Raw genomic sequence first — 114,082 nt, forward strand, 5'->3', positions numbered from 1 at the left:
CGATAAACTATCGGCAATTGGCTGTTTAAAAGGTGTTTTGATCCCTGTCTCGAAATCGGGGGTCAGTCCCTATACGCAAGGCTGTTTTTGTTTTATTTTCTTTTCATTAATTTGTCATATACCTGCTTTAAGGCGGATTCGAACTTTCCTGTCTGTTTCGGCTTGTAATATTGCTTGTTCTTTAAAGGATCAGGGAGATATTGCTGTTCGACCCATCCGCTGTCGTAATTGTGCGGGTATTTATAATCGATTCCTCTTCCTAATTCCTGAGCTCCTTTATAATGCGCGTCTTTTAAATGCTTCGGGACATCTCCTATTTTTCCGGCTCTGATATCTGCCAGCGCCTCATCGATTGCCAGAATGGCTGAGTTTGATTTCGGCGAGAGGCAAAGTTCAATAACTGCGTTGGCCAGCGGGATTCGCGCTTCGGGAAATCCGACCCGCTCAGCGGTCTGAATAGCGTGCAGCACTCTTGGACCAGCCTGCGGGCTTGCTAAGCCGATATCTTCATAGGCGATGACAAGCAGCCGTCTTGCGATGCTTTCCAGATCACCGGCTTCAATTAATCTTGCTAAATAGTGAAGAGCGGCGTTGGCATCAGAGCCGCGGATCGATTTTTGAAAAGCGGACAATACATCATAATGCGCGTCACCATCTTTATCGTGAGAAAAGCTCTTTTTCTGCAAACATTCTTCCGCGGTTTCCAGTGTAATATGAATCACCCCGTCGGCTGACTCCTTCGTTGACAAGACGGCCAGCTCAAGCGCATTTAAAGCGGAGCGAACATCTCCTCCGCATCCATGGGCAAAATGCTCCATTGCCTGATCATCAATAGATACAGAATATGTGCCAAGGCCCCGATGCTCATCATGAATCGCACGTTCCAGGGCTTGTTTAATCAGTTCCGGTGTTAATGGCTCAAGCTCAAAGATCTGTGTCCGGCTTCTGATCGCCGGATTAATGGCATGATACGGGTTTGCCGTGGTTGCTCCGATCAAAATGATCATCCCGTTTTCTAAATAGGGCAAAAGAAAATCTTGCTTCCCTTTATCCAGCCTGTGCACTTCATCCAGTATCAAAATCACCTGGCCTGACATTTTAGCTTCCTGGGCTACGATTTCCATATCTTTTTTATTGTTAATGACAGCATTGAGCTTTCGAAAAGCAATACTTGTTGAACCGGCGATTGCTGTTGCGATTGATGTTTTTCCAATCCCGGGCGGCCCGTACAAAATCATGGATGACAAATGTTTTGCCTGAACCATTCTGCCGATAATTTTATCTTCAGCCACCAGATGCTGCTGGCCGATAATATCCTCTATTTTTGTCGGACGCATCCGATATGCCAATGGCTTCATCATCATCTCTCCTTACTTAATTACAGGGTAACGGAAAAGCGGACATTAGAAAAGGGGAAAGGCCCGTTTCCGCCTGCCTCAATGAAAATTAGCTGAAGGTATGTTATAATAACAGTTGGTCTATTAGATAATAAACGGACGAATCATATAGAAATTACCATTATAAATGTGGAAAATCATGAAATAACAGAGGTGTTCATGTTGAAAATATCAACTAAGGGAAGATACGGTCTCACGATTATGATCGAGCTTGCAAAAAAGCATGGTGAAGGCCCGACTTCATTAAAAAGCATCGCACAGACGAATAATTTGTCCGAGCATTATTTGGAGCAGCTGGTATCGCCGCTCAGAAATGCCGGTTTAGTGAAAAGCATCAGAGGCGCATATGGCGGATATGTATTAGGCAGCGAGCCGGATGCGATTACAGCGGGGGATATTATCCGTGTACTCGAGGGGCCGATCAGTCCTGTTGAAGTGCTGGAAGACGAGGAGCCAGCCAAGCGTGAGCTCTGGATTCGCATACGGGATGCCGTGAAAGAGGTTTTAGACAGTACAACATTAGAGGATCTTGCCAGCTATACAGATGGAGAGCAAGAAGCTTATATGTTCTATATTTAGATCAGAGGTGTAAACATAATGGAACGGATTTATTTAGATCATGCCGCAACGTCTCCGATGGATGAGCGTGTGCTGGAAAAAATGATACCGCATTTCTCCGGCAATTTCGGCAATCCATCCAGTATTCATTCATTTGGTAGAGAATCTAGAAAATGGGTGGACGAAGCAAGAGCGCAGATTGCAGCAGAAATCGGAGCGGCAGAGCAGGAGATCATTTTTACAAGCGGGGGAACGGAAGCCGATAACTTGGCTATTATGGGAACCGCGCTTGCAAGAAAAGATCTGGGCAGACATATCATCACGACAAAAATTGAGCATCACGCTGTGCTTCACACATGTGAAAAACTTGAAGAAGACGGATTTGAAGTAACGTATCTAGACGTTGACCAAAATGGAAGAGTCAGTGCAAAACAGGTGAAAGAAGCACTGCGTGATGATACAATCCTTGTGACAGTGATGTATGGAAATAATGAAGTCGGGACAGTGCAGCCGATCGTTGAAATCGGTGAGCTGCTAAAGGAACACCAGTCATATTTTCATACCGATGCTGTTCAGGCATTCGGATTGCTGCCAATTGACGTAAAAAACAGCCATATTGACCTTCTGTCTGTTTCAGGGCACAAGCTCAACGGGCCAAAAGGGACAGGCTTTTTATATGCAAGTAAAGATGTGAAACTTTCCCCGCTTTTATTCGGAGGAGAGCAAGAAAGAAAACGCCGTGCCGGAACAGAAAATGTTCCCGGCATTGTCGGGCTGAAAGAAGCCATCAAGCTGTCAAGTGAAGAACGGGACGAAAAAAACGAGAAGTATCAATCGTTTAAAACAATCATTGCCGACACGCTTGAAAATGCCGGTGTGGCATTCGAGATTAACGGGGACAAAGAGCATAGTCTGCCGCATGTTCTGAATCTATATTTCCCCGGTGTATCAGTGGAAGCGCTGCTGGTGAATCTTGACATGGCGGGAGTCGCTGTCTCAAGCGGATCAGCGTGCACGGCCGGTTCAGTCCTGCCGTCACATGTTCTGACTGCCATGTTCGGAGAAGAGAGTGACCGGCTGACGGCCTCAATTCGGATCAGCTTCGGCCTCGGCAATACGGCTGAGCAAGTGAAAACTGCTGCCAAACATGTGGCTGACGTTGTAAAACGGCTCACACAATAAGGCGGCTTAGTTATTGGAGTGAATGAAATGGAAAAACGGCCGGAAGATACAAGAGTCGTTGTCGGCATGTCCGGCGGAGTAGACTCATCTGTGGCAGCCCTGCTGTTAAAAGAACAGGGCTATGATGTAATCGGAATCTTTATGAAAAACTGGGATGATACGGACGAAAACGGTTTTTGCACGGCGACAGAGGATTATGAAGATGTGATCCGCGTCTGCAACCAAATCGGAATTCCGTACTATGCCGTTAATTTTGAAAAGCAATATTACGAGAAGGTATTTCAATACTTCCTTGATGAATATAAAGCAGGCAGAACACCAAACCCGGATGTGCTGTGCAACAAAGAGATTAAATTCAAGGCATTTTTGGAGCACGCCCTGTCACTTGGCGCCGACTATTTAGCAACTGGCCACTATGCAAGGGTAGACAGAAGCGGCGGCAAAGTCAGAATGCTGCGCGGCATTGATGAAAACAAGGATCAAACGTACTTCTTGAATCAGCTGACAGAAGATACGCTAAGCAAAGTCATGTTCCCGATCGGCGAGCTTCAAAAAAGCCGTGTGCGTGAAATTGCCAAAGAAGCAGATCTTGCAACAGCGACGAAAAAAGACAGTACGGGCATCTGTTTTATCGGCGAACGCAACTTCAAAACATTCCTCAGCCAATATCTCCCTGCACAGCCGGGCGATATGATGACGATGGACGGCGAAGTAAAAGGACGCCACGACGGGTTGATGTACTACACGATCGGACAGCGTCACGGCCTTGGCATCGGCGGAAGCGGCGAGCCGTGGTTTGCGGTTGGGAAAGATCTTGAAAAAAACATTCTCTACGTGGATCAAGGGTTCCATAACCCGCTTCTTTATTCCGACAAAATCACAGCAACAAATATCAGCTGGGTTCGTTCGGATATCATGAAGGGCCAAGAGATTGCCTGCACGGCTAAATTCCGTTACCGCCAAGAAGATCATAAAGTAACGGTTCGCATGACAGGTGAGGGCGAAGCGGAAGTCATCTTTGATGAACAAGTCCGCGCTGTAACGCCTGGACAAGCCGTTGTCTTCTATGACGGTGAAGAATGCCTTGGCGGCGGAACAATTGATGATGTGTACAAAGACGAAACAAAATTGTGGTACGTATAAAAGATGAAAAACCTCAACACTGAGTTGGGGTTTTTTAATGAAAGGAAGATGGTCGGTGGATTATAATCAACTCGGTATAGAGGCGATGCAAAATGGAGATTACGAGAAAGCAGCTGAGGCATTTACAAAAGCGATTGAAGAAAATAAAGAAGACGCAATTCCATATATCAACTTTGCGAACCTGCTTTCATCTGTAAACGAGCTGGAACGGGCTTTAGCGTTTTATGATAAAGCGCTTGAATTAGACAGCAGCGCCGCCACTGCTTATTATGGAGCAGGAAATGTCTATGTCGTAAAAGAAATGTACAAAGAAGCGAAAGACATGTTTGAAAAAGCGCTTCGAGCCGGGATGGAAAACGGCGACCTGTTTTACATGCTCGGAACGGTTCTTGTCAAGCTCGAACAGCCTAAGCTTGCACTGGCTTATTTACAAAGAGCGGTCGAACTGAATGAAAATGATACGGAAGCGCGCTTTCAATTTGGGATGTGTTTAGCGAACGAGGGCATGCTGGACGAAGCGCTCAGCCAATTCGCAGTTGTAACAGAGCAAGATCCGGGCCACGCCGATGCATTTTACAATGCGGGTGTTGCTTATGCTTATAAAGAAAATCGAGAAAAAGCATTGGAAATGCTGGACAAGGCGATCGACATCCAGCCAGATCATATGCTTGCGCTTCATGCTAAAAAACTAATCGACCCATCATAACAGGCACAGGAGGAGGGAAAAGCTCGTGCAGCAGCATCCGGATCAGCTTAAACTGGAGGAAGAGCCCTATTTAAAGGGAACAGTCAACACAGTCATCTATCATAATGACACCAATTTATATACGGTTCTGAAAGTGAAAGTTACAGAGACCTCCGAAGCGATTGAAGATAAAGCCGTATCCGTGACGGGCTACTTCCCTGCGCTTCAAGAAGAAGAGACCTACACGTTTTACGGAAAGATCGTAACCCATCCAAAATTCGGGCTCCAATTTCAGGCGGAGCATTTCAAAAAGGAGATCCCGACGACTAAGGAAGGCATCATTCAATATTTATCGAGTGATTTGTTCGAGGGAATCGGCAAAAAAACAGCTGAAGAAATTGTGAAAAAGCTGGGCGACAGCGCGATTAATAAAATTTTGGCTGACGCTTCAGTGCTTTATGATGTACCGAGACTGTCAAAAAAGAAAGCTGACACGCTAGCCGGTGCGTTGCAGCAGCATCAGGGACTGGAGCAAATCATGATTTCCCTGAATCAGTTCGGCTTTGGCCCTCAGCTGTCTATGAAAATCTATCAGGCCTATGAATCCGAGACGCTTGAAAAGATTCAGGAAAACCCTTATCAGCTTGTGAAAGATGTAGAAGGGATCGGGTTTGGGAAAGCGGATGAGCTTGGCAGCAGAATGGGGCTTTCGGGTAATCATCCTGAGCGGATAAAAGCCGCGATTTTGTACACGCTTGAAACGACTTGTCTGTCAGAAGGGCATACGTACATAGAAACGGAGCAGCTGATTATCGACACCCAATCACTGTTGAACCAGTCAGCAAGGGAAGGACAGCGTATCACAGAAATGGATGCCGCTAACGCGATTATTGCCCTTGGAGAAAATAAAGACATTGTCATAGAAGACGGCCGCTGTTATTTTCCATCGCTGTTTTACGCAGAACAAAACGTTGCAAAGCGTGTGAAACATATCGCAAACCAAACTGAATATGATGACCAGTTTCCTGAATCAGAATTTCTGCTTGCTTTAGGCGAACTGGAAGAACGGATGAACGTTCAGTATGCCCCGAGCCAGAAGGAAGCGATTCAAAAAGCCCTTTCCTCACCGATGCTTCTTTTAACGGGAGGCCCAGGAACAGGGAAAACGACGGTAATCAGAGGAATTGTCGAACTGTACGGGGAGCTTCACGGCGTGTCACTAGACCCGTCAGCTTATAAAAAGGATGAAGCTTTTCCGGTTGTATTGGCCGCACCGACAGGAAGAGCGGCAAAACGAATGAGTGAATCAACGGGCCTTCCGGCAGTCACGATACACAGGCTGCTTGGTTGGAACGGCGCAGAAGGCTTCACCCATACAGAGGATCAGCCGATCGAGGGAAAGCTGTTAATTATCGATGAAGCCAGTATGCTTGATATATGGCTGGCGAACCACTTGTTCAAGGCGATCCCTGATCATATTCAAATCATCATTGTGGGAGACGAAGATCAGCTGCCTTCTGTCGGTCCGGGCCAAGTGCTGAGAGACCTTTTGGCATCCCGGGTGATTCCGACTGTGAGACTGACAGACATCTACCGCCAGGCGGAGGGGTCATCAATCGTCGAGCTTGCCCACCAGATGAAAAATGGATTGCTGCCGAACAATTTGACTGCACCTACAAAGGACCGTTCTTTTATTCGCTGCGGTGGCTCGCAAATAAAAGAAGTGGTTGAAAAGGTTGTCGCCAATGCATTGAAAAAAGGCTATACGGCAAAGGACATACAGGTTCTCGCCCCGATGTACAGAGGAAAAGCCGGCATCAATGAACTGAATATAATGCTGCAGGATATTTTAAATCCTCCTAAAGAAAAACGGAGAGAATTGAAGTTCGGAGATGTTGTCTACAGAACCGGAGATAAAATTTTGCAGCTCGTCAATCAGCCGGAAAACAATGTATTCAACGGAGATATTGGGGAAATTACGTCGATATTTTATGCGAAGGAAAATACAGAAAAAGAAGACATGGCCGTTGTTAATTTTGACGGCAATGAAATGACATTTACGAAAAAAGATTTTAACCAATTTACCCATGCGTATTGCTGCTCTATTCATAAATCGCAGGGAAGTGAATTTCCGATTGTGGTTTTGCCTGTTGTGAAAGGCTACTATAGAATGCTCAGAAGAAATCTTCTTTATACCGCGATTACGAGAGCAAAGAAATTTCTCATTTTATGCGGGGAAGAGGAGGCGCTGGAGTGGGGCGTAAAAAATAATGACGCAACTGTCAGACAGACTTCCTTGAAAAACAGGTTGTCAATACAGGTTGAGGAAATGGATGCCGAGCTTGAGGCTTTGCAAAAAGAGCTCCCGTTCAGTGTACACGATGCCAATATTGGCATGGAAGGCATTACACCATTCGATTTTATGAAAGAAGAACAGCTATAAAAAGGCTCCCGTGTTTGCGGGAGTTTTTTCATTTGCGGTGGAAGTGATTTCATCGTATGAGTCAAAGGCGCAAAGCAAAACCTAAGCCTGTTCAACAAAAGGTGGTTGATCACACTTTGAGAACATGCCATGAGATAGAAGGATTCCCAGTATACTCAGAACGAACTTCTTGTTATCTTGGGACAATTTCTGATATTTGTTTTTCTCTGAAAGGAGATTGTCTCGGGTTTATTCTTGCACAAAAACGGTTTTTGCATCATCATCATGCGCTTTTACGGGCGTGTGATATCTCTTGCATTCTTGATGACCGCATATTGGCCTCGGTCAGTACTGACCAGCTTCTGCCTCTTCCGAAGTCATGCTTCACATACGAGCAAATGAAAATGAAGCTTGTGAAATCGCAAGAGGGAGATATATTGGGGATGCTGGAAGATGTATACTTTTGTTTGGACAGGGGCATAATCGTAGCATATGAACTCTCGGACGGTTTCTTTTCTGACCTGGCGGGAAGCAAGCGCCAGATCCAAAAAGCGGATTCGCTTGTCGAGGTGCGGAAAGATGAGATCGTCCTGAACGGATAGAGGTGTGAGATATGCTTATATGCCCAAACTGCAAAAGTAAGGATATCGGGAAAATTGGCGTGAACCAATATTATTGCTGGGGCTGTTTTATTGAACTGACAGTGGCGAAAGGGAAGATTGCAACTCATCAGGTGGAAGAAGACGGAACGTTAAGCAGCTTGGATGATTTGTTTTCTGAGGATGAACGCAGCATCAATTTTTGATCATGAAGGGAGATGCGCAGGATGAATCGGACGATGACTTCTCTTTTGGCATTGGGAGCCGGGGCTCTCGTGTACCGAATGGCGACTCAATCCGATATGCTGAATAATCGAAGCATGAAGCGGATGAGAAGAAGAATAACGAAAATGTTTTAATGCGAAAAAGGATACTCTTAGGAGAGTATCCTTTTTGTTATGAGGAGAGAGAATAATTCCCACCGTTCCTCAAAAGATATAGAAGAGGTGAAAGCAGATGCTTCAAAAACCGGTGCAGCTTTTATTGTGGGTGGCAATTTGTTTGCTGGTCCTATTAACAGTTTACGTCTTTTTTATGCTTGATATGTTATGGTCGCCCTTTTGGCTCGTCATCAAAACGATCTTTATTCCCTTGATCATTTCTATTTTTATATCTTATTTATTGCTCCCGGTCACGGAGTGGCTGCACGGCAAAGGATTGCCGAGGACTTTGAGCATCCTGGTGATTTATATTCTTTTTTTTGGCGGAATTGGCTGGGCGCTGTATAAAGGGGTGCCTGTTTTAATTGTGCAGCTGACGGATTTATCAGAAAATATACCTATGTTTGCCGAAACGTATAATGGGCTCCTTCTTCATGTGCATAACCATACTGATGACTGGCCTGACGGCATGCACCATCGTGTAGATAAATTGATCCGCCAGACGGAGACGTTTTTTGCGGGAACGGTAGAAGGTGCAATCAGCGGGATCCGCAACGTGCTTGATTATTTCTTAATTGCGGCAACAATTCCTTTTCTCGTGTTTTATATGGTAAAGGATATTGAGTTGATGAAAAAGACAGTATGGTACTTGACTCCGAAGTCGTGGAGAAAGCGGGGAAGCGCCTTTTTGCGGGATGTGGATGACTCCCTTGGCGATTACATCCGCGGCCAGCTTCTGGTCTGCTTGATTCTAGGCGTGATGGCGGGCATTACGTTCTGGATATTCGGACTTCCGTATCCGTTGATCTTAGGTCTTATTTCTGGGATAACGAATGTCATACCGTATTTTGGTCCGTTTATCGGAGCGATTCCTGCGCTTTTAATTGCGATGACGATCTCAGTCAAAGCGATTCTTGTTGTGGTGATTACAGTGTTTATTCTGCAGTTTATGGAAGGGAATATCCTCAGTCCGTTCATTGTCGGCCGAAGCCTTAAAATGCATCCTGTCGTCATTATGCTTGCACTGCTTGCCGGAGGAGAGCTTGCGGGAATCGTTGGAATGATTCTGGCTGTTCCTGCGACCGCTGTTTTAAAAGTGATGATGATCCATTTTTTACGGATGAGGACGGAGCATTGACATTGGCGTGCAGCTTGTCTATAATTTCTCGTAGAATACATACGAATCTCGAGTGACGGATCTGAGTACGCCGAAGCCCTGTTAAAGAGAGAAGCTCCGTAAGCTGAAAGGAGCTTTATCAGAAGATCGGAGGAAGCTAATCCTGAGTGCAGTTAATCACTGCCGCATATCCTGCGTTACAGGGTAAAAGGTGACGGGCGAATGTTAAGGCCCGTAATCAGGGTGGTACCGCGAGACAGCTCTCGTCCCTGTGTAAACGCGTGGTTTGCATAGGGGGAGGGCTTTTTTGCTGTCACTGAAGAGAATTTCGATTTTTATAGAGGAGGTAATACAATGAAACACTTAACTTCTGCGGAAGTGCGTCAAATGTTTTTGGATTTCTTTAAAGAAAAAGGACATGCGGTAGAGCCAAGCGCGTCATTAGTGCCTCATGAGGATCCTTCACTGCTTTGGATCAACAGCGGTGTTGCGACGCTGAAAAAATATTTTGACGGCCGTGTTGTTCCGGAGAATCCAAGAATCGTAAACGCTCAAAAAGCGATCAGAACAAACGATATAGAAAATGTAGGGAAAACTGCGCGCCACCACACATTCTTTGAAATGCTCGGAAACTTTTCCATCGGCGATTATTTCAAAGAAGAAGCCATTACATGGGCGTGGGAGTTTTTAACGAGTGACAAGTGGATCGGTTTCGACCAAGAGCTTCTCTCTGTTACGGTTCACCCTGAAGATGAAGAGGCATATGAATTCTGGGCGAAAAAAATTGGTATTCCTGAGGAAAGAATTATCCGCCTGGAAGGGAACTTCTGGGACATCGGTGAAGGACCGAGCGGACCGAACACGGAGATCTTCTACGACCGCGGTGAGGCATATGGAAATGATCCAGAAGATCCGGAGCTTTACCCAGGAGGAGAAAACGACCGTTACCTGGAAGTATGGAATCTTGTGTTCTCTGAGTTCAACCATAACCCTGACGGTACGTACACGCCGCTTCCGAAGAAAAACATTGATACGGGCATGGGGCTTGAAAGAATGGTATCTGTTATCCAGAATGTCCCGACAAACTTTGATACCGATTTATTTGTTCCAATCATCAAAGCAACAGAAACCATTTCTGGTGAAATATATGGCACAGACAATGTGAAAGACACTGCGTTTAAAGTGATTGCCGACCACATCAGAACGGTTGCGTTTGCTGTCAGTGACGGAGCGCTTCCGTCAAATGAAGGCCGCGGCTATGTATTAAGACGCTTATTGCGCCGGGCTGTGCGTTATGCCAAAACGATCAACATCCACCGTCCGTTCATGTACGATTTAGTGCCGGTTGTCGCTGAAATCATGGCTGATTTCTATCCTGAAGTGAAAGAGAAATCGGATTTCATCGCAAAAGTCATCAAAAACGAGGAAGAGCGCTTCCACGAAACACTTAATGAAGGGCTTGCCATCCTGTCAGAAATGATCAAAAAAGAAAAAGACAAGGGCAGCAGCGTTATTTCAGGTGCTGATGTGTTTAAACTGTACGATACGTACGGATTCCCGGTTGAGCTGACTGAAGAATACGCAGAAGACGAGAACATGACGGTTGACCATAAAGGCTTTGAAGAAGAAATGAATCAGCAGCGTGAACGGGCAAGAAATGCTCGCCAGGATGTCGGCAGCATGCAGGTGCAGGGCGGCGCATTACGCGACGTGACCGATGAAAGCACATTTGTCGGCTACTCTCAAACAAAAGCTGATGCCAATGTCATTGTGCTTCTTCAGGACGGCCAATTCATTGATGAGGCTCATGAAGGAGAAAGCGTACAAATTATTCTTGATGAAACACCGTTCTATGCTGAAAGCGGCGGCCAAATTGGGGATAAAGGCTATCTCCGCAGCGAACAGGCAATAGTGAGAATTAAAGATGTGCAAAAAGCGCCGAACGGCCAGCATGTGCATGAAGGTGTTGTCGAGAGCGGTACTGTTCAAAAAGGTCTGCATGTTACTGCTGAAGTTGAAGACCATATGAGAAGCAGCGTCATTAAAAACCATACGGCAACGCATTTATTGCATCAGGCACTAAAAGACGTTCTTGGAACTCATGTCAATCAGGCGGGATCTCTTGTGACTGAAAACCGTCTTCGTTTTGACTTCTCGCACTTTGGCCAAGTGACAAAAGAAGAACTTGAGCAAATTGAAAGAATCGTCAACGAAAAGATCTGGGCGAGCATCCCGGTCAGCATCGACTTGAAGCCGATCGCTGAAGCAAAAGAAATGGGCGCGATGGCTCTATTCGGCGAAAAATACGGCGATATTGTCCGGGTCGTTCAAGTCGGAGGTTACAGTTTAGAGCTGTGCGGCGGCTGCCATGTCAGAAATACAGCAGAAATCGGCCTGTTTAAAATCGTTTCTGAATCTGGAATCGGAGCAGGCACAAGACGGATTGAGGCTGTAACGGGACAAGGCGCTTACGTCGAAATGAACAGCCAGATTTCAGTATTAAAGCAGGCTGCTGACGAGCTGAAAACAAATATCAAAGAAGTGCCGAAACGGGTTGCGGCTTTGCAGGCTGAACTGAAGGAAGCACAAAGAGAAAATGATACTCTTCTTGCGAAACTCGGCAACGTGGAAGCAGGAGCGATCCTGTCGAAAGTAAAAGAAGTTGACGGTGTGAGGGTGCTTGCGGAAAAAGTAAATGCAAAAGACATGAACCATCTCCGCACAATGGTGGATGAACTTAAAGCAAAGCTTGGCTCTGCAGTGATCGTGCTTGGTGCGGTACAAAACGATAAAGTCAATATCTCTGCCGGAGTCACAAAGGATCTCATTGAGAAAGGCCTACATGCAGGCAAGCTGGTCAAACAAGCTGCGGAAGTTTGCGGCGGAGGCGGCGGAGGCCGTCCGGATATGGCACAGGCAGGCGGCAAACAGCCGGAAAAATTAGAAGAAGCTTTGGCTTCTGTAGAAGATTGGGTGAAATCCGTTTTATAATTTGCCCATGTAGTGTAGAATGATGGTAAGATTAGGACCCCAGGCTGAACTTTGCCTGCGAATTTGGGAAAGAGGTGCAAAACGGTGAGCTCGTTTGATAAAACGATGAAATTTAATTTCTCCGATGATTCTGCTGAGACTAACGTAAATGAGGTGCTGATTACAGTGTATGACGCGCTTCAGGAAAAGGGCTACAATCCAATCAATCAGATTGTCGGATACTTGCTGTCAGGTGATCCCGCTTATATTCCTAGGCATCGTGACGCTCGCAATTTAATTCGCAAACTTGAAAGAGACGAATTAATCGAGGAATTGGTGAAGTCTTATTTAGAACAGCATAAAGAGGCGTAAATTAAAAATGAGAATATTAGGACTCGATTTAGGAACCAAAACACTCGGTGTTGCTCTGAGCGATGAAATGGGCTGGACTGCTCAAGGCATTGAGACCATAAAGATCAATGAAGCGGAAGGCGATTATGGTTTATCCCGTTTATCTGAACTGATAAAGGAGTATACTATAGATAAAATCGTGCTCGGCTTTCCTAAGAACATGAACGGAACAGTCGGCCCGAGAGGCGAAGCCAGCCAAACATTTGCGAAAGTGCTTGAAACAACGTACAATGTTCCTGTTGTGCTGTGGGACGAGCGTCTTACCACAATGGCGGCTGAAAAAATGCTGATTGCAGCTGATGTCAGCAGGCAAAAACGAAAAAAAGTCATTGATAAAATGGCGGCTGTCATGATTTTGCAAGGATATCTCGACAGCTTAAATTAAAGCCAGAGGTGAAGAAAATGGAACACGGCGAAAAAAATATTACAATTGTTGACGATCAAGGAAATGAACAGCTTTGTGAAGTGCTGTTTACATTTGAAAACGAAGAGTTTGGCAAGTCTTATGTACTGTACTACCCAATGGAAGCAAAAGATGACGAAGAAGTAGAAATTCTTGCTTCCAGCTTCACGCCAAACGAAGACGGTGAAAACGGTGAGCTATTCCCGATCGAAACTGACGAGGAATGGGATATGATCGAAGAAACACTAAACACGTTCTTAGCGGACGAAGACGAAGAATAAAACACCGCGCCAAAGCCGGAGCCATACTGCTCCGGCTTTTTTTCTGCTGTATCAAGGCCCCTTTCACCTTTTTTTGTAATAAATTGCCGAAATACAATGAATCATGTAGTATAAGAGCTGATGGGAGGAGACCTAATGTATATCAATCAGCAAAAAAAATCATTTTTCAATAAAAAAAGAATCATACTGTCTTCCATTATTGTGCTGCTTCTCATCATTGGCGGGGCATTTTTATATGGGAAATCATTGCTTGAACCTGTAGAAAAAGACAGTAAAACGACAGTTAACATTAACATTCCGAGCGGCTCGTCTGTTTCGGCCATCGCATCGATATTAAAGAAAAACGATGTCATAAAAAACGAGAAAGCATTTCAGTATTATGTGAAATATAAAGGTGCTTCCGGGTTTCAGGCGGGATTCTACCATCTGAATAAAGGAATGGATTTGGATGCCATTATTCATAAGCTGACAAGCGGGGCTACAAGCTACGCCTTTCAAATTACAGTAACTGAGGGAGCGCAGCTGACACAAATCGCGGCCGCTATTGCTGATGAAACGAAATACTCTAAAAAACAAATCATAGCGAAGCTGGACGATGAAACATTTATCAATCAGCTGAAGAAGGAATTCCCGGACACTGTGACAAACGAAGTTTTCAATAAAAACATTCAGCATCCGCTGGAAGGGTACCTGTTCCCGGCCACATACCCTTTTCACGATCCGGACACGTCACTTGAAGACATTATCAGGGCAATGGTCAAACAGACAAATTCTTACGTGGAAACGTACAAATCTGAAATGAAGAAAAATAAACTATCTGTGCATAAGCTGCTAACGATGGCTTCTTTGATTGAAGAAGAAGCGACTGAAAAAGCCGACCGCCATAAAATTGCGAGTGTCTTTTATAACCGCCTGAAAGAGAAAATGCCGCTCCAAACAGATCCGACCGTGCTGTACGCGGCAGGCAAGCATAAAGATCGGGTACTTTATAAGGATCTGGAAATCGATTCACCGTACAATACGTACAAAAACACAGGACTGACGCCAGGACCGATTGCCAATGCCGGCATGTCGTCATGGGAAGCGGCGCTGCATCCAGATCAAACGGACTATCTGTACTTCTTGGCCAAATCAAATGGTGAAGTCGTATTTACAAAAACGCTAAAAGAGCATAATAAAGCAAAAGAAAAATACATTACCTCAAAAAATGAGAAATAAAAGGAGAGCAAAAAGCTCTCCTTTTATTCGCTTTCCGCAAGGTTTTATGATAAAATATATCGGGTTGTTTACCGATGTATCATGATGTATTCAGAGAGTGTCCTGTGCAAAAGACTGGGGCACTCCTTTTTAGAACGGGAGGCTATTTGTTGTGACTGACCGCTATGAACAAATAAATGACTATATAGAAGCATTATTGAAGCCTCGGCCGGAAAACGTGAAGAAGCTTGAAGCATATGCTGAAGAACATCATGTCCCGATCATGGAAAAAGCGGGCATGGAGGTGCTGCTTCAAATTTTGTCTGTGAAACAGCCGAAAAAAATACTTGAAATCGGAACGGCCATTGGTTATTCCGCCATTCGAATGGCGCTGGAGCTGCCGTCTGCTGAAATATATACAATTGAACGCAATGAGAAACGGCATGAAGAAGCGGTAAACAATATCAAGGAATTTCAGCTTGATGACCGAATTCATGTTTTTTACGGAGACGCGCTTGAATTAGCCGACGCCGTTCATGTAACCGCGCCTTACGATGTCATTTTTATTGACGCTGCAAAAGGTCAGTATCAAAACTTTTTTCATTTATATGAACCGATGCTTTCACCGGACGGGGTGATTTTAACAGACAACGTGCTGTTTAAAGGTCTGGTGGCAGAGGATTACAGCAAAATAGAACCGAAAAGAAGACGCAGGCTGATAACAAAAATTGATGAATATAATCATTGGCTGATGAATCATCCCGATTATCAAACTGCGATTATTCCTGTCGGGGACGGACTTGCGATTAGTAAAAAGAAGAGGTGAACGTCATGAAAAAACCAGAGCTCTTAGTGACGCCGACGAGTACGGCGGACATTTTGCCGCTGATACAGGCGGGAGCAACTGCGTTTTTAGTTGGGGAACAGAGATACGGCTTGAGATTAGCCGGAGAATTTTCTCGTGAAGATGTAACAAAAGCTGTAGAGATTGCTCACAAAGAAGGGGCAAAAGTATACGTTGCTGTAAATGCAATTTTTCATAACGATAAAGTAGGTGAGCTTGGCGAATATCTGGCTTTCTTAGCGGAAACCGGTGTCGATGCAGCGGTATTCGGCGATCCTGCCGTGCTTATGGCTGCTCGTGAATCTGCGCCTGACCTGAAGCTTCATTGGAGCACAGAAACGACAGGCACCAACTACTATACATGCAACTACTGGGGACGAAAAGGCGCGGCGCGTTCTGTGCTTGCCAGAGAGCTAAACATGGACAGCATTGTGGAGATTAAAGAAAACGCTGAAGTCGAAATTGAAATCCACGTGCATGGAATGACGTGCATGTTCCAATCGAAGCGTTCTTTGATTGGAAACTATTTTGAATACCAGGGCAAAGTCATGGACATTGAAGGAAAGAAAAAAGAATCGGGCATGTTCTTGCATGATAAAGAACGTGATAATAAATATCCGATTTTCGAAGATGAAAACGGCACGCACATCATGAGCCCGAACGATGTGTGCATCATTGATGAGCTTGAGGAATTGATAGATGCAGGCATTGATTCTTTCAAAATTGATGGTGTCCTGAAAACGCCTGAATACCTAATAGAAGTCACCAAAATGTACAGAGAAGCGATGGATCTGTGTGTGGAAAACCGTGACGAATACGAAGCGAAAAAAGAAGACTGGATCGAACGCATAGAAAGCATCCAGCCAGTTAACAGAAAAATCGATACTGGATTCTTCTTCAAAGAAACGGTTTATTAATCAAAAGGAGGTTAAGCTATGACTGCCGTAAATGATAAAATATCCACAATCGTCAATGGGAAGCGTGTGATTACAAAAAAGCCGGAGCTTCTCGCACCTGCGGGTAATCTTGAAAAGCTGAAAATTGCTGTTCATTACGGAGCGGACGCGGTCTTTATCGGAGGACAGGAATACGGGTTGCGCTCAAATGCCGATAACTTTACGATCGAAGAAATTGCAGAAGGCGTTGAATTCGCGAAACAATATGGCGCGAAGATCTACGTAACGACAAATATTTTCGCCCATAATGAAAACATGGACGGGCTTGAAGAATACTTGAAAGCACTTGGAGACGCCAACGTTGCCGGCATCATTGTGGCAGATCCGCTTATTATCGAAACATGCCGCAGAGTGGCGCCGAATGTTGAGGTTCACTTGAGCACACAGCAGTCTCTTTCAAACTGGAAGGCTGTCCAGTTCTGGAAGGAAGAAGGCCTTGACCGCGTTGTGCTGGCACGTGAAACAAGCGCTCTCGAAATCAGAGAAATGAAAGAAAAAGTAGATATCGAAATTGAATCGTTTATTCACGGCGCGATGTGTATCGCATATTCCGGCCGCTGTGTACTAAGCAATCACATGACAGCGCGGGATTCCAACCGCGGAGGCTGCTGCCAGTCATGCCGCTGGGATTATGACCTGTATCAAACAGACGGTGCCAACGCCGTTGCTTTGTATGGTGAAGAAGATGCGCCATTTGCGATGAGTCCGAAAGATTTGAAGCTGATTGAATCTATTCCGAAAATGATCGAAATGGGCATCGACAGCTTAAAGATTGAAGGCCGCATGAAATCAATTCACTATGTAGCAACAGTTGTCAGCGTATACCGCAAAGTCATTGACGCTTATTGCGCTGATCCGGATAACTTTGTGATTCAAAAAGAATGGCTTGAAGAGCTTGATAAGTGCGCCAACCGGGACACTGCGACAGCTTTCTTTGAAGGAACGCCAGGCTATGAAGAGCAAATGTTCGGTGAGCACGCCAAAAAAACGACGTTTGATTTTGTCGGCTTAGTGCTGAATTATGATGAAGACACACAAGTGGTCACACTTCAGCAGCGCAATTTCTTCAAAAAAGGCGACGAAGTGGAATTTTTCGGTCCGGAAATCGAAAACTTTACACACACGATTGAAACCATTTGGGACGAAGACGGTAATGAGCTAGATGCTGCCCGCCATCCCCTGCAAATTGTCAAATTCAAACTAGACAAAAAGATTTATCCGAGCAACATGATGAGAAAGGGGAAGTAACACCCATGGGTAAGAATCCAGTAGTCATTGGAATCGCAGGAGGTTCCGGTTCAGGAAAAACGAGTGTCACACGGTCGATTTATGAACAATTTAAAGGACACTCGATTTTAATGATCCAGCAAGACCTTTATTATAAAGACCAAAGCCACCTTCCATTCGAAGAAAGGCTGAATACAAACTATGATCATCCGCTTGCGTTTGATAATGACTATTTAATCGAGCATATTCAGGATCTATTGAATTACCGCCCGATTGAAAAGCCGATTTACGACTATAAGCTTCACACACGTTCAGAGGAAACGGTTCACGTAGAGCCCAAGGATGTTATTATCCTTGAAGGCATTCTAGTTCTTGAAGACAAAAGGCTCCGTGATCTGATGGATATCAAGCTTTACGTTGATACAGACGCTGACTTGCGTATCATCAGACGGATTATGAGAGATATTAATGAGCGCGGCCGCTCTATTGACTCTGTCATTGAACAATATGTGTCAGTTGTCCGCCCGATGCATAACCAATTTGTCGAACCAACGAAACGATACGCTGATATTATTATCCCGGAAGGCGGACAGAATCACGTCGCAATTGATCTAATGGTCACAAAAATCCAAACCATTCTTGAACAAAACGCGATTTTGTAATACCATAGCATAGACATAAATAACTCTGACCATATTATGTATAGGCAGGAAGGGGATGTGCAAATTCCCTTCTTTCCCTGTTTATAAACGCGAAATATTTGCAGAACGACAAGATTCAGTTTAAGATAAACAGTACCTATATGGGAGAGAAGAACGAGGACTGCCCTGTGTTCTCATTCTTGTATTTTTTAGTTTATGCTCTCATACATAATCGAAGATGTTGAGGGACAACCAGAAGGAGTGAAGGGACATGGCACAAGAGAAAGTTTTTCCTATGACTGAAGAAGGAAAACAAAAACTCGAACAAGAATTAGAATATTTGAAAACGGTTAAACGCAAAGAAGTAGTAGAACGCATCAAAATTGCGAGAAGTTTCGGAGACCTTTCCGAGAACTCTGAATACGATTCAGCGAAAGAAGAGCAGGCATTCGTAGAGGGTCGTGTGACGACTCTTGAAAATATGATCCGCAACGCGAAAATCATTGAAGATGACGGCGGCTCTAACGTTGTCGGTTTAGGTAAAACCGTCACTTTCGTCGAACTGCCTGACGGTGACGAAGAGTCATATACAATCGTTGGAAGCGCTGAAGCTGATCCGTTTGAAGGAAAAATCTCAAACGATTCACCGATCGCAAAAAGCCTTCTTGGCAAAAAAGTAGATGAAGAAGTCACAGTTCAAACACCGGGCGGAGAAATGCTCGTGAAAATTGTGAAAATTTCATAATATCTGTTTAGCAAAGAAACACCTCGTCCACAATGTGGGTGAGGTGTTTTTTTATGAAGATATCGAAACGAATGAAGCTGGCAGTCATTGCTTTTTTGATCGTTTTTTTCCTGCTTCTGCTGAGGTTGGCGGAAATCCAGCTGTTTTTTACAGAATCATTTTCAAAAAAGAAAATCAATTTGATCCAGGAAAGCGTGAAACAGCGGACGGAGGAAGTACTCATTTCTGACGGAAGAGGTTCCTTTTTAGATCGAAACGGGCAGGCGCTGACCGGCAAAAGCGAGCCTGCGGTTGTTTTGTTCCCTTTTCTGCTGACGCAGGATTGGCCGATCAAAAAAGTTAGTGACATCCTCGGCATGTCTGAAGATGAACTGCACCAGACACTCGCAAAGGCGAAAAAACCGGTCATTTTGCAACAAAAGAAAATCAAAACACTTTCGAAACAATCCATCACAAAAATCAATTCTTTGAAATATCCCGGCATTTACGGCGTATATATGGAGAATGAAGACAAGCCCAGCCTTGCTTCACATACGATTGGGAGCACGAATCAAGATCCAGCGCTTCTCCGCAAGAAATATCCTGATAAGGAGAACCTTCCGATTACAACAGAAATCGGTACAACCGGTTTAGAACGGACATTTGATGAGTTTTTGCTTCCGGAACAAGACACAAAGCTTTTATATCATGTGGACGGAAAAGGAAACCCTTTGTTTGGCATGGACGTCAAATATACAGCTGAAGCCAATACATTTTATCCGCTCCAGATCAAAACAACAATCGATCAAAGCATTCAAAAAGCGATGGAGGAGGTATTGGATGAACAGGGGCTGAAAAAAGGAGGAGCTGTGCTGCTGGACATCGAAAATAGCAGTGTTTTGGGAATGGTAAGCAAACCGGATGCCGATGTCTCTCGGCAAAACACGCTTCAAAATTATATGCTGACGCCAATCTATCCCGGTTCAGTTTTTAAAACAGTCATTGCCGCAGCTGCAATCGAAAATGATACGGTGAAGCCTACTCAAACCTTTAATTGTAATTTAGACCTGTACGGGGAACCGGGCGACGACAAAGGAACCTTGTCTTTTGATGAAAGTTTTGCCCAAAGCTGCAATTACACATTTACGAGTCTTGCGGAACAATTAATGAAAAAAGACAGCTCGGTTATTGAAGACATGTCCGAAAAGCTGGCTCTCACTGATCGGGCAGGCTGGGAAGGAAAACTATATCACGAAACAGATTTCCGCCAGTTGTATAACGAAAAAAGCGGCGTGATTTGGGGGGATGAAAAAGACAAATCAGTCAAAAAAGCCATTGCGCAAACAGCGATCGGGCAGAAAAATGTAAAGGTAACGCCGCTCGAGGTAGCCAATATGATGGCGACAATTGCCCGTGGCGGAGACAAGCGGCAGGTGAAAATCGCAGAACAAATTGAATATAAAAACGGCACAACACTCGTTAAGTTTAAAGATCAGAAGCTTAAAGGAGAAACGATAGATAAATATACGGCACAGCAGCTTCAAAAAATGCTGCGGCGGGTGGTGGAATCTCCTTCCGGAACGGGCAGAAGGTTTCAGGATCTTCCGTATACTGTAGCAGGGAAGTCAGGAACAGCCCAGACAGGCAAGCTTTCAAAAGAGAAAGAAACGCTCTATGAAAAATGGTTTGCAGGTTATTTTCCGGCGGATAAGCCGAAATACGCTCTTGTCGTTTTACACATGGATACGCCGGGGGATCAGGCTCTGACAAATTCGGTGTTTTATGATATTGTTAAAAAAGTACACGAAATTGAAATCAATAAGAAATAGAACAACTTCTCAGCACATGGTAAAATATATGCTGAGCCAAGAGGGATAAAGGAGTGCAGAATTATTGAGCAATAATCAATCTCGTTATGAAAACCGTGATAAGCGCAGGAAAGCTAATTTAGTGCTTAACATTTTAATCGCAATCGTATCCATACTAATTGTCGTAGTAGCAGCTAATCTCTTCATTAACAGTCCTTCTAGCAAAGATGTCAGCAAGGATTCTGAAACAGCGCAAAAACAGGAATCTCCGGCTTCAGGAAAGACGGAAAAGAAATCGGACGAAGATATAAAAGACAGCAAGAAAGATACTTCTGACAGCGAAAAGGATTCTGAGAAGTCTTCTGATTCAGATTCCAAAAAAGATGATTCTTCTTCTAAAAGTGATGATTCTGATTCAGACTCAAGCTCAGATTCAGATGACCCGCTTAAAGACGCAAAAGTTACTGAAGGCGGCTCATCAAGCGACGTGGAAAAAACGTATGAAAATCCTGACTGGAAAGCAGTCGGAACTGAGCAGACGGGCGAACACGCCGCCACTTATGACTCAAGTTCACAAGACTGGGCTGAGATGCTAAAAGCCATTTCATATGCAACTGGTGTTTCAACAGATCACATGACGGTGCTCTGGCTCGGAAACAACGGCAGCCCTCAGGATGCCAAAGGCAAGATTTTAGACAAGACGACTGGGGATAAATATCAAGTCACGATTACATGGGTTGATGAAAAAGGCTGGAAGCCGACAAAAGTAGAGAAACTAAAATAAACAAAAGCAGCCGGTTTAGAGCCGGCTGCTTTTGTTTTAGGCCTCAGCTGCGAAGTGAACAACCGCGCTGTACAATATTCTTCCGTCTGCCACAGCAGTTTGGTGTGAAACAGATTTCACCCGGAGCATGATGGCTTTATTGTTTTCAATTTGTGTATTGATTTTCTTTTCAAGCTCCTGCAATGAAGCCGCTTCAAAAAATTCCACTTTGTCTTTTATCAAATCTAATTGAAAATTCATGTCTCGACCCTCCAGCTTTCACAAGTCATAAGAAGTATAAGCTTTTTTGCGGTAAACGCGCAATATAGATGGCATAAAATACACGAAGTGTTTTAGTACCTGCTTTCCAGAAGATGTGGTATGATAGGAACTGTTCCATCATTAATTCATAGTATGCTTATAGGAATTATAAAATATGGAGTGTGACAAATATGGGACGTGAATTTATCCCTCTCTTTGAAGATTGGGCAGCAACTTATGACCAAACAGTACAAGGTTTTGATATTCAGTATAAAGAAGCGTTCAGAGGCTACGATGATATCCTTGATGCCATTGTCAGCAGGTCTGGAACGCATGTGTTAGAATTTGGCCCTGGGACGGGGAATTTGACAGCTAAGCTGCTGGAGGCGGGCAAATCTGTATTTGGTATTGAACCGTCTCCCGCAATGCGCAAATTAGCTTCTGACAAGCTTTCAGGCAGGGCGGAAATCGTTGACGGAGACTTCCTGACATTTCCTGAACCTCCATTTCATGCTGACACAATTGTCAGTTCATATGCTTTTCATCATTTGACCGACGAAGAAAAGCGGGCTGCCATAAAGCAATATGGCAAATACCTTCACTTGCATGATAGAATAGTGTTTGCCGATACCGTCTTTGAAGATGTGCAAGCATATCAACAGGCTATTGATAAAGCCCGTTCTCAAGGCTTCTATCAGCTGGCAAATGATTTAGAGACGGAGCATTATCCTACATTGGATGCGTTGAAAGCGATGTTTACAGCTGAAGGTTTTGCAGTCCAATTCACTCAGCATAACGACTTTGTGTGGATAATGGAGGCGATCAAACGGTAAAGTGAAGGGAATGTGAGAATAGATGAAACTAGCAGTCATCGGAGCAATGGAAGAGGAAGTTACCATCCTAAGAAGCAAACTTGAACATGCAAAAACAGAAACAATCGCACACTGTGAATTTACAACAGGCGAATATGAAGGAACAGAAGTCATTCTTTTAAAGTCAGGAATTGGAAAAGTGAATGCTGCCATCAGCACAACGCTTCTGCTTGACCGTTACAAGCCTGATTATGTCATTAACACAGGCTCAGCGGGCGGATTTCATCATACACTGAATGTAGGAGATGTCGTGATTTCTACCGACGTTCGCCACCATGATGTAGATGTAACAGCCTTTGATTATGAATACGGTCAGGTTCCGGGTCTTCCGGCTGCTTATGCGGCAGATGAAAAGCTAATCAACATCACTGAAGAAGCGATTTCTGAACTAGACGGCATTCAGGTTGCAAAAGGAACAATCGCAACAGGCGATTCTTTCATGAACGATCCAAAGCGGGTTGAAGAGGTGCGTGCGAGATTTTCTGATCTGTACGCGGTTGAAATGGAGGCTGCGGCAGTGGCTCAAGTGTGCCATCAATTTAAAACGCCGTTTGTCGTCATCAGAGCGTTATCTGATATTGCAGGAAAAGAATCACATGTATCATTTGACCAATTTTTAGAGCAGGCGGCTGTCAATTCAACAGAGCTTGTGTTAAAAGTGATCAAACGAATTCATTAAAAACGGGGGAGAATTCTCCTCCGTTTTCCCTAAAAACAACCTCTATCAAGGAGGAGGACATATATGACTGTTATTACGGACATTACCGAGTTGATTGGGAACACACCGCTTCTCCGCCTGAAGAACTTTGATGTTCCTGAGGGGATCGCAGTGTATGCCAAGCTTGAAATGATGAATCCCGGCGGAAGCATCAAAGACAGACTGGGAGATATGCTGATCCGTGACGCGATGGAGTCGGGAAAGGTGAATCCCGGCGGAGTGATTATAGAAGCCACCGCAGGCAATACAGGGATCGGCCTTGCGTTGAGTGCCAGAAAATATGGGTTAAAAGCGATTTTCTGTGTCCCTGAACATTTCAGCACAGAGAAACAGCAAATTATGCAAGCGCTTGGAGCATCAATTATTCATACACCGCGTCAAGACGGAATGCAGGGAGCCATTCAAAAAGCCATTCAGCTGGAGACAGAAATTGAAAATTCTTATTGCGTTTTGCAATTTAAAAACCAAGTAAATCCATCGACTTACTATAAGACACTTGGACCTGAAATATGGGAAGCGCTTGACGGCAATATTCATACGTTCGTTGCAGGGGCAGGATCAGGGGGCACATTCGCAGGAACTGCTTCCTTCTTAAAAGAAAAAAATCCAGCAGTCAAAACAGCGATTGTCGAACCGGAGGGCTCCATTTTAAACGGAGGAGAGCCACATGCTCATAAAACAGAAGGCATTGGCATGGAGTTCATCCCCGATTATATGAATGAGAGCCATTTTGATGAGATCTACACCGTTACAGATGAGAATGCGTTTAGACTTGTGAAAGAAGCGGCAGAAAAAGAAGGTCTGCTGATCGGAAGCTCTTCAGGTGCAGCGCTTTATGCAGCATTGGAGGAAGCGAAAAAAGCATCCGCAGGAACAAACATTGTCACCGTATTTCCTGACAGCAGTGATCGATATATCAGCAAACAAATATACGAAGGAGGCATCTGATATGAAGAAAAAAACATTGATGATACATGGCGGAATTACAGGTGATGAAAAAACAGGCGCGGTTTCTGTGCCCATTTATCAAGTAAGCACGTACAAGCAGCCGAAAGCAGGACAGCATACAGGCTATGAGTATTCAAGAACGGCCAATCCGACTAGAACCGCTCTCGAAGCACTAGTGACAGAGCTGGAAGGCGGGGAAGCAGGCTATGCATTTAGTTCAGGAATGGCTGCCATTACAGCAGTTATGATGTTGTTTAACAGCGGAGATCATGTCGTGTTGACTGATGATGTGTACGGCGGAACATACCGCGTGATGACAAAGGTACTAAATCGTCTTGGCATTGAATCAACATTTGTCGATACAAGCTGCAGAGAAGAAGTTGAAAAAGCGATTCGCCCAAACACAAAAGCCATTTATATTGAGACACCGACAAACCCGCTGCTCAAAATCACCGACTTGGCACTCATGGCTGATATCGCAAAAAAAGAGGGTGTTCTGCTTATCGTCGACAATACCTTTAACACTCCTTATTTTCAGCAGCCGCTCACTTTAGGAGCTGATATTGTGCTTCACAGTGCGACAAAATATCTTGGCGGACACAGTGACGTCGTCGGCGGTTTAGTTGTGACAGCTTCGAAAGAGCTTGGCGAAGAGCTGCATTTTGTGCAAAACTCCACAGGCGGCGTCCTTGGCCCTCAAGATTCCTGGCTGTTAATAAGAGGAATCAAAACATTGGGACTCAGAATGGAAGCGATCGATCAAAATGCGCGGAAAATCGCAAGTTTTCTGGAGAATCATCCTGGTGTCCAAACGTTATATTATCCTGGTTCTTCAAATCATCCCGGACATGAGCTCGCAAAAATACAAGGGTCTGGCTTCGGTGGCATGATCTCCTTTGATATCGGCAGTGAAGAGCGGGTTGATGCATTTTTAGGGAATCTGAAACTGTTTACCATTGCTGAAAGTCTTGGCGCAGTAGAAAGCTTAATTTCTGTTCCGGCAAGAATGACACATGCCTCTATTCCGAGAGAGCGCCGGCTTGAATTAGGCATTACGGACGGATTGATTAGAATTTCTGTAGGAATTGAAGATGCGGAAGATTTACTGGAAGATATCAAGCAAGCGCTTGAAAATATATAACAAATGGATAGAATTACTTTCTCTGTAAGCTGCCAGATTATATTATAATAGTCGTATACTCTGAATCTGGCAGGTGATTCTTTTGAATAAAAATAGAATGAAATCTTTAATAGAAGACTACAAGCATTTTGCTTTTACATTGCTTGCAGTCAGCACTTTTTTATATATAGGCGCAGTTCTTCCCGATCAAGGCTTAACGCTAGGCCAGAAATCGATGATGTTTTTAGCGGATTGCGTGTTTTTAGCAGGAGCCTTCTTTTGCGTGGATCGTTCATTGATTTACAAGAAGCGTTTGGAAGAAGCCGACGAATAAAAAAACAGCCATCAACTCAGCGATGGCTGTTTTTTGTTATTTTTCCTGCAGTTCTTTTCCCATGCCTTTTAAAAACTGAAGGCCGAAGCCGACGGCTCTGTTGATATCAGGATCGTTCATTGCTTTTAAAAGATCAAGAATTCCTACTTTCTTGTCTTCTTTTAAAAAGCTTTGCGCCTGTTCAGTTCCAGCCATCACGCTTTCTAAAAGCTTTCCTGTGAACTCAGGATCTGCTTTTGTTAATGCGCCTCCGGCGGCCATCATCGTGTTGATGAGATTGGTGACAGGCTCACGCGAAACTTGGCCAAGCGCAATCTTGGCGATGTCTTCCTTCGCTCTCAGCATGCTTGTTGCCGCATCAAAAATTCCAAGTTCATTGAGTTCATTCATTAACGTCATCGTTTTAGATACGGCATCCTCATTTTCCGCCAGCAGCTCTTTCAGCTCTTCTATTTTTTCAAGCTTGATTTGTTCTGCTGTTTTTGTTTCTTTTTTGATTGTCGTAATCGGAGTGGCCATTCGTTTTCCTCCTTTCGTTTAATCAGTCAGATGGACATAGCCCGGACGGTTCCATTTTCTTTCTGCTTCGACCCCGTTTTGCGGGTGCCGTTTTTTGTTGCGCGGATTTGTTTTCGGAAGCGGCGCTGTTTCGCAGCCTCCAAGCACCTCCATGCGGACCTTCGTCTGTTTATAAGCAGGCGTGTTCGTCCGTTTATCAGCTGCAGGCCCCGTCAGGAAGTTAATCGCTGACTCTTTGTCTGTTGAGTTCATTGGCAGATAAAGTTCATTTTTCCGCACACGGTCTGTGATCAGCGCGTTTAATTTGACTGCTCCGAACGGAGAAACGAGCCGTACAAGCGAACCGTCACAAATGCCCCGCTCCTGTGCAAGTTCAGGCGAGATTTCAACAAATACATTCGGCACTTTTGCTTGAATGCCTTTCGATTTATTTGTCATGTTTCCTTCGTGGAAATGCTCCAGCATCCGGCCGTTATTGATATGAAGATCATATTCTTCCGGAAATGCCGCTGGCTCAGTCCAATCAGAAAGGGCAAAGCGGGCTTTTCTGTCAGGGAAATTAAATCCGTCTTCATACAGAAGCGGTGTGCTTTCACCAGAGTAGCTGCCCCATAGGAAGCTGTTCCAGCCTTCAAGAACCTCATAGCTTGCTTTGGCAAACAGAGGAGAAAGGCTCGCCATTTCTGAGAAAATGTCACTTGGATGGCTGTAATTCCAGTTCGCCCCTAAGCGGTTTGCCACCTCTTGAATGATCCACCAATCCGGCTTCGCGTCACCAAGTGTCGGCAGCGCCTGATATAATCGCTGCACGCGGCGTTCTGTATTGGTAAATGTTCCGTCTTTCTCAAGTGAAGGAGTAGCCGGCAAGACGACATCAGCATATTGAGCTGTTCTTGACAGGAAGATGTCCTGTACCACGAAGAAATCAAGGCTTGTTAAAATATCATGCACATGGTTCGCGTTTGAATCGACCAGTGCCATATCCTCACCGACAAGATACATAGCTTTCATTTTTCCTTCTTCAATGGCATGAAGCATTTGAATATTATCTAAACCAGGCTTTCCATCAATCTCGACACCATATGCCTCTTCAAATTTAGCGCGGGCTTTGTCATCTGTAATATGCTGATATCCCGGCAGCCAGCCAGGCAGTGTTCCCATATCGCAAGCGCCTTGTACGTTATTGTGTCCGCGCAGAGGATAAGCGCCGGCACCCGGACGGCGATAGTTGCCCGTAGCGAGAAGCAGGTTTGAAATCGCTGCTGACGTATCAGAACCGCCTGTATTTTGTGTGACACCCATTCCCCAAAGGACACAAGTTCCATCAGCGTCACGAATCATTTCGGCAATTCGAATGATGTTTTCTTTAGAAAGGCCTGTGATGCGTTCCGCATAATCAAGCGTATAAGTTTTAAGCGTTTCTTTATAATCTTCAAAGTAATTCACGTTCTCATCAATAAACGCTTGATCATGCCAGCCTTGGTCGATCATATATTTCGTAACAGCCATCAGCCAAACTTGGTCTGTGCCTTGTTTAGGGCTGATGAATAGATCAGACCGCTCAGCCATTTCATTTTTGCGCAAGTCGGCAACGATCAGTTTTTGACCGTGGAGCTTGTGCGCCCGTTTGACACGTGTAGCAAGCACAGGATGTCCTTCTGCCGGATTGGCGCCGACAATGATGACGAGACCGGCTTTGGCAATATCTTTAATCGTGCCGGCGTCACCGCCCATGCCGACAGTTCGGAACAATCCGTCTGTAGCAGGAGACTGGCAGTAGCGTGAGCAGTTATCGACGTTGTTTGTTTCAAATACCTGGCGCGCTAATTTTTGAATGACATAGTTTTCTTCATTCGTAATTTTAGAAGAAGAAATAAATCCGACAGATCCTTTGCCGTACTGCTCTTTAATCGATCCTAATCTGCTTGCGACAAGATCGAGGGCTTCTTCCCAAGAAGATTCCACAAATGCCCCGTTTTTACGGATTAAAGGTTTTGTGATCCGCTCTTCAGAATTGACGAAATCCCAGCCGAATTTCCCTTTGACACATGTAGAAATCGCGTTAACCGGAGCGTCAGAAACAGGCTGGATCTTTAAAATATCCCGTCCTTTTGTCCATACTTCAAAAGAACATCCGACACCGCAGAACGTACATACAGTTTTGGTTTTTTTCGTTCTCGTTTCACGCATTGCCGCTTCGACTTCAGAAATGGCAAAAATGCTGCCGTAATCAGGTTCAACGTTTTTCACGAGGTCAATCATCGGTTCCATGACATCCTCTTTGATGCCTGTCATAAAGCCAGCCTGCCCGAGCATTGATTTTTCCATCAGCGCATTACATGGGCATACTGTGACACACTGGCCGCAGCTGACACAAGAAGATTCATTGATCGGAACTCCCTCATCCCAAATCACGCGAGGACGTTCGCGTTCCCAGTCGATTGAGAGTGTTTCATTTACCTGAAGGTTTTGACACACCTCAACACACTGGCCGCAGGCAATACATTGGTTTGGATCATAGCGGTAAAACGGGTGAGACATATCAACCGCGCAAGAAGGGTCTTCTTTTGGCGTGTATGGGTATTTTTGATGCTCGATTCCCATCATTTCCGCTGTATTATGCAGCGTACAGTTCCCATTGTTGTTATCGCAAACTGTACAATACAGCAAGTGATTTTCAAGAAGGCGGTCCATCGCTTCGGTTTGTGCTTCTTTCACCCGACTTCCCGAAAGATCAATTGACATTCCATTTTCTGCGACCGTAGAGCATGAACGAACCAGCTTGCCGTTTGCCTCTACAATGCAAGTATCGCAAGTCTGAATCGGGTCAACCTCTGGAACGTGGCAAATCTGCGGGTACTCAATCCCGTTTTCATTTAAAATGTCTAAAATTGTGGCCCCTGCTCGTGCTTGAATTTCTGTTCCGTCAACACGGACACTGATCGACTTAACGTCCATCATACTCATATTCCCCTCCATCTTTCATTCAAGAAGTCAAAAAAAGCCATGTATAGATACACCTGTCCTTAATTCTAAGAAGGTGTAAACACACATGGCGGAATAGTTCACTAGCAAGTCTTACTAACAGACCAATCCTTGATTTTTATAAACCGATAGACTCATAACAAGATCTTATTACAAATCCATCAACACTGCTTTTATTATAAAGTGATATTTATTATAATACAATATATCAGGAAAATTTTAACCAAGTGAAATGTCCTGAGGGGAACCGGGAAAAGCCTTATGAGGAGTATCGGAAGGGGTAATCAGCATGTCTAAAAAAATTCATGAGTTCAATGATATTATTCGAAAACTTCGCAAAGAATTGTTCGGCAAAGGGCCTGAACGGATTCATACTGTATTTGTAGAAAACATGGCAGTCTCAACACTGTACGGAAATCTGAGTGCAAGCGAGCAGTTTATCGCCCGCACACCTGAAGGCAGGGAAATGGTACATGCGGCCCGGACAAGCCTGATTCAAGATCTTTATTCCAAACAAACGCCGGAAGGAATGGAGGAACTGATGGGGGCTAAGCTTGTCCATTTGTTTTCTGATATTAAAATTGAGGAAAATATCGCTGTATCTGTGTTTGTCTTTGACAAAAAAATAGATGATCAAAAAGAAGCACTGCAAGGCTAGCATATTTACCATTGACACAAATTTGTCACATTTGATATGATGTTGCTACAGTTATAGAAGGCAAAAAGCAATGGGATTGTATGCACGAACTGTATATATTCTCTTTCAATATCTTAATTCTGCTTGATATTGTTGTATGGGTATGCATACAAGTTAGGCAGCATTCAAACACCTGGTTTTACACAGGTTATTTGAGTGCTGCCTTTTTTATTGCCTTTCTGCCATAACTGTGAGAAAAGAAGAAATAATGGAGGCGTTTTAGTATGGCTTTTCGGAAACCGGATGAAATAGCGGACGCAGCAATTGAAGCAGGGGTGAAAAAAATAAAGCTTCCGCTGCCGTCCCTGCTTGTGCTGGGGTTTTTAGGAGGCGCATTTATCGCGCTCGGGTACTTGCTTGATATCAGGGTAATCGGCGACCTTCCGAAAGAATGGGGAAGCCTGTCCAGCTTGATCGGGGCTGCAGTATTTCCCGTCGGTCTGATCCTTGTGGTTCTTGCTGGCGCTGAACTGATCACAGGAAATATGATGTCCGTTGCGATGGCTTTATTTTCGAGAAAAATATCGGTAAAAGAATTGGCGGTTAACTGGGGAATCGTCACGATTATGAACCTAATCGGCGCATTGTTTGTTGCTTATTTTTTCGGGCATTTGGTTGGATTGACTGAAACAGGCCCTTATTTAGAAAAAACAATCGCCGTTGCACAAGGAAAGCTCGATATGAGCTTTGGCAAGGTTCTCGTTTCCGGCATCGGCTGTAACTGGCTTGTATGTCTTGCCGTTTGGCTTTCTTTCGGCGCTCAAGACGGAGCAGGAAAAATTCTTGGCATCTGGTTCCCAATTATGGCTTTTGTGGCAATCGGATTTCAGCACGTTGTCGCCAACATGTTTGTGATTCCCGCTGCCATTTTTGCTGGCTCGTTCACGTGGGGGCAGTTTATCGGAAACATCATTCCGGCTTTTATCGGCAATGTCATCGGCGGAGCGGTTTTTGTCGGTCTCATTTACTTTATCGCATATCATAAGAAAGACCGCTCCAGAAAAGAAATGAAGCAGGTATCATGATCAAAGGACAAATCCATTCCATGATTTGCACAATTTCCGTCCATTTTTAGAAAAAGATGTTTACAAAATGGAATTTGGTGGATATACTTACAAAGTAAGAAAAAAGCAAAGGAGGCTGAACAAAATGACAATGAGACAACGACGTCAACCTGTACGTGATACACAAGTAAAAGTTCATGGTTCATTCAGCCTGTGGAAGAGTTCGTGTCCTTCCTTAACCGATGCTTATCGCACGCATTAAATTCGGAATTAGTCGGACATACGCAACTCCCCGCAGGCAGTAGAGGCATTGGTGTCTTCTTTTGTCTGCGGTTTTTTATTTGCCCGCGGCAGAAGGAATGATGCCGCGGGTTATTTCGCTTGAAGCGGATTTGAAAGGGGGTGAGCGATATGACGATTAACCTATTCTTTTTAACGTTAACGATTAACAAACGGTTTAAAAGCCAGGAAGAATTCGAACGGGAACAGCAGATTGAGCAGATTTATGATGAAATGAAAGAGTCTCAGTTAAAGCATCTTTATTTAACAAACTGGCGCTAAAAGCAATGAAAAAGCTGAAGGAGGAGATGACATATGCTTAGAATGGAATTATTGATGCATTATACAATGGAGAAGGACCAAGTTTAGCGAAACAGCTGTCAAGAAAATGCCGGCCTGCATATGATAAATCAACGTTACGGTAAGGCAGGTGATGGCATGATGAACGATTATCAAAAAAGGCTGCCGTCGATAGGCCATGGTTATGCGTCCATGCCGCATTCCTTCAAACATGGTTATGGAAATCCATTCCGCCAGCAGAGGCTGATGGCCATGCAGCAGCATAGGCTGTATGTATTCCCTTATCATTGGCATTAGAAAGAGGGCAGAAAACATTTTGTTTTCTGCTTTTTTTGCGGAAAAAATGAAAAAGTTCAGTTCCATTGAAACATTTTTAAACACATTGCCGTCTAGTTGATATCTTTATTCCCATTTAGAAATGAAGGTGATGTTTATTTTTCGAATATAATAAATAAACATAGGAAACCAAAAGCAGGTGTTTAAAATGCTAGAAAATAGACTCTATAAACGATCGAATCTTTTGAAATTATTTTCTCGGAAATATAAGAAAACCAAAACAATTGAGCATATGATGATTGACTCTATAGACATACAAGAAAATGACAGAATTTTAGAAATTGGAGTCGGAAATGGCACTGTCTTTAAGAGCATAACCGAGAAACTGGAAAAGGGAAGCTTAAAAAGCATTGACCCTTCAAAGCGAAAGGTAAGGCAAATATCACGAGCGAACCGAAACATGGGAAAAGGGGAGATTTTTCATGGCTATCCTGAGAACATTCCCTTTGATGACCGTACCTTTAATAAAGTGTTTTCCTTACATACGGTTCAGAGCTGCACTGATATTAGGCTTGCATTAAGAGAAATATACCGGGTGCTTCAAATTGACGGCCGGTTTTACATCAGTATTGATGGAAATACTGATGTAAAAGAGAAAATGTATATTCAACTTCTGAAAGATCAGCATTTCAGGGATCTTTCTGTCATTAGGCGTGATTCTTGTCTTTGCATTGTAGCTGTTAAATAAAATCATTTCTCGGGAAATATATCCAGAGCCATCTATTGGATTTGGGTATATTTTCTTAATTTTTTATTTTTTACATATAGTTTATATTAAAATAAGTTTTTTTCATATAAACTGATAACATAAGAAAGGGTAAAGAGGTGATATCAGACAGATCGGACATTCATTATGAACAAGCGGAATGAATATTCATTCCGTAATAAATCGGAGGTTGTACCATTACATGTTATCCGCATCCAGCAGTAAATACGACATGATTATGAAAGCGTCGGTCTCACTTTTTACGGAAAGAGGATTTAATGCCACCACTATCCCTATGATAGCTGAACGAGCTCATGTGGGAACAGGAACGATCTATCGTTATTTTGACAGCAAAGAAACACTCGTCAACGTATTGTTTCAGGAAAGCATCCAGCGCTTTACGGAAAAGCTGAAGCAAGATTTTTCGGAATTGCCTGTCAGAGAAGGCTTCCACCACGTTTTTTGCTGTCTCGTTCAATTTACGAAAGAGAGTGACTATGCGCTTTTTTTTCTTGAAACGAAAAAAGACGCTCATTACTTAAATGACACAAGCAGAAATATGATAGAAAATCTGACTCATATGCTTGATGACTATTTTAACAAGGGAAAAGCAGAAGGTATAATTCGCAGCCTGCCCTCTAATGTGTTAATTGCGATTGTGTTAGGGGCATTTCTCAAGATATATCAACTCGTCCAAACGGGTGATATAGAGATGGACATAGATTTAATTACTGAATTGGAACAATGCTGCTGGGACGCCATTAAGCTTCATTCATCACAAAAATAGGAAAGGAAGATGTATTAATGAAACAGGCAAGTGCAATACCTCAGCCCAAAACATACGGACCTTTAAAAAATCTTCCGCATCTGGAAAAAGAGCAGCTTTCTCAATCCTTATGGCGGATAGCCGATGAATTGGGGCCGATTTTCCGTTTTGATTTTCCAGGGGTGTCCAGTGTTTTTGTATCCGGCCACAACCTCGTGGCTGAAGTGTGTGATGAAAGCCGCTTTGACAAAAACCTTGGCAAAGGCTTGCTAAAGGTGCGCGAATTCGGAGGAGACGGCTTATTTACAAGCTGGACGAACGAACCGAATTGGCAAAAAGCCCACCGCATTTTGCTGCCGAGTTTTAGTCAAAAAGCGATGAAAGGCTATCATTCTATGATGCTGGATATCGCAACCCAGCTGATTCAAAAATGGAGCCGGCTTAATCCTAATGAAGAAATAGATGTAGCGGACGACATGACCCGTTTGACGCTTGATACAATCGGGTTATGCGGGTTTAACTATCGCTTCAACAGCTTTTACCGTGATTCTCAGCATCCGTTTATCACCAGTATGCTCCGTGCCTTAAAAGAGGCAATGAATCAATCGAAAAGACTGGGCCTGCAAGATAAGATGATGGTGAAAACGAAGCTGCAGTTCCAAAAGGATATAGAAGTCATGAACTCCCTGGTCGATAGAATGATAGCGGAGCGAAAAGCGAATCCGGATGAAAACATTAAGGATCTTTTATCACTCATGCTTTATGCCAAAGATCCTGTAACAGGTGAAACGCTCGATGATGAAAACATCAGATACCAGATCATAACGTTTTTAATTGCAGGGCATGAAACAACAAGCGGTTTGCTTTCCTTTGCGATTTACTGTCTGCTTACACATCCGGAAAAACTGAAAAAAGCGCAAGAGGAAGCGGATCGCGTGTTAACGGATGACACGCCGGAATATAGACAAATCCAGCAGCTGAAATACATTCGGATGGTTTTAAATGAAACACTCAGGCTGTATCCAACAGCTCCGGCCTTTTCTCTCTATGCCAAGGAAGATACTGTTTTAGGCGGGGAATATCCGATCAGCAAAGGGCAGCCTGTCACCGTTTTGATTCCGAAACTGCACCGGGATCAAAACGCTTGGGGAGAGGATGCAGAAGATTTTCGTCCGGAACGGTTTGAAGACCCTTCGCGTATTCCTCACCATGCGTATAAGCCGTTTGGAAACGGGCAGCGTGCTTGTATTGGCATGCAGTTTGCTCTCCAAGAAGCGACAATGGTTCTCGGTCTTGTATTAAAGCATTTTGATGTGATGAACCATACTGGATACGAACTGAAAATCAAAGAGGCATTAACGATCAAACCGGATGACTTTAAGATTACGGTGAAACCGCGGAAAACAGCGGCAATCAATGTACAGAGAAAAGAACAGGCTGACATCAAAACAGAAACGAAGCCAAAAGAAACAAAGCCTAAACACGGCACACCATTACTCGTTCTTTACGGCTCGAATCTTGGGACAGCGGAAGGAATAGCCGGTGAACTGGCTGCTTACGGCCGCCAGATGGGTTTTACAGCCGAAACGGCTCCGCTTGATGATTATATTGGCAAGCTGCTTGAACAAGGCGCAGTCGTCATCGTTACGGCTTCTTATAATGGGGCGCCGCCTGATAATGCTGCCGGCTTTGTAGAGTGGCTGGAAGGGCTTGAGGAAGGCAGATTGAATGGTGTTTCCTATGCGGTATTCGGTTGCGGAAACCGGAGCTGGGCCAGCACGTATCAGCGGATTCCCCGCCTGATAGATGACATGATGAAAGCAAAGGGGGCATCACGTTTAACAGCGATTGGAGAAGGCGATGCCGCCGATGATTTTGAAAGCCATCGCGAGTCGTGGGAAAACCGCTTCTGGAAGGAAACGATGGAAGCATTTGCTATAAACGAAATATCTCAGAAAGAAGACAGGCCTTCATTATCAATTGCTTTTCTCAGTGAAGCGACAGAAACGCCGCTTGCCAAAGCATATGGCGCGTTTGAAGGGAATGTTTTAGAGAACCGGGAGCTCCAGACGGCTGATAGCCCGCGTTCCACCCGCCATATCGAATTGCAGATTCCTGACGCCAAAACATATAAAGAAGGCGATCATATCGGCATACTGCCAAAAAACAGCCAGAAGCTTGTTCAGCGGGTCCTCAGCCGATTCGATTTGCAGTCCAATCATGTGATAAAAATCACCGGCGGCCCTCATATGGCTCATCTTCCAATGGATCGGCCGATCAAAGTGACGGATTTATTGGCGTCCTATGTGGAGCTGCAGGACCCAGCTTCAAGGCTTCAGCTACGGGAGCTGGCTTCTTATACAGTCTGTCCGCCGCATAAAAAAGAGCTGGAACAGCTCGTTTCAGATGATGGCATTTATAAAGAGCAGGTACTGGCAAAACGTCTCACCATGCTTGATCTTTTAGAGGATTACCCTGCCTGCGAAATGCCGTTTGAGCGGTTTTTAGCACTTTTGCCATCACTAAAACCGAGATATTATTCCATTTCAAGCTCACCGAAAGTCCATGCCAATATCGTGAGCATGACAGTAGGTGTTGTTAAAGCCTCAGCCTGGAGCGGGCGAGGCGAATACCGGGGCGTCGCCTCTAATTATTTAGCAGAGCTGAATACAGGTGATGCAGCAGCCTGTTTCATCCGTACGCCGCAATCCGGATTCCAGATGCCAGATGATCCTGAAACGCCTATAATTATGGTCGGGCCGGGTACAGGAATTGCGCCATTCAGGGGCTTTATTCAGGCAAGATCTGTTTTGAAGAAGGAAGGAAGCGCGCTTGGTGAAGCTCTTTTATACTTCGGCTGCCGGCACCCCGATCATGACGATCTTTACAGAGAAGAGCTGGATCAAGCGGAACAGGATGGTTTGGTGACAATCCGCCGATGCTACTCACGCGTCGAGAACGAATCAAAAGGATATGTCCAGCACTTGCTCAAACAAGATACGCAGAAATTGATGTCACTCATTGAAAAAGGGGCTTCCATTTACGTATGCGGTGATGGATCGCAAATGGCTCCTGATGTTGAGAATTCTTTGCGTCAGGCATATGAAACTGAAAAAGGAGCAAGTGAGGAAGAATCAGCCGATTGGCTGCAAAAGCTGCAAGACCAAAAACGTTATGTAAAAGACGTTTGGACAGGAATGTAATAAAAAATAAAATCCCGCCATCAATCAGATTGGCGGGATTGCTTTGCATGTGAGAAAACCGGCACGATAATGAAATCTACTGAAAAGGATGTTATAGGGAGTATCGCGCCGGCCTTATTGTTAATATCGTCACACAAGGACAAAAGTTTAGGTTTTTTACCTTAATTTTAAAAATAAATAGTCCAATAGTCTTGTTTTGTGATTTGCACATCATTTTTTTTATATTTTGTTCTCGCCTATTCCTCAAGATGAGCCATCTGTTGAAGATCGATGTTTAAATTGGCGCTCCACATGTTTTCGGTAATGAAAGTCATGAATCAGCCGAATCGTAGGCCTGATTAACAGCAGCAAGCTCCCAATCACAAACAGCCATATCCCTGCCGACTTTAATTGGTCATAAAAAAAGAAAAAGCTCCCGACGAGAAACAAAGCACCAATGATAAAATCGTTTACTGTATAAAGAATCTTATATCGTTTTTTGAAAAAAAGTTCGTAGCGTTTCAATTCTTTGTTGATGTCATGTTCTTCATTAGCTGCCACCATCATCCCTCCATTCTATTTTGGCTTACCCTCACGTAAACGACATGTAAACATAAGAATTACCTTGGGAAATGGAGTGTCAGAGAATGATCAGCAACATTTTTAAATAGGACTTCTTTTTTTACAAAAACGATTCCATTGCCTCAACAATAAGACTTGTCAAAGCTTTAGCCCCTTGTGGAACCAAGTGTACGCCATCAGGTGTAAAGTATTCTGGATGCTGAAGAGCTTCTGTATGCCAGTCAACTAACGTAACATTTTTGTGTGCACTTGCCTGGTGCTTCAAAGATTCATTTACCTTGCTTTCCCATTGGCGAGGGACCCGGGTATTGACAAGGTAGATATGAGCCTTTGAGAAAGATTGAAGCAATTGTTCAATTTGGCTGTTTGTAAAGTAACCATTGGTTCCCAGCTCTATGATGACAGCTTTGTTCGGCTGATTAAAAGACTTGTACTCCCTTGCGAACTCCAAAGCTTGAGACATTTGTCTCCCCACCTTTCCATCAATCGTAACATGTGAAAGTGATTGACGAAGGTGTGAGGCAATATCAAGCATGACGGAATCTCCTATAGCTAACACTTCTTTATCAGCGTCTGCGGATTCTTTCTCCTGCTGGGATTGCGTGTCTTTATTTTTGCTAGTCTCTTGTCCATTATTTTTGTTTTCCTTTTGATCTTGATTGGAGTCTGTTGTCTTTTGTTCGGCATCGTTTTCCTTGTCTTTATCGACTGCAGCATTTTTTCTGTCCTCAGGTGCCTGGTTGTTGGTATCAGCGTTTGTTTCTTGTGAGCTATACGTCCATTTGGTGGGGTGCTTTTGCTCTCCGGCCAGTCCAGACAGCCCTCCCGCAAAAATAAGTACAGCGAGAATGACGAAACCAATTGACATTTTACTGAGGACAGTTGTCGTTTTCCATTCCCTGATTCTATGTATAAAAACACGGCGGAAAAAGGATCTACATCCTTGTGTCCGTATCGGCTTCTCAATAAAATGATAGGAAAGCTCGGCAAGTATAAGTGTAACAACCACCTTTAGCACGATATGCCAAAAAACAGGGTTTCCGATTTCTTGAACAGGCGTGCTTAACACAATAACAGGGTAGTGCCAAAGGTAAATACCGTAAGACCTTGTTCCAAGCCAACGGAGCGGCCTCCATGAAAGCAGATTGCCTAAAAAGCTGCTCGGATGGCAAACACATGCAATAAGGATTGCGGCGACCATGCTAATCAAAAGCATGCCGCCTCTGTAAAGAAAAGGCTCGTATTCATCTGTGAAATAGACACACAACACTAAAATACAAAATGCCGAAAATTCAGTGGCGTGCAAAGTGTGCTTCAGTTTGCTTGGCAGCCTGTTGGAAGACAGCCTTTTCATAGGCCAAACCAAAGCCAAGGCACATCCGATGAGAAGTTCAAACGAACGAGTATCTGTACCGTAATACACGCGGCTCGGATCTGCGCCGGGTTCATACAATAAGCTCATCATCACGGCTGAACAAAGCGCAAGCAATGATACCACCGCCGCCAATCTGGCGCGGCTTTTCAATATGTACATCCCAACAACCAAGAACATCGGCCATATCATATAAAATTGTTCTTCAATCGCCAGCGACCAAAGGTTTTTTAAAGGAGATGGGGAACCGAAACTATCAAAATATGATAGTTTGTGAAAAATAAACCACCAATTACTTATATAAAAGAGAGAAGAAATGGCATCTCCGCGTACAGTATGCAATAGTTCCCTATCAAACAATACAACCCAAATAACAGCAGAAAAGATCATAAGGTAAGCCGCTGGCAGAAGCCGCCGAATTCGGCGCAGCCAAAAATCCCGAAAATCAAGGCTGATATCATTTCCATGTGTCGGCAATAGAATAGATGTAATTAAATAGCCGGATAAAACAAAAAAGATATCAACTCCAATGAAGCCTCCGTTAGCCCAATTGAAGTTTAGGTGATAAGCGATAACTGATAGAACGGCAAAAGCCCGAAGGCCATCGAGCCCAGGGATGTATCGGTGATGTTGTGTCTTGTGATACATGGGTATTCCTCCAATAATGTGCAGATATTCTTGTTGTTTTTGATAGCTAGGTTACGATCTCACTTAGAGAAGAGAGAAAACATCCATCATATGAGTTGGATGTTTTTTTATATTATCGAACATAACGATCTCCCACGAGCAAGCTTGATATAACGCTGGTTGGAATTTTAAACTCGGTAACGCCCATATAGCCGGGAGCGACTTCATATTCATCAAATGAGATCACAAGTTTATGGTCTTCATTAATATAAAACGTTTGATCAGGAAGAATTGTTTTGAACGGTTCTGCATCTTCGTCAGTGAGCCAATATATTTTATTTGGATCCTCCTTCATTTGCTGTTTCATTTGTTCTTTGATGTTTTGGCTGATGACGTTGACATAGCGTTCATCTTTGAATAAGCTTTTTAATGTCAGTAAGATATCGTTCTTTTTGTCAATTGTGATATAACGGCTTTGGGTGTAAGAGGATGCTTGTGTTTTTTCAATATCTCGCCGGATAGAGAGTAAATCTGGCGTGTCTGTCACTGTCTCGTAATCACTATAAATGCTGAGATGCCCTTTTTTGTTTTTGGATGTGGACTGTATAAATTCCTTGTACAGCTGCTTGCTTTCTTTCAAGTATTTCTGGTTAATGCTGTTTTCAAGTTCTTTATTAGAAAGTCCGGATAGAGCAGGTGTTTTGACATCGATGCTCGATTGATCTTTCTCTTCTTTGATCTCAATAAAAGTGATGGCTTTGACAATCTTGCCGATGACAGGAATTCTCGACATCGCTTGAGCTGCGTCAGGGTTGATGTTGACAAGTGCAGTGAATAAAATAGCCGCCGCGACAGCTGCCGATGTCGGCCACATGACGATTCTTTTCTTTTTTGGTTCTTGCTGAAGGGCTTTTTCAACAATGATATCAAGTTCACTAGGAATCTGAACATTTTTATATTCTTCTCTTAATTGCTGCAATCTCTTATCCATTAAGAAAGATCCTCCTTCGTCAACTGAATGCGCATCAGCTTTAATGCTCTGTAGAGGCGCGTTTTGACGGTATTCGTGTTTTCTCCTGTAATTTCCGCAATTTCTTCTAATTTGAGGTCTTCAAAAAAACGCAAAATAATAATGGTTTTATAGCGGTACGGCAATTCGTCAAGCGCATCATGGAGATCAGTATCCTTGTAATGGTCTTCCTTTCCTTTGCTTAAAAACTCTATCGTTTCGTCATCCATCACTTTTAACTTTTTTTGTTTGCGCAAAAAATCAATAGCTGTCCGTACTAAAATTTTATAAAACCAGCTTTTTATCGTCTCAGGGTTTCTAACCGTTTCAACTGAGCTAAGCGCTTTTTTTATAGATTCCTGAATAATATCTAATGCGTCATCTTGATTTTTCACATAACTGAAAGCCAACCTGTAGAAATCTTGCTTATGATCAGTTATGCATGTGACAAGCAACGCTTTTGTTGTTTGTTTTTTCTTCATTGCAATAAAGGGCTCCTTTTTGAATATACGTATATCATAGGCTGTTACCTAGGATAGACGCGGAAGGCTGAAAAATAGTTTGCGCAGAATCGCATTTTTTTAAAAGAAGTAAATCAGAGCGGGGGAGTCATGCATAAAAAAACATGGCTTGTTTGTACAAGCCATGTTTTTTGGTTAAATGATGCCACACACTATTCTAAATAATGTTTTTTGAAATCCGAGTGGATAGAAAATTTGCGGCGTAACCGAATGAGATTTTCTCCAAAACTTTCTTCTAAAAGCCCTCTATGCTTTTTCAGAATTTCCATGAGGTACAGATCATGAATAATCACTTCAGTTATAGGCATGACTAAACCTACATGCATTGTCCATGCAGCACGGCTGTCGTTGCCAAGAGAGACGATACCTGCTACTACTTCTGAATCATCCCCGCTATAGACAAGCCACCGTCCGTCATACTCTTCTGTAATTTCACTGCTCATATCATGAAGGTAAACAGTAGCAAAATCAGATACGATGTCTCCGTACGCAATAATGGTAACAATAACACCTTGATTTGCTGCCTGTTTTAGCTCTGATTCTATCTCTTCAAAATCCTCTTTCCATATTTCTAAGAGGATTCTTTTTTTGGCAGATAAGATACAAGCTTTCACCTTTTCGAGAATCTCATTGCGTCCGGTGATATTCCAGATATTTTCCCGGTCATTTGCAGTCTGCTCGAATTTTTCAAAGTATTTCTCAGCCTGATCAAAATGCTCTTCCGCCTTGAGCCGGCGATTTTTAATCAGTTCTTTAGCGGGTACAGGGACATATTGAGGCGTATTTCCATGACTTACAAAAACATCTCCTCTGATGACAAGGCTTTCCAGGACTTCGTAAATTTTAGAACGGGGCACTCCGGATTTTTTTGCGACGGCATAACCGGTTAAAGGCGATTCTTGCAATAAAGCAAGATATGCTTTTGATTCATATTCGGTAAAATTGAGGTTTTTTAAAATGTCTAACATATTTTCCTTCATACATCCTCCAATATAAAAAGCAGTCGTTGCCTTTATAATCGCTATTTTAACAAACCATATTGATTTATTCCAAACCCATTGATACAATTTTATAAGTGGTTACTTTTGTAGTCACTATATGTTATGTGGATTTTTTAAAGGGGGAGAAGAAATGCACAGCTTACTCGCATACATACCTATCGCTGCCATGATGGTTATTTTACCGGGGGCAGATACAATGCTTGTTATGAAAAATACCCTTAGATACGGCGCAAAGGCGGGCCGGTATAACATTCTTGGATTGGCAACAGGACTTTCCTTTTGGACGGTTATCGCCATTTTAGGTTTATCAGTGGTTATTGCAAAGTCGGTGTTTCTTTTCACAACGATCAAATATTTGGGAGCAGCGTACTTAATTTATTTAGGAATCAAAAGTTTTTTTGCCAAAAGCATGTTTTCTATAGATGACATGCAATCCCAAGCAACAACTACGGGAAATTCTCCTAAACGTTATTATAAAACTTCCTTTATGCAAGGATCACTTAGTAACATTCTCAATCCTAAAACTGTTTTGGTTTATGTTACAATCATGCCCCAATTTATCAATCTGAAGGGGAATATAAACCAGCAGCTCATCATTTTAGCTTCAATCCTAACCTTATTAGCGGTGTTATGGTTCCTGTTTCTCGTTTATATTATTGATTTCGCAAAAAAATGGATGAAAAACGCTAAGTTCCAAAAAGCGTTCCAAAAAGTAACCGGTATTATATTAGTAGGTTTTGGAATCAAAACTGGTTTGAATTAAGATTCGGCTCCGTTGGCTGGTCGCCTAAATGAAAATACAATTGCATGAAAGCAGTATCTAATAGTAGCCTCAGTGAAGTCCGGCAGTATCATTTATTAATTGTTATTGAGTGTCCGGCGCATACAAAAAAGACAAGGGAGTGTTATCCCTTGTCTTTTTGTTATTTTACTTTACTTCCTCTGGTGGTCTGTACCTTATACATAATAATCAATAAAATAAACCAGACCGGAGTGACAAACAAAGCAACACGTGTATCATTCGCCAGTGCCAATACAACAAGAATGAACGCGAGAAATGCGAGTGTTAAGTAGTTGGATAATGGGTAAAAAGGCATTTTAAATTTGTTTGCTTTCGCTTCATCCTGCCTTGTTTTTCGATATTTCAAATGGCAAATCACTGTAATGCCCCAAATAAAAATGAAACATATTGTAGAAACACTTGTAATCAGTGTAAAGACTTGCTCGGGCATTATATAATTCAGGCTAACGCCAATTAGAATGGCGATGGTTGAAAAGAAAAGCGCATTGCTTGGAACTCTAGATGAAGTCAGTTTCTTCAATAATCCAGGTGCGTGATGATCCTTGGCAAGAGAATAGACCATGCGGCTTGTGCTGAATAAAGCGCTATTGGCCGCTGATGCAGCTGATGTTAATACAACAAAATTGATCATACTGGCAGCGGCAACGATGCCTACAACAGAAAAGACTTGAACAAATGGGCTTTCATTTGGGTTCAAAACATTCCAAGGATAGATACACATAATGACAAAAAGTGCGCCGACATAAAAAAGTAAAATCCGGGTAGGGATTTGATTGATGGCTTTAGGGATCACTTTTTGGGGATTTTCTGTTTCACCTGCTGTCAGCCCAACAAGTTCAATTCCCACAAAAGCGAAAACAACCATTTGGAATGAAAGGATAAATCCATGCCATCCATTTGGAAACATGCCGCCGTGCTTCCAAAGATTCGTGAGGCTAGCTGAGCCGGAAGATGCGGAAAAACCTTTCGCAATCAAAAAAATACCAGTTACGATAAGAGCCAGTATGGCAATGACTTTGATCAATGCAAACCAGAATTCTAATTCTCCGAAAAGCTTAACGGTGGCAAGATTCATGATCAGCAGGATAATAAGCGCAAGAAGACCCGGCAGCCATTGAGGCACATCGGGAAGCCAATATTGCGTATAAATCCCGACCGCCGTTAAATCAGCCATCGCGAGAGAAATCCAGCAGAACCAGTAGGTCCAGCCAGTGATAAACGCTGCCATGTTGCCTAAATAGTCCCTTACAAAATCAACGAAAGAGTGATAGCCCGTATTTGATAAGAGCAGTTCTCCGAGCGAACGCATAATGAAAAAGCAAAAGACTCCGGTGATCAAATAAGCAAATAAAATAGATGGTCCAGCAAAGTGAATGGATTTTCCTGATCCTAAGAATAAACCAGTCCCGATTGCCCCCCCAATCGCCATTAATTGTATATGCCTGTTTTTAAGGCCTCTAGACAATTTTTGCTGTTGTCCCAAATTGTCTTTGTTAGAATTGCCTGTCAATTTTATTTTCCTCCAATAATAAAGATGAATAAAGTTTTATCGGATATTATACCATCTAAGAGAATATAATGTTTAATTTTTAAATTTTTAAAATAAAATTTTCCTTGTTTGCAAAGCTGGTGAATGCCTTTTACTTTCGATTATGGCTTCCACACTTGCGTTATTAATATTATGTACAGCAATGTTTCCAAACAGCTCACAAGCAGCTGTAAGAGCCTATATGGGAACTTGGGATTTAGATGGAGATGGCAGCAATGAAATGGCATACAATCTCGGACAACATCTTGAAATTCAAAGTTTGTCAGGCCTCAGCTTTACATACAAAATCGGAGCAAGCTGGGGGTTAAATCAGGTGACTGATACAGACGGAGATGGTGTCACTGATTTAGTATCTTTAGCAGTTGATGGCGGTAAACAGGGTGTAAAAGTCTTGCATCATAAAACACATAACTTAAGATTCTATCAAGTTCTTGGTTCACCGTCTATCGGGCTGTATAAGGACACACCAGGAGTTGATTTAGATGGAATTCCCGGTTCTGAATTAATTATAAAAAAACAAAATCTATTAATTGTGATACATGATCGTGATGCTTCTATGTATCAATATAACTTAGGCGCAGATAACTGGGGCATTCACTCGATTTCAATTGCGGATTTCAATGCCGAACCAGGAAAAGAGATCCTGGTGAAACGTCCTACGGGCGTAACTGTCATTCTTGACCGAGTGAAAACAGGAACAAATATGTAATGGCAAAAAGACATCGTTTTGACGATATCTTTTTTGTTTTGCTAGGATATATGATGACAGTATGCATAATAGAACCAGCTCATTCAAGAAGGATGAATGACACGAGGCAGGACATATAATGAAACTACATACAGCAAAGCTATTGACAATTTTATCAGAATATCAGTTTTTTGATTGGGAGCATCAAAAGAATAATAAACATCGCATCATGATTGGTCTCCCGGAGAATATGCTGATCATAAAAGATTTTTATCAATCATTTGGTTTTGACTCAGTCGAGAATTCATATTCAAACATAAAAATCTCGAAAAAACAGTGGGTCCATATGGAGGATCTATTTTTTCAATGGATATCTCCTTATCTATCAACTTTCGGACAAACTGTTGTTACGCCATTTCTAAGTAATGACTGGGAGGGAGAATGTCATCTGGACGATATAATGGATGATGAGTTTGCTGACGCCTATGAAGCGTACAAGGCTTTTTTAATAGGGAACGGGTTGTATGATCATACGCCCGCTTTGATTGAAAAAAGCAGGGGATATCAAATTGATCATATCGGTGATCTTTCAATCCTGGGCAAGATGGCTGCTAGAAATCATCATTATTTATTCTTTGCTGATGGAAATAAAGTTTTTATGTTTACTGATTCATTGACCTTTCAGGTATATTGTAAAGATGAAGAAGTGTTGCATAATGAAAAGAGCAAGATCGAGCAGTTGCTGCATCCTGATTTCTTATCGTGAATCACTATGGCGGACACATAGAGTGTCCGCCTTTTTTTGTTTTTCAATTGTTGTCATGGATGGGGGATGTATTTCAGGGAATTTGTCCTGGTTCATAAGTTTCATTTTCTGTCATTCATGATTTTGACATCATTGCATTCCTCAAGAATGATAAACTGTTTACTGATTATTACTTTGGAAGGGATCCTGCCCTGAAGAACTGCGAATCTAAAATACTAATATGAGATGCAAATGATTCGAAGTGATAAACACATAAGCATAAAAGATAACGTTGTCAATCTGCTATTGAGACCTTTCCGGAAGTGTAACAATAGATAAAATCAAGGCTGTCCGCCATAAAAATTCGGAATATTCTTGTTAATGACTTATCTAATAAGGAAAAAGGATGATAGACGTGAAAAGAATAGAAAAAATATATCATCAGCTCATGCATAATTTTCATGACTCCAGCTTAGATCATCTTTTAAAAGTACAGGGAAATTCAGCAAAGGAAATTGCTGAGCAGCTGAAAATGGAGCGGTCCAATGTCAGTTTTGAATTGAACAATCTCGTCCGGTCCAAAAAGGTCATAAAAATTAAAACGTTTCCTGTGCGATACCTCCCAGTCGAGATAGCGGAAAGGTTATGCAACAAAAAATGGGATACAGAGATGATGGAAGTGAAAGGCCTGGAGCCGTTTTCCGGGAATCCAGAACAGAATCATCAACATATTTCCACGAATCCTCTAGAGCTTATGATTGGGGCAAAAGGCAGCTTGAAGAAAGCAATCTCCCAGGCAAAAGCAGCTGTCTTTTATCCGCCGAACGGTCTGCACATGCTCCTCTTAGGGCCGACAGGTTCCGGTAAATCCCTTTTTGCGAACCGGATTTACCAGTTTGCCATTTACTCTGACATTTTGAAGTCGGGTGCACCATTTATTACATTTAACTGTGCAGATTACTACAACAATCCTCAATTACTGCTTTCTCAATTATTCGGACACAAAAAAGGTTCATTTACAGGTGCCGGCGAGGATAAGGCTGGTTTAGTCGAACAAGCCAATGGAGGCATTCTTTTTATGGACGAAATCCACCGCCTCCCTCCTGAGGGGCAAGAAATGTTGTTTTATTTTATTGACAGCGGTTCTTATAACCGGCTTGGAGAATCTGAACATAAACGAACATCAAACGTATTGTTTATTTGTGCCACTACAGAAAACCCGAGTTCTGCACTATTGAAAACATTTTTGCGAAGAATCCCAATGACCATTCATATTCCTTCGCTTGAAGAACGATCGCTTAAAGAAAGGGTGGATCTGACGACGTTTTTATTAGGGAAAGAAGCAGAACGAATTAAGAAAAATCTGAGTGTGCACATAGATGTCTATAATGCGCTTATTCATTCTGCGAAATTTGGAAATGTGGGACAGCTGAAATCAAATGTCCAGTTAGTTTGTGCACACGGGTTTTTGCACAACCTTGACAGACATGAGGTTATTGAGCTGACTGTTCGGGATCTGCCGGATGAAATCAAGCAAGAATGGATGTCCAGCAGCAAAAATATGCAAAGGAGCAAAGCCATTTCTGAATATGTCAATATTACAACGATCATCTCTCCGATTGTAGAAGATGAAACAACAAAAATTGACGAGGACCTCTCATTTAACTTGTATCATTTGATCGAAGAAAAAGTGAAAACCCTCATGAAAGAAGGGTTATCCAAAAAAGATATTAATCAATACATCTTAACTGATATCCATTTGCATGTCAGAAGTTTTTTTCATCATCGGGCGTTTCAAAAGGACAGCCTGCTGACATTCGTTGAAGATGACGTGATTCAAATGACCAAACAGTTAAAAGAAATAGCTGAACATGAGCTGGATTGCACTTTTGACCGTAAATTTATTTATTTCTTGAGTATGCATATTGACGCATTTTTAAAGCGCGGTAAGCAAATTGATGTTTTAAATACACAGGAGACTGATGAAATCCGTGATACTCATGTGAAAGAATATCGGGTGGCGATGATTTTTAAAGGTAAAATTCAAGAATATTTTAAAGTGGCCATTCCGGAAATAGAGGTCATCTACTTAACGATGCTGATTCACTCCATCAAATCGTTAAAAGAGAACAAAAGGGTCGGTATTATCGTGGCTGCACATGGAAATAGCACGGCGAGTTCAATGGTTGAAGTCGCGACAGAACTGTTAGGAAGCACTCCAATTGCAGCAGTTGATATGCCGCTTTCTGTTTCACCTTCGGACATTATCGAATGCGTAGCGGAAAAAATGAAACAGGTTGACGAAGGCGAAGGTGTTTTAATGCTTGTAGACATGGGGTCACTTGCGATGCTGGAAAGCCAGCTTGAGGAAAAGACAGGCATTGCCATCAAAACTATCAGCAATGTGACGACCTCAATGGTGCTGGATGCTGTCAGAAAGGTGAATTATTTGGATTTGAATTTGCATGCGATTTATCAATCGGTCACGAAGGATTTTATTGAGTTATGGGAGCGGCAGCCAGCGGCATCCGGCAAAAAGAAAGCGCTGGTCTCCATCTGCACGACAGGCAGCGGAACGGCCAAAAAGCTGGAAGACATCCTGACCACGATCGTAAACAAGGCTTCCGATACCCCGATTCACATATTGACCGTTTCATCCATTAAATTGGCAAACAGTATAAAAGAAATCGAAAAAGAGTATGAAATCCTTGCGACAGTCGGAACGAAAGACCCTAAAATCAATGCTCCGCATGTATCGTTAGAAGTGTTAATTGAAGGGGAGGGAGAGAAGCTGATTCAACAGGCGATTACCAAAGGCAGCATCCCCTTGAGCAATGGATTGAACGAAGTAAATATCATTGTCAGGGAGCTTTGTGAAGATAGCTTAAAAAAGTACCTTGTCTTCTTGAACCCCCACCATATTATCGAAATGTTATTAGAGTGGCTGCATACTGTTCAAGATGAGCTGGGGTCCATATTCAATAATGCCGTTTTGATCAAAGTGATCATGCATACGGCGTTCGCCTTTGAAAGGGTGATTAAGCAGCATCCGATTGCTTTCTCAGAGGAAGAAGAGATAAATGATCAGCTGAAAGAAATGGTGAACGTGATAGAGCAGACATTAGCGCCATATGAAGAAAAGCTTGGACTTCGCATAAGTGATGATGAAAAAGTATTTATAGCCGCCATTTTCGCTGAAGAAATGCATGGCCAGCTGTTTTAAAAGCGGTTTTTACATATAAACCTGTATTAAATGGAACGCCATTTTAATACAGGTTTATTTTTTTGATTCCAAGTGTTTCAACAACAGACTGTCATTGGCTGAAAACTTAATGAAAACGCTTAACACAACTTTGTTGGCACGATCCTTGCATTATATATGGATGTACAAAACAGGAAAGGAGCAATGGATATGATTTCAGTTATTATCAGCGGTCATGGAGATTTTCCCATAGCATTAAAAGAGTCTTCAGGGATGATATTCGGTGAAGAAAATAACCTGCTTGCAGTGCCGTTTTTTAAAGGGGAAGGCATTCAAACGCTGCAAGAAAAATATCGTCAGGCGCTCAAGGACATTCCGGAAGAAAATGAAGTGCTTTTTTTAGTCGATATTTTTGGAGGAACGCCATATAACGCGGCAGCTTCTTTAATTGCTGAGGATCAAAGAATGGATATGGCAGCCGGCGTAAACCTGCCGATTCTGCTGGAGGTATTAAGCCTGAGAGAACATCTGGCACTTAAAGATTTGCTGAACAACTTAAAAACAATGAGCCGGAAAAGTTTTCAAGTGTGCAGTGAACATTTAGAAAAAGTAAAAACAGCCAATCAAGAAACAAGAGAGGATGAATTGTGATGAACATTGTGTTAGCCAGAATTGATGACCGCTTTATTCACGGCCAAATCCTGACAAGGTGGATTAAAGTGCATGCGGCAGACCGAATTATCGTTGTCTCCGATGATGTTGCACAGGACGAAATGAGAAAAACGCTGATCCTTTCTGTTGCACCTTCAAATGTAAAGGCGAGTGCCGTTTCGGTTTCAAAAATGGCAAAAGCGTTTCATAGTCCGCGCTATGAAGGAGTAACGGCAATGCTCTTGTTTGAAAATCCGTCCGATATTATATCTCTTATCGAGGCAGGTGTGCCGATCAAAACCGTAAACGTCGGGGGAATGCGTTTCGAAAATCATCGCAGGCAAATCACAAAATCAGTCAGCGTCACTGAGCAAGATATAAAGGTATTTGAAACATTAAGTGACCTAGGCGTGAAGCTGGAATTGAGGCAGCTGCCTTCAGATGCCAGCGAGGACTTTGTACAGATTTTACGGAACGTAACAAAATAATCAAGGGGATGAGAATATGTCTTCATTACAAATTATTTTGTTGTTAATCATTGCAGCAATCACCGGCATTGCAAGTGTGTTGGATGAGGGGCAGACACACCGGCCGCTTGTGGCCTGCACGTTAGTCGGTTTGGTGCTCGGGGATTTAAAAACAGGAATTATTCTCGGAGGGACTCTGGAGCTGATGGCGCTGGGCTGGATGAACGTCGGCCTTGCCATGGCACCTGATACAGCGATCGCCTCTGTCATTTCAACCATTTTAGTCATTACCGCCGATCAGGGAATTGGCGAAGGGATTGCGGTTGCTGTTGCTTTAGCAGCTGCTGGTCAGGCGCTGACTATTTTTGTGCGGACGATCACTGTCTTTTTCATTCACCGCGCTGATCGATATGCAAAAGAAGGGAATATAAAAGGAATTGAAATTATGCATATAACCGCGATGGTGTTTCAAGCACTGCGCGTGATGATACCGACATTGATTGTCGCATTGATCAGTGTCAGCGCTGTTCAGGCGTTCTTGGGAAATATTCCGGATGTGATTACAAAAGGGCTGCAAATAGGCGGAGGCATTATCGTGGTTGTCGGATATGCCATGGTGATCAATATGATGAATATTCCTTATTTGAAGCCATTTTTCTATATTGGATTTTTATTAGCAGCGTTTACCGATTTCAACTTAGTGGGATTTGGAGCCCTTGGTCTCTGTCTGGCACTTTTATACCAGCAGGTGATGCAAAAACATAACGCTCACGGAGCAGTTGCTGCCGCTTCAGATGGCGGCCATGTGGCTGTTTATGATGACGATGACCTTGATGCCTAAACAATGAGGGGTGATGAATAGATGGAAAAAGAAAAACGATTAACGAAAAAAGAAATTTTCAGCATGTTTATTCGTTCAAATTTTTTGCTCGGCTCCTTTAACTTCGAACGTGTGCAGGCCATGGGGTATTGCTATGTCATGATACCGGCGATCAAAAAATTGTACGGACCTGGAGCGAAAAGAAACGAAGCCTTGCAGCGGCATTTGGAGTGGTTTAATACACACCCGTGGCTGACAGCGCCTATATTCGGTGTGACGGCTGCCATGGAAGAAGAAATGGCGAACAATAAAGGAATTGATGGAAAAGCAATAAGCGGAATGAAAATCGGTTTGATGGGCCCGATAGCGGGTGTAGGCGATCCGATTTTCTGGGGAACGATTCGCCCGGTCTTAGCTGCGTTAGGGGCATCTCTTGCTGTAGGAGGAAACATTGCCGGCCCTTTGCTATTCTTTTTCTTGCTGAACGCCATAAGATTAAGCACAAAATATTATGGGTTAAAATATGGCTATGTGAAAGGAATGGAGATTCTGCAGGATTTAGCGGGGAATCGCATTCAAAAGCTTACAGAGGGTGCTTCGATTCTCGGGTTATTTGTAATGGGAGCTCTCGTTTCCAAGTGGACCACGATCAACATTCCAATCGTTGTGTCCAGGATTAAGGATGAAAGCGGAAAAGTGGATGTTCAAACCGTACAAAATGTGTTAGACAGCATTATGCCGGGTGCGCTGCCTCTAGGGTTAACATTATTGGTGGCATGGATGCTGCGCAAAGGTGTGAATCCTCTTCTCATTATTTGCGGGATCTTTATTATCGGGATTCTTGGATATTGGGCTGGATTCTTAGCATAAGCTCGGTGATGTAAGGAAGAAGAGAGAAACTGCAGCAGTCTATCATATATCAATTGTTCGGATAACAGCGAAACTGAGGAGAATTGCCAGAAACGAATCAACTCACGCAGCAGTCTCTCTTGAAAGTGTTCAAACATGAAGAGAGGAGCGAAAAAACAAATGAAAAAGAGACTTATCCAAGTCATCATCATGTTCACCCTGCTGTTCACTACTGCATTTGCGGTTGAGGCAGCCGATTCAACAAGTTACTATGATGAGGATTATCGTCCTCAATATCATTTCACACCGGAGGCAAACTGGATGAATGATCCAAACGGGATGGTATATTATGCTGGAGAATATCATTTGTTCTATCAATACCATCCATACGGGCTTCAGTGGGGCCCCATGCATTGGGGGCATGCCGTGAGCAAAGATTTGGTTACGTGGGAGCACCTTCCTGTTGCGCTGGCTCCGGATGACAAAGGCACGATCTTTTCTGGAAGCGCAGTTGTAGACAGGAATAACACAAGCGGTTTTCAAACAGGCAAAGAGAAGCCGCTTGTGGCCATTTATACACAGGATCGGGAAGGCCATCAAGTGCAAAGCATTGCCTATAGCAATGACAAAGGAAGAACGTGGACGAAATACGCTGGCAACCCTGTCATTCCAAACCCGGGAAAAAAAGATTTTCGCGATCCAAAAGTCTTTTGGTATGAAAAAGAAAACAAGTGGGTGATGGTGCTGGCGGCCGGAGACCGAATCCTCATTTATACGTCCAAAAATCTGAAGCAGTGGACGTATGCAAGTGAATTTGGACAGGGACAAGGAAGTCATGGGGGAGTATGGGAGTGCCCGGATTTGTTTGAGCTTCCGGTAGACGGCAATCCGAATCAAAAAAAATGGGTGATGCAGGTCAGTGTCGGAAACGGGGCGATTTCGGGGGGATCAGGCATGCAATATTTCGTAGGGGACTTTGATGGAACTCATTTTAAAAATGAAAATCCGTCAGACAAAGTTCTCTGGACGGATTACGGCAAAGACTTTTATGCGGCTGTATCCTGGTCTGATATTCCATCCTCAGACGGCCGGCGGCTTTGGTTAGGCTGGATGAGCAATTGGCAATATGCGAATGATGTTCCTACATCCCCATGGAGAAGTGCAGCCTCCATTCCAAGAGAGTTAAAATTGAAAACGCTTACTGGAGGGGTAAGGGTCGTCCAAACACCGGTAAAAGAGCTGCAAACCATTCGCGAGACCCCTAAGAGGTGGAAGAATCAGACCATATCGCCCGCAAGCCAAAATGTGTTAGCGGGCCTATCTGGAGATACGTATGAATTACATGCAGAATTTCAAGTGACCCCAGGTTCAGCAGCTGAATTTGGTTTTAAAGTTCGAACAGGCAGAAATCAATTTACAAAAGTCGGCTATGACCGAAAGAACACCAAACTGTTCGTTGACCGGAGCGAGTCGGGGAACGTCACCTTTAATCCGACCTTTAACACCGGAAAACAAACCGCTCCGCTGAAACCGATAAATGGAAAGGTAGAGATGCGCATTTTTGTCGACCGCTCTTCAGTTGAAGTATTTGGGAATGACGGACAGCAGGTCATAACTGATATCATTCTCCCGGATAGATCAAGCAAAGGTCTTGAATTATATGCTGCAAATGGCAGTGTAAAGCTAAAATCTTTAACGATATATCCTTTAAAAAAGGTGTGGGGAACGTCACCTTTTATCTCGAATTTGACTGGCTGGACGACTGTAAATGGCACGTGGGCCGACACAATTGAGGGGAAACAAGGGAGATCGGACGGCGATTCCTTTATCATGTCTTCAGCATCCGGGTCAGACTTCACCTATGAATCTGATATCACCATTAAGGATGGAAACGGAAGAGGGGCAGGAGCGCTTATGTTCCGCTCTGACAAAGATGCCCAAAACGGTTATCTTGCCAACGTGGATGCGAAGCATGATCTTGTGAAATTCTTTAAATTTGAGAACGGTGTCGCTTCTGTCATTGCCGAATACAAAACGCCGATAGACGTAAATAAAAAGTATCATCTGAAAACTGAAGCTCAAGGCGATCACTTTAAAATCTATTTAGATGATCGTCTTGTGATCGATGCCAATGATTCCGCATTCGTAGAAGGTCAATTTGGCTTAAATGTGTGGGATGCGACTGCTGTCTTTCAGAATGTAAACAAGGGGTCTTAACTGAAAAAAGGCACAGACCTAAACAGTCTGTGCCTTCTCGTTATTTCAACAAATTTAATGATTCGCGGTTAAATGCTTCCAAATCATCAGGTGTTCTGCTTGTAACAATATTGTGGCTGACGACTACTTCTGCATCTTTGTAGTTTGCGCCGGCATTGATTAAATCTTTGCGGATGCTGCGGTAACCTGTGATATCTTTGCCTTTCAATAGATCCGTATCAATCAATACTTGCGGGCCGTGGCAAATAGCGAAAACAGGCTTTTTATTTTCGACAAACGCTTTCGCGAATTCTCCCGGACGGTCATCTGCACGAAGCAAATCTGGAGAGAATCCCCCAGGAATTAAAAGCGCATCAAAATCACTAGCATCCACATCTGAGATCGCTTTTTCGATCTTTACTTTCTCGCCATGCTTACCGGTAACTTCTTTGCCGGCTTCCAAATCGATAGCTACGACACTGTAGCCAGCTTCTTCGTATGCTTTTACCGGGCTTGTATATTCGATATCTTCGAATTGGTCTGTAACGAGAACGGCAATTTTTTTGCTCATATCAAAAACCTCCTATAACCTCTTTATGCCCATAGAATAACAGGAAGATTGACCGGTCTTCAAAACATTTGCTTAAGGAGATCGTTTTTCGTCAATTTCAGTAAATAAAAGCGGGTCAGCCCATTTAAGGACTAACCCATTTTTAGACTTACAATGTGGAAATATCAATCACAAATCGATACCGGACATCACTTCGGAGAATACGTTCGTATGCTTCGTCCACTTGGTCAGCGCGGATTACTTCGATTTTAGGTGCAATGCCATGCTCAGCAGCGAAATCAAGCATCTCTTGAGTTTCTGCAATTCCGCCGACAAGAGAACCTGCAAGGCTGCGACGTCCCATGATTAAAGAAAACACACTGTATGTGTCTTGCTCAGCAGGTGCTCCGACATTTACAAGTGTTCCGTCTATACGAAGCATTGATAAATAGGCGTCTACATCAAGATTCGCGGATACTGTATTTAAGATCACGTCAAAACGCCCGGCCAGTGCAGTGAATGTAGCTGGGTCACTTGTTGCAAAGTAATGATCTGCCCCAAGTTCGAGAGCTTCCTCTTTTTTATTCATGGAGCGGCTTAGGACGGTTACCTCTGCACCCATCGCATGTGCAAATTGAATTGCCAAATGTCCAAGACCTCCAACTCCTACAATGGCAACCTTTTTACCAGGCCCAACATTCCAGTGTTTCAGCGGGGAATACGTTGTAATACCTGCACACAATAGCGGACTGGCAACATCCATTTCCAAACTGTCTGGAATTCGGACAACAAATCTATCAGTTACAACGATCTTTTGGCTGTACCCGCCATACGTCGGATTTCCATCGTAGTCTAGTGAGTTATACGTTTGAACAACACCCTTTGTGCAGAACTGTTCCTCACCGCTGAGACAGTATTCGCATTCTCCGCAGGAGTCAACAAAACAGCCGACACCAACGCGGTCCCCGACAGCAAACTTGGTCACTTCTGTTCCAACGGCTTTTACGACACCGGCTATTTCATGTCCGGGCACCATGGGGAAGATGCCCCCGCCCCATTCATCGAATGCACTATGGATATCTGAATGGCAAATACCGCTGAATTGAATATCAATTAAGACATCATGCGGGCGTAATTCTCTTCTTTCAATCGTCGTTTGCTCAAATTTGGCTTTTGCATGTGATACGCTTAATACACGGGTTTGATGTTGATTACACATATGAACCTATCCTTTCTTCATCATAAGTGTTGTAAAAAACATGCACTTATTTATGTTTTATCGTGTCTTCAACATAACGATAAACCTTAAAGTCCGCTTTAAGGCAAGGGTTTTTTTGAAAAAAACTTCATTTCAAATTGAATCTGATAGATAACAAGCTTGGCTGAATACAAAAAGGGAACATTTTATAAGGTATAGTATAGGTCATCATGAACAGGCTCTAACCAATCCGTTTCCCCCGGCGTAATGGCTAAATGCACAAACCAACTGTCTTTCGTGGCACCGTGCCAATGTTTTACATGGGGAGGAATATTTATGACATCTCCGGTTTTGAGTAATTGAGCTGGTTTTCCTTCTTCTTGATACCAGCCTTCACCGCCTGTCACTAACAAAACTTGCCCGATTTTATGAGAATGCCAGTAATTGCGGGCTCCCGAAGCAAAGGTGACATTCCCGATTGAAGCATTGAGAGGTGTCTCATCGGTAAATATCATTTGTAAATATGCATCCCCGGTAAAGTTCGCTTCAATTTTTTCACCTATCGGAAAGATTGTGCTATTGCTTAATTGATCAGATGTCATATGTTGACCTGCTTTCTTTTCATTTTTAAAGATGCCTTTTGCGATATGAAATGCTGACCAAGCTTTGGGCCATCCGGCATAAAACGAGAGGTGAGTGATGATTTCTGCAATTTCTCCAGCAATTAACGCAGAAACTGTAATCATGCTGCGATCCCGCGGAGACAGTTTTTCCTCTCTTGCCCAAATGTCACCGAACAGAACATCATCGTTAAGTTCAGCAAACTTTGGCGCGAATTCTCCTAGTATATCTCGTCCAGCAGTTTGTTTCTTTGCCATTTAGCAATCCCTCCATCTAAACTGTTTTTATTGCATGGAGAAGTATAGAGCTTAAAGTGTGCTTTAAGGCAAGCCCTGTATTTTTGAAAAAAAGATTCAGCAGCTAAAACTTGTTTCCGCTTGACTTAAAGTTAACTTTAAGTGTTACCTTCAAAACATACAGGACAATGACAGAGAGGTGAAGAGTATGAATATTGCGCAGGTGGCAAAGCAGTTTGGCCTAACAGCTGCAACACTCAGATATTACGAACGTGTAGGATTGATCCCGCCGGTAAAACGAAAAGAAAGCGGCATTCGCGATTATGATGAAGAAGATATCAAATGGATTGAATTCATTAAATGCATGCGAAATGCAGGACTATCGATAGAAGCGTTAATTGAATATACAACGTTATTTACTGAAGGAGATCGTACGGTAGAAGCTCGCAAAAATATCCTGGCTGATGAAAGACAGCGGCTCATAGAGAAGCGGAAAGAAATTGATGAAACAATTAAAAGATTGGATACAAAAATTGAAGATTATGATGGGAAATTGCGCGAAAATGAGGCTAAGCTCAAAAGCAGGCCTAATACGGAAAGTCTTCACGGATAAATGAAGCAAGATAGCATTCTTTGTGTCCGAGGGGGCAGGTTAAAAATAAGGATTTTGTTTCGAACTTGTTTCCTCCGCCAATAAATGGATACCGAAAGAGGTGGTTACGATTCCTTATTCGATTGGAGAATTTGCAAACATCATCGGTGTGACAACAAGTACCCTCAGGTATTATGAAAAGGAAGGGCTCCTGACTCCCCATCGAAATGAGAATAATATACGGGAATTTACGGATCATGATATCGGCTGGGTGCGATTTTTACTCCATTTGAAAGATTCAGGAATGACGATGACAGAGCTAAAACAATATACAGCATGGCGAGCAATGGGGGATGAAACGATTCATGATAGGATGCATTTACTTGAAAAGCGTAAGCATATGGTAGAATTAGAAATTCAAGCTTTACAGCAAAATCTGCAAGTATTAAACCGTAAGATTGAATTCTATAAGGACCAGATAAAGGGGGATCAATATGAGTTTGTCCTTTATCCAAATGAAGAGGATTAGTCATAAAAACAAACGCTTTAAGGCTGAGGTGATTTTTAAAAATGAAAATTTCCTTCAGCCTTTTTTATTGATAAGAAGGAAACCAGCTTTTATATAGTCGAAAGTTTACTTTAGCTATCAAAAAAACAGTTAGTATAGTTCCCCGTTGTTCATTTAGTCAGATCTTCCCCTCAGCCGTTTGATATCTTCTTTAGGCGGAAAACCAAACATGCGGGAGTATTCACGGCTGAATTGTGATGGGCTTTCATAGCCGACTCGGAATGCAGCATCTGCGGCATCTGTTGACTTCATTAATAACAGGCGTCTGGCTTCCTGAAGTCTTAGCTGTTTTTGGAACTGAATCGGGCTCATAGCCGTCACAGCTTTAAAGTGCCTGTGCAGGGAAGAAACACTCATATTCGCTATATCTGCAAGCTCTTCAATTCGAAGAGGCTTGTCAAAGTCTTTCATGATGTGTTCAATGACATCTTGGATTCGATAGGTATAGCTACCCTCAATCGCGATTTGCTCCAAGGTGCGTCCATGCGGCCCTTGCAGAACCCTATAAAGAATTTCCTTTGTAAATATAGGGGCTAGTACTGAGATGTCTTTCGGGGTGTCCAGCAAAGAGGCCAACCTGAGAACTGCATCCAGCAAAGCTGGCTCTATTTTACTGACAAACATAGCTCTCTTCGTGTGTTTTTTTAGCCCTGCTTGAAAGGTAGAATCACTTAAAACCTCTAAGACTTGGCTCGGAGTAAATTCAAGTTTTAGAGCCAAATAAGGCTCATCAGATGAAGCTTTTATCACTTGCCCGGCAACCGGCAAGTTAACAGATGCCACAAGGTAGTCAGCAGGACTGTACCTAATGCGCTCCTTTGCAAGCAATACTTCTTTTTCACCTTGAACGATAACACAAAATGACGGCTTGTAAACGCTATAAACCGGTTCGGAAGCATGAGATTCACTGATGAAAAATAAAGACGGAACAGCAGTCTTGTGAATACCGTCCCGAGATGAATAACGTTCAATGAGTTTGGCAAGCTCTTCCTGTTGTTGGGCTATTCGCACAGACATATGTCATTCTCCTTCATCTTGATATTTTTCATTATAAAGCTTGTTTGCAAATTGTGTCATTGGCTGTGAGAGAATTAGGCAATCATTTGATACAAATGGGATAACGGTTGCTTTTTCATTCATTGCATAATGAGAAGCAGATACAAGGAAAGAGGGGACTCAAGAAATGGATTATGTAAAACTTGGACATTCCGGTTTAGATGTCTCCAGGCTTTGTCTGGGGTGTATGAGCTTTGGTGCAGCAGAAAAGTGGGTTCATCAATGGGTACTCGATGAAGAAAATAGCCGCCCCATCATCAAAAAAGCGCTTGAGCTTGGCATCAATTTTTTTGATACTGCGAATGTATATTCAATGGGAGCAAGTGAAGAAATACTTGGCAGAGCGTTAAAGGATTATGCCAATCGAGATGAAATCGCGCTTGCAACGAAGGTTCATCAGCGAATGCATGAGGGCCCAAATGGTGCCGGCCTCTCACGAAAGGCGATTATGAGTGAAATTGATAAAAGTCTTAAAAGACTGGGAACAGATTATGTGGACCTTTACATCATCCACCGCTGGGATTACCACACACCTATTGAAGAAACGATGGAAGCATTGCATGATGTGGTGAAGGCCGGGAAGGCAAGGTATATTGGTGCTTCTGCAATGTATGCATGGCAGTTCCAGAAAGCATTACATGTTGCAGAGAAGAATGGATGGACCAAATTTGTGTCGATGCAGAATCATTTAAATCTGATATACCGTGAAGAGGAGAGGGAAATGCTGCCGCTTTGCAAAGAAGAAAAAATTGGAGTGACTCCGTACAGCCCGCTCGCATCTGGGAGATTGACCCGTGATTGGTCTGAAACAACGCATCGCTCCGAAACCGATCAAATCCAGAAATCAAAATACGATGGTACTGCTGATGCTGACCGGCTGGTCGTGGAACGGCTTGCGGCAATCGCAGAAAAACACGGGGTTTCCCGAACCCATATCGCGCTTGCTTGGCTGCTGCAGAAGAAGCCAGTAGCAGCTCCTATTATTGGTGCTACGAAAATGTCTCATCTCGAAGATGCTGTCAGAGCTCTATCCGTTAAGTTAACATCTGAAGAAATGGCGTTTCTCGAAGAACCATATGTACCCCATCCGATAGTCGGCCACCATTAAATGCCGCTAATATGGTGATAAGGAGCAGGGAAGCATGATTGAAAAACAGTATACAATTATTGCAAGTACAGGATTTGCCCGTGCAGCAACTTTGTTGGTTCGTGCAGCCTGCAAGTTTCACGCTCACATCTATCTTTTATATGAGGAGGAATCCGTTGATCTAAAAAATCCGCCCAAGTCCCTTATTGATGTGATGTCATTAGGCATTACACCTGGTACTTACATTCAAATCAGAGCTGAAGGGATTGACGAGGAACAGGCTTTGCAAGCGATAGAAGACCAGCTGGGAAGAAGCGGGTTTACGAGTAATTAATTTATCTATAAACATAAAAACAAATGTCGAAGGTTAAAAACGGTCTACTCATGATGATCCAACTTTTAAAAAACAGAAGCTGAGGGACAGTTGTGGTCAATCAATACTGTTCCTCAGCAAATCAAAAGAGGTTAAAGGGTTGGCAACTGAATCGCGGTTTCGATATTTTGTAAATTCAGCTTCACTTGTTCATCTGTGTTCCAAGGATGATACCAGCCCTTTTCCATCATATAGCTTGAGATTTGTTCGTGCATATCGAGGGCTTCCTCTAAATGCCGGGTAAGGATCTCTTTCACTTCAGGCGTACCAGCTTCCGTTGCGGCCATCGCATAATTTCTGACTCCGTTTTTTGCTGCAATCAATAAGTCCATGGCAATGATTTGGTCTGTTAAAACGTTCATGCCAGTCAGATATTCAATGATAGGATTCATTAATCATTCATCTCCTCATTCATGCTTTGCATTAGATAAAATAGAGGCAAATTCCTGTAGCTGCCGTGTGGTAGTGTCAACGTCTTGCTGCATGATTTCTTTTAGCTTCGGATCAGATACCAGCGCCTTCATTGTTTTGGATTTTGTTAAACAAAGTGTCTTAAATGCAGTCATTTCTTGGACTTCTAGCACTTCATGTAAGGCGTATTCCATTTCTGTCACCTCCGTTTTTTAAGGTTTTAACACAACTTTTATACAATCATCCATTTTTGAATCAAAAATATCATAACCATGCTTGGCTTCACTAAGCGGCAGGACATGGCTTACGACATCTCCCGGATCAATTTTACCCGTCGACACTAATTCAAACATGTATGGCATGTAGTGGATCACCGGAGCTTGTCCAGAGCGTATATTGATGTTTCGCTGCATGATATCACCTAACGGAAAACCGTTATATCTGCCGCCATACACTCCTGTAATTTGTATGGTTCCTCCTTTGCGAACGGCTTGGGAAGCAATGACCAATGCACTCATTGTTCCGCCATGAAGCTTTAATCCGCTGGCGAGGAACTCGAGGTCGCTCATTTTCCCATCCATCCCAACAGCGTCAATGACAACATCCGCTCCGCCTTTGGTGATTTCCTTCAAGAAACTCCCTGTATTCTCATGGTCTTCAAAATTAACGATTTCGACTTTATTGGTTCGTTTTGCATGTTGTAAGCGATAGTTTACATAGTCAACTGCAATGACACGTTTTGCCCCCTTTAGCCAACAAAACTTCTGAGCAAACAGGCCGACTGGTCCGCAGCCAAGAACGATAACTGTATCGCCGTCTTTTACCCCTGCATTGTCAACACTCCAGAAGCCGGTGGTCATGGCATCGGAAATCACGCTTAATTTCTCATCGGGTTCCTCACAGGTTTCAGGAATTTTAAAATGAGTAAAATTGGCAAATGGAACTCTTAAATACTCTGCCTGCCCGCCTGGATAACCGCCGGTATGCTCTGAGTAGCCGAAATAGGCGCCCATCTCTCCATTGTCGTTAGATTGATCACATTGGCTTTCCAGTTGGTTTTTACAAAAAAAGCATTCACCGCAGGCGATCGTAAAAGGAATAATGACACGGTCCCCTTTTTTCACCTTTGTAACTCCTGGTCCAACTTCTTCAACGATTCCCATTGGTTCATGGCCGATGACATAGTCTTCATGCAGATTGGGAATCAATCCATGGATTAAATGTAAATCTGATCCGCAAATGGCTGTACTGGTGACTTTTATAATCATGTCATCGGACTTTTCAATCTTTGGATCTGGCACATCTTTGACAACAACATTTTTGATGCCTTGATACGTTACTGCCTTCATGCTGTAAAACCTCCAGTGTTAGTGTTCATCAGGTGTCCGGTCAAACATCCCTTTTCGATTTGTTTCTTTAGGAAAAAGGTTCATGTTACCGACCATGATCGTGTTTTTTGCAGAGAGCTGATCCAGCTTATACTGTTCGCTCAGCTCATACGGATGGAACCATTTTTTGCTTATCATCAGTTCCGTAATCTCTTGGTGCATCGCGATTCCTTGCATCAGCTGTTTTCGCAGCAGGGCTCTTACATCTGGTGAAGCGGTTTCAGTCAAAGCTACAGCAGTATTTCTCACGCCTTCTTTTACTCGTATAAGAAAATCCATCGCAAATGTAGTGTCTGCAAGTTCAGGCACATGTAGCGAATTAATAGGGTCTAAGTGATCATGATTCAAAGGGGCTTACCTTCCTTTCAATTGATGATTGGCGTTGGACGGCTTTGAGGGACAGGGGCCTGAAATGGTGCGCGCTCATAAACCGTTTGTAAATCAGTAAGATCTTGAATGGACTGCTGCACATCTTTTTGCATCAAGTCCTTAAGATCTTGGTCAAATACAAGTCCTTGCATTAACTTCGATTTCGCTATACAAAGTGTTTTAAAGTTAACGATTTCATGTAAGTCTACAGCCTCGTGAGCAGCTAATGTTTGATGATCCATAGTGATTTAACCTCCTTTAATCATCGTTACATTTCCCGAAATTAGGGTGTAGCATACAGAAAGAACGTTTCTCCGCTAAAAATAACATATACGGAATGATTACAAGTCGCTTTATTCTCATCAAGCACAATTGTTTATCTAAACAGCTTCTGTTGCGCCGCTTAATCACAAAAAGTGTATAAAAGCCTTGTCTTATTAAAAATGGACTCATATTTGCACATTCTGAAGATGCAAAATGTCACGTTTTTTTTTTGTCGAAAACATAGGAGTAATTCCACTTTTTAAAGATCTAGTTTATGGTACATTGATAAATATATGGAAGGGGAGGGGCGTGGTTTTCTGAAAGGTAATTTCTTTTACTGGATGTAAGAAAGCAGACGTATTATAAGGGGGATAGTATAAGGTGAATAAGCTAAAAATGCTAAGTACGCTAACGGTGATGATTGCATCATTGCTCATTTTTTCTAGCCATGCACTTGCCGCTCAGTATTATACGGTCTCAACAAGCAGCGGTGCACCTGTAAATATGCGCAGCGGCCCAGGTACAAATTGGGCGATTGTAACGACTATTCCGAGCGGAACCCGCATCCCGATCTATTGCTACAAAACCGGTACAACTGTAACTGGAAAGTATGGAACGAGTAATATTTGGAATTACACAGAGCGGACACTTGCCAGCGGGGAGATCGTTCCTGGATTTGTCTCTGATACATATATGTATACAGGCTCAGACGGTCCGGTTGTTCCTAAATGCAGCTGGTAGCATATGTTTTATCGTTCTTAAAATGAAGGAATTGAAGAAAGAGGGATGACATTGGCTAAACTGAAAATGCTGAGTATGTTAACCGTTATGATTGCATCATTATTCATTTTTTCCAATCAGGCACTTGCTGTTCAGTACTTTACTGTTTCAACTAGCAGCGGTGCGCCTGTAAATATGCGCAGCGGTCCAGGTACAAATTATCCTATTATGCTTTCCATTCCAAGCGGCTCGCGTGTTCCTTACTATTGTTATGCTTACGGAACAACTGTTACAGGGAAGTATGGAACGAGTAATATTTGGGATCAAATCCAGTGGAAAGATTCTCGGGGTGTCGTAAATATTGGATATGTTTCTGACACATATGTCTACACAGGCTCAGACGGCCCGGTCGGTTACCGATGCAACTAGCTGTATACTCCGTACAATAGAGTCTCTTCTTTAGGGCCTATCTGAATGAACCATACCAACTTTGTTGGTGTGGTTTTTCCTGTTTATAAATAACTCAATCGCTAGGATAGCCCACTCATTAATGATAACTTTAAGTACATAAATGAAAGACCGAGGAAATTGTGTTTGTATTTGTATGAACAGTCAAGAGGGCAGAAAGTAAGATGATGAAATCATGAAAACATCTCATTTTCCCTTTGATCTTTGCATAAGATAAATGTATAATACAAATCGTAATAATTTCGTTTTGAGGAGAAGGAGTGTCGTAATGGGAATTTTATTTGCAAAGAGGTTAGGGATATTAGCGATTGGTTCATTACTAGTATTGGCAGGATGTCAGACTTCAGGTTCATCTAAAGGTGAGTCTAATAAAACAGCATCATCCTCAGCGGTTGAAGAAGACTCTTCTAAAACGCAAGAGCAAACATCAGAATCTCATCATCATCATCATGATCACGATCATAGTCATGCACATGATGAAGAAACAGAAAAAATTTCTGAAGGCTATTTTAAAGACAGTCAAGTAAAGGATCGGTCACTTTCTGATTGGGAAGGAGACTGGCAATCTGTATATCCATACCTGCAAGATGGTACTCTTGATGAAGTATTTTCATATAAATCAGAACATGAAGGTGACAAGACAGCTGAAGAATATAAAGAGTATTATAAAAAAGGGTATAAAACAGATGTTGACCGTATCTTAATCAAACAAGATACTGTAACGTTCTTTAAAAATGGAAAAGAATATTCTGGTAAGTATACGTATGATGGGTACGAAATTCTAACATATGATGCGGGCAATAGAGGGGTAAGATACATATTCAAACTAGCTAAAAAAACTGAAGGACTTCCTCAGTATATTCAGTTTAGTGATCATAGTATCTATCCGACTAAAGCGAGTCATTACCATCTGTATTGGGGTGACGACCGTGAAGCTTTACTTGATGAAGTCAAAAACTGGCCTACCTACTACCCGTCAGAAATGGACGGACACGATATTACCCATGAGATGATGGCGCATTAATTAAGGTGTAACATGACCATGAAGTATAGTATTTCTTTTACACAAACGATCATCCCTGTGGAAAATTGATAGATTGGGGAAACACGACTAGTCCTTTATGGAGATTGATGCTTAGATGCCATCTGTGTTAGCTGCTGACTCCTAGTCAGCAGCTTTTTTTGCCCTTTTTCTTCCGTTTCTTTCTCTCCGCTCGACGGCGACTACAACTTCATTGAAAAATAAACAAAACATTAATAAAACAACGTTATTTCATTAACAAAGTTAAGATACGATTAAAATAACGTGACGATTAGGAAAAAGCTTTTTGGAGATAGGATTAAGGGTAAGGGAGAGTATGATGAAAAAATGAAATTACTAAAGATGAAGAAGCATGTAGTAGTGGCTTTATTTTCTCTAATATTATTTCAAAGTTCTGTGAGTGTATGTTATGCGAGCACAACAGCGAAAGCAAAAACAGTAACTCCGCCGCCGCCCCCTGCTTCCGGATACTTCGTAGATCATTACAAAAATAACAGCTCTGCTAATACTACAGTGAATGCCAATCCATCGATCGGGGTACTTTCAGAATTTCAAAATCTTTGGACTCCCGGAAGTACTTGGGATAGTGGCGTAAAACTGAACAGCAGCGTGTTGGATGCCAACATTCAAAAAGTTGTTGACATTGCTGAACGGCGCACTTTCAGCGAGGAAAAAGCTGCATATTTTGATGATCGGAGGAATCAGAGCTACAGTGTGATTGAGGGTCTCGGTCCGCTTACCGATGTATATCGAATGAATGCGGGCGCGACGACAACGATTAACAGTATCCCGGAAGATGCCACAATAAAAAAATATCATGATGAAGGAACCAATTCTGGCAGCACGAGCTCCAGTCTCGGCAGCATCGTGAGTTTGGTCAATACGTTACGCGGCCCCTATTCTTCAACGAATCCGGCTAAGGGATACTTTCAATATCCCCGCCCGTTTCGCTGGGAAAGCAATTCGATTCTTGTTCCGACCCTTGTTCCTGCTATCAATCCTGATCCGAGCAAAGACGGAGGTTTTCCCAGCGGACATACGAATGCCGCATATCTCAGCGCTTTTGCTATGGCTTATGCCGTACCGGAGCGTTATCAGGAACTCCTTACCCGGGCTTCGGAGCTCGGCAATAACCGCATTGTTGCCGGTATGCATTCCCCGCTTGATGTAATGGGAGGACGTGTCATGGCAACTGGCTTGGCCGCTGCTATTTTATCTGATCCAGCCAATAATCGTTTGAAAAAGGCTGCTTATGATGAAGCTCACAGTAAGTTGTTAACACAAACTGGTACAGCGGAAGATCGATTCAGCGATTATGACATGAATAAAAAACAATATATTCAACGATTGACATACGGATTTGGACAAATCAATCCAACTGCTAAACCAATGGTGGTTCCTAAAGGAGCTGAAGTTCTGCTGGAAACCCGTTTTCCTTATCTTGATAAAACGCAGCGCCGCTGGATTTTAGCTACTACCGGTCTTCCTTCCGGCTATCCTGTTCTTGATGACGCTGAAGGATGGGGACGGCTTAATCTCTTTTCGGCCACCGATGGATATGGCGCTTTTACCAAAAACGTTACCGTCAATATGGATTCTTCAAAAGGCGGCTTCCATGCAATGGATCGCTGGCGCAACGATATCTCCGGCACCGGAAAGCTGACTAAAAAGGGGACAGGCACGTTAAAGCTGGAGGGGAACAATACATATTCCGGCGGTACACGGATTGATCAAGGAACACTTGAGGGCGACTCGAAGACAGCCTTTGGGAGAGGTGATGTGTCAAACAAGGGAGGCACCCTGAAGAAAGATGTGTCAGGAAAACTGATCATCGGAGGAGACTATAAACAATCTGCCAAGGGTATACTTGAGCTGAATCTCAGCGGGAAAAATGATCTGCTTCACATTAAGGGCAAGGCAAAAATGAAAGGAACATTACGACTCCATTTTTCGAACAATTATGTACCGGCAGACGGATCTACAATCATTACCTATCATAAGCGTCATGGATCATTTTCTTCCATCGAGACCGTAGGATTGCCAAGCAAGTACAAAGTGAAGATCGTCTATAAGTCCAACAGTATCCAATTAAAAGTCAAGGCAAATTAGGTTTGCATCCAAGCGTGCAATGGTCATTACTTGGAGGGGGTTTACTCCATAAAGAATATGTTTTCATGCTGGTGCTAAGTTGGCACCAGCTTTTTTGGTTTATCGGTGCTCGTTATGATGAGTATGCTGGTGAACAGGCTGACGGTTCGCCGGAAAAAATACAGAAGCAGGAGTATCAACGAGAGCTTCTATTTGTTCAATGCTCCATTTGAGTAGGAACATAGCAAAACATTGAAAAAAGCAACTAACAGTGGTTGGAAGATTTTTTTATACGCTGGAAATCGTATAGAGGTATGATTTAGATAGTGCTCACTTATTCATTTTGGTTAAATAAAGTAGAGGAAATCAGTAGTTAAAGGCAGCTATATGTTGAAGGAGGGCAACCAATGAAAAATAGAGAGGAAGCAATTGATTATTGTTTGAGTTTTAAAGATGCATATGAAGATTATCCGTTTCGAGATAAGAATTGGACATTAATGCGACACGTTACAAACAGGAAAGTGTTTGCGTGGATATTTGAAAAAGATGATCATATTTGGATCAATGTGAAGTGCGAATCCGGTTTTCTCGATTTCTGGAGACACAAATACACTTCAGTAGTTCCAGCATTTCATCTCAATAAAGATCATTGGAATTCTATCATTCTCGACGGAACTGTTCCAGAGGAAGACATATACGATATGATAAAACAAAGCTACATGTTAACTAAAGCAAAGTAAGCGACAGATGAGGGAGAGGGTATATAATATCTAAAACCTTGAAGTGCTATAATATGCTAAAAAGATTAAGCTTTTCCCTTTACTATGTCCAAACCAGTTGCCATTTTTAGAAGATGTAGTAGATAACTATTATGGATTCATTTATGATTTCAAGTCCTATAAGGATTCTCGGGACATTTATTGCACTAGTATTTATACAACTGTTTGCAATGGAAAAAAGATAGACATAGGAGAAAAAACATAAGATTAGATACGATCCCGTCCGGTGAATATGTATGTATCGCATTTGATTGGTCTGCAAAAAATTATGATGAATATTATTAAAAACTTTATCAATATATTGAATCTCATGCATCCAAACAGATGGAAAAGTATATCAAGTTACCATACTGATAACGGGAATGATAATTGATCCCTTGATGGAGGAACTTCATCACGTCACACGCTGTTGCTGGAAAAGACCCTTCTGCTTATCCTTCACTTGCTGTTGATTCAGTCATCCCTGGTTCTGGTGCAGCCTTTTTAGCTATTGCTCTGTTCTTCTTTGGTTTTACTACCCTCAAGTCATACTACTATAAAGCCGAAACTTGTTTAGCTTTTATTCATCAAAATCGAGAAAAATCTTATAAATTCATCTTGTATCCTTTAAAACTCATTTTGCTCGTTATGATATTTTACGGCAGTGTGCAAACGGATGAAATCGTATGGGCACTCGGAGATCTTGGAATGGGAAGTATGGCATGGCTGAATTTAATAGCCATCTTATTCATGACGAAAACGGCTTTAAAAGTACTAAGAGATTATGAGGAGCAAAAAAAGGAGGGGAGAGATCCAGTCTTTGATCCAAAAAAACTTGGGATAAAGAATGCACATTTTTGGGAGAAAGAGTATCAAGTAATAGAAAACGATGAAGAAGGAAGTAGGTCAAGGATGTGCTTTAATTAGTTAAATCCCTCTCTAGGTAAAAACGAACGACACCTTTAGGACAGTCTGTTTAGCTGTCCACATTACAGTAGATTTTAATATTTTCCTGATTCAGAAACTTTATCAGTATATGGTGAGTTAATCACATAACAAAACAAACGCCACAAAGATTTCTTATGGCGTCTGATGGATATGGGGCAAGGTGAGTTCTTAATAGCCACCGAAGAAAGATGTCCCAACGATGATTAACAGGATGAATAGCACCACTATTAATGGAAATGACCGCATAACATCACCTTCCTTAAAAGAGGATAGTACATGATATGCTGAGCGAGCTCATTCGATAGTGATGATAGTTTAATTGATTTTTTATTTTTTAACCTAAATGGAATAATTCATAATATTTAAAACTCAATTATGAGATCCAGGGGTGGGTGAGGGTGTAATGCCAAAACCACGAAATCCTTGCAGAGACGAAGCTTTTCTTTTGTGGGAAGAGACGAACATGACCAGTTATTTCCTCGATCAACTATCATATTCTTAGAAAATGAGATGGGAAGTTAACCGATTCAAAATTAATCATAATGTGAGTATTGAAAGAATAAGTTGGAGAATACATATAAAGGTTCTAGAGATTCTCTGTGGGGAGGCCTGCCCTTTTTTTGAGGGCTTGCACCCTTGACGTAGGGATCAAATACATGTCGAAAGCTAATTGGCTTTCTTACTAACTGAAATGGCTTTGAAAAGTTTAGGGCATAGTGCAAAGTGAAAAGCTTATTCTTTACGATTTGTGTAGCGGTTCTGTTTTGAACTGCAAAACGTAGAACAATGATCTACTTTTCCTGATTTTTTTGTCCTATGATATATCTTATTTTGCTTTCAACTTGACATATCGGGAAATCTAGATATAGAATTACACGCATGGAACCTATTGACGTATTCAAAGCGTTATCTAACGAAACAAGACTCAATATTCTGCAGTGGTTGAAGGAACCCGAGAAGCATTTCCCAAAACAAGGCGCTCATTTGCCAAAGGAGGTAAGTTACAAAGGCGGAGTATGTGTTGGGGATATTCAAGAAAAAGCCAAAGTTTCTCAATCTACCGTTTCCAGCTACTTAAACATGATGCAAAAAGCTGGTCTGCTTGAGTCGATTCGTCATGGACAATGGACTTACTACAGGCGTAATGAAGAATTTATTCAACAGGTAGCTAAATATTTTAAAACAGAAATCTGATTTATGTTGATTTCTGTTTTTTTTACCAAATTATATCTGTTTTTCTGGATATACAAATATACGAAAAAGGAGATCTTGATATGCGCTTTATATCTTATTTACTTGCCCTATTGGCTGGAGCAGCACTTAGCTTTGAAGGAGCTATCTATGCCGAGCTAGGAAAAACAATTGGACAAATAGAAACAAGTTTTTATAACTTCTTTATGGGCTCAATTATTATGGGGCTATTGTGGCTCTTTTTTGGAAAAGGAGAGCTTTCCTATACATTGAAAGCACCTAAATGGTCATTACTTGGGGGTGTCATGGGTGTTGTTTATTTAACCTCTATTGTTGTAAGTGTTCCATTCGTTGGTGTGGGTATCACCATGGTTGCGGTCATTATCGGGCAATTGGTAATGAGTATGGTGATTGAACATTTTGGATGGCTTGGAAGTAAGAAAACAAGGGTTAATAAAGAAAAGATTTTCGCCGTAATTTCAATGATTATTGCACTTATTTTAATAAACTAGGAGGTCTTTAATAATGGGGTTATTTATGATTTTATTCACATTGATTGGCGGTCTCACATTAAGCGCACAATCATCTATTAATGGTACATTTAGCCGAAAAGCTGGAACAATTGAAACAACATTTTTAACCTTTCTCACTGGAACAATGTTTCTTACGATTTTCATTTTATTTTTTGGCAGCGGGAATGTGCTTGGACTTCTAGAAGCGCCTAAATGGCAATTAAGTGCAGCATTTTTGGGTACGGCATATTTGCTGCTAACTGTCATAGCCGTTCCAAGAATAGGGGTTATTGCAACTAATATTGCTGGTATAGCTGGCCAACTTGTCATTGGGGTAATGATTGATCATTTTGGATGGTTCAATAGTTTAGTCATAGAATTAGATATTAAACGTGTTTTCGCATTGCTATTTATGATTATTTCCCTGTATTTTATCTATAAGGGGAATAAGCGTTCAAACAAGGAAGCCCAAGCACAGAAAGTTTAAATAAAATAACATGGTGCATATAAAAAAGCTAATTTTAAAACAACACACAGGAAAAACCTAGTTATCTCCTGTGTGTTATGCGTCTTTAATAGAAGGTTAGTTATTCTAACAGACATGCAAATCAGTGACATGTGCATACGGCCCCAATAATTTAGTTGTTTATTTATACTCTAAAAAGCAGCGGCCAAAATGATGCTATTGGGTGTAATGAATGACTTCACATGCTTGAAATGCCGGGCTATTGTAAAAGATGATAAGCTTTCACTGTATTGAGGCCTAGGGGCACAATAAATGTTCGAGAAAACATCGATGGTTTCAAATTATCGGTGTTTTTTTAATTTGTTTTCATACTTATTGAAATTCACCTCATTTGGACAAACAGCTATAACATCAAAGGTGGTGCATGCTGAAGGTAAAAATCAACGAGGGGCCACGAGCTGACAAATACTCCTTTATAGAAAGAGATCCAGGGTGAGGATATGAAAATGAGCTAAGCCTTTAAAGCATAATTGATTAAATTTAAAATTTTCAAAAATCGGTAGACAAACGCTTTCAAGAATTGTATAGTGTTCTCATAAGTTACTTGTAATACAAGTGAACAAGTAACTAAGAATATAAGATTGTATCTTAAATCATGACTGAGGTGATCGGAGTGAAAGAAGTAAGTATTGCGGAACTAAAAGAAAAAGCCATTGAGCTTAGGAAAACAGCGATTACCATGGTATACGAAGCGCAGTCCGGGCATCCAGGAGGTTCATTATCCGCTGCTGATATCATCACTGCCCTTTATTTTAAAGAAATGAATATAGATCCAAAAAATCCTAAGTGGGAAGACCGGGACCGTTTTGTCTTATCGAAAGGCCATGTGGCACCTATTCAATACGCTGCCTTAGCGATGCGAGGCTTTGTCCCATATGAAAACGTATACAAATTAAGACAGTACGGCTCGCCTTTCCAAGGTCATCCTGATATGAAGAAATGCCCAGGGATCGATATTTCAACTGGCTCACTAGGCCAAGGGCTTTCCTGTGGCGTCGGTATGGCGCTTGCAGGCAAACGGGACGACAAAAATTACCGGGTATTCGCTATGGTAGGCGACGGTGAATGCCAAGAAGGACAAATTTGGGAAGCGGTTCAAACCGCAGTAAAATACAGCCTTGATAACTTAATTGTTTTTGTCGACAATAACCGCCTGCAAATTGATGGATTCTGTGATGAAGTAATGCCACTGCAAGACATCGAGAAAAAGTTCGAAGTATTCGGTTTTGAAACCAAGCGAATTGACGGACACTCGATGGAAGAAATTGTAGAGACATTAGACAAAGTAACAAAAACGAAAAATGGAAAGCCAACATGCATTGTAGCAGACACGATTAAAGGCAAGGGTGTTTCTTACATGGAAAATATCTGCTCATGGCACGGGGTAGCACCAAATGAGAAAGAATATGAACAAGCATTAGAGGAACTGGCAGGAGGTTTAAGATCATGAGCCAAACCGAAAAAGCATTAGTCACGAAAAAAGCGACACGGGAAGCTTTTGGTGATGAAATCGTTGAATTGGGAAAAGAAAATAAAAATATTTACGTAATAGATATCGATATCGGCAAATCATGCAAAACAGGAAAATTCATAAAACAGCTCCCTAATCAGCATGTGAACGTCGGGATTGCGGAACAGAATGGTGCCGGCCTGGCAGCAGGTCTGGCGACAACAGGTAAAATCCCATTTGTAAGCACTTACGCCGTCTTCGGCTCGCTGCGCATGGCAGAACAAATTCGACAAGAGGTATGTTATCCAAACTTGAACGTGAAGATTGCCTGCTCGCACGGCGGATTAACACCAGGAAACGATGGCGGCAGCCATCAGGCAATTGAAGATATGGGTGTTTTAAGGTCATTCCCAAATATGACTGTGATCATGGGTTCTGACTACCACTCGACAAGAAAACTGATCAGACAGGCAGCGAACTCGTATGGTCCAATGTATTTGCGTTTTACTAGAGACGCGGTGCCGGTTATTTACGATGAAAATGAAGAATTTATCATTGGAAAAGCCAAGAAATTAAAGACCGGGAAAGATATTGCGATCATTGCGAATGGCGATACAGTATATCTTGCTTTAGAAGCGGTCAAAAAGCTAGAAGAACAGGGGATTTCTGCAACACTTTTAGATATGCATACGATCAAGCCTTTGGATAGAGAAGCCGTGGTTGAGTGTCTGGATATCGGCAATATCGTGACTGTAGAGGATCACAACATCCTGAACGGACTGGGAAGTGCTGTATGTGAAGTAGCAGCGGAAGAAGGGATGGGACGAGTCAAACGAATCGGGGTGCAAGACCGGTTTGGAGAATCAGCCCCTTATGAGAAGCTGTTGGAAATCAACGGCATTACTATCGAAAACATTATAAAAACAGCGAAAGAAATGCTTAGATAATAAACTATGAAAGTAGGAGTACGCTATGTTTACATTAAATAATCAAGTAGCTATAGTGACAGGAAGTGGTTCTGAAAAAGGAATCGGTCGAACCATTGCATTAACTCTTGCCAAACAGGGGGCTTCTATTATAGTAGCAGATATCAATCAGGGTGGCATTCAGGACACAGTAGAAGCTATTACGAAAAATGGAGGAAAAGCGATTGGTGTAGAAGTTAATGTTACAAATAAAGAATCAATTGACCAGATGGTGGCTAAAACGCTTGAAGCGTTCGGCCGCATCGATATTTTAGTGAATAATGCGGGAATTTCTCAAAAAGTAACGGTTCAGGACATGACACTGGAAGATATGACAAAAGTATTCAACGTCAATATGTTTGGTTTGTTCTTGTGCACACAATCAGTCTTGGAAACAATGAAAAAACAGCAATATGGCCGTATTATCAACCTATCTTCTGTGTCTGCAAAAAGGGGCGGCGGCGTTTTTGGCGGAGCTCATTATTCCGCTTCAAAAGCAGCTGTATTAGGCTTTTCCAAAAACCTCGCCCGGGAAGTGGGGAAGGATGGTATAACTGTAAATTGCGTAGCACCAGGTCTTGTCAATACTGACATTTGGAGGTCCCTTCCTAAAGAAGATGCAGCAAAGGTCATTGACAGTATTCCGATGGGGCGTCCAGGTGAAACGAAAGAAATCGCAGCCGCAATTACGTTCTTGGCTACTAAAGAAGCATCCTACATCACAGGGGAAGAAATCGATATTAACGGCGGTTCACATATGGACTAATGGATCTATGCGAGCGGGCATGTTAAACATGCCTGACCCTCTTCTATAAAAATAGAATGCTGATAGCTATTATTCTTCATGAGAAACATTTTGTAAGCGCTTAACAAAAACAGAAAGAATTTTTAACAATCAGATTTTCCGAAAACTGGTGATCGGTTTAATTCTAAGCTTTAGTACGGGGCATGGTCAAAACAAGGTTAAGGGGGAATCATATTGGATCAGCTAGCATTAGAGCGTTCAACTACTCGTAAAGTAACACTGCGTTTAATTCCATTTTTGTCCTTATGTTTTATTATCGCTATTTTAGACCGCGTGAACATCGGATTTGCTGCACTTCAGATGAATGAAGATCTAGGGTTTTCAAATGCTGTATTTGGACTAGGGGCTGGAATCTTCTTTTTAGGTTATTTCCTATTAGAAGTTCCGGGAAGTGCCATAATGACAAAAATCGGTGCGAGAAAATGGATCAGCCGGATTATGATTACTTGGGCTATCATCGCGGTATTAATGGCTTTTGTGCAAGAACCATGGCAGTTTTATACAGCGCGTTTCTTATTAGGCGCAGCAGAAGCTAGTTTTTATCCTTGTATGGTCTTTTATTTGAGCGGATTTTATCAAACGAAACATCATGCTAAAGCAATTGCTGGGTTTATGCTGGCGATCCCCGGTGCGAATGCATTAGGTTCTCCACTATCTACATTTCTCTTAGGAATTGATTGGCTTGATATGTCTGGCTGGCAGTGGCTATTTATTATAGAAGCGATTCCAGCACTTATTCTTGGTGTTATTGCATTCTTTTACCTGGATGACAAAATTGAAGATGTAAAATGGCTTGATAAAGATGAAAAGCAGTGGCTTATTCATATCACAACAAAAGAAAAATTCGAAAAAGAACAGGTAAAGCACTACACCTTTGCTCAAGCTTTAAAAGATCGGGATGTGTTAATTCTATCTGCCAGCTATTTCTGCTGGATGGTTGGATATTACGGCATTAATATGTTCTTGCCGACAATCTCACAAGGATTATCTGAAACTATTTCTCTAAGCACGCAGGGAATGGGCTGGCTATTAGGGTTTATGTATGCCTGCGCCATTGTAGTCATGATTTTGGTTGGGAATCATTCTGACAAGAAAAACGAAAGGCGCTGGCATGTAGCGGCTTGTTTAACTGTTAGTGCTGTTGCCATGATCATTAGCAGCTATGTAGCAAATTCAAGTGTTATCTTAGCATTTGTATTTTTAACAATTGCATTATGCGGAGCTTTTGGTGCCTATTCTCCGTTTTGGGCAATTCCGCCTTCTTTTTTAACAGGAGCTGCAGCCGGTGGGGCGATCGCATTAATCAATAGTATCGGAAATCTTGGCGGATTTTTCGGGCCATACATTGTCGGTTACATTAAAGATATAACAGGTTCTTTCAACATAAGTATGATTTCCTTAGGCATCAGCATGATACTTGCTTCTCTTATTATTGTTTTCCTGGTTAAACAGACAGGAAAAGCGCTTATCGTAAATAACACAGACAAATCCAGTATAGAAAAAACTAGCTAAAAACAGTCGATAACGGCTGTCATCTTTGAAAGAAAAGGAATTTTCCTGACCTTTCAAAAGGTATGGGAAATGAATACAGCTATTCGGGCTGCGGTCAAAGCCGAAAATCACTCTGGTGCAGACATTATGGGGATTCGAAGCTGTTATCAAGGTTTAGTCAACGGAATGATTCATCCTTTGACCCTTGCGGATGTAGAACACATTTCGAATAAAGCCGGCACGATCCTGCAAGAATTTATGGAGGACGCAGGGAGAAGAAAGGCGGTTCAGTCTTATGGGAATCTGGCATAAATGCTCTTGTGGTTATAGGCGGGGAAGGGTTTTTAAAGGGAGCGCAGAAATTGTATCGGTTGGGCGTAAAGGTAGCAGGCATTCCATGTACCGATGATCATGACCTGCCGTATACAGATACTCGATTGATTTGATACTTCATTAAACACAGTGATTGACTGCATCGGAAAAAATCAAAGATACGGGAACCTTTTCATAGAAAAATGACCATTGTTGCTTGGACGTTTTTAAACTGAAAATATCAATGTGTTTTTAAAAATTGTCTTGATGAAGGTATTCATAAAATAAAACTACTGGAGGCAATAATCATGGAAAAAGAATTAAAAGTGCAACAAGATACGATTGTATGCCAGGTATGTCAAGAAGTGATCGATACAGCTCATCGTTCTGAAGGTGTTAAAGTGTTATACGGAATTTGTCAAGGGTGCTTGGAATCAAAAAATCATAGAGAATAGAAAGCAAAGGCGTATAACAACGGGGAGTCAGCCTGTTGCTATACGCCTGATTTTTTCATACCTATCTTAATAAAGAGAAGCTTCTTCATATGGACACTTTCAAAATAGAGCTTAGCTTTTCCAATATCGGTCATATAAGTTCTGCATGTGGGCAGTCATACGTTCCACAGCTTCCTTTTCATTACGGTCTTCAATTGCTTCGATAATCAGTTTATGCTCGTGAAAATTCACTTCCCGATATTCGGAACGAGTAACGGTCCGGTCTCGGATAAACCGCCACATTTCCTGCTTTTTCATAGCATTCGTAATGGCTGACATGAAGCTAATAAATAAATCGTTATGTGACGCTTTTGCAATTCCCATATGTAATTGTTCGTCAGTTTCAGGAACGTATACACCAGAAAGCGTTTCTTCTTCCATTTTCTCAATCGTCTGTTTTAGTTCCTGAATATCTTCGTCAGTCGCTCTCAAAGCAGCAAATTTTATAATTAAAGGCTCAATGTGCATTCTGGCTTCCACAATATCTTCCGGAGATGCTGACTCCATGGATTCTGAAATCCCATTGGTTATAGTGGTGTTCTTAACAAACACGCCTTCCCCCTGGCGGGAATAAATGACACCATTCATTTCCAATGCACTCAGAGCCTGCCTAACCGGTGCGCGGCTAACACCAAACTGTGCACATAGTTCCCTTTCTGAAGGCAGTTTATCTCCTACTTTAAAAGACCCTAACTGAATTTCCGAAAGGATCTGATTATAAATTTGGATGTATAATTTTTTATTGGAAACAGGATTGAATGTAATAAAAATCACTCCTTTCAATTCATTATTAATTGTCATACAAGTATATTTATTATATACCTTTCAGTTTTGAAGGGCAAAATAATTATGCCCCAAAACGCCCTGTTATCAGGATCTAAAAAACCCCTGTGCTATACTAATACAGGGGAAATGAAAGCAAAAAAAGTATGTTAAAAGAGATACCCTTTTTAGAATCTCTTTCTATTTTTAGATCATAATTGAATAATCCCAATAACCCTTCCTATGGTAATAAAAGTGAAGCACCATAAAAATGCACCGATAGCCGCAAATAAAAGATATGTGTTTACATTCATTTTACTGATCCCAGAAAAATAACAAGTTATATGCCTGACTCCGGGAATGAAGTAACCTAAAATAAGAGAATATGGTCCATATTTTTGAAAAAAATGTTCAACTTTCATCATTCTCTTTTTTTCAATCCAATCCACTTTCCATACTTATTTATAAAAAAATGTCCGGCTTTTCTTCCAATCATGTAACTAATGAACATACCTAACAACGCTCCGACAAAACTAACTAAAATTGCAACCTCGTAATGAAAGACACCAATATTCGTAAAGTGCCCGACGATTGTCATCATGACTTCATCGGGTATCGGCAATCCAACAATTCCAAGAACGAGCATTAAAAAAATGGCAATATATCCGTAATTGAAAAATTGTTGAACTAACTCCATCTTTTCTGCCTCATCTGTTCAACAATTTCAGCGGCATATCTTCTATAATGAGGAAAATTTATTTTACTGACCATTAAATAAGAAAGTCCACATGTTCCAATCGCCAATAATACCATATGGTTCATAAAGCTTAATATGATAAGGTACATTGCTGCGAAAGGAATCGGCATTCCGGTAAACAGTGTAAGCTTATTTTGTTCAACATTAATTCTAGAGAGACGAAGCACCCCGCATATACTAAAAGCCAGTGAACACAATACTCCGATATAGGGCAAAGTGTTTAATGATACAATATAAGCAAGTATAGAGGGAGCAATGCAAAACGTAACCAGTTCAGCAAATGAGTCCATTTCCTTTGCTATATCTGAAACAGCACCCAGCTTTTGCGGTGATAATCCGCCAATAAAATTAAGAAATAATCCCAAAAGAATAAAGACTACTCCTGCATACATTTCATGGGATAGCAAAAAGTAAACCCAGAAGACCGCAAATAAAGTTTCCTATAGTAAGAAAGTTTCGGACATTGTTCATACATATAAACCCTCCAGTTACTGCAACATGTAATCTAAGTCAGAATTTTTTTTCTAACAGCATTTAATTCATGGTTGAAACTTCATCCCATTTTACTTTCCATACTAATGTAATACCTACACCGACCATCATCATTACACCAGCAAAAAGGAAAGGAATATGGATGTTTAGATCAAATAGTATACCGCCGAGAGCTGGACCAAAAATATTTCCTAAGCTAGTGTAAGTAGAGTTCATGCCTGCTACGAAACCCTGCTGATCGCCGGCAACTTTAGACAAAAAAGTAGTTAAAGCTGGACGCAACAAATCAAATGCTAGAAAAATAAAACATGTTACTAGCAAAACAGCTAAAAATCCCGACATAACAGTAGACGCGAAGGCTAAGACCGCACCAATGATCAAGCAAAGCTGAATCATCTTTTTCTCTCCAAGCTTATTGATCAATTTGTCGAATAATAGGATTTGAATAATTACAGCCACAATCGAGCTGATCGTAATAATAGTCGCAATATTTTTTGGTGTGAAACCAAATTTATGATCAGAAAATAGGCTGAACACTGTTTCATAGGCAGACAAGCCGAAAGCCAATACAAAGACAATTAAAAATGCAATAAAATAGACAGGGTGAATTGATCTTTTCAAGTCTTTAAAGAAACTCGATTCCTTTGTTTGGGACGAAAGTTTTTCACGTGCTTCTTTTGACAATGATTCTTTTAACAGAAAACTGGAAGCTGCAGCGGCTATTAATGCTAAAGCGGAAGCGAAGAAAAATGGCATACGAATACCGTAGCTTGCAATAAAGCCTCCTGCCCCTGGGCCAATAATAAATCCAGTACTAATTGCTGCAGAAACATACCCCATAGCTTTCGACTTTTCTTGCTGGGTTGTAATATCGGCTACATATGCTGTTACCCCAGGCATTATGAAGGCAGCGCTTATGCCCCCCAATATTCTCGATAAATAAAATATTGAAACATGGGTCCCTAATCCGAAAATTAACTCAGATATACTGAATACAAGCAATCCAAGAACAATCATTTTTTTTCTCCCGAAACGATCAACCCATATTCCCGCAAAAGGAGAAGTAATTAACTGGGAAATGGCGAAAGCAGCAACAAGATATCCCATAGTGCTACCAGACAGATTCATGATTTTCATAAAAGACGGCATAATTGGGATAATCAAACCTATGCCGAGAAATGCTATGAAAATGTTACTTAATAGTATAATGAATATCGTTTTTTGTTCTTTTATTGATTTTTTCATCTAAAAACTTCCTTCCTGACTGAATGTAAGAACGTTATTATCCATTCTTTCTCTTTGTAGAGTGTAGCTTCTTCAAGTACAATCAAATCATAAGGTATACGGTTACCATATAGTCAAGGAGGTTTTTATGAGCGAAGATTTAAAAAAGTATTTTACAACGGGTGAGTTTGCAAAACTCTGCCATGTAAAAAAACAAACCTTATTTCATTATGACGATATTGGTCTGTTTTCTCCGGAAATTAAAAATGAAAATGGATATCGATTTTATTCCTATCATCAATTTGAGCTTTTTCAAGTTATCAGCTTATTTAAAGAGGTTGGCGTTCCCTTAAAAGAAATAAAGTTTCTATTAAAAGGCAAAACACCAGACAAGATCATGCAACTTCTTAAAGAAAAGTCTGTTGAGATTGATAAAAAAATAAATGAGCTTAAACAAATACAAACGATCATACAAACAAAAGTAGCGCTTACTGAACAAGCGCTAGAAACCGATTTTTCCTCCGTTTCTTTTGCATACTTAAAAGAAGAAAAATTCATGTTGAGCCGGAAAACATTAAACTTAACGGAACGAAAGTATGCAGCTGCGATTTCAGAATTAATAAATGAGGTTCAACAATATAAATTAGATGAGGGATATCCAATTGGAGGGATATTTGCGCGGGAACAAATCTTAGAAAAAGACTTTTATAATTACAGTTACTTTTATGTAAAAGTAAAGGAAGGGGTAGAGAATATAGATTATTATGTACGGCCAGAAGGTCTGTACGCAGTTGGATATGAAATAGGTGGAGACATTGAGGATGCCTACAGCAGAATCATTGAATTCATTAAAAAAAATGGAATGCAAATTGGCGAAAATGCATATGAGGAATATATGCTGGATGCGATGGTAGTTGACCAAGTTGAAAATCAACTAGCTAAAATCCTAATTCAAGTTGAAAATGAAGATCAGCCAAATACTACTTGTAATGGTGTTAAGTAGTATCATAATATTTGATCATTTTGTCGATGAAGACTGCTCTTCAAATGGCAGTTTTAACATTGCGCAGATCGAGTCGGTGCATAAAAAGGAAGGGACTAAACCTTCCTTTTTTTATTTGGGCAGTAAATGTGCCTAGTTTTAAAATGGCGTTATGGTAAACCATTTAAGAACCTATAGTTCTTTTACCATTACCTTCTCGCCATTAAAATCAAGTTCCTCATTAAATTGAAAACCAAACGTTTGATAAAGCCGTAGAGCATGAATATTATTTTCAAATATACTTAAATAAATCTTCTTACATTTATATAGCCCAGCAAGGTGCTGAATGAGAGCTTTAAGCATTTTCTTTCCTAAACCTTTTCCCTGGTAGTGTTCGTCAATAAAGAATCGGTCAAGCCAAACTCTCCCATCTAAATTATCTTCATCATACTCGGGGAACAATCCATACATTGCAAAACCTACTAAATCTCCTTCATAGTAAAGCCCGACAGGTTTATAATAGTGACATTCTTTTGCATCCTCTAAACATACTTTTGTTGATTCAATATATGATATTTGTTTCTCGCTGACATGTAGAGCAAGAATTGCAGCACGATTCTCATCAGTTACTGCTTTTATTTCGATACTCATACTACACTCTCCTTATTTTTTCTTGATAGTATGCATCCACGGATTTATAAGCATGTTGGGGTGAGTATGGAGACTTTCAGCGTTTAATTTACTAGATACTCACCATGTTTGTAAAAAAATTGCGATGTTTAAAATCGTTACTTTTTAAAAAGTCGCGATGCATTTTTCTTTCAAAAAATTGGTGGAAGATGCTATGAACACTATTGTTAAGGTTATTGATAAAAAAATAAAAGCCAAACGGGGACATATAACCATAAAGTGGAAAAGTTGTTTGGAGGTGAGTTATCAGTTTTAGATTAAACGCTAAGTGATTTCGATAAGTTAAACAAACAGGAACTTAGTAGAGTTCCTGTTTGTTTATTATGTATGTACTTATAGACTGTTCATTAATGCCATTGATACTTCTTCGGCCCTGTCATATCATCAATAGTCTCTTTTGAGAGGTTACCACAGTGGTCTTTATTCATATGATATCCGGGCTTTACCTCTTTGTATATGCTACGCAGGAAATTGGCACGCTAGGTAATGAATGGCACTCCTCTTCGCCATACTTGCTGTAGTCAGCATAACCACCCTCTTAGTTACCCGAACACAGTGTAGTTCCATTACCATAATGCTATAAACTGAAAGGCCGAGTTCAATTTCTCGGCCCTACCTAACTCAGTTTCTCATTAGTATTAATATTAGTTTTATTTCTTACATCTTCTTATGACTCTACTTCTGATACATCACTAGACTTCTTTTATAGTGATAGAGTAGGTCTTACAATTAATTCACTTACATCGATCTCTACTGGCTGCGAGATTGCATAAAAAATTGCATGTGCAATAGCAGAAGCAGGAAGCGCTTGTCTTCGGTATTCGATCATAGCCTCACTCGCCTGTTTATCGGTAATATGATCGGCTAGTTCTGATTCCGTTACGCCCGGTGCAATTACAGTTGTTCGAATATTATTCGTTGCTTCCTGTCGTAAGCCTTCTGTGATGGCACGGACGGCATACTTGGTTGCGCAATAAACTGCTGCAGTGGGGGTAACCTCATATGCGCCTATGGAAGCTATATTGACGATATGTCCGCTATTCTGCTCTTTCATTATAGGCAAAACTGCTCCAATACCATGCAGGACTCCACGGATATTTACATCGATCATACGATTCCATTCAGCGATTTTCAGAGATTCCAATTTAGATAATGGCATTACACCCGCATTATTTACAATGACATCGATTTTTCCGTATGCTTCTATAATTTCTTGGACGATATGCTGCATTTGTTCAAAGTCTGTGACATCCAGTTGCTTATAATCTGCACTATATCCTTTTTGGAGAAGAGTGGATACGAGTGTTTCTAACTTATCTGTTCTCCGCGCTGCTGCTATTACCGTAGCTCCATTCTCAGCTAATAAATCAACAGTTGCTGCTCCAATACCGCTGCTTCCACCAGTGACAAGAACAACTTTATTCTTTTTACTCATCTTTGTATCATCCTCTTTTAAGTAATTTTTCTTTAAGGAATCTTTAGCTTCTTTCACGATGCAGTACCATCCCTGCGTGATATAGAATTCCGTTTATAAAATCTCCATCAGCTGTGAATCCTGTATCATCTTGATATTCAATGTGGTCACCTGTAATTTGGTAATTGCCTATATATGCACATTCGACATTGCCGCGAGCTTCAACATAGCGTCCATCGGACAGTAGTTCATGCCTGATATACCGATCTTTGGTAACCCAAAGTCCAGCATAAGAATGAGTGGTTTTTTTCATACATCATCAACTCCTTTCCTGTTCTACTATTAGTATCAGGGAAAGATAGCATAGAGTGGTAGAAGGTATCTCTTTAATTCTTGCCTTATCCTCCAAGAGTCGATAAGCCTTATAAAAGGAGGGATTTCATGTCTCTGGAAGAACAATTGCAATCGAAAGAAGAGGAGCTTACTAATCTTGTGTCATCCTTTGCAGCCAAGGAGGGTACGAACGTAACATCAATCTCTGGGGTGGAATTTATTCGATCTGCCAAGCCGCTGGTGCCTGTACATACTATGCATGAACCTGCTTTGTGTATTGTTCTGCAAGGAAGAAAAGTGATTTCTATGATTGGAGAAGACTTTTTTTACGGAAAAGGGGAATACTTAGTCGTGGCAGTCGATCTGCCAGTTATCGGGGAAATTTTAAAAGCAAGTGAGATGGAACCTTATTTATGTCTTCGATTGAATTTTAACTTAATGCAAATTGCAGAGGTCTCAAAAGAGTATAAGCAACATAGCACTAATCATAATGTTACAGGGCGAGGAATATTTGTTGATCAGACAGATGAGGTCATTCTGGATGCACTTATCCGACTCGTGAAACTACTTCATACCCCTGAAGATACAGAAATACTTGCACCTTTAATCATTAAGGAAATTCTATACCGCATTATGCAGGGAAAGCTTGGTCACACAGTAAAAAACCTTGTTGCCAAGGGGAGTAAATTATCTGAAGTGGCTGTTGCTCTGGATTATTTAAGAAATAATTTTTCTCATGAAATAAAGATAGATGGACTAGCTAAAAAAGTAAACCTTAGCCCATCAGCTTTATATCACCATTTTAAACAAGTTACAACCATGACTCCGATCCAATACCAGAGAGCTTTACGTCTTCATGAAGCAAGACGGTTGATTATCGGGAAAGATATGAGGGTTGCTGACGCTGCCTTTCAAGTTGGTTATGAAAGCCCTTCTTATTTTAATAGAGAGTATAGAAAGATGTTCGGAAAGCCTCCAGGGAAAGATCGTAAAGAGAACCTGAATTTATATAATGTATAGTCCAAATCAAGAAGTCGCATACAGATGCGACTTCTATCAATGAAATATAATAATAGATTATTGCACTACGAGCTAAGTGGTTTTGGGGATTAGCTCATTAAAAAATTCACTTCGTAGATGAAGACAGTGCTTCAAATGGTGGTTTCAAAATTGCCGCAGATCGAGTTGGTGCATAAAGAGGAAGAGCGTCAAAACGCTTCCTCATTTGGGTGGATTGCAGAAATATCCAATTTATTTTTTAGCAAATCCCTGTTTATTTAAATACTCAAGCATGAAGGGGAGTTTGCTTCTTTCCAGATGATCCTCAATATGATCTTTCCATCCCTTTACTTTTTTCACTGTGAAAGGCGCTTTAACAGGACGATTCTGGTAATACTCACGCATCTGTTGATCATAGGTTGCTAAAGTTTCTTCGTCTAGTGGCTGGTACTGATTATCAAACATGACCATTGATTGAGGCAAACGTGGTTTTAGTCCGGGTTTCTCTCCAGCAGGATGGCCTATGCATAGTCCAACTAAAGGAATCACATGCTTTGGTAAATGTAATACCTCAGTTAATTCTGTAATATGAAGTCTTATTCCACCGATATATACACCACCGAGTCCCATTGATTCGGCTGCAGTCAAAGCATTTTGAGCCATTAGCCCAGCATCAAATGTACCTATTAAAAGGTATTCAATATACTCAAGGTCTACATTGGGCGCAATTTGATGATTTCGGTTAAAATCGGCACAAAAAATCCAAAACTCTGCTGCCTCTTCAATATAAGGCTGATTCGCAGAAAGTTCCATCACTTTTTTTCGAAGATCTGGATCTGTAATTCTAATGATAGAAACGGCCTGGAGAAGGCTGAAAGATGAAGTTTGATTAGCTGCCTTAAAGATTGCTTCTCGTTGCTCCTCTGTCAGTGGTTGATTTGTAAAAGAACGTATGGATGTATGATTACTAAGTAATTCAATTGTATTATTCATATTGACATTCTTCCTTTCTTGCATATTAGATTCAAACTGATTAAGTTGGATAGGGTTATTTGTAAAAAAATAGTGTAACTTGTATACAATATGATAAAGTCATCATTCTAATTTATGAAGAGGGCAATTTAAATTGCCGTAGTACATTTTTTTGTACTTAATAGCAAAAAGCAGGTGAAAAGATAGCTAGATTTTGTAAAGACGGATTTGAAAAAGAATGTAAATGGAACAAACAAAAGATTATTAATCCAGCAAATGTCCCGAAAAAAGGAAGATCTTGTTGTATTAACCTGCTTAGTTAGTAAAAAAAGCTGCCATATTAGACAGCTTTTGATCTTTTAACTCTTGTCCCGTTATTTTAATGCATTTCTTCATAGACTCTTATCGTAAAATTAGTCTACCTGCTCCCCAAACTTCTTCCCGAACTCTTCCATCAAATCAATTATAGGAATGAATTCTTTCCCTTTTGAGGTTAGTGAATACTCTACACGAGGAGGAACCTCAGGAAAAACCTCTCGCTTAATTAATCCATCTGTTTCTAGTTCTCTCAACTGCTTTGTAAGAGAACCTTGTGAAATGTCCCATAAAAAAGCTTTAATTTCGCTATAACGACGTTCTTTTGTTTTTAAAAACCAAAGAATAATATACTTCCAGCGTCCTGAAAGCATATTTTGGGTATAGGCAATACCATATACTTCTCTTTGTTCCTTTATACACTCTTTGTCAAATCCATCCTTACATATTCTAGACACCTTTTCACCTGCTTTCTACTGTTAAGTACAAAAAAATGTACTACGGCAATTTTAATTGCCCACTTTAAAAAGATGAGAAATGATTTTATTCTAGTATATGTAAAAGAAATATTCAATTCGTTTTTCATATCTAATGATCATATGTTTGCGATTTGGTAAACATTTAATTGTGTAACTTTAAGCAGAATTATTCTTTTATATACAAATCCTTTAGGAGGGAAAATAGTGAAATTCGGAATTATAGGTGCAGGATCAATTGGCTCAATTATTTCTAAAAAATTAGTTATGAATGGGCATGATGTCAAAATTTCAGATGCAAGGGGAATTGAATATTTAGAAGGAAAAGAGCTTGCTGGAACACCGGTGCGCGTAGAGGATGCAATTAAAAATATTGATGTTCTTATAATATCTCTTCCTACAAAAGCAATGCCAAGCATTCGGAACATTATCGATCAAGTCGGAGAGAAAGTAATCATTGTAGATACTGCAAATTATTATCCTTTTAGAGACGACAAAATTGAAGAAATCGAGAACGGAATGGTTGAAAGTGTTTGGGTTTCAAATCAATTAGGCAGACCTGTCTTTAAAGCATTCAACAACTTATTAGCCTATACTTTAGAAAATAAAGGAACATTCGTAGATTCTAGTGAACGAATCGCGATGGCAGTTGCTGGTGATGACGCATCACAAAAACAAGTAGTCATGGACGTAGTGTCCGAGTTAGGCTTCGATGCAGTAGACAGTGGTTTTTTAAGTGACTCTTGGAGACAGCAGCCAGGAACTCCTGCTTACTGTACAGAGCTAACAAAAGATGAACTCACGAAAGCGTTGAAAAAGGCGAATAAAGAAAAAGCACCATTACTACGCGACAAAGTGATGGAAATATTTGCAGAGAAAAAGGATGTTGAATTTTCACACGAGGATGTTGTGAATCTAAACAGAGAAATATACAATGCATAAAAACAAAAGGTGCACTCAGTTAGAGCGCACCTTTTGTATATCATGTATGCCACAAATTCACATAAATATGTTTGCTTCTTTCTTTTTTCGCCAAAGGTTCTTTTTCCTGAGTATGCAGCTTTTTATTTCGCTTTTAAATTAAATTCTTCTTTGACAGATGTTTATTGATTTGGCTCACCATTTTTTAACCATAATTGATATAAACGTATAGAATTAATAGTAACTGAATATAAGGAGTGTAATGAAAATAAGTTTTCATAACCAGTGATATGGATTTACTATGTTGAGAGACTCGATTTAAAGAAGGTACAAAACCATATTGGTATCTTTTAATTTTTGCCTTATCGTTATTCGTCTCGTTGTTTATCAAGACCTAAATTGTAAAAAGTCATATAAAATAAGGAGTGAAACATGTTATACATGAATAATATGTTTCACTCTTTATACTTTTTGTTCAACAATCGCATCGTTTTAGTTCTAAAAGAAAGATATACCGTTCTTATGTCACAAACGGAGCAGGTTAGCTGAGGAAGAGCAATCAATGTAGAAAAATTGACAACTAAAACACAACCATGATATATTTAGCCCGCTAAATTTTTTGGCTAGAGGAGGTTCATCTTTGAAGGTTAGTGTGGACTGTGATATTCGTATGTCCTTGGATAAAGTTTCTTCCCAAATGCGTCGGAATTATAGTGAGAGCCTTAGAGAACTCAATCTTTATGTCGGCCAAGATAATTTACTCTCGCGTTTGTGGTTAGGTGATGGAATAACACAAATGCAGCTATGTGAACATTTAAAATGCGAACCGCCTACGGTAACAAATATGGTTAAATCGCTAGAGCAGAATGGTTTCATATACCGTAAACGTGATGAAGAAGATGCAAGGGTTATGCGAATTTATCTAACGGACAAAGGCAAAGAATTAGAAGAACCCGTTAGAGTTAAATGGAATGAACACCAAGAAAAATTACTACAGTCAATTTCAGCCGAAGAACGCTTAATATTAAGGGATTTAATAAAGCGTATGGAGAAAAACTTATCCTAAGTTTTCTCTCAAATATATATTTAGCACCCTAAATAAATATTTAGTAAACTAAGTATTTCTTTAAACCAAGTGAAGGTTGAAAATAATCTAAGCAGGAGGATTCAATAATGAATAATAGAATATGCAAAATATTAAATATAGAAAAGCCGATTATACAGGGCCCGATGTCTTGGGTTACTAATGCCGAATTTGTTGCGGCGGTAAGCAATGCTGGTGGATTAGGATTTCTAGGTCCAAATGCCGGTCAGGTTGATATAACTCGTTCACCCGAAATAAGTGCGGAAAGAATGAGAACTGAAATACAAAAAACAAAATCATTAACGAATAAGCCATTTGGAGTACCTGTAATCGTAAATCGTGATTTAGCTTACACATGGCCAATTTTAGAAACAGTTATTGACGAGAAAGTTCCTGTTGTTATTGTGAACGATATACTGGATGAAAGAATCTTTAAACCATTAAAAGAAAACGATATTAAAATTGTTTATAGACCACTTACTCCTACTATTGAAAATGCAAAAGCTGCAGAAGAATTTGGAATAGATGTTTATGTAGCGACTGGATTTGATGAAGGTGGTACGGTTCCAGAACGAGTTATTGGAACATTTTCGATTGTTCCAATGATTGTAGATGCTATAAATACCCCTGTAATGGCAGCTGGTGGTATTGGAGATGTTAGAGGAGTGCGTGCCGCATTTGCTTTAGGCGCTGAAGGTGTGTTTGCTGGTAGTGTCTTTATTCCAACAAAAGAAAATCCAGCAGCAGAAAACGTGAAACAAATGATTGTAGATGCTACAGCAGAAGATTTACTAATGTTCCGTACTTTACCAGCATACTATCGTTCTTTACCTACTAAATTTGCGAATAAACTAGTAGAAATGGATAAACAAGGTGTTAGTCGTGAAGAAATAGCAAAAATGATGCGTGGATCAATTGGTATGCGTATCGGCATGCTAGAAGGCAATACAGATGAGGGCTATATTTCTGTGGGTACTGGAATTACGCCAATTAAAGAAATCAGAACTGTAAAAGAAGTGGTTGATACTTTAATGCAAGACTTTAATTAAATAATAGGGTCTTCGGAATATTTAGTGGAATTCCCTTTTCAATAGTTAAAAACATTTACTTATAACTCGGACTATTTGGCGGTATATTAGTTCAAACACTAGAGGGTGTTTTTTGCTCACCATTTTTTAACCATAATTGATATAAACGTATAGAATTAATGGCAAATGAGTATAAAGAGTGTAATGAAAACAAGCTTTCATAACCAATGATATGGATTTACTATGTTGAGGGCCTAGTGTTGTAGAAAACCGATGGTTTCAAACCATCGGTTTTTTATCTGTTTTCATACTCATTGAAAATCACCTCATTAGGACAAACAGTTATTACATAGCATTACCCAAGGGGTGATGCATTTTATGAAGGTAATAATCATCGAGGGACCGCAAGCTGACAAATGCATTAACGATTGCTATCATTATTTAATAAATCTTTATAGGAAGGAGATCTGGGGTGATATCAATATATGTAAGGGTATCGACCAAGGAACAAGTGATAAAGTAACGAAAGCTAGAGCGAAATCTGTATAAAGAAAGCAGGGATTACTCTTAAGTTGAAGAAAGAATTGTATTTTTAACAATAGAATGATTTTTTATTTCTAAGCAGTTAAATCTTTTCGTTACTTTTCTGTTTGGTCATCATTATTTATATTTCTAAAATCTTACTAAACTCCAAATTGTTTTAAATGATGGTCAAGGTGCTTGTATATCCCTTTTCCCCATTGCTCAGAAGTCAGTTTACCGAAAAAAGGATGTGGATGAGTCGTACACTTCTCTGGACCATTATTTTGGAAAGTTATAATTTTTTGTTTCAGTATTTCCTTCTCTGTTTCAAATTCTTTTTCATCTACAATCAAAATATCAGGAATCGTGGACATATTTTGGGCTAATGGCTTGTCATTATAAAAAATTGGTTTCACAAAGTTTCCTATTAATATTCCTAACCAACCTCTCGCTGGAAAAGAAAGTCCCATTGCAATGTCTTGAAAGGATGAGCAATGTGCTAACATTTGGGAAACATCCATTTTACCCCATTGGGGCTTGGAAATAGGGCTTAATTTGTCAATACGATTTAAAATTTCCTCTAAATGCAATTGATTAAAAATATTTTTCATTTATGCATCTTCCCCTATTCTACACCTGCTAATAAAATGATACCTAGTGTACCCAGCAAGCCCAAAATGAAATTTTCGTACTGGAAAACCTTTTCCTCTTACTCATATGTATAATATATCCTAAAATTTCTGCCGATGTAATCACCTTGTTAAGTTAAATTTTTGAACCTTTTATCTGTCTGTGAAAATTTAAGAGACATAAGAGAGGGAAATGGAAATGCTATGAGGATTTACCATGTGAGGACCTATTGAGTGTAGTGAAAAACCGTTAGTTTTTTTACTGCTTTTTTACACTCATTGAAAATCACTTCATTAGGACAAAAAGTTATTACATAGCATTACCCAAGGGGTGATGCATTTTATGAAGGTGATAATCATCGAGTGACCGCAAGCTGACAAATGCATTAACGATTGCTATCATTATTTAATAAAACTTTATAGGAAGGAGATCCAGGGTGATAGCAATATATGTAAGGGTATCGACCGAGGAACAAGCGATCAAGGGATCGAGCATCGACAGCCAGATCGAGGCATGCATAAAGAACGCAGGGACTAAGGATGTGCTGAAGTATGTTGATGAAGGGTTTTCTGGTGAGTTGCTTGAACGTCCAGATTATAACCGCTTAAGGGGGGATGCAAGTAAAGGACTCATAAGCAAGTTATCTGCAATGACTCAGCTATCATTGATGATGATTAGTCTAATTCCATTTGACAGTAATGGTATTAAGTAGCATCTTAATATTTACTCACTTTGTAGATACAGACAGAGCTTCAAATGTTGGTTTCATAATAGTGGAGATCAAGTTAGGGACTTAAGGAAGAAAAGAACCTTTCTTTTTTACTTAGAAGGAAAAAATCGTGCCCATTTTGTGCTCAAAATAGTTATAAAATGATGCAATGAGCGTGTATTGGATAACTTCAGATGCTTGAAAGCTTCTGAAACTGACAATATACTTCCACTTTATTGAGGGCAACGAACTAATAAAGAGATACCAAAGCCATATTGGTATCTTCTTTGTTTGTTTTTTCTTTAGAGCTATTAAATCCATCTAGGAGCACCATGACTTGGCCTCAACAACAGTAACTTAATACACTATATCGAATCTATTTGAGGAAACTGATTGATGATATATTGCTTGAAGTTTTCAGTGACAGGTGATAGATACTTCCCTTCAATCCAGGAAACACCAACTATGCGCTCGAACCTTGGCCAACTAATGCGAACCTTTGCGATATTTGTTTGGTCTAAGCCTTTAAAATCAGGAAGAATTGAAACGCCAAGACCCGCTGCAACAAAACCTGCGATTGTAGCAGCTTCTTCGCCTTCAAATACAATGTTTGGGGTAATATTAACCTGTTCAAATATATGATCCATTGTTACTCGAAGAGCAAAACCTTCTTTCATTAAAACAAAAGGCTCATGAGCAATTTCGTTTAAGGTAATCTCCTGACGAGTAGCTAACACATGATGTTTGGGCAAAAATAAAAAGAGCTCCTCCTTCCATAAGGGTTTCCACATTATATTTGATTCGACTGGAAAAGAAGCAAGCAAGCAGAGATCTAGTTCACCTGATCTTAGTTTATCTAAAAGCTGATTAGAGTGAGACTGGTTTAGTTGGAAATGAACATTTGGGTATTGATCTTTAAATGCTCCAATTAAATTTGGAACGATAGTTGTACCCAGTGTGTGTAAAAAGCCTAAAGACACTTCACCTTGATCTGGTTGTAAAAGGGATTGAATTTCTTCCCTTCCTTCAGTAAATTCTTTAATGATGGAATCGACCCTCTTGAGGAATCTTTCCCCATATTTATTTAATGTAATGGACCGGCCTTGTCTATCAAAAAGCGGAACCCCTAAGTAATTTTCTAATCTAACAATAGACCGAGAAAGTGCTGGCTGTGTTATTGATAACGTTTCAGCAGCTTTCGTTACATGCTGTATACGAGCAAGAGTTTGAAAGTACTCTAATTGTTCCCATTCCATTAAAATATCCACCTTTTTATAAATCATTACATAAATGAATTAAAGTCATATTTATTATGCATTATACATCATAATTTATTAGTGTTATGATAAATTTATCGAAAAAATATATGAATTTTAAACTAATTGTGTATTCAGAAGGAGGATTATTTTAATGAACTATCGAATTGAAAAAGATACTTTTGGAGAAATAAAGGTGCCTGCTGATAAGTTTTGGGGAGCGCAAACACAACGTAGTAAAGAGAACTTCAAGATAGGTTCTGAAAAAATGCCTATCCGTATTGTTAAAGCTTTTGCTATATTGAAGCGCAGTACAGCTATTGCTAATAATCGTCTAGGTAATTTGGATAACGAAAAAACAGAGGTTATTACAGCAGTTTGTGATGAAATTCTTGAAGGCAACTATGATGACAATTTTCCGCTCGTTGTTTGGCAGACGGGAAGCGGTACACAAAGCAATATGAATGTTAATGAAGTGATAGCAAACCTTGCAACAGCTTTATTAAAAGAAAAAGGCTCTATACAAACCATACATCCAAATGATGATGTCAACCGCAGTCAAAGTTCGAATGACACTTTCCCAACAGCGATGCATGTTGCAGGTGTATTAGCTATCTATGAACAATTAGTTCCAGCACTTGATCTACTTCGGAACACATTAGATGAAAAAGCAAAAAAATTCAATGACATTGTAAAAATAGGTCGTACGCATCTACAAGATGCTACACCTCTTACCCTTGGACAAGAAATTAGCGGTTGGGTATATATGATTGATCGTTCGAAAGAAATGCTATTGGAAGCAACTGATAAGATGCGTGAACTTGCTATCGGGGGTACGGCTGTAGGGACAGGCATTAATGCACATCCACATTTTGGAGAAGTTGTCTCAGAGGAGATCTCAAAGTTTACAGGCCAATATTTTAAAAGTTCACCTAATAAGTTTCATGCCTTAACTAGTCATGATGAAATAACGTATGTACATGGTGCTATGAAAGCATTAGCCGCTGACTTAATGAAAATCGCGAACGATGTAAGGTGGCTTTCAAGCGGTCCTCGCTGTGGTATCGGGGAAATTTCAATCCCGGAAAATGAGCCTGGTAGCTCCATTATGCCCGGTAAAGTCAACCCTACTCAATGTGAAGCCCTTACCATGATTGCGGCTCAAATTATGGGGAATGATGCAACAATTGGTTTTGCTTCAAGTCAGGGCAACTTTGAACTAAATGTATTTAAGCCAGTTATTATCTATAACTTCCTTCAATCCGTGCAGTTACTGAGTGATGGAATAAAATCTTTCCATGATCATTGTGCGGTTGGTATTGAACCTAATGAGAAAACCATTAAAGAAAATCTTTCCGGATCTTTGATGCTTGTTACAGCATTGAATCCTTATATCGGATATGAAAATGCTGCAAAAATTGCTAAGTTTGCTCATAAAGAAGGCTTGACGTTAAAAGAGGCTGCTGTGCAACTTAAATTGCTAACGGAAGAACAATTTGATGAGATGGTTAAACCGGAAAATATGGTGAAACCAAACATTTAAATTTTTAAGATGAAAACTAGTTACTGATCAGTAACTAGTTCTTCCTTTTTTCACACTCATTGAAAATCACTTCATTAGGACAAAAAGTTATTACATAGCATTACCCAAGGGGTGATGCATTTTATGAAGGTGATAATCATCGAGTGACCGCAAGCTGACAAATGCATTAACGATTGCTATCATTATTTAATAAAACTTTATAGGAAGGAGATTCAGGGTGATAGCAATATATGTAAGGGTATCAACCGAGGAACAAGCGATCAAGGGATCGAGCATCGACAGTCAGATCGAGGCATGCATAATGAACGCAGGGACTAAGGGTGTGCTGAAGTATGCTGATGAAGGGTTTTCTGGTGAGTTGCTTGAACGTCTAGATTATAACCGCTTAAGGGAGGATGCAAGCAAAGGGCTTATAAGTCAGGCCATCTGCTACGATCCACCGTCTTTCTCGGAAGTAGATCGTTGAGCCAGTGGTGATGCCGCATTATGCCAGCAAGTTGAAATAAGATTCTCATCACTGCTATGTCTCTTTCTCATCTATTCTGCCTATATAGAAATGTATATATAATAGAGAAAAGCCGGAATGTCAGATCCGGCCTCTTCCACATCATTTCCCCTTCGCTTTCTTCCGCTTTTCCTTTTCCGCCCGGTAGAACTCATGGAACATCTTCATCAGCGCCCGTTTCTCAATCCGAGATACATAGCTGCGCGAGATACCGAGTTCTTTGGCAATCTCTCGCTGCGTTTTTTCCTTCTTCAAATCAAGCCCAAACCGCCCGACAATCACTTCCTTCTCACGGTCATCTAAAATATCAATGTATTGCTTCACTTTTTCAAGCTCCATATTGAGCTGGATTGTATCAATCACATCTTCATTTTCTGATTTTAGTACATCAATCAGGCTTATTTCATTCCCTTCTTTATCCTGCCCGATCGGATCATGAAGGGAGACGTCTTTTTTTGTCTTTTTCAGTGCGCGCAAATGCATGAGAATTTCATTTTCAATACACCGCGCGGCATACGTCGCCAGCTTTGTCCCTTTTCCGGCGGAATAGCTTTCAATTCCTTTGATCAGCCCGATTGTTCCGATGGAGATTAAGTCCTCTGCATCCTCACCTGTATTTTCGAACTTTTTCACAATATGGGCGACCAAGCGAAGATTATGCTCAATTAGCATGTTTCTGGCATGTTCATCCCCTTTAGCCATGAGCTCTAAGTATTTTTTTTCCTCGCTGCTTGAGAGCGGTTGTGGAAAGGCATTGTTTTTCACGTAAGATACTAAAAAGACAAGCTCTTTAACAACAAAGCCGAGCGCTGCGAAAACACCTGTCACCATCGTCACCTCCACAAAAGTATGTAGGCAAAAGCCTATATGTAAATGTATGTGAGCGGGAGGCTGTCTGTGTCTGTACCGGGAAATTTCTCGTAGGAGAGCCTGGCTTTTGTAAGCAGCATACGAATTTCAAATTTTAAAAATAATCTTTATCAAATGCCCATACATTGAAATGAACAAATGTATGGGGGGATGAGAATGAAAAAATGGATGGCAGGCCTGTTTCTTGCTGCAGCAGTTCTTCTTTGTTTAATGGTTCCGCAACAGATCCAAGGCGCTTCTTTGTATGACAAAGTGTTGTATTTTCCGCTGTCTCGTTATCCGGAAACGGGGGATCATATTAAAGATGCGATTGCAGAGGGACATTCTGATATTTGCACTATCGACAGGGATGGAGCGGACAAAAGGCGGCAGGAATCATTAAAAGGAATTCCGACGAAGCCAGGCTATGACCGGGATGAGTGGCCGATGGCGGTTTGTGAGGAAGGCGGCGCAGGAGCTGATGTCCGATATGTCACGCCTTCTGATAATCGCGGGGCCGGCTCGTGGGTAGGGAATCAAATGAGCGGTTATCCTGACGGCACCAGAGTGCTCTTTATTGTGCAGTAATTAAGAAGAGGCTCTTTTTGGGGCCTCTGTTGTTATGTTCCTTCGCGATGCTGAATGTTCGGAGGGTAGGTTTGTGCTTTTCGCCAATACTGGCGTGTTCCTTCGTCTCGAACAACGATACCCAGCTGTGCCAGTTCGAGACGGAATTCTTCAACCTCGTCTGTTTCCTCGTCTTTCAGTGCATTGTGACGAGCTTTCAATAAAGCATGGGCGCCTGGCGAGAGGTCTGGTTGGTCTGGTGCATCCGGTATCCACCGGCGAAATTGCCCTTTAAACGGATCACCATCTGTTGACCATTCGTAATGATGATGTCTAAAGGCCTTCTCGACGTTTACTGGTTTTTCATCAATTTCTTCCCGAGCTATTTCATATCCGGCTGTTCCTAAGGGGACAAGCCGTTTGTGATCGATAAACACAAGAGCGATGTCGTCGGAACGAATCGTCTGCACTTTCTTTCCTTTGGTTAATTCCACTGTGTCATCTGTTATCTGTACAGACAGCAGCATTGCAATAACAGAATGAGCGAAACAAATCCCCGGAGACATTCCGAGCAGGGCTGTGATAAATGCAGCTGCCTGAAAAGAGGTGACCAGCCGGAGCGGTCCTTCAAAAGGAATCCACGGGAGGGATAATGCCCATTTCACAAACTGCGGAATAAAATACCCGATTGTAAGTCCGATGATTGCAAGTACGGCGTATAAAAAGTATGCAGCGGTTTTCGTAACTCCAATGAGAGTGTGAGATTGATCGTGCAACATGTCACCTTCTTTTATTGAAAAAATCGAATTCTTTTCCCATATTTTAACTTAAAGTGGGGGTAAATCAAGGAAAAACTGATGGAGTCGGTAATGGGGGAACAAAAACATAGGAAATGCACATGATATTGCAGTCGTGCAAGTAAAACCGATAAAGCGCTTTGGAAAAAATAAATCTGATGCTGAACAACATGCAAATTAAAATGGAGGAATCCAGTAAGCCTTATTTGTTTTTGCGTATCACAAAACATTTCAAAGGGAACATAAAGAGTAAAGGCTTTTTAGACAACCAGGAGGAACAGACATGAAAATCGGATTAATCGGCTTAGGGAAAATGGGCATAAACATAGGAAAGCAATTCATTGACCGCAATCATCAAGCGGTCGGGTATGATGTAAATCAAGCGGCTGTTGATGAACTGAAAGCATATGGGGCTGAGGGGACAACAAATCTAGAAGAGTTGATTTCTTCATTAGACACGCCGCGTATACTATGGGTTATGGTGCCGCATGGCGTTGTCGATGCTGTCTTGCGCGATGTGACACCTTTATTAAGCAAAGGCGATATTGTCATTGAAGCTGGAAACTCTCATTATAAAGAATCGATTCGCCGCTATAATCAAATGAAAGAAGCGGGTATTCATTATCTCGATGCCGGCACGTCGGGCGGAATGGAAGGTGCGCGCCATGGAGCCTGTTTTATGGTGGGAGGTGACCCCGAGGCATGGGAGATTGTAGAGCCGCTGTTTCGGGATACTGCTGTCGAAAACGGATATCTATACGCAGGTGAAGCGGGAAGCGGACATTTCTTGAAGATGATTCATAATGGCATTGAGTACGGAATAATGGCGGCGATCGGTGAAGGGTTCGAAGTACTTGAAAACAGCCAATTTGATTTTGACTACGAAAAGGTTGCGAGAGTGTGGAATCATGGCTCTGTCATTCGCTCTTGGCTCATGGGGCTGACTGAGCGAGCGTTCTCTAAAGATGCGAAGCTGGATCAGATCAAAGGCATTATGCATTCCTCAGGTGAAGGGAAATGGACGGTGGAAACCGCGCTTGAACTGCAGACGGCAACTCCGGTGATCGCTATGTCGCTGCTGATGAGATACCGTTCATTAACAAATGATACGTTTACAGGAAAGGTTGTCGCTGCGCTTCGAAATGAATTCGGAGGCCATGCGACAGAGAAAAAGTAAGGGGGCGAACAGGCCTCCTTACTTTTTTTGCACTTTCAGCAGATGAGGGAACTTTTTATAAATGATCAGCATCATGATCAGAATATAGGCTCCGTAAATACTGAAAGACAGTAATTTATTGCTGGTAAAATTAGCGCCTGCAATAGTGACAACGATAATATTCGGGATTTTCCCTATGAAAGACGCGAAGAAAAAAACATGCCAGCGAACCTGACTCAGCCCGCATATCACGTTCATGACAAGAGAAGGAATGACCGGGATGAGTCTTCCTAGTAAAACAGCGGCAAAAGCATTTTTGTGGAAGGAAGCCTCGTAGCTTTGGATGGCAGGATAGGCCTGAACTTTTTTGCTGGCCCAATCTCTAAAGCTGTACCTGGCGAGAAAAAACAGCATCATTGTACCAAGCATTGAGCCGGTTAATGTAATCCAAATCCCATTGGCTATTCCGAACACAGCGCCATTTAAAGCGGCAACCAAAGCAAACGGCACAATTGGGAAAAAGACATCGGCAGCAATCAGCAGCATACTGAATAAAACAGAAAACAGCCCTCCTGCTTTGATCGCATCAAGCCAAGCTTCTTTCTGAAAAAAACCGACTGCAATGATCGTAATCATCACGATGATACCTAGTATCTTTTTTAACATGTCTATGGTCACTCCCAACGAAGGTGATGTCAGGAGCCAAAACCTCCGTCATCTAGGATTAGTATAACTGGTGTCATTTCAGCGGTTCAACTGACAACCGTGTTGGGGTGGGAACACAATTCTTTTTTATCTTGTAAAATAGGCTGTCCAACTTTCTGTTTTCTGCATTCCTTAATAGTAGGGAGGGAATAGAAATGGTCACGATAAAAAAGGATTATATACCGGCATCGAACGATAATCGTCCTGGCTACGCGATGACTCCTGCTTACATTACGGTGCATAATACAGCGAATACCGCAAAAGGCGCGAATGCGAAAATGCATGCCAATTATGTGAAAAATCCCAGTACATCTGTCAGCTGGCATTTTACAGTTGATGATTCAGTCATCTATCAGCATCTCCCGATAGATGAAAACGGCTGGCATGCGGGTGATGGCACAAATGGGACAGGGAACCGCAAATCAATTGGGATTGAAATCTGCGAAAATGCAGACGGCGATTTTGAAAAGGCAACAGCAAATGCCCAGTGGCTGATCCGAAAACTAATGAAGGATAACAATATTCCGCTGAAACATGTCGTTCCCCATAAAAAATGGTCCGGGAAAGAATGTCCGCGAAAACTCTTGGATCAGTGGAGTTCGTTTATAAACGAAATTTCTTCCTCTAATACACCTCCAAAAGAGTCATCTCCAACATATCCGCTGCCGTCAGGGGTTATCAAACTCACTTCGCCTTATCGAAAGGGCACGAACGTCCTGCAACTGCAAAAGGCTCTAGCGGCGCTTCATTTTTATCCTGATAAGGGCGCCAAAAATAATGGAATAGACGGGGTTTATGGACCGAAAACAGCGAATGCCGTCAAGCGTTTTCAGCTCCTGAACGGATTAGCTGCAGACGGTATATATGGACCAAAAACGAAGGCCAAGCTTAAATCGAAGTTAAAATGAATGTGGGACTTAAGGGATAGCCTGTTTCCAGTGTGGATTCAGGTTATTTTCTATCCTATTAATTGCGTGTTTTTTCGATTGAAAAGAAGGGAATTTGAAAAGAATCACCTGATATGCCGCATTGAAAGAATGATTTTCATTGAGGGGGACACGTTAACAATAGGAAAAAACAGTGATAACGAAAAAACTCTTCGTTGAATGAAGGGAAACAGAGGTATAACATTAAGGTGAGGCTTTTGGGGGTGTAAAGATGAAGCATTTTTTCATCCTTTTCCTTCTGCTGTTTGTTACAGCAGGGTGCGAAGGAAGGGGATATGAAGACGTTGTAGCATTTGGTGACAGCAATACGCGAGGCTCTAATTGGGATTATCGCGATTATCCAAAAGCACAACAGTGGGTCAATATATTAAAAACAGCTGAACGCGGAAAGCTTGATATACTCAATGCGGGGATCGGCGGACAGACGACAGAGGATGCCCGTCTGCGGTTTCAGACAGATGTTTTGGATCAAAAACCGAAGCATTTGTTTATTATGTTCGGCACGAATGATGCCGCGATACTGACTGAAGGGAAACCGAGAGTGTCGAAGCAGCGTTTTAGAGAAAATCTGGTTTACTTTATTAAAGAAAGCAGAAAACACGGGATCAAGCCAATCCTAATGACATGTATCCCAATTATTGAAGGAAACGGGAAGCATCATCTGTTTTACTATTCGAGATATAAAGCAGCTGCTTTTGAACCGAAAGGCGGGGCGAGGAAATGGCACAACTCATACAACGATATTACAAGAGATGTGTCGAAGCGCCTAGATGTCCCTCTTGTAGACAACTGGAAGCATTTTATAGAAGCAGACGGCGGAAAAGCAACTGATGAAGCGCTTATCCAATCCGGTCTGATAGATCCTTCAGGCAATCATATGACACCTAAAGGGGCAAGGATTGTATATGAAGGAATACAAGATGGGCAGGTTTTGAAGTACTGAGCCGGACAACGGCCTAAGCCGTTTTATTTCTCCTACATAGGCTGTTATAAACCTTATTTAAGGAGGCGCTTCACATGTATGGCGCAGGCAGAGCATATGGATACGCTTTTATCGTTGTTTTAGTTGTTGTTCTCCTGGTTGTAGGCGGCATATATTGGTTAGTATAGTTACCGTCCCGTGAAAACACCTCTTTTGGGGTGTTTTTTGCTGAAAACAGTAGTAAAGCCCGTAACCGAAGTGATATAATATCAGTCATCTGAGTAAAAAAAGGAAATACGCCCGGAAAAAATAGACAAATTCTGTTAAGAAGATACGGAAATAATATGTCCGAGCGATCTTCTTTTTATTTCGTTTTCAATTAATTCGATAAAGTCACGGTTTAAATTCATTTCGGTGGCTTTGAAATAAGATTCTATTAGTAATTCATCAGACAGTTTTCTCATGCTAGGAACCCAATTAATGGGAGAGACACCTCCTTAAAAGTTGGAATCATTCATGATTTTAACGCATACATTGATAAGTTGCGTTCATCTGTGGCTGAAGTTATCTTTAATCTACCATGAATTGCATATAAGAACAATCATTCTGTTATCCACACCAGAAAGTGGATAACTTGTGAGTATCGTGTTTATAATTTGTCTAAAGAGTGATGTAATAAGAGTGGATAGTGTGTGTAATTTTATCCACACCTGGTGAAGAAACCCAATTTTTGTCGAAATTTTTTTGCTCAGTTTTTCTTTAGGCGCAAGTTCGATTTTTTTCGACAATCATGTTGAGAGAAAGAAAAGGGAAGGGTGCGGGTTTTGTTAAAAAAGTTTTTTTTACCTGACGAGTTTGTAAAAAATATTTTTCATATTACACCTGAGAAATTAAAGGAACGAAATGTAAAAGGAATTATTACCGACCTGGATAATACGCTTGTTGAGTGGGACAGACCGAACGCGACGCCGCGTTTGATCGAGTGGTTTGAAGAAATGAAGGAGCACGGCATTAAAGTGACGATTGTCTCCAATAATAATGAAAGAAGAGTAAAACTTTTCTCAGAACCGCTTGGAATCCCATTCATCTATAAGGCAAGAAAACCGATGGGCAAAGCCTTTAACAGAGCGGTGCGCAATATGGAGCTGAAAAAAGAGGACTGCGTTGTCATCGGAGACCAGCTGCTGACCGATGTACTTGGAGGAAACCGAAACGGCTACCATACAATTTTGGTCGTGCCTGTGGCTTCTTCTGACGGATTCATTACGCGCTTTAACCGCCAGGTCGAACGCAGAATACTGAGTGCTCTCAAACGAAAAGGGCACATTCAGTGGGAGGAGTAAGAAATGGAAAAGGTTGTTTGTATCGGCTGCGGAGTTACAATCCAAACCGAGGACAAAACAGGTCTGGGATATGCGCCGCCTGCATCGCTTACGAAAGAAAATGTGATTTGCCAGCGTTGCTTCAGACTGAAAAACTATAATGAAATACAAGATGTTTCCTTAACAGATGATGATTTCTTAAACATTCTTCACGGTATTGGGGAAACGGATTCTCTCGTTGTTAAAATTGTTGATATTTTTGATTTTAACGGCAGCTGGATCAATGGGCTGCAACGCTTAGTGGGAGGAAACCCTATCTTATTGGTTGGCAATAAAGCGGATATTTTGCCTAAGTCTTTGAAAAGAGAGCGTCTGATCCAGTGGATGAAGCGTGAAGCGAAGGAGCTTGGCTTAAAACCGGTTGACGTGTTTTTGGTCAGTGCGGGACGCGGCCAGGGGATCAGAGAAGTAATTGATGCGATTGAGCATTACCGCAACGGCAAAGACGTCTATGTTGTCGGATGCACCAATGTAGGGAAGTCAACCTTTATTAACAGGGTTATTAAAGAAGTGTCAGGTGAGGAAGATATTATTACGACATCCCAATTTCCTGGCACAACCCTTGATGCGATTGAAATTCCGCTGGACGACGGCTCAGCGCTTTATGATACACCGGGAATTATCAACCACCATCAAATGGCGCATTATGTCAATAAAAAGGACCTGAAGATACTATCTCCTAAAAAGGAGCTGAAACCTCGCACATTCCAGCTTAACGATCAGCAAACACTGTATTTCGGCGGACTTGCAAGGTTTGATTATATATCAGGAGAAAGGTCTCCTTTTATTTGCTATATGCCGAATGAGCTGATGATTCATAGAACAAAACTGGAAAATGCAGATGCGCTTTATGAAAAGCATGCAGGGGAATTGCTCACACCTCCGGGAAAAGATGAAATGGATGAGTTTCCGGAATTAGTCGCCCATACGTTTACGATAAAAGACACAAAGACAGATATCGTTTTCTCAGGGTTAGGCTGGGTTACAGTGCATGACGCCGATAAAAAAGTAACTGCTTACGCGCCAAAAGGCGTTCACGTATTTGTTCGGCGCTCATTAATTTAATGAAAAGGGGAGAGGAGTATGAAAAAGCTGTACGGGGTTATCGGAAATCCGATTGGCCATTCCATGTCACCTGATATTCATAACGCATCATTGAAAGATCTCAGTCTAGACGGACATTACCATGCCTTCAAAGTAGAAGAGGATGATCTGGAAGATGCGGTAAAAGGAATAAGAGCACTCGGCGTACATGGAATCAATGTCACTGTTCCGCATAAGGTTTCCATTATGGATTATCTAGATCATATTGATGATAGTGCAAAAGTGATTGGTGCCGTAAACACGGTCAGAAGAGAGGGAGACAAGCTTGTCGGATACAATACCGACGGGGAAGGCTTTGTGAAGTCATTAATGAAGGTATTGGACAAGCCCATCTCTGAACTGTCATTCTTAATGATCGGCGCGGGCGGAGCGGCAAGAGCCATCTTTACAACAATTGCCCGCAATGTCCCGAAAAAGTTTGACATTTGCAACCGGACGTTGGAAAAAGCAAAGCAGCTTACAGAATCCACTCCCTCGTTTCACAATAAAGAAGTGTTAAGCATAAAAGAAGCAGAAGAACGGCTTAAGCAGTATGATGTAATTATCCATACAACGTCTGTGGGCATGTATCCGAACGTGGACGAGGTGCCGATTTCATTACAGCGTGCCGCAAGCAGTGCCGTCGTATGTGATATCGTGTATAATCCAATTCAGACGGCCCTTTTAAAAGAAGCAAACCAAAAAGGCCTGAAAACACTCGATGGAGTGGGCATGTTTGTTGAACAGGCAGCATTGTCTTTCCAGCTATGGACTGGACAAGAGCCTGATATTGAAAAAATGAGATCAATTGTCATAGGAAAATTAGGAGGAACAGAATGTTAACAGGTAAACAAAAACGTTTTTTGCGTTCGAAAGCGCATCATTTAACGCCGATTTTTCAAGTAGGTAAAGGCGGAGTAAACGACAACATGATTAAGCAAATTGCTGAGGCGCTTGAAGCGAGAGAGCTGATTAAAGTCAGTGTTCTTCAGAATTGCGAAGAGGATAAAAACGATGTAGCGGAAGCTCTAGTAAAAGGAAGCCGCTCTCAATTGGTGCAGACAATCGGCAATACGATTGTGTTATATAAGGAATCAAAGGAAAATAAACAAATCGAGCTTCCTTAAAGGTGGTTGAAATGAAGAAAATCGGAATTTTCGGAGGCACGTTTGATCCTCCGCATAACGGTCACCTCTTAATGGCCAATGAGGTGCTGTATCAAGCAGGGCTTGATGAAATTTGGTTTATGCCCAATCAAATTCCGCCGCATAAACAGGACGAAGACTATACGGACAGCTTTCATCGCGTGGAAATGCTGAAGCTTGCGATTCAGTCTAATCCGTCCTTTAAGCTAGAGCTGGCTGAAATGGAAAGAGAAGGGCCTTCATATACCTTTGATACCGTTTCTTTACTGAAGCAGCGTTATCCGAATGATCAGCTGTTCTTTATTATCGGTGCTGATATGATTGAATATTTGCCGAAATGGTATAAGCTGGACGAGCTGCTGAACCTCATTCAATTTATTGGAGTAAAGCGCCCCGGTTTTCATATTGAAACCCCTTATCCGCTTCTCTTTGCAGACGTTCCGGAATTTGAGGTATCATCAACTATGATAAGGGAACGGTTTAAAAGCAAGAAGCCCACTGACTACTTAATCCCTGATAAAGTGAAGAAGTATGTAGAGGAGAATGGTTTATATGAATCGTGAGGAGGCACTTGCATGCGTTAAGCAGCAATTGACCGAACACCGATATATCCACACGATTGGCGTGATGAACACGGCGATCGAACTTGCGGAGCGTTTTGGAGCTGATCCTAAAAAAGCGGAAACAGCGGCTATTTTTCATGATTACGCCAAATTCCGGCCGAAAGAAGAAATGAAACAAATTATTGCGCGTGAAAAAATGCCTTCGCATTTATTGGATCATAATCCGGAGCTGTGGCACGCCCCGGTCGGCGCTTATTTGGTCCAAAGAGAAGCGGGGGTTCAAGATGAAGACATTCTTGACGCCATCAGGTATCATACCTCTGGGCGGCCTGGCATGACACTTTTAGAAAAAGTCATTTACGTTGCCGATTACATTGAGCCCAATCGGGTATTTCCCGGGGTCGATGAGGTGCGTAAGCTTGCTGAGACAGATTTGAATCAAGCGCTGATTCAATCCATCAAAAATACAATGATATTTCTTATGAAAAAAAATCAACCGGTTTTTCCAGACACTTTTTTAACGTATAACTGGCTTGTGTCTGGCAACTGAACAGGAGGAATTTGTGAATGAACCAAAAGTCCATTTTAAAGATCGCAGCTGCAGCTTGCGATGATAAACGGGCAGAGGATATTTTAGCACTGGATATGGAAGGCATTTCTCTGGTTGCTGATTATTTTCTGATCTGCCACGGGAATTCAGATAAACAGGTGCAGGCGATCGCCCGTGAAATCAAGGATCAGGCTGAAGAAAACGACATTCAAGTCAAAAAGATGGAAGGCTTCGATGAAGCAAGATGGGTGCTCGTTGACCTTGGCGATGTGATTGTCCATGTCTTCCACAAGGACGAAAGAAGCTACTACAACCTTGAAAAGCTATGGGGAGACGCTCCGCTCGCAGATCTTGAGCTTGGAATGAATCAATGATTTACCAAGGCTTTGCAAGCGTGTATGACGAGTTAATGTCACACGCACCTTACGATCAATGGACAAAGTGGATTGAAACATCTCTCCCGGAAAAAGGCCGTATCCTCGATTTGGCATGCGGCACGGGAGAAATCTCAATCCGGCTTGCCGAAAAAGGCTTCGAGGTCACGGGGATTGATCTCAGTGAAGAAATGCTTTCCTACGCCCAGCAAAAGGTCTCTAGTAACCAGCCTATTCTTTTTCTTCAGCAGGATATGAGAGAGATTACCGGCTTTGACGGCCAGTTTGACGCTGTTGCGATATGCTGTGACTCATTAAATTATTTAAAAACGAAAAATGATGTAATCGAAACCTTTAAAAGTGTATTTCGGGTGTTGAAGCCCGAGGGCATTTTGCTGTTTGATGTTCATTCATCTTATAAAATTGCCGAAGTCTTTCCGGATAGCACATTTGCTGACCAGGACGAAGATATCAGTTATATTTGGCAGAGCTTTGCCGGAAGTGAAGAGCTTTCTGTCATTCATGATATGTCGTTTTTTGTGTGGAACGGAGAAGCGTATGACCGCTTTGATGAGACGCACGAGCAAAGAACGTTCCCAGTGAATGAATACGAAGAAATGCTGAAGAGCTGCGGCTTTCAGCTTCATCGCGTGACAGCTGATTTTACGGATTCAGAGCCATCAGCACAATCAGAACGCCTATTTTTCAAGGTGCAGAAATCAAAAACCATCGTTTCCTAAGACGATGGTTTTTTAAAATGCTTTTTTTTGCTTTTGCAGTACAGACAAACGTATGACATACTCGTCTACACATGAAATTGCTTCTTCACTGCGGATATATCCTCTTCGTACTTCAAATGAGTATTTTGAAATACCCGGTGAAACATATCCTGTACACCGCTTTCCAGCGCTTTAATGCCTTCTCCTGTCACCCCGCCTTTAACGCAAACCTTTTCCTGTAATGCAGGCAGGGTATACAATTCAGTTTCTAACAGTTTCCCCATTCCGACAAGCATTTCCTTACACATCAGAATGGCGTCCTGTTTGGACACTGACGTTTCCGAAACAGCTGCATCTATAAATCGCTGAATCAGATAGCTCATAAAAGCGGGACCGCAGCTTACAATATCTGATGCCACCCTCGTGATGTCACTTTCAATTTGCAGCGGATGAGAGATATGCTTCATCAGCTCATTGATTTTCGCTTTTGTAGATTCTCCGCAGCTTGTGCCGAAAGTGACGAGAGAAACGCCTGCCAGTGCCCTGTTCGTAATACTTGGGATCACTCGCGCCACTTGACACGGCACATACTGTTCGAGCTGTTCGGTTTGAACTGGGCTTGTAATTGAAATGAGAATATGATCCTTTCTTAAATAAGGTAACGCCCTTGCAAGTAAAGGGTATATATCAAGCGGCTTAACACAAATAAAAATCATCTCGTTCTCAGAAACAAGCTTTTCCAGATTTTCTGTTACGTTTATGCTGTTGTAGCGGTTTTTTATGTGCAACGCTTTTTCAATTGTGCGGTTTGTGATTGTCATGTTTGAGGGATCGGCTGCTCTTGATTCAATAAATGATTCTATTAGGATCGTACCCATATTTCCTGTGCCGATAAAGCCTATCTTCAATGGTTTCCCCTCCTTTTAGCTATTATCCTCTAAACCATATGTGTTATCAAAATAAAATATGACGAAAGCGGGGAACATGCACGATGAATTGGTTGAATCATCATAAGAAAGCAATTATTTTAGGGGCCTCTGCGGCTGTTTTCATAGCGATCATTTTCTTCCTGGCCAGCGGGAAAAACAAAGAGTCGATGAAGCAGACTGTATCAACTGAGACAGAAAATACGGAGGTAAAGCAGGAAGCAGTCAAAGATGAGTCAAACGAAACGATTGTGATTGACATCAAAGGTGCTGTTAAGCACCCTGGTGTTTATGAAATGCGAACAGGGGACAGATTATCCCAGGCAATTGAGAAAGCCGGCGGGACCAGTGAACAAGCAGACGAAATGCAAGTGAATTTGGCGGGGCTGCTGCAGGACGGGACAGTGGTGTACATCCCGAAGAGGGGTGAGGAGACAGCGGTGCAGCAAGGAGTCGGAGGCGCCATCCAAAGCGATGGAGGAAAGGGGGCGCTGGTAAATATCAATACAGCAACCTTAGAGGAATTACAAGGCATCTCAGGGGTGGGGCCATCCAAAGCTGAAGCTATTATTGCATACCGGGAAGAAAATGGGCGTTTCCAGACAATTGAAGATATTACGAAGGTTTCAGGGATCGGTGAAAAGTCGTTTGAGAAAATAAAGTCTTCCATTACAGTAAAGTGATTTGACGGTCATGCATATTGATAGGTAAACTAAAGGTCAGGCAACACAACATTTGGAGGGAACAACGTGGAAAGAATTTCATGGAATCAATACTTTATGGCTCAAAGCCATTTACTGGCGCTGCGCAGCACCTGCCCGAGATTGTCTGTCGGCGCTACTATAGTCAGAGACAAACGCATGATTGCAGGAGGCTATAACGGGTCAATCGCGGGCGGCGTGCATTGTGCAGACGAAGGATGCCTGATGATAGATGATCATTGCGCAAGAACGATTCACGCGGAAATGAATGCAATTCTTCAATGCTCTAAGTTCGGGGTGCCGACTGATGGAGCGGAGATTTATGTGACGCATTATCCATGCATTCAATGCTGTAAATCTATCATTCAAGCTGGTATCAAAACGGTTTATTATGCTGAGGATTACAAAACAAATCCGTATGCACAGGAATTATTTGAACAGGCGGGTGTAACTGTTGAACAGGTTGAACTCGATGAAATGATCGTTGATCTGAAAAACAGAGAAAAGCTTTCATTTGTAGCGGGTCTTTTAGAGAAACTAGCGGATGCCGGTCTAGCAGAGGAAGATTTGAAAAAGATACATGAACAGGCTAATATACTTTTCACGAGCTACGTGTGATTAATGCGTAATTCGCGTTTGTTATTGCCTTTGGCGGCAGCTTCGGCAACTGCTGGAATTACTGCCGCCGCTTATTTCTCCGCTGTTTTTCTCTTCTTCCTCTTTCTCCTCATCGTTTTAATCAAAACGAGACACGCTTTTCTCATTTTTGTTTGTTTCTTCTCTTTTATATTGTTTTTTTCACTGTATGCAGTCACAGACTCCCAGAATGTCTCTTTATATCAGCGGGGCACCTATCAATTCAAGGCAGTGATTGACAGTATTCCTAAAATTGATGGTGACCGTATGTCTATGGTAGTTAAGACGCCTGATAGTGAAAAATGGGCCGCATCGTATCGCATTCAGTCTGCTGATGAAAAAGATCGGCTTTCATACATAGAACCAGGAATGGCATGTGAATTAACTGGTTCATTGGAAGAACCGAAACATTCAACTGTGCCGGGTACATTTGATTATAACGAATATCTTTACCAACAGCATATTCACTGGAACTACTCTGTCACATCAATCCAAAATTGCAGCGAACCTGCAAATTTTATGTATAAGCTGCTCAGTTTGAGAAAATACATTATATCATTCACAAACGACCTGCTGCCTCCTAATTCGGCAGGAATCGTACAAGCACTTACAGTCGGTGACAGATTTAATGTGGAAGACGAAGTGCTTAACGCGTATCAAAAGATTGGTGTCGTCCATCTCTTGGCGATTTCAGGACTCCACATTGGCATTTTGACAGCCGGCTTGTTTTATATCATGATCCGTATTGGTATAACAAGAGAAAAGGCGTCAATCATGTTGCTGTTATTTCTGCCGCTCTATGTGGTGTTGACGGGCGCTGCTCCTTCAGTGCTTCGCGCCGCTCTGATGTCGGGAATTTACTTAGCAGGAAGTCTCGTGAAATGGCGTGTACATTCAGCCGGTGCTGTCTGCCTTTCATATATTGTCCTCTTGCTCTTCAATCCTTACTATCTCTTCGAAGCCGGTTTTCAGCTGTCGTTCGCCGTCAGTTTTTCTTTAATACTTTCCTCTTCTATTTTTAAGCGTGTCAAAACCTTCTTAGGTCAGCTGGCAATGGTATCGATGATCGCTCAGCTGGGCTCACTTCCTATTCTCCTGTATCATTTCCAGCAGTTTTCTATAATTAGCATACCGATGAACATGGTGCTGGTTCCTTTTTATACATTCTGCGTTTTGCCGGGAGCTATAGCAGGTGTTTTTCTATTAAGCCTTTCCGTTTCTGCCGGTCGATTGTTTTTCGGCTGGTTTGATTTCTTGATGAGCTGGGCCAACAAGCTCATCACAAAAATTGCAGAGATTGATGTATTCACGATCATCATTGCACGCCCCGCACCTGCTCTGCTCTTTTTGTTCATAGCCACGATAATCCTATTGCTTATGGCGATTGAAAAACGCTCCTTTTCGCAGCTGATGGTAACTGGCGGCATGTGTTGCGCTGTGCTCAGTCTTCTCTTTATTTATCCTCGTCTTAGTTCTGAAGGAGAGGTCGATATGATTGATATTGGGCAGGGTGACAGCATGTATGTAGGTGCTCCGCATCAGCGAGGCCATGTCTTAATTGATACTGGCGGCACTTTGCCTTACTTGTCAGAGCCTTGGCGGGAAAAACAGCACCCGTTTTCACTGGGAGAAAAGGTGCTGATTCCGTTTTTAACTGCTAAGGGAATTAAACAGCTTGATGCTTTAATTCTGACGCACGCTGACCAAGATCATATTGGAGAGGCGGAGACTCTGCTGAAGCATCATAAAGTGAAGCGCCTAGTGATTCCGAAAGGGTTCGTTTCTGAACCTAAAGACGAAAAAGTGCTGCAGGCTGCCAGAGAGGAGGGAGTGCCAATTGAAGAGGTGAAGCGAGGCGATGTATTGCAAATAAAGGACTTGCAGTTCCATGTACTGTCACCGGAAACACCTGACCCGGCAAGCAAAAATAATTCTTCTCTCGTTCTGTGGATGAAAACGGGCGGTATGAGCTGGGTATTGACGGGGGATCTGGAGAAAGAAGGAGAACAGGAGGTAATGAACGTGTTTCCAAATATAAAAGCGGATGTATTAAAGGTGGGGCACCATGGAAGCAAAGGCTCTACCGGTGAAGAATTCATCAAACAGCTTCAGCCGAAAACAGCCATTATCTCGGCGGGGATAAACAATCGGTACCATCATCCCCATCAAGAAGTTCTGCAATTATTACAAAGACATTCCATCCGCGTGCTCCGCACCGATCAAAACGGAACAATCCAATATAGATATAAAAACAGAGTTGGAACCTTTTCTGTCTATTCTCCATATGATACATCAGATATAGCAGAGACGAACTAAAAAAAGACTGCTGAGAAATCAGCAGCCCGGGCAGTCGCTGTTATGAACCAACCAGGTGAATAACCGTTGCCATGACAAACAAGAAGGCGAAAAATCCGAAGGACACAACAAAACCAACAGCTGAATCTACAGCATCATTTCGTTTGCTTTGAACGGTTTTTTCAAAATCATTCAACTTTATCCCTCCTGACTGATTTAAGTATAATGGAATCGTTTTGAAAAATCTAGAAGCTAAGGTAACGTTTTCTGTTCTGGTGATTATCGCCTCTTTACAAGCTGTCCCGGGGGCTTGCGAACAGGCGTTTAATATAAATGGGGAAGCAGCAGTCAGGCTTCCTCTTTACTATTTTGCGAACTCAATTTAGGATAGAAGGGGATGATGAAAGAGAGGAAGTCGTACAATAATGGTATTTGATGTGTGGAAAAGCCTGAAAAAGGGAGATGTTCATCCGGTTTATTGTTTATACGGAAAAGAGACATATCTGCTGCAAGAAACCGTCAGCAGGATCAGACAGACGGTCATTGACCAAGAGACAAAGGATTTTAATCTATCCGTTTTTGATCTGGAAGAGGACCCGCTGGATCAAGCAATTGCAGATGCTGAAACGTTCCCGTTTATGGGGGAGCGGCGTCTTGTTATTGTGAAAAATCCATCCTTTTTAACAGGTGAAAAGAAAAAAGAAAAAATTGAGCATAACGTCAGTGCGCTTGAAACATATATACAATCGCCTGCGCCTTACACGGTCTTTGTCCTGCTTGCCCCGTATGAAAAGCTGGATGAGCGGAAAAAACTAACGAAAGCGTTAAAGAAGCACGCGTTTATGATGGAGGCGAAGGAATTAAACGCAAAGGAGACGACAGATTTTACTGTCAACCTTGCAAAAACCGAGCAGAAAACAATCGGCACGGAAGCAGCGGAGCATTTGGTTCTGCTTGTGAATGGACATCTGTCATCGATTTTTCAGGAGATTCAAAAGCTCTGCACGTTTATTGGACATCGTGAAGAAATTACGTTGGATGATGTAAAAATGCTTGTTGCGAGAAGCCTTGAACAAAATATTTTTGAGCTGATTAATAAAATCGTCAACCGGAAACGAACGGAGAGTCTGCAAATTTTTTATGATTTGCTCAAACAAAATGAAGAACCAATCAAAATCATGGCGCTTATTTCGAACCAGTTCCGCCTGATTCTGCAAACAAAGTATTTCGCGGAACAAGGGTACGGACAAAAACAAATCGCTTCTAATTTAAAAGTTCACCCATTTCGGGTAAAGCTAGCAATGGATCAAGCAAGGCTTTTTTCAGAGGGGGAGCTCCGGTCAATTATTGAACAGCTTGCCGTGATGGACTATGAGATGAAAACCGGGAAAAAGGACAAGCAGCTCCTGCTCGAACTGTTCCTTTTACAGCTGTTAAAAAGAAATGAAAAAAACGATCCCCATTATTGAGGATCGTTTTTATATTATGCAGAAAGTCCGTTCACTTTTTTCGCTAGTCTTGATTTGTATCGAGCTGCGGCATTTTTGTGTACAAGACCTGTTTTCACTGCTTTATCAATACGTTTAGCTGCTTCAGTAAGAGCAGTTTTCGCTTTGTCAGCTTCGTTGTTGGCAACAGAAGCTTCAACTTGTTTGATTGCAGTACGCATAGCAGATTTGATTGTCGCGTTATGAACGCGGCGTTCGTTGTTTGTTTTTGTACGTTTAATCGCTGATTTAATGTTTGGCATGTGTTTCACCTCCTAAGATACAACCTGTAGCACAGTGTCTTAAGGTTAAATCTTCTTCACAATAGAACAAATTGTATTCTATCAAACACATCTTTAGATTGCAATATAAATGTAAAGTATTTTTCATTGAAGGGTCTCTTTTTAGCATGATTCATTCAGCAAATGGCAACAATATAGGTACTTAATGTGAAGGAGGCCCCCTGATGAAAAAGAGTGAGCTGGATGTTAATCAGTATTTGATACGTACCGATTTAGCAGTTGAAATGAAGGAAGCGATGGCCAATCAGCAGGCTGTGCCGACAAAAGAAATTAAAGGTTTTATTGAAAAAGAACGCGATCGCGGCGGCATTAAAATCCGCACTGTTGATATTACAAAGGAAGGCGCGGAGCTCTCGGGAAAAAAAGAAGGGCGCTATTTAACGCTTGAGGCGCAAGGAATCAGAGAGAATGATTCGGAAATGCAGGAAAAGGTCTCTGCTGTCTTTGCGGAGGAATTCTCGGCTTTTCTTGAAAGCCTTAATATCTCAAAAGATGCGAGCTGTTTGATCGTCGGGCTCGGCAACTGGAACGTAACACCTGACGCGCTGGGACCGATGGCTGTAGAAAATCTATTGGTAACAAGGCACTTGTTTAAGCTTCAGCCGGAAAATGTGCAGGAGGGCTACAGGCCTGTCAGTGCGTTTGCACCTGGTGTGATGGGGATTACGGGAATCGAAACAAGCGACATTATTAAAGGTGTGATTGAGCAATCGAAGCCTGATTTTGTCATTGCCATTGATGCATTGGCGGCGCGGGCGGTGGAAAGGGTCAACACTACCATTCAAATATCGGATACAGGTATTCACCCGGGATCAGGGGTGGGGAATAAACGAAAAGATTTAAGCAAAGACACGCTCGGTGTACCGGTGATTGCCATCGGAGTTCCGACGGTCGTTGATGCCGTGACGATTGCCAGCGATACGGTGGACTACATATTAAAACATTTTGGCAGAGAAATGAAGGATAACAGACCGTCAAGATCGCTTGTTCCGGCTGGCATGACGTTTGGGAAAAAGAAAGTGCTCACTGAAGAAGATCTTCCCGATCAAAAGCAGCGTCAATCGTTTCTTGGCATTGTCGGAACCCTTCAAGAAGATGAAAAACGACAGCTCATTCACGAGGTGCTTTCGCCTTTAGGCCACAACTTAATGGTTACGCCGAAGGAAGTTGATTCTTTTATCGACGATATGGCAAATGTGCTGGCGAATGGATTAAACACAGCGCTTCACGAAAAAGTGTCACAAGAAAACAAAGGCTCCTACAATCACTAAACAGTTCTACTTCCTCTAGCTTGTTCATAGAGTAATTACTAGACAAGCGCTGGAGGGATTCAATGAGAAATAAACGCAGAAACAGACAAATTGTTGTTGCGGTAAATGGCGGGAAAGCGGTAAAAGCCATCTTTCTATTTATCGTAAGCCTTATCGTGATTTTTGTTCTATCCGGTGTGCTGACGTCTCTCCGGCCGGAACTCAGGCCGTCGTCTGACTCTTTTTACGGGATTGCTGAAGAACTGCCGGGTGACGTGTTTGCACACTTGCTGCGGATGGAAAACCATTATTTCGCTTCTGATCTTTCTCAAGCCGATAGCTCGTTTCATCTATCACGTCTTTCTTTGAAGCTGGCAACAAGCATTAACCTCGAAGATCCGCGGAGTTTTCTCGGCCGGGAGCTGCCGGGGTTTGCACAATTTGATACCGAGATTCTGTTGGCTGGACAAGGCACGGACTATACGAATATGCCTGCGGAATCTCCGCCGCCGTCAAAGGTGATGGAGGAAGAAAGAGAAGCGAATTTGGCCGAAATAGAAAAACAGCAAACACAATCAGACAATGCGCAAAAAGATCCGCCGAAACAAACAACGGGTGATAAAAAGGTTGTCTTTATCTATCACACGCACACTACGGAATCATATCTCCCGCTATTAAAAGGCGAGACCGATCCTGATATGGCGCGCCATTCTAAAGCCAACGTCACGCTCGTAGGAGATATGTTCGGAAAAGCGCTAGAATCCCAAGGCATCGGATCCACAGTGAACAAAACCGATATACAGGCAAAGCTGA

At 41.7% G+C, this 114,082-nt stretch carries 126 protein-coding genes and 8 pseudogenes (1 of these 134 cut by a window edge); 95 read left to right on the top strand and 39 right to left on the bottom strand.

The window, feature by feature from the left end; translation table 11 throughout:
- Positions 1-92: 92 nt before the first annotated feature.
- On the bottom strand, positions 93-1,358 hold the full coding sequence (locus Q5C82_RS09350) for a replication-associated recombination protein A (RefSeq protein ID WP_003225877.1): 1,266 nt from the start codon (positions 1,356-1,358) through the stop codon (positions 93-95).
- Between the two features lie 201 nt (positions 1,359-1,559).
- On the opposite strand from Q5C82_RS09350, the gene cymR reads away from it, so the two are divergent.
- The 21 genes from cymR to Q5C82_RS09455 all read left to right on the top strand — a co-directional run bounded on the left by cymR (position 1,560) and on the right by Q5C82_RS09455 (position 21,729).
- The gene (gene cymR / locus Q5C82_RS09355; protein ID WP_003225879.1) at positions 1,560-1,976 is read left to right on the top strand and encodes a cysteine metabolism transcriptional regulator CymR; all 417 of its coding nucleotides are present in this window, start codon (positions 1,560-1,562) and stop codon (positions 1,974-1,976) included.
- An 18-nt stretch (positions 1,977-1,994) separates the two neighbouring features.
- Positions 1,995-3,137 (top strand): cysteine desulfurase family protein, encoded by a 1,143-nt coding sequence (locus Q5C82_RS09360; RefSeq protein ID WP_003225881.1) that lies wholly within the window; start codon positions 1,995-1,997, stop codon positions 3,135-3,137.
- 27 nt (positions 3,138-3,164) lie between these two features.
- On the top strand, positions 3,165-4,280 hold the full coding sequence (gene mnmA, locus Q5C82_RS09365; RefSeq protein WP_003225883.1) for a tRNA 2-thiouridine(34) synthase MnmA: 1,116 nt from the start codon (positions 3,165-3,167) through the stop codon (positions 4,278-4,280).
- 85 nt (positions 4,281-4,365) lie between these two features.
- Complete coding sequence (locus tag Q5C82_RS09370) at positions 4,366-4,986, top strand: tetratricopeptide repeat protein (protein WP_230939518.1); 621 nt, start codon at positions 4,366-4,368, stop codon at positions 4,984-4,986.
- A 25-nt stretch (positions 4,987-5,011) separates the two neighbouring features.
- Entirely contained in the window at positions 5,012-7,408 is a 2,397-nt protein-coding gene (locus tag Q5C82_RS09375) for an ATP-dependent RecD-like DNA helicase (RefSeq protein WP_003225889.1), read from the top strand.
- 56 nt (positions 7,409-7,464) lie between these two features.
- A complete protein-coding gene (locus Q5C82_RS09380; protein WP_079996427.1) occupies positions 7,465-7,989 on the top strand; it encodes a PRC-barrel domain-containing protein in 525 nt (174 codons plus the stop codon).
- Between the two features lie 11 nt (positions 7,990-8,000).
- On the top strand, positions 8,001-8,192 hold the full coding sequence (locus tag Q5C82_RS09385; RefSeq protein ID WP_003225893.1) for a hypothetical protein: 192 nt from the start codon (positions 8,001-8,003) through the stop codon (positions 8,190-8,192).
- 21 nt (positions 8,193-8,213) lie between these two features.
- On the top strand, positions 8,214-8,345 hold the full coding sequence (locus Q5C82_RS09390; protein WP_003225895.1) for a YrzQ family protein: 132 nt from the start codon (positions 8,214-8,216) through the stop codon (positions 8,343-8,345).
- Positions 8,346-8,442: 97 nt separating this feature from the next.
- A complete protein-coding gene (locus Q5C82_RS09395; protein ID WP_003225897.1) occupies positions 8,443-9,504 on the top strand; it encodes an AI-2E family transporter in 1,062 nt (353 codons plus the stop codon).
- Between the two features lie 333 nt (positions 9,505-9,837).
- Positions 9,838-12,474 (top strand): alanine--tRNA ligase, encoded by a 2,637-nt coding sequence (alaS, locus tag Q5C82_RS09400; RefSeq protein ID WP_003225900.1) that lies wholly within the window; start codon positions 9,838-9,840, stop codon positions 12,472-12,474.
- A gap of 84 nt (positions 12,475-12,558) precedes the next feature.
- Positions 12,559-12,825, top strand: a complete 267-nt coding sequence (locus Q5C82_RS09405) for an IreB family regulatory phosphoprotein (RefSeq protein ID WP_003225903.1) — start codon at positions 12,559-12,561, stop codon at positions 12,823-12,825.
- Between the two features lie 7 nt (positions 12,826-12,832).
- Positions 12,833-13,249 carry a Holliday junction resolvase RuvX gene (gene ruvX / locus Q5C82_RS09410; protein WP_003225905.1) on the top strand — a complete coding sequence of 139 codons (417 nt, stop codon included), beginning with the start codon at positions 12,833-12,835 and terminating at the stop codon, positions 13,247-13,249.
- A gap of 17 nt (positions 13,250-13,266) precedes the next feature.
- Positions 13,267-13,548 carry a DUF1292 domain-containing protein gene (locus tag Q5C82_RS09415; RefSeq protein WP_003225907.1) on the top strand — a complete coding sequence of 94 codons (282 nt, stop codon included), beginning with the start codon at positions 13,267-13,269 and terminating at the stop codon, positions 13,546-13,548.
- Between the two features lie 135 nt (positions 13,549-13,683).
- Positions 13,684-14,766, top strand: coding sequence for an endolytic transglycosylase MltG (gene mltG / locus Q5C82_RS09420; RefSeq protein WP_003225909.1), 1,083 nt, complete (start codon positions 13,684-13,686; stop codon positions 14,764-14,766).
- A gap of 151 nt (positions 14,767-14,917) precedes the next feature.
- Complete coding sequence (locus tag Q5C82_RS09425; protein WP_003225911.1) at positions 14,918-15,571, top strand: O-methyltransferase; 654 nt, start codon at positions 14,918-14,920, stop codon at positions 15,569-15,571.
- A 5-nt stretch (positions 15,572-15,576) separates the two neighbouring features.
- Positions 15,577-16,506: a peptidase U32 family protein gene (locus Q5C82_RS09430; protein WP_003225913.1), complete on the top strand. Its 930-nt coding sequence runs from the start codon at positions 15,577-15,579 to the stop codon at positions 16,504-16,506.
- Between the two features lie 18 nt (positions 16,507-16,524).
- Positions 16,525-17,793 (top strand): U32 family peptidase, encoded by a 1,269-nt coding sequence (locus Q5C82_RS09435; protein WP_003225915.1) that lies wholly within the window; start codon positions 16,525-16,527, stop codon positions 17,791-17,793.
- Positions 17,794-17,798: 5 nt separating this feature from the next.
- Positions 17,799-18,434 (top strand): uridine kinase, encoded by a 636-nt coding sequence (gene udk / locus Q5C82_RS09440; RefSeq protein ID WP_003225916.1) that lies wholly within the window; start codon positions 17,799-17,801, stop codon positions 18,432-18,434.
- 250 nt (positions 18,435-18,684) lie between these two features.
- The gene (gene greA, locus Q5C82_RS09445) at positions 18,685-19,158 is read left to right on the top strand and encodes a transcription elongation factor GreA (protein ID WP_003225918.1); all 474 of its coding nucleotides are present in this window, start codon (positions 18,685-18,687) and stop codon (positions 19,156-19,158) included.
- A gap of 53 nt (positions 19,159-19,211) precedes the next feature.
- The gene (locus Q5C82_RS09450; protein WP_003225920.1) at positions 19,212-20,966 is read left to right on the top strand and encodes a penicillin-binding protein 2; all 1,755 of its coding nucleotides are present in this window, start codon (positions 19,212-19,214) and stop codon (positions 20,964-20,966) included.
- Positions 20,967-21,030: 64 nt separating this feature from the next.
- A complete protein-coding gene (locus Q5C82_RS09455) occupies positions 21,031-21,729 on the top strand; it encodes a YrrS family protein (protein ID WP_003225922.1) in 699 nt (232 codons plus the stop codon).
- A 36-nt stretch (positions 21,730-21,765) separates the two neighbouring features.
- Here the strand turns inward: Q5C82_RS09455 and Q5C82_RS09460 are convergent, their stop codons facing one another.
- Positions 21,766-21,969 carry a YrzA family protein gene (locus tag Q5C82_RS09460; protein ID WP_003225924.1) on the bottom strand — a complete coding sequence of 68 codons (204 nt, stop codon included), beginning with the start codon at positions 21,967-21,969 and terminating at the stop codon, positions 21,766-21,768.
- A 191-nt stretch (positions 21,970-22,160) separates the two neighbouring features.
- Between Q5C82_RS09460 and Q5C82_RS09465 the strand changes: the two genes are divergently transcribed.
- From Q5C82_RS09465 to Q5C82_RS09485, 5 genes are all read left to right on the top strand, one after another.
- Positions 22,161-22,802, top strand: coding sequence for a class I SAM-dependent methyltransferase (locus Q5C82_RS09465; protein ID WP_003225926.1), 642 nt, complete (start codon positions 22,161-22,163; stop codon positions 22,800-22,802).
- Positions 22,803-22,824: 22 nt separating this feature from the next.
- On the top strand, positions 22,825-23,520 hold the full coding sequence (mtnN, locus tag Q5C82_RS09470) for a 5'-methylthioadenosine/S-adenosylhomocysteine nucleosidase (RefSeq protein WP_003225929.1): 696 nt from the start codon (positions 22,825-22,827) through the stop codon (positions 23,518-23,520).
- Between the two features lie 63 nt (positions 23,521-23,583).
- Entirely contained in the window at positions 23,584-24,507 is a 924-nt protein-coding gene (locus tag Q5C82_RS09475) for an O-acetylserine dependent cystathionine beta-synthase (RefSeq protein WP_003225931.1), read from the top strand.
- Position 24,508: 1 nt separating this feature from the next.
- Positions 24,509-25,648 (top strand): bifunctional cystathionine gamma-lyase/homocysteine desulfhydrase, encoded by a 1,140-nt coding sequence (locus tag Q5C82_RS09480; protein ID WP_003225933.1) that lies wholly within the window; start codon positions 24,509-24,511, stop codon positions 25,646-25,648.
- An 82-nt stretch (positions 25,649-25,730) separates the two neighbouring features.
- Positions 25,731-25,961 carry a YrhC family protein gene (locus tag Q5C82_RS09485; protein WP_003225936.1) on the top strand — a complete coding sequence of 77 codons (231 nt, stop codon included), beginning with the start codon at positions 25,731-25,733 and terminating at the stop codon, positions 25,959-25,961.
- A gap of 36 nt (positions 25,962-25,997) precedes the next feature.
- Here Q5C82_RS09485 and Q5C82_RS09490 read toward each other — a convergent pair whose 3' ends face one another.
- Both Q5C82_RS09490 and fdhF read right to left on the bottom strand, forming a co-directional pair.
- Positions 25,998-26,480 carry a DUF1641 domain-containing protein gene (locus tag Q5C82_RS09490; protein ID WP_003225938.1) on the bottom strand — a complete coding sequence of 161 codons (483 nt, stop codon included), beginning with the start codon at positions 26,478-26,480 and terminating at the stop codon, positions 25,998-26,000.
- An 18-nt stretch (positions 26,481-26,498) separates the two neighbouring features.
- On the bottom strand, positions 26,499-29,441 hold the full coding sequence (fdhF, locus tag Q5C82_RS09495; RefSeq protein WP_079996425.1) for a formate dehydrogenase subunit alpha: 2,943 nt from the start codon (positions 29,439-29,441) through the stop codon (positions 26,499-26,501).
- Between the two features lie 313 nt (positions 29,442-29,754).
- Here fdhF and Q5C82_RS09500 point away from each other — a divergent pair, with 313 nt between their 5' ends.
- From Q5C82_RS09500 to cypB, 7 genes are all read left to right on the top strand, one after another.
- Complete coding sequence (locus Q5C82_RS09500; RefSeq protein WP_003225942.1) at positions 29,755-30,123, top strand: DUF2294 domain-containing protein; 369 nt, start codon at positions 29,755-29,757, stop codon at positions 30,121-30,123.
- A 263-nt stretch (positions 30,124-30,386) separates the two neighbouring features.
- Entirely contained in the window at positions 30,387-31,187 is an 801-nt protein-coding gene (locus Q5C82_RS09505) for a formate/nitrite transporter family protein (protein ID WP_003225944.1), read from the top strand.
- Positions 31,188-31,577: 390 nt separating this feature from the next.
- Complete coding sequence (locus Q5C82_RS09510) at positions 31,578-31,727, top strand: YrzI family small protein (RefSeq protein WP_003225949.1); 150 nt, start codon at positions 31,578-31,580, stop codon at positions 31,725-31,727.
- A gap of 156 nt (positions 31,728-31,883) precedes the next feature.
- On the top strand, positions 31,884-32,042 hold the full coding sequence (locus Q5C82_RS09515) for a hypothetical protein (RefSeq protein WP_014114589.1): 159 nt from the start codon (positions 31,884-31,886) through the stop codon (positions 32,040-32,042).
- 178 nt (positions 32,043-32,220) lie between these two features.
- Positions 32,221-32,769 carry a class I SAM-dependent methyltransferase gene (locus tag Q5C82_RS09520; RefSeq protein ID WP_257727145.1) on the top strand — a complete coding sequence of 183 codons (549 nt, stop codon included), beginning with the start codon at positions 32,221-32,223 and terminating at the stop codon, positions 32,767-32,769.
- A gap of 220 nt (positions 32,770-32,989) precedes the next feature.
- Entirely contained in the window at positions 32,990-33,574 is a 585-nt protein-coding gene (gene fatR, locus Q5C82_RS09525; protein ID WP_003225956.1) for a transcriptional regulator FatR, read from the top strand.
- A 17-nt stretch (positions 33,575-33,591) separates the two neighbouring features.
- Positions 33,592-36,756: a bifunctional cytochrome P450/NADPH--P450 reductase CypB gene (gene cypB / locus Q5C82_RS09530; RefSeq protein ID WP_003225958.1), complete on the top strand. Its 3,165-nt coding sequence runs from the start codon at positions 33,592-33,594 to the stop codon at positions 36,754-36,756.
- Between the two features lie 243 nt (positions 36,757-36,999).
- On the opposite strand, the gene Q5C82_RS09535 is transcribed toward cypB, so the two are convergent.
- The 5 genes from Q5C82_RS09535 to Q5C82_RS09555 form a co-directional block, all read right to left on the bottom strand.
- Entirely contained in the window at positions 37,000-37,296 is a 297-nt protein-coding gene (locus Q5C82_RS09535; RefSeq protein ID WP_003225961.1) for a YrhK family protein, read from the bottom strand.
- Positions 37,297-37,417: 121 nt separating this feature from the next.
- Positions 37,418-39,337, bottom strand: coding sequence for an acyltransferase family protein (locus Q5C82_RS09540; protein ID WP_003225963.1), 1,920 nt, complete (start codon positions 39,335-39,337; stop codon positions 37,418-37,420).
- A gap of 112 nt (positions 39,338-39,449) precedes the next feature.
- Positions 39,450-40,307: an anti-sigma-V factor RsiV gene (rsiV, locus tag Q5C82_RS09545; RefSeq protein ID WP_003225965.1), complete on the bottom strand. Its 858-nt coding sequence runs from the start codon at positions 40,305-40,307 to the stop codon at positions 39,450-39,452.
- Positions 40,307-40,807 carry an RNA polymerase sigma factor SigV gene (gene sigV, locus Q5C82_RS09550; protein WP_003225967.1) on the bottom strand — a complete coding sequence of 167 codons (501 nt, stop codon included), beginning with the start codon at positions 40,805-40,807 and terminating at the stop codon, positions 40,307-40,309. The genes rsiV and sigV overlap by 1 nt, the downstream gene beginning before the upstream one ends.
- Positions 40,808-40,998: 191 nt before the next feature.
- Positions 40,999-41,826 (bottom strand): TrmB family transcriptional regulator, encoded by an 828-nt coding sequence (locus Q5C82_RS09555; protein ID WP_003225968.1) that lies wholly within the window; start codon positions 41,824-41,826, stop codon positions 40,999-41,001.
- 151 nt (positions 41,827-41,977) lie between these two features.
- Between Q5C82_RS09555 and Q5C82_RS09560 the strand changes: the two genes are divergently transcribed.
- Entirely contained in the window at positions 41,978-42,610 is a 633-nt protein-coding gene (locus tag Q5C82_RS09560) for a LysE family transporter (protein WP_003225970.1), read from the top strand.
- Between the two features lie 160 nt (positions 42,611-42,770).
- On the opposite strand, the gene Q5C82_RS09565 is transcribed toward Q5C82_RS09560, so the two are convergent.
- Complete coding sequence (locus Q5C82_RS09565; RefSeq protein ID WP_003225972.1) at positions 42,771-44,159, bottom strand: amino acid permease; 1,389 nt, start codon at positions 44,157-44,159, stop codon at positions 42,771-42,773.
- Between the two features lie 220 nt (positions 44,160-44,379).
- On the opposite strand from Q5C82_RS09565, the gene Q5C82_RS09570 reads away from it, so the two are divergent.
- The 9 genes from Q5C82_RS09570 to Q5C82_RS09610 all read left to right on the top strand — a co-directional run bounded on the left by Q5C82_RS09570 (position 44,380) and on the right by Q5C82_RS09610 (position 53,837).
- Positions 44,380-44,907 (top strand): hypothetical protein, encoded by a 528-nt coding sequence (locus Q5C82_RS09570; protein WP_230939502.1) that lies wholly within the window; start codon positions 44,380-44,382, stop codon positions 44,905-44,907.
- 118 nt (positions 44,908-45,025) lie between these two features.
- Positions 45,026-45,652, top strand: a complete 627-nt coding sequence (locus tag Q5C82_RS09575; RefSeq protein WP_003225979.1) for a hypothetical protein — start codon at positions 45,026-45,028, stop codon at positions 45,650-45,652.
- 394 nt (positions 45,653-46,046) lie between these two features.
- Entirely contained in the window at positions 46,047-48,854 is a 2,808-nt protein-coding gene (gene levR, locus Q5C82_RS09580) for a transcriptional regulator LevR (RefSeq protein WP_003225982.1), read from the top strand.
- Between the two features lie 189 nt (positions 48,855-49,043).
- Entirely contained in the window at positions 49,044-49,484 is a 441-nt protein-coding gene (gene levD / locus Q5C82_RS09585; RefSeq protein WP_003225984.1) for a PTS fructose transporter subunit IIA, read from the top strand.
- Positions 49,484-49,972, top strand: coding sequence for a PTS fructose transporter subunit IIB (gene levE, locus Q5C82_RS09590; protein WP_003225986.1), 489 nt, complete (start codon positions 49,484-49,486; stop codon positions 49,970-49,972). Before levD ends, levE begins: the two co-directional genes overlap by 1 nt.
- A gap of 16 nt (positions 49,973-49,988) precedes the next feature.
- Positions 49,989-50,792 carry a PTS fructose transporter subunit IIC gene (gene levF / locus Q5C82_RS09595; protein WP_003225988.1) on the top strand — a complete coding sequence of 268 codons (804 nt, stop codon included), beginning with the start codon at positions 49,989-49,991 and terminating at the stop codon, positions 50,790-50,792.
- A 21-nt stretch (positions 50,793-50,813) separates the two neighbouring features.
- Positions 50,814-51,641, top strand: a complete 828-nt coding sequence (gene levG / locus Q5C82_RS09600; protein ID WP_003225990.1) for a PTS fructose transporter subunit IID — start codon at positions 50,814-50,816, stop codon at positions 51,639-51,641.
- 83 nt (positions 51,642-51,724) lie between these two features.
- Entirely contained in the window at positions 51,725-51,868 is a 144-nt protein-coding gene (locus Q5C82_RS09605; protein WP_136975863.1) for a hypothetical protein, read from the top strand.
- Positions 51,801-53,837 (top strand): GH32 C-terminal domain-containing protein, encoded by a 2,037-nt coding sequence (locus Q5C82_RS09610; RefSeq protein WP_003225992.1) that lies wholly within the window; start codon positions 51,801-51,803, stop codon positions 53,835-53,837. The genes Q5C82_RS09605 and Q5C82_RS09610 overlap by 68 nt, the downstream gene beginning before the upstream one ends.
- A gap of 40 nt (positions 53,838-53,877) precedes the next feature.
- On the opposite strand, the gene yraA is transcribed toward Q5C82_RS09610, so the two are convergent.
- The 4 genes and pseudogenes from yraA to Q5C82_RS09630 all read right to left on the bottom strand — a co-directional run.
- Positions 53,878-54,387 (bottom strand): cysteine protease YraA, encoded by a 510-nt coding sequence (gene yraA, locus Q5C82_RS09615; protein ID WP_013308024.1) that lies wholly within the window; start codon positions 54,385-54,387, stop codon positions 53,878-53,880.
- Positions 54,388-54,535: 148 nt separating this feature from the next.
- Positions 54,536-55,585: a formaldehyde dehydrogenase AdhA gene (gene adhA, locus Q5C82_RS09620; protein ID WP_003225995.1), complete on the bottom strand. Its 1,050-nt coding sequence runs from the start codon at positions 55,583-55,585 to the stop codon at positions 54,536-54,538.
- Positions 55,586-55,770: 185 nt separating this feature from the next.
- The gene (locus tag Q5C82_RS09625) at positions 55,771-56,166 is read right to left on the bottom strand and encodes a cupin domain-containing protein (protein ID WP_032727406.1); all 396 of its coding nucleotides are present in this window, start codon (positions 56,164-56,166) and stop codon (positions 55,771-55,773) included.
- A 120-nt stretch (positions 56,167-56,286) separates the two neighbouring features.
- Positions 56,287-56,442 (bottom strand): annotated as a pseudogene (locus Q5C82_RS09630) (carboxymuconolactone decarboxylase family protein); the annotation flags it as partial.
- A gap of 187 nt (positions 56,443-56,629) precedes the next feature.
- Between Q5C82_RS09630 and adhR the strand changes: the two are divergent.
- The gene (adhR, locus tag Q5C82_RS09635) at positions 56,630-57,034 is read left to right on the top strand and encodes an aldehyde stress transcriptional regulator AdhR (protein ID WP_003226000.1); all 405 of its coding nucleotides are present in this window, start codon (positions 56,630-56,632) and stop codon (positions 57,032-57,034) included.
- Between the two features lie 109 nt (positions 57,035-57,143).
- Positions 57,144-57,542, top strand: a complete 399-nt coding sequence (locus tag Q5C82_RS09640) for a MerR family transcriptional regulator (protein WP_032727407.1) — start codon at positions 57,144-57,146, stop codon at positions 57,540-57,542.
- Positions 57,543-57,695: 153 nt separating this feature from the next.
- Here Q5C82_RS09640 and Q5C82_RS09645 read toward each other — a convergent pair whose 3' ends face one another.
- Positions 57,696-58,598, bottom strand: a complete 903-nt coding sequence (locus Q5C82_RS09645) for an AraC family transcriptional regulator (RefSeq protein WP_003226003.1) — start codon at positions 58,596-58,598, stop codon at positions 57,696-57,698.
- Between the two features lie 166 nt (positions 58,599-58,764).
- On the opposite strand from Q5C82_RS09645, the gene Q5C82_RS09650 reads away from it, so the two are divergent.
- A complete protein-coding gene (locus Q5C82_RS09650) occupies positions 58,765-59,745 on the top strand; it encodes an aldo/keto reductase (protein ID WP_003226005.1) in 981 nt (326 codons plus the stop codon).
- A 34-nt stretch (positions 59,746-59,779) separates the two neighbouring features.
- Positions 59,780-60,058 carry an HPr family phosphocarrier protein gene (locus Q5C82_RS09655; RefSeq protein ID WP_003226007.1) on the top strand — a complete coding sequence of 93 codons (279 nt, stop codon included), beginning with the start codon at positions 59,780-59,782 and terminating at the stop codon, positions 60,056-60,058.
- Between the two features lie 131 nt (positions 60,059-60,189).
- Here Q5C82_RS09655 and Q5C82_RS09660 read toward each other — a convergent pair whose 3' ends face one another.
- Genes Q5C82_RS09660 through Q5C82_RS09680 form a run of 5 tightly spaced genes read right to left on the bottom strand, consistent with a single transcriptional unit; the run spans position 60,190 to position 62,507 of the window.
- Positions 60,190-60,489, bottom strand: a complete 300-nt coding sequence (locus Q5C82_RS09660; RefSeq protein WP_003226009.1) for a spore coat protein — start codon at positions 60,487-60,489, stop codon at positions 60,190-60,192.
- A gap of 15 nt (positions 60,490-60,504) precedes the next feature.
- The gene (locus Q5C82_RS09665) at positions 60,505-60,702 is read right to left on the bottom strand and encodes a hypothetical protein (RefSeq protein WP_003226012.1); all 198 of its coding nucleotides are present in this window, start codon (positions 60,700-60,702) and stop codon (positions 60,505-60,507) included.
- 18 nt (positions 60,703-60,720) lie between these two features.
- Positions 60,721-61,857, bottom strand: a complete 1,137-nt coding sequence (locus Q5C82_RS09670; protein ID WP_003226014.1) for a zinc-dependent alcohol dehydrogenase — start codon at positions 61,855-61,857, stop codon at positions 60,721-60,723.
- Between the two features lie 18 nt (positions 61,858-61,875).
- Entirely contained in the window at positions 61,876-62,244 is a 369-nt protein-coding gene (locus Q5C82_RS09675; RefSeq protein ID WP_003226016.1) for a spore coat protein, read from the bottom strand.
- Between the two features lie 17 nt (positions 62,245-62,261).
- Positions 62,262-62,507 carry a hypothetical protein gene (locus Q5C82_RS09680; protein ID WP_003226017.1) on the bottom strand — a complete coding sequence of 82 codons (246 nt, stop codon included), beginning with the start codon at positions 62,505-62,507 and terminating at the stop codon, positions 62,262-62,264.
- Positions 62,508-62,910: 403 nt separating this feature from the next.
- On the opposite strand from Q5C82_RS09680, the gene Q5C82_RS09685 reads away from it, so the two are divergent.
- The 8 genes and pseudogenes from Q5C82_RS09685 to Q5C82_RS09715 all read left to right on the top strand — a co-directional run bounded on the left by Q5C82_RS09685 (position 62,911) and on the right by Q5C82_RS09715 (position 68,532).
- The gene (locus tag Q5C82_RS09685; protein ID WP_003226019.1) at positions 62,911-63,270 is read left to right on the top strand and encodes an SH3 domain-containing protein; all 360 of its coding nucleotides are present in this window, start codon (positions 62,911-62,913) and stop codon (positions 63,268-63,270) included.
- A gap of 51 nt (positions 63,271-63,321) precedes the next feature.
- On the top strand, positions 63,322-63,678 hold the full coding sequence (locus Q5C82_RS09690; RefSeq protein ID WP_003226021.1) for an SH3 domain-containing protein: 357 nt from the start codon (positions 63,322-63,324) through the stop codon (positions 63,676-63,678).
- A gap of 307 nt (positions 63,679-63,985) precedes the next feature.
- Positions 63,986-64,741, top strand: coding sequence for a metal-binding protein ZinT (locus Q5C82_RS09695; protein ID WP_003226024.1), 756 nt, complete (start codon positions 63,986-63,988; stop codon positions 64,739-64,741).
- A gap of 345 nt (positions 64,742-65,086) precedes the next feature.
- Complete coding sequence (locus Q5C82_RS09700; RefSeq protein ID WP_003226026.1) at positions 65,087-66,868, top strand: phosphatase PAP2 family protein; 1,782 nt, start codon at positions 65,087-65,089, stop codon at positions 66,866-66,868.
- 65 nt (positions 66,869-66,933) lie between these two features.
- Positions 66,934-67,080, top strand: a complete 147-nt coding sequence (locus tag Q5C82_RS09705) for a hypothetical protein (protein WP_194395083.1) — start codon at positions 66,934-66,936, stop codon at positions 67,078-67,080.
- A gap of 174 nt (positions 67,081-67,254) precedes the next feature.
- Positions 67,255-67,587 carry an MmcQ/YjbR family DNA-binding protein gene (locus Q5C82_RS09710; protein WP_003226030.1) on the top strand — a complete coding sequence of 111 codons (333 nt, stop codon included), beginning with the start codon at positions 67,255-67,257 and terminating at the stop codon, positions 67,585-67,587.
- Positions 67,588-67,699: 112 nt separating this feature from the next.
- A pseudogene (locus tag Q5C82_RS20495) lies at positions 67,700-68,078 on the top strand (hypothetical protein); the annotation flags it as partial.
- A 37-nt stretch (positions 68,079-68,115) separates the two neighbouring features.
- Positions 68,116-68,532, top strand: a complete 417-nt coding sequence (locus Q5C82_RS09715; protein ID WP_326190832.1) for an alanine:cation symporter family protein — start codon at positions 68,116-68,118, stop codon at positions 68,530-68,532.
- Between the two features lie 189 nt (positions 68,533-68,721).
- On the opposite strand, the gene Q5C82_RS09720 is transcribed toward Q5C82_RS09715, so the two are convergent.
- Positions 68,722-68,799 carry a YjcZ family sporulation protein gene (locus tag Q5C82_RS09720; protein WP_072175780.1) on the bottom strand — a complete coding sequence of 26 codons (78 nt, stop codon included), beginning with the start codon at positions 68,797-68,799 and terminating at the stop codon, positions 68,722-68,724.
- 157 nt (positions 68,800-68,956) lie between these two features.
- On the opposite strand from Q5C82_RS09720, the gene Q5C82_RS20500 reads away from it, so the two are divergent.
- The 11 genes from Q5C82_RS20500 (at position 68,957) to Q5C82_RS09765 (ending at position 76,260) form a co-directional block, all read left to right on the top strand.
- Positions 68,957-69,055, top strand: coding sequence for a phage terminase small subunit-related protein (locus tag Q5C82_RS20500; RefSeq protein WP_136975861.1), 99 nt, complete (start codon positions 68,957-68,959; stop codon positions 69,053-69,055).
- Positions 69,056-69,432: 377 nt separating this feature from the next.
- The gene (locus Q5C82_RS09725; protein ID WP_003226033.1) at positions 69,433-69,747 is read left to right on the top strand and encodes a helix-turn-helix transcriptional regulator; all 315 of its coding nucleotides are present in this window, start codon (positions 69,433-69,435) and stop codon (positions 69,745-69,747) included.
- Positions 69,748-69,827: 80 nt separating this feature from the next.
- On the top strand, positions 69,828-70,256 hold the full coding sequence (locus Q5C82_RS09730) for a DMT family transporter (RefSeq protein ID WP_003226036.1): 429 nt from the start codon (positions 69,828-69,830) through the stop codon (positions 70,254-70,256).
- 13 nt (positions 70,257-70,269) lie between these two features.
- Complete coding sequence (locus Q5C82_RS09735; protein ID WP_003226037.1) at positions 70,270-70,743, top strand: DMT family transporter; 474 nt, start codon at positions 70,270-70,272, stop codon at positions 70,741-70,743.
- Positions 70,744-71,395: 652 nt separating this feature from the next.
- Positions 71,396-72,232: a transketolase gene (locus tag Q5C82_RS09740; RefSeq protein WP_032727303.1), complete on the top strand. Its 837-nt coding sequence runs from the start codon at positions 71,396-71,398 to the stop codon at positions 72,230-72,232.
- Positions 72,229-73,179, top strand: coding sequence for a transketolase family protein (locus Q5C82_RS09745; RefSeq protein ID WP_003226041.1), 951 nt, complete (start codon positions 72,229-72,231; stop codon positions 73,177-73,179). The genes Q5C82_RS09740 and Q5C82_RS09745 overlap by 4 nt, the downstream gene beginning before the upstream one ends.
- 25 nt (positions 73,180-73,204) lie before the next feature.
- A complete protein-coding gene (locus Q5C82_RS09750) occupies positions 73,205-73,963 on the top strand; it encodes an SDR family NAD(P)-dependent oxidoreductase (protein ID WP_003226043.1) in 759 nt (252 codons plus the stop codon).
- A gap of 213 nt (positions 73,964-74,176) precedes the next feature.
- Complete coding sequence (locus Q5C82_RS09755; RefSeq protein WP_003226045.1) at positions 74,177-75,514, top strand: MFS transporter; 1,338 nt, start codon at positions 74,177-74,179, stop codon at positions 75,512-75,514.
- Positions 75,515-75,583: 69 nt separating this feature from the next.
- Positions 75,584-75,805 (top strand): 6-phosphofructokinase, encoded by a 222-nt coding sequence (locus tag Q5C82_RS09760; protein ID WP_003226047.1) that lies wholly within the window; start codon positions 75,584-75,586, stop codon positions 75,803-75,805.
- 8 nt (positions 75,806-75,813) lie between these two features.
- A complete protein-coding gene (locus Q5C82_RS20505) occupies positions 75,814-75,939 on the top strand; it encodes a hypothetical protein (RefSeq protein ID WP_003226049.1) in 126 nt (41 codons plus the stop codon).
- A 174-nt stretch (positions 75,940-76,113) separates the two neighbouring features.
- Positions 76,114-76,260 carry a GapA-binding peptide SR1P gene (locus tag Q5C82_RS09765; protein WP_003226051.1) on the top strand — a complete coding sequence of 49 codons (147 nt, stop codon included), beginning with the start codon at positions 76,114-76,116 and terminating at the stop codon, positions 76,258-76,260.
- Between the two features lie 111 nt (positions 76,261-76,371).
- Here the strand turns inward: Q5C82_RS09765 and Q5C82_RS09770 are convergent, their stop codons facing one another.
- From Q5C82_RS09770 to Q5C82_RS09785, 4 genes and pseudogenes are all read right to left on the bottom strand, one after another.
- On the bottom strand, positions 76,372-77,100 hold the full coding sequence (locus tag Q5C82_RS09770) for a FadR/GntR family transcriptional regulator (protein WP_003226053.1): 729 nt from the start codon (positions 77,098-77,100) through the stop codon (positions 76,372-76,374).
- Between the two features lie 173 nt (positions 77,101-77,273).
- Positions 77,274-77,758: pseudogene (locus tag Q5C82_RS09775) on the bottom strand (DedA family protein).
- Positions 77,749-78,289: pseudogene (gene pssA / locus Q5C82_RS09780) on the bottom strand (CDP-diacylglycerol--serine O-phosphatidyltransferase). The pseudogenes Q5C82_RS09775 and pssA overlap by 10 nt, the downstream one beginning before the upstream one ends.
- A gap of 63 nt (positions 78,290-78,352) precedes the next feature.
- Positions 78,353-79,555: an MFS transporter gene (locus Q5C82_RS09785; protein WP_003226058.1), complete on the bottom strand. Its 1,203-nt coding sequence runs from the start codon at positions 79,553-79,555 to the stop codon at positions 78,353-78,355.
- A gap of 127 nt (positions 79,556-79,682) precedes the next feature.
- Here Q5C82_RS09785 and Q5C82_RS09790 point away from each other — a divergent pair, with 127 nt between their 5' ends.
- The gene (locus Q5C82_RS09790) at positions 79,683-80,537 is read left to right on the top strand and encodes a GyrI-like domain-containing protein (protein ID WP_003226060.1); all 855 of its coding nucleotides are present in this window, start codon (positions 79,683-79,685) and stop codon (positions 80,535-80,537) included.
- Between the two features lie 171 nt (positions 80,538-80,708).
- On the opposite strand, the gene Q5C82_RS09795 is transcribed toward Q5C82_RS09790, so the two are convergent.
- From Q5C82_RS09795 to Q5C82_RS09805, 3 genes are all read right to left on the bottom strand, one after another.
- Entirely contained in the window at positions 80,709-81,167 is a 459-nt protein-coding gene (locus tag Q5C82_RS09795; RefSeq protein ID WP_003226061.1) for a GNAT family N-acetyltransferase, read from the bottom strand.
- A gap of 742 nt (positions 81,168-81,909) precedes the next feature.
- Positions 81,910-82,641, bottom strand: a complete 732-nt coding sequence (locus Q5C82_RS09800) for an SDR family oxidoreductase (RefSeq protein ID WP_032727410.1) — start codon at positions 82,639-82,641, stop codon at positions 81,910-81,912.
- 43 nt (positions 82,642-82,684) lie between these two features.
- A complete protein-coding gene (locus Q5C82_RS09805) occupies positions 82,685-82,933 on the bottom strand; it encodes an Atu4866 domain-containing protein (protein WP_003226067.1) in 249 nt (82 codons plus the stop codon).
- A 128-nt stretch (positions 82,934-83,061) separates the two neighbouring features.
- Here Q5C82_RS09805 and Q5C82_RS09810 point away from each other — a divergent pair, with 128 nt between their 5' ends.
- Positions 83,062-83,973: an AraC family transcriptional regulator gene (locus tag Q5C82_RS09810; protein WP_003226069.1), complete on the top strand. Its 912-nt coding sequence runs from the start codon at positions 83,062-83,064 to the stop codon at positions 83,971-83,973.
- Positions 83,974-84,204: 231 nt separating this feature from the next.
- Here the strand turns inward: Q5C82_RS09810 and nfsA are convergent, their stop codons facing one another.
- Together nfsA and Q5C82_RS09820 are read right to left on the bottom strand one after the other, a co-directional pair.
- The gene (nfsA, locus tag Q5C82_RS09815; protein ID WP_003226071.1) at positions 84,205-84,945 is read right to left on the bottom strand and encodes an oxygen-insensitive NADPH nitroreductase; all 741 of its coding nucleotides are present in this window, start codon (positions 84,943-84,945) and stop codon (positions 84,205-84,207) included.
- Positions 84,946-85,337: 392 nt separating this feature from the next.
- Complete coding sequence (locus Q5C82_RS09820; protein WP_003226073.1) at positions 85,338-85,697, bottom strand: helix-turn-helix domain-containing protein; 360 nt, start codon at positions 85,695-85,697, stop codon at positions 85,338-85,340.
- A gap of 225 nt (positions 85,698-85,922) precedes the next feature.
- Between Q5C82_RS09820 and Q5C82_RS09825 the strand changes: the two genes are divergently transcribed.
- The 3 genes from Q5C82_RS09825 (at position 85,923) to Q5C82_RS09835 (ending at position 88,769) form a co-directional block, all read left to right on the top strand.
- Complete coding sequence (locus Q5C82_RS09825; protein ID WP_003226074.1) at positions 85,923-86,657, top strand: NADPH-dependent F420 reductase; 735 nt, start codon at positions 85,923-85,925, stop codon at positions 86,655-86,657.
- Between the two features lie 619 nt (positions 86,658-87,276).
- A complete protein-coding gene (locus Q5C82_RS09830; RefSeq protein WP_003226077.1) occupies positions 87,277-87,702 on the top strand; it encodes a MarR family winged helix-turn-helix transcriptional regulator in 426 nt (141 codons plus the stop codon).
- 107 nt (positions 87,703-87,809) lie between these two features.
- Positions 87,810-88,769, top strand: coding sequence for a nitronate monooxygenase family protein (locus tag Q5C82_RS09835; protein ID WP_003226079.1), 960 nt, complete (start codon positions 87,810-87,812; stop codon positions 88,767-88,769).
- Positions 88,770-89,431: 662 nt separating this feature from the next.
- On the opposite strand, the gene Q5C82_RS09840 is transcribed toward Q5C82_RS09835, so the two are convergent.
- The gene (locus tag Q5C82_RS09840; RefSeq protein WP_003226084.1) at positions 89,432-89,881 is read right to left on the bottom strand and encodes a DUF1569 domain-containing protein; all 450 of its coding nucleotides are present in this window, start codon (positions 89,879-89,881) and stop codon (positions 89,432-89,434) included.
- A gap of 403 nt (positions 89,882-90,284) precedes the next feature.
- Between Q5C82_RS09840 and Q5C82_RS09845 the strand changes: the two are divergent.
- Positions 90,285-90,421 (top strand): annotated as a pseudogene (locus Q5C82_RS09845) (hypothetical protein).
- A pseudogene (locus Q5C82_RS09850) lies at positions 90,379-90,543 on the top strand (recombinase family protein); the annotation flags it as partial. The pseudogenes Q5C82_RS09845 and Q5C82_RS09850, both read left to right, overlap by 43 nt.
- A 431-nt stretch (positions 90,544-90,974) precedes the next feature.
- Here Q5C82_RS09850 and Q5C82_RS09855 read toward each other — a convergent pair.
- The gene (locus tag Q5C82_RS09855) at positions 90,975-91,865 is read right to left on the bottom strand and encodes a LysR family transcriptional regulator (protein WP_003226089.1); all 891 of its coding nucleotides are present in this window, start codon (positions 91,863-91,865) and stop codon (positions 90,975-90,977) included.
- Between the two features lie 154 nt (positions 91,866-92,019).
- Between Q5C82_RS09855 and fumC the strand changes: the two genes are divergently transcribed.
- The 3 genes and pseudogenes from fumC to Q5C82_RS09870 form a co-directional block, all read left to right on the top strand.
- Positions 92,020-93,408: a class II fumarate hydratase gene (fumC, locus tag Q5C82_RS09860; protein ID WP_003226090.1), complete on the top strand. Its 1,389-nt coding sequence runs from the start codon at positions 92,020-92,022 to the stop codon at positions 93,406-93,408.
- 165 nt (positions 93,409-93,573) lie between these two features.
- Positions 93,574-93,710, top strand: a pseudogene (locus tag Q5C82_RS09865) (hypothetical protein).
- Positions 93,668-93,847: pseudogene (locus Q5C82_RS09870) on the top strand (recombinase); the annotation flags it as partial. The pseudogenes Q5C82_RS09865 and Q5C82_RS09870, both read left to right, overlap by 43 nt.
- A gap of 168 nt (positions 93,848-94,015) precedes the next feature.
- On the opposite strand, the gene sigK reads toward Q5C82_RS09870, so the two are convergent.
- Complete coding sequence (sigK, locus tag Q5C82_RS09875; protein WP_013308023.1) at positions 94,016-94,744, bottom strand: RNA polymerase sporulation sigma factor SigK; 729 nt, start codon at positions 94,742-94,744, stop codon at positions 94,016-94,018.
- Positions 94,745-94,939: 195 nt separating this feature from the next.
- On the opposite strand from sigK, the gene nucB reads away from it, so the two are divergent.
- The gene (gene nucB / locus Q5C82_RS09880; protein WP_003226105.1) at positions 94,940-95,350 is read left to right on the top strand and encodes a sporulation-specific Dnase NucB; all 411 of its coding nucleotides are present in this window, start codon (positions 94,940-94,942) and stop codon (positions 95,348-95,350) included.
- A 32-nt stretch (positions 95,351-95,382) separates the two neighbouring features.
- On the opposite strand, the gene Q5C82_RS09885 is transcribed toward nucB, so the two are convergent.
- Positions 95,383-96,108: a hypothetical protein gene (locus Q5C82_RS09885; protein ID WP_032727305.1), complete on the bottom strand. Its 726-nt coding sequence runs from the start codon at positions 96,106-96,108 to the stop codon at positions 95,383-95,385.
- 301 nt (positions 96,109-96,409) lie between these two features.
- Here Q5C82_RS09885 and gnd point away from each other — a divergent pair, with 301 nt between their 5' ends.
- Positions 96,410-97,303 (top strand): phosphogluconate dehydrogenase (NAD(+)-dependent, decarboxylating), encoded by an 894-nt coding sequence (gnd, locus tag Q5C82_RS09890; RefSeq protein ID WP_003226110.1) that lies wholly within the window; start codon positions 96,410-96,412, stop codon positions 97,301-97,303.
- Between the two features lie 18 nt (positions 97,304-97,321).
- On the opposite strand, the gene Q5C82_RS09895 is transcribed toward gnd, so the two are convergent.
- Entirely contained in the window at positions 97,322-97,948 is a 627-nt protein-coding gene (locus tag Q5C82_RS09895; RefSeq protein WP_003226112.1) for a TVP38/TMEM64 family protein, read from the bottom strand.
- Between the two features lie 194 nt (positions 97,949-98,142).
- On the opposite strand from Q5C82_RS09895, the gene Q5C82_RS09900 reads away from it, so the two are divergent.
- Both Q5C82_RS09900 and Q5C82_RS09905 read left to right on the top strand, forming a co-directional pair.
- Positions 98,143-98,895 (top strand): N-acetylmuramoyl-L-alanine amidase, encoded by a 753-nt coding sequence (locus Q5C82_RS09900; protein ID WP_003226114.1) that lies wholly within the window; start codon positions 98,143-98,145, stop codon positions 98,893-98,895.
- A gap of 250 nt (positions 98,896-99,145) precedes the next feature.
- Positions 99,146-99,877 carry an SGNH/GDSL hydrolase family protein gene (locus tag Q5C82_RS09905; RefSeq protein ID WP_003226118.1) on the top strand — a complete coding sequence of 244 codons (732 nt, stop codon included), beginning with the start codon at positions 99,146-99,148 and terminating at the stop codon, positions 99,875-99,877.
- 302 nt (positions 99,878-100,179) lie between these two features.
- Here Q5C82_RS09905 and Q5C82_RS09910 read toward each other — a convergent pair whose 3' ends face one another.
- Positions 100,180-100,320, bottom strand: a complete 141-nt coding sequence (locus Q5C82_RS09910) for a sporulation histidine kinase inhibitor Sda (RefSeq protein ID WP_003226124.1) — start codon at positions 100,318-100,320, stop codon at positions 100,180-100,182.
- A 360-nt stretch (positions 100,321-100,680) separates the two neighbouring features.
- Here Q5C82_RS09910 and Q5C82_RS09915 point away from each other — a divergent pair, with 360 nt between their 5' ends.
- Genes Q5C82_RS09915 through Q5C82_RS09950 form a run of 8 tightly spaced genes read left to right on the top strand, consistent with a single transcriptional unit; the run spans position 100,681 to position 105,693 of the window.
- The gene (locus Q5C82_RS09915) at positions 100,681-101,199 is read left to right on the top strand and encodes a YqeG family HAD IIIA-type phosphatase (protein WP_003226126.1); all 519 of its coding nucleotides are present in this window, start codon (positions 100,681-100,683) and stop codon (positions 101,197-101,199) included.
- A gap of 3 nt (positions 101,200-101,202) precedes the next feature.
- The gene (gene yqeH / locus Q5C82_RS09920) at positions 101,203-102,303 is read left to right on the top strand and encodes a ribosome biogenesis GTPase YqeH (protein ID WP_003226128.1); all 1,101 of its coding nucleotides are present in this window, start codon (positions 101,203-101,205) and stop codon (positions 102,301-102,303) included.
- An 18-nt stretch (positions 102,304-102,321) separates the two neighbouring features.
- Entirely contained in the window at positions 102,322-103,164 is an 843-nt protein-coding gene (gene aroE, locus Q5C82_RS09925) for a shikimate dehydrogenase (RefSeq protein ID WP_003226130.1), read from the top strand.
- Entirely contained in the window at positions 103,158-103,448 is a 291-nt protein-coding gene (gene yhbY, locus Q5C82_RS09930; RefSeq protein ID WP_003226133.1) for a ribosome assembly RNA-binding protein YhbY, read from the top strand. The genes aroE and yhbY overlap by 7 nt, the downstream gene beginning before the upstream one ends.
- Before the next feature lie 11 nt (positions 103,449-103,459).
- Positions 103,460-104,029, top strand: a complete 570-nt coding sequence (locus tag Q5C82_RS09935) for a nicotinate-nucleotide adenylyltransferase (protein WP_003226135.1) — start codon at positions 103,460-103,462, stop codon at positions 104,027-104,029.
- A complete protein-coding gene (gene yqeK / locus Q5C82_RS09940) occupies positions 104,019-104,579 on the top strand; it encodes a bis(5'-nucleosyl)-tetraphosphatase (symmetrical) YqeK (protein ID WP_003226137.1) in 561 nt (186 codons plus the stop codon). The genes Q5C82_RS09935 and yqeK overlap by 11 nt, the downstream gene beginning before the upstream one ends.
- Positions 104,580-104,596: 17 nt before the next feature.
- On the top strand, positions 104,597-104,953 hold the full coding sequence (rsfS, locus tag Q5C82_RS09945; RefSeq protein WP_003226139.1) for a ribosome silencing factor: 357 nt from the start codon (positions 104,597-104,599) through the stop codon (positions 104,951-104,953).
- Positions 104,950-105,693: a class I SAM-dependent methyltransferase gene (locus Q5C82_RS09950; protein ID WP_003226141.1), complete on the top strand. Its 744-nt coding sequence runs from the start codon at positions 104,950-104,952 to the stop codon at positions 105,691-105,693. Before rsfS ends, Q5C82_RS09950 begins: the two co-directional genes overlap by 4 nt.
- Before the next feature lie 65 nt (positions 105,694-105,758).
- Here the strand turns inward: Q5C82_RS09950 and comER are convergent, their stop codons facing one another.
- Entirely contained in the window at positions 105,759-106,580 is an 822-nt protein-coding gene (gene comER / locus Q5C82_RS09955) for a late competence protein ComER (RefSeq protein WP_003226143.1), read from the bottom strand.
- A gap of 83 nt (positions 106,581-106,663) precedes the next feature.
- Between comER and Q5C82_RS09960 the strand changes: the two genes are divergently transcribed.
- The 3 genes from Q5C82_RS09960 (at position 106,664) to Q5C82_RS09970 (ending at position 110,251) form a co-directional block, all read left to right on the top strand.
- Positions 106,664-107,281 carry a helix-hairpin-helix domain-containing protein gene (locus Q5C82_RS09960; RefSeq protein WP_003226145.1) on the top strand — a complete coding sequence of 206 codons (618 nt, stop codon included), beginning with the start codon at positions 106,664-106,666 and terminating at the stop codon, positions 107,279-107,281.
- A 66-nt stretch (positions 107,282-107,347) separates the two neighbouring features.
- The gene (locus tag Q5C82_RS09965; protein ID WP_003226147.1) at positions 107,348-107,917 is read left to right on the top strand and encodes a ComE operon protein 2; all 570 of its coding nucleotides are present in this window, start codon (positions 107,348-107,350) and stop codon (positions 107,915-107,917) included.
- A gap of 3 nt (positions 107,918-107,920) precedes the next feature.
- Positions 107,921-110,251, top strand: coding sequence for a DNA internalization-related competence protein ComEC/Rec2 (locus Q5C82_RS09970; RefSeq protein ID WP_003226149.1), 2,331 nt, complete (start codon positions 107,921-107,923; stop codon positions 110,249-110,251).
- Positions 110,252-110,291: 40 nt separating this feature from the next.
- Here the strand turns inward: Q5C82_RS09970 and Q5C82_RS09975 are convergent, their stop codons facing one another.
- The gene (locus Q5C82_RS09975; protein WP_003226152.1) at positions 110,292-110,426 is read right to left on the bottom strand and encodes a YqzM family protein; all 135 of its coding nucleotides are present in this window, start codon (positions 110,424-110,426) and stop codon (positions 110,292-110,294) included.
- A 40-nt stretch (positions 110,427-110,466) separates the two neighbouring features.
- Between Q5C82_RS09975 and Q5C82_RS09980 the strand changes: the two genes are divergently transcribed.
- Positions 110,467-110,616: a hypothetical protein gene (locus tag Q5C82_RS09980; protein WP_136975859.1), complete on the top strand. Its 150-nt coding sequence runs from the start codon at positions 110,467-110,469 to the stop codon at positions 110,614-110,616.
- A gap of 39 nt (positions 110,617-110,655) precedes the next feature.
- Positions 110,656-111,699 carry a DNA polymerase III subunit delta gene (gene holA / locus Q5C82_RS09985; RefSeq protein ID WP_003226154.1) on the top strand — a complete coding sequence of 348 codons (1,044 nt, stop codon included), beginning with the start codon at positions 110,656-110,658 and terminating at the stop codon, positions 111,697-111,699.
- Positions 111,700-111,713: 14 nt separating this feature from the next.
- Here the strand turns inward: holA and rpsT are convergent, their stop codons facing one another.
- Positions 111,714-111,980, bottom strand: coding sequence for a 30S ribosomal protein S20 (rpsT, locus tag Q5C82_RS09990; protein ID WP_003226155.1), 267 nt, complete (start codon positions 111,978-111,980; stop codon positions 111,714-111,716).
- Positions 111,981-112,183: 203 nt separating this feature from the next.
- On the opposite strand from rpsT, the gene gpr reads away from it, so the two are divergent.
- Together gpr and spoIIP are read left to right on the top strand one after the other, a co-directional pair.
- Positions 112,184-113,290, top strand: a complete 1,107-nt coding sequence (gene gpr / locus Q5C82_RS09995; RefSeq protein WP_003226157.1) for a GPR endopeptidase — start codon at positions 112,184-112,186, stop codon at positions 113,288-113,290.
- Between the two features lie 62 nt (positions 113,291-113,352).
- A protein-coding gene (spoIIP, locus tag Q5C82_RS10000) for a spore autolysin SpoIIP (RefSeq protein WP_003226159.1) crosses the window boundary here: on the top strand, positions 113,353-114,082 show its 5' portion. It continues 476 nt past the right edge of the window; the window shows 730 of its 1,206 coding nt (coding positions 1-730); its start codon is at positions 113,353-113,355; the stop codon falls past the right edge of the window.

This window comes from uncultured Bacillus sp., assembly GCF_958411575.1.
In the GTDB taxonomy this organism is placed as follows: domain Bacteria; phylum Bacillota; class Bacilli; order Bacillales; family Bacillaceae; genus Bacillus; species Bacillus spizizenii.

Excerpts from the sequence above, each read along its gene's own strand:
- Q5C82_RS09350 (WP_003225877.1), bottom strand. The coding sequence starts at position 1,358 with ATGAAGCCATTGGCATATCGGATGCGTCCGACAAAAATAGAGGATATT.
- Q5C82_RS09360 (WP_003225881.1), top strand. The coding sequence starts at position 1,995 with ATGGAACGGATTTATTTAGATCATGCCGCAACGTCTCCGATGGATGAG.
- mnmA (WP_003225883.1), top strand. The coding sequence starts at position 3,165 with ATGGAAAAACGGCCGGAAGATACAAGAGTCGTTGTCGGCATGTCCGGC.
- Q5C82_RS09370 (WP_230939518.1), top strand. The coding sequence starts at position 4,366 with ATGCAAAATGGAGATTACGAGAAAGCAGCTGAGGCATTTACAAAAGCG.
- Q5C82_RS09380 (WP_079996427.1), top strand. The coding sequence starts at position 7,465 with ATGAGTCAAAGGCGCAAAGCAAAACCTAAGCCTGTTCAACAAAAGGTG.
- Q5C82_RS09385 (WP_003225893.1), top strand. The coding sequence starts at position 8,001 with ATGCTTATATGCCCAAACTGCAAAAGTAAGGATATCGGGAAAATTGGC.
- Q5C82_RS09390 (WP_003225895.1), top strand. The coding sequence starts at position 8,214 with ATGAATCGGACGATGACTTCTCTTTTGGCATTGGGAGCCGGGGCTCTC.
- Q5C82_RS09395 (WP_003225897.1), top strand. The coding sequence starts at position 8,443 with ATGCTTCAAAAACCGGTGCAGCTTTTATTGTGGGTGGCAATTTGTTTG.
- alaS (WP_003225900.1), top strand. The coding sequence starts at position 9,838 with ATGAAACACTTAACTTCTGCGGAAGTGCGTCAAATGTTTTTGGATTTC.
- ruvX (WP_003225905.1), top strand. The coding sequence starts at position 12,833 with ATGAGAATATTAGGACTCGATTTAGGAACCAAAACACTCGGTGTTGCT.
- Q5C82_RS09415 (WP_003225907.1), top strand. The coding sequence starts at position 13,267 with ATGGAACACGGCGAAAAAAATATTACAATTGTTGACGATCAAGGAAAT.
- mltG (WP_003225909.1), top strand. The coding sequence starts at position 13,684 with ATGTATATCAATCAGCAAAAAAAATCATTTTTCAATAAAAAAAGAATC.
- Q5C82_RS09430 (WP_003225913.1), top strand. The coding sequence starts at position 15,577 with ATGAAAAAACCAGAGCTCTTAGTGACGCCGACGAGTACGGCGGACATT.
- Q5C82_RS09435 (WP_003225915.1), top strand. The coding sequence starts at position 16,525 with ATGACTGCCGTAAATGATAAAATATCCACAATCGTCAATGGGAAGCGT.
- udk (WP_003225916.1), top strand. The coding sequence starts at position 17,799 with ATGGGTAAGAATCCAGTAGTCATTGGAATCGCAGGAGGTTCCGGTTCA.
- greA (WP_003225918.1), top strand. The coding sequence starts at position 18,685 with ATGGCACAAGAGAAAGTTTTTCCTATGACTGAAGAAGGAAAACAAAAA.
- Q5C82_RS09450 (WP_003225920.1), top strand. The coding sequence starts at position 19,212 with ATGAAGATATCGAAACGAATGAAGCTGGCAGTCATTGCTTTTTTGATC.
- Q5C82_RS09460 (WP_003225924.1), bottom strand. The coding sequence starts at position 21,969 with ATGAATTTTCAATTAGATTTGATAAAAGACAAAGTGGAATTTTTTGAA.
- Q5C82_RS09465 (WP_003225926.1), top strand. The coding sequence starts at position 22,161 with ATGGGACGTGAATTTATCCCTCTCTTTGAAGATTGGGCAGCAACTTAT.
- mtnN (WP_003225929.1), top strand. The coding sequence starts at position 22,825 with ATGAAACTAGCAGTCATCGGAGCAATGGAAGAGGAAGTTACCATCCTA.
- Q5C82_RS09475 (WP_003225931.1), top strand. The coding sequence starts at position 23,584 with ATGACTGTTATTACGGACATTACCGAGTTGATTGGGAACACACCGCTT.
- Q5C82_RS09480 (WP_003225933.1), top strand. The coding sequence starts at position 24,509 with ATGAAGAAAAAAACATTGATGATACATGGCGGAATTACAGGTGATGAA.
- Q5C82_RS09490 (WP_003225938.1), bottom strand. The coding sequence starts at position 26,480 with ATGGCCACTCCGATTACGACAATCAAAAAAGAAACAAAAACAGCAGAA.
- fdhF (WP_079996425.1), bottom strand. The coding sequence starts at position 29,441 with ATGATGGACGTTAAGTCGATCAGTGTCCGTGTTGACGGAACAGAAATT.
- Q5C82_RS09500 (WP_003225942.1), top strand. The coding sequence starts at position 29,755 with ATGTCTAAAAAAATTCATGAGTTCAATGATATTATTCGAAAACTTCGC.
- Q5C82_RS09505 (WP_003225944.1), top strand. The coding sequence starts at position 30,387 with ATGGCTTTTCGGAAACCGGATGAAATAGCGGACGCAGCAATTGAAGCA.
- Q5C82_RS09510 (WP_003225949.1), top strand. The coding sequence starts at position 31,578 with ATGACGATTAACCTATTCTTTTTAACGTTAACGATTAACAAACGGTTT.
- Q5C82_RS09515 (WP_014114589.1), top strand. The coding sequence starts at position 31,884 with ATGATGAACGATTATCAAAAAAGGCTGCCGTCGATAGGCCATGGTTAT.
- fatR (WP_003225956.1), top strand. The coding sequence starts at position 32,990 with ATGTTATCCGCATCCAGCAGTAAATACGACATGATTATGAAAGCGTCG.
- cypB (WP_003225958.1), top strand. The coding sequence starts at position 33,592 with ATGAAACAGGCAAGTGCAATACCTCAGCCCAAAACATACGGACCTTTA.
- Q5C82_RS09540 (WP_003225963.1), bottom strand. The coding sequence starts at position 39,337 with ATGTATCACAAGACACAACATCACCGATACATCCCTGGGCTCGATGGC.
- rsiV (WP_003225965.1), bottom strand. The coding sequence starts at position 40,307 with ATGGATAAGAGATTGCAGCAATTAAGAGAAGAATATAAAAATGTTCAG.
- sigV (WP_003225967.1), bottom strand. The coding sequence starts at position 40,807 with ATGAAGAAAAAACAAACAACAAAAGCGTTGCTTGTCACATGCATAACT.
- Q5C82_RS09555 (WP_003225968.1), bottom strand. The coding sequence starts at position 41,826 with ATGAAGGAAAATATGTTAGACATTTTAAAAAACCTCAATTTTACCGAA.
- Q5C82_RS09560 (WP_003225970.1), top strand. The coding sequence starts at position 41,978 with ATGCACAGCTTACTCGCATACATACCTATCGCTGCCATGATGGTTATT.
- Q5C82_RS09570 (WP_230939502.1), top strand. The coding sequence starts at position 44,380 with ATGGGAACTTGGGATTTAGATGGAGATGGCAGCAATGAAATGGCATAC.
- Q5C82_RS09575 (WP_003225979.1), top strand. The coding sequence starts at position 45,026 with ATGAAACTACATACAGCAAAGCTATTGACAATTTTATCAGAATATCAG.
- levD (WP_003225984.1), top strand. The coding sequence starts at position 49,044 with ATGATTTCAGTTATTATCAGCGGTCATGGAGATTTTCCCATAGCATTA.
- levE (WP_003225986.1), top strand. The coding sequence starts at position 49,484 with ATGAACATTGTGTTAGCCAGAATTGATGACCGCTTTATTCACGGCCAA.
- levF (WP_003225988.1), top strand. The coding sequence starts at position 49,989 with ATGTCTTCATTACAAATTATTTTGTTGTTAATCATTGCAGCAATCACC.
- levG (WP_003225990.1), top strand. The coding sequence starts at position 50,814 with ATGGAAAAAGAAAAACGATTAACGAAAAAAGAAATTTTCAGCATGTTT.
- Q5C82_RS09610 (WP_003225992.1), top strand. The coding sequence starts at position 51,801 with ATGAAAAAGAGACTTATCCAAGTCATCATCATGTTCACCCTGCTGTTC.
- yraA (WP_013308024.1), bottom strand. The coding sequence starts at position 54,387 with ATGAGCAAAAAAATTGCCGTTCTCGTTACAGACCAATTCGAAGATATC.
- adhA (WP_003225995.1), bottom strand. The coding sequence starts at position 55,585 with ATGTGTAATCAACATCAAACCCGTGTATTAAGCGTATCACATGCAAAA.
- Q5C82_RS09625 (WP_032727406.1), bottom strand. The coding sequence starts at position 56,166 with ATGACATCTGATCAATTAAGCAATAGCACAATCTTTCCGATAGGTGAA.
- adhR (WP_003226000.1), top strand. The coding sequence starts at position 56,630 with ATGAATATTGCGCAGGTGGCAAAGCAGTTTGGCCTAACAGCTGCAACA.
- Q5C82_RS09645 (WP_003226003.1), bottom strand. The coding sequence starts at position 58,598 with ATGTCTGTGCGAATAGCCCAACAACAGGAAGAGCTTGCCAAACTCATT.
- Q5C82_RS09650 (WP_003226005.1), top strand. The coding sequence starts at position 58,765 with ATGGATTATGTAAAACTTGGACATTCCGGTTTAGATGTCTCCAGGCTT.
- Q5C82_RS09655 (WP_003226007.1), top strand. The coding sequence starts at position 59,780 with ATGATTGAAAAACAGTATACAATTATTGCAAGTACAGGATTTGCCCGT.
- Q5C82_RS09660 (WP_003226009.1), bottom strand. The coding sequence starts at position 60,489 with ATGAATCCTATCATTGAATATCTGACTGGCATGAACGTTTTAACAGAC.
- Q5C82_RS09665 (WP_003226012.1), bottom strand. The coding sequence starts at position 60,702 with ATGGAATACGCCTTACATGAAGTGCTAGAAGTCCAAGAAATGACTGCA.
- Q5C82_RS09670 (WP_003226014.1), bottom strand. The coding sequence starts at position 61,857 with ATGAAGGCAGTAACGTATCAAGGCATCAAAAATGTTGTTGTCAAAGAT.
- Q5C82_RS09680 (WP_003226017.1), bottom strand. The coding sequence starts at position 62,507 with ATGGATCATCAAACATTAGCTGCTCACGAGGCTGTAGACTTACATGAA.
- Q5C82_RS09695 (WP_003226024.1), top strand. The coding sequence starts at position 63,986 with ATGGGAATTTTATTTGCAAAGAGGTTAGGGATATTAGCGATTGGTTCA.
- Q5C82_RS09700 (WP_003226026.1), top strand. The coding sequence starts at position 65,087 with ATGAAATTACTAAAGATGAAGAAGCATGTAGTAGTGGCTTTATTTTCT.
- Q5C82_RS09705 (WP_194395083.1), top strand. The coding sequence starts at position 66,934 with ATGCTGGTGCTAAGTTGGCACCAGCTTTTTTGGTTTATCGGTGCTCGT.
- Q5C82_RS09710 (WP_003226030.1), top strand. The coding sequence starts at position 67,255 with ATGAAAAATAGAGAGGAAGCAATTGATTATTGTTTGAGTTTTAAAGAT.
- Q5C82_RS09720 (WP_072175780.1), bottom strand. The coding sequence starts at position 68,799 with ATGCGGTCATTTCCATTAATAGTGGTGCTATTCATCCTGTTAATCATC.
- Q5C82_RS20500 (WP_136975861.1), top strand. The coding sequence starts at position 68,957 with ATGCCAAAACCACGAAATCCTTGCAGAGACGAAGCTTTTCTTTTGTGG.
- Q5C82_RS09725 (WP_003226033.1), top strand. The coding sequence starts at position 69,433 with ATGGAACCTATTGACGTATTCAAAGCGTTATCTAACGAAACAAGACTC.
- Q5C82_RS09730 (WP_003226036.1), top strand. The coding sequence starts at position 69,828 with ATGCGCTTTATATCTTATTTACTTGCCCTATTGGCTGGAGCAGCACTT.
- Q5C82_RS09735 (WP_003226037.1), top strand. The coding sequence starts at position 70,270 with ATGGGGTTATTTATGATTTTATTCACATTGATTGGCGGTCTCACATTA.
- Q5C82_RS09745 (WP_003226041.1), top strand. The coding sequence starts at position 72,229 with ATGAGCCAAACCGAAAAAGCATTAGTCACGAAAAAAGCGACACGGGAA.
- Q5C82_RS09750 (WP_003226043.1), top strand. The coding sequence starts at position 73,205 with ATGTTTACATTAAATAATCAAGTAGCTATAGTGACAGGAAGTGGTTCT.
- Q5C82_RS09760 (WP_003226047.1), top strand. The coding sequence starts at position 75,584 with ATGAATACAGCTATTCGGGCTGCGGTCAAAGCCGAAAATCACTCTGGT.
- Q5C82_RS09765 (WP_003226051.1), top strand. The coding sequence starts at position 76,114 with ATGGAAAAAGAATTAAAAGTGCAACAAGATACGATTGTATGCCAGGTA.
- Q5C82_RS09770 (WP_003226053.1), bottom strand. The coding sequence starts at position 77,100 with ATGACAATTAATAATGAATTGAAAGGAGTGATTTTTATTACATTCAAT.
- Q5C82_RS09785 (WP_003226058.1), bottom strand. The coding sequence starts at position 79,555 with ATGAAAAAATCAATAAAAGAACAAAAAACGATATTCATTATACTATTA.
- Q5C82_RS09790 (WP_003226060.1), top strand. The coding sequence starts at position 79,683 with ATGAGCGAAGATTTAAAAAAGTATTTTACAACGGGTGAGTTTGCAAAA.
- Q5C82_RS09795 (WP_003226061.1), bottom strand. The coding sequence starts at position 81,167 with ATGAGTATCGAAATAAAAGCAGTAACTGATGAGAATCGTGCTGCAATT.
- Q5C82_RS09800 (WP_032727410.1), bottom strand. The coding sequence starts at position 82,641 with ATGAGTAAAAAGAATAAAGTTGTTCTTGTCACTGGTGGAAGCAGCGGT.
- Q5C82_RS09805 (WP_003226067.1), bottom strand. The coding sequence starts at position 82,933 with ATGAAAAAAACCACTCATTCTTATGCTGGACTTTGGGTTACCAAAGAT.
- Q5C82_RS09810 (WP_003226069.1), top strand. The coding sequence starts at position 83,062 with ATGTCTCTGGAAGAACAATTGCAATCGAAAGAAGAGGAGCTTACTAAT.
- nfsA (WP_003226071.1), bottom strand. The coding sequence starts at position 84,945 with ATGAATAATACAATTGAATTACTTAGTAATCATACATCCATACGTTCT.
- Q5C82_RS09835 (WP_003226079.1), top strand. The coding sequence starts at position 87,810 with ATGAATAATAGAATATGCAAAATATTAAATATAGAAAAGCCGATTATA.
- Q5C82_RS09840 (WP_003226084.1), bottom strand. The coding sequence starts at position 89,881 with ATGAAAAATATTTTTAATCAATTGCATTTAGAGGAAATTTTAAATCGT.
- Q5C82_RS09855 (WP_003226089.1), bottom strand. The coding sequence starts at position 91,865 with ATGGAATGGGAACAATTAGAGTACTTTCAAACTCTTGCTCGTATACAG.
- fumC (WP_003226090.1), top strand. The coding sequence starts at position 92,020 with ATGAACTATCGAATTGAAAAAGATACTTTTGGAGAAATAAAGGTGCCT.
- sigK (WP_013308023.1), bottom strand. The coding sequence starts at position 94,744 with ATGGTGACAGGTGTTTTCGCAGCGCTCGGCTTTGTTGTTAAAGAGCTT.
- nucB (WP_003226105.1), top strand. The coding sequence starts at position 94,940 with ATGAAAAAATGGATGGCAGGCCTGTTTCTTGCTGCAGCAGTTCTTCTT.
- Q5C82_RS09885 (WP_032727305.1), bottom strand. The coding sequence starts at position 96,108 with ATGTTGCACGATCAATCTCACACTCTCATTGGAGTTACGAAAACCGCT.
- gnd (WP_003226110.1), top strand. The coding sequence starts at position 96,410 with ATGAAAATCGGATTAATCGGCTTAGGGAAAATGGGCATAAACATAGGA.
- Q5C82_RS09895 (WP_003226112.1), bottom strand. The coding sequence starts at position 97,948 with ATGTTAAAAAAGATACTAGGTATCATCGTGATGATTACGATCATTGCA.
- Q5C82_RS09900 (WP_003226114.1), top strand. The coding sequence starts at position 98,143 with ATGGTCACGATAAAAAAGGATTATATACCGGCATCGAACGATAATCGT.
- Q5C82_RS09905 (WP_003226118.1), top strand. The coding sequence starts at position 99,146 with ATGAAGCATTTTTTCATCCTTTTCCTTCTGCTGTTTGTTACAGCAGGG.
- Q5C82_RS09910 (WP_003226124.1), bottom strand. The coding sequence starts at position 100,320 with ATGAGAAAACTGTCTGATGAATTACTAATAGAATCTTATTTCAAAGCC.
- yqeH (WP_003226128.1), top strand. The coding sequence starts at position 101,203 with ATGGAAAAGGTTGTTTGTATCGGCTGCGGAGTTACAATCCAAACCGAG.
- aroE (WP_003226130.1), top strand. The coding sequence starts at position 102,322 with ATGAAAAAGCTGTACGGGGTTATCGGAAATCCGATTGGCCATTCCATG.
- yhbY (WP_003226133.1), top strand. The coding sequence starts at position 103,158 with ATGTTAACAGGTAAACAAAAACGTTTTTTGCGTTCGAAAGCGCATCAT.
- Q5C82_RS09935 (WP_003226135.1), top strand. The coding sequence starts at position 103,460 with ATGAAGAAAATCGGAATTTTCGGAGGCACGTTTGATCCTCCGCATAAC.
- yqeK (WP_003226137.1), top strand. The coding sequence starts at position 104,019 with ATGAATCGTGAGGAGGCACTTGCATGCGTTAAGCAGCAATTGACCGAA.
- rsfS (WP_003226139.1), top strand. The coding sequence starts at position 104,597 with ATGAACCAAAAGTCCATTTTAAAGATCGCAGCTGCAGCTTGCGATGAT.
- Q5C82_RS09950 (WP_003226141.1), top strand. The coding sequence starts at position 104,950 with ATGATTTACCAAGGCTTTGCAAGCGTGTATGACGAGTTAATGTCACAC.
- Q5C82_RS09960 (WP_003226145.1), top strand. The coding sequence starts at position 106,664 with ATGAATTGGTTGAATCATCATAAGAAAGCAATTATTTTAGGGGCCTCT.
- Q5C82_RS09970 (WP_003226149.1), top strand. The coding sequence starts at position 107,921 with ATGCGTAATTCGCGTTTGTTATTGCCTTTGGCGGCAGCTTCGGCAACT.
- holA (WP_003226154.1), top strand. The coding sequence starts at position 110,656 with ATGGTATTTGATGTGTGGAAAAGCCTGAAAAAGGGAGATGTTCATCCG.
- rpsT (WP_003226155.1), bottom strand. The coding sequence starts at position 111,980 with ATGCCAAACATTAAATCAGCGATTAAACGTACAAAAACAAACAACGAA.
- gpr (WP_003226157.1), top strand. The coding sequence starts at position 112,184 with ATGAAAAAGAGTGAGCTGGATGTTAATCAGTATTTGATACGTACCGAT.